Raw genomic sequence first — 114,230 nt, forward strand, 5'->3', positions numbered from 1 at the left:
AACAAACATGGCTTAAAGAAAATCAAACACGCGCTGTTGAGTTCTCAAGAAACAATCACTCTTCCCGTACAAGCTCCGGAACCTTGCGGTTCTCGTTTGCTCTTCCGTGGAAGGCTTCTTCGTTGTGTCTTTACTTTATCAGGTGTTCCGTTTTCCGTCGAATCGGCGGTTTCGGTGTTCCTGATCGGGGTAAAGGCCCGTTTGTGCTTCTTTCGGCTTTGCGTTTTCACCTGTTGCTTTGAACGCTGGGCTTTTGAAGCGACTCTTCGAGTTTACATGCTCCGAGCACTGCTCGAACCAGGCTGTTGTGAAGAGGTGAGACCGGCTCGCCCGCAGAGATTTCCGCGTTCGTTTCGCTCGGTCTTCACCAACTGTACCCCTGGGTGTGAGTGCTCGTGACAGGTTCGGGAAACCTTGTCGGTGTCCTGGCTTACACACCCCGCGTCGAGAGGTCCCACCCCGCGCCGCTGCCCCTCACAGCTTCTCGATCGGCGCGTACTTGACGAGGAAGTCCTTCTCCCCGATGTCGGCGCCGAAGTCGATGCGGGCCTTGGTCTTGTCACCCGCCCCGTCGACGAGTTGGACACGGCCCATCCCGAAGGAGTCGTGGTTGACGAGGTCTCCGACGCTGAGAGTGGGCGCCTCCTTGGCGACCTTCTTCCGGCCACCACCGAAGGTGCCTCCGAAGCCGCCGCCCCCACCGAAGCCCCCACGACCACCGCCGATGCTGCGGCTGGGCGGCGCGGCCAAAGTGGACTCGGCCCGCTTCCAGTCGAGGAGGTCCACGGGGATCTCGTCGAGGAAGCGGGAGGCCGGGTTGTAGGAGGGCGTTCCCCAGGCGCTGCGCACCGCGGCCCGGCTGACGTACAACCGTTCCTGTGCGCGGGTGATGCCCACGTACGCCAACCGGCGTTCCTCCTCCAGCTGGGTCTTGTCACCCAACGTGCGGGTGTGCGGGAAGATCCCGTCCTCCATGCCGCTGAGGAAGACCGCGGGGAACTCCAGGCCCTTGGCCGCGTGCAGGGTCATCAGGGTGACCACGCCGCCCTCGTCGTCCTCGTCCGGGATCTGGTCGGTGTCGGCGACCAGGGCGACGCGTTCGAGAAAGTCCACGAGGGTGGGCTCGCCCGGATCGATGCCCTGGTTCTCCTCACCTTCCAACAGCGCCTCGTCCTCGATGAGCGCCGCGAAGGTGTTCTCGAACTCGCGGGCGACGTCGACGAACTCCTCCAGGTTCTCCACCCGGCTCTCGTCCTGGATGTCCTTGGACTCGGTGAGTTCGGACAGGTATCCGGTCTTGCCCAGCACCATCTCGACGATCTCGGCGGGCGTGCTGCCCGGCACCCCGGCGGCGAGTTCGTCGAGCAGCGCGGTGAAGTTGCGAATGGCGTTGGCCGAGCGGGTGGCGATGCCGGGTGCCTCGCCGACCCGGCGCAGCGCCTGGGAGAACGTGATCCGCTCGCGCGCCGCGAACAGCTCGATGGACTCCTCGGCACGGGCCCCGATGCCGCGCTTGGGCACGTTGAGGATGCGGCGCAGGCTGACGGTGTCCTCGGGGTTGGCCAGCACCCGAAGGTAGGCCAGGATGTCCCGGATCTCCTTGCGCTCGTAGAAGCGCACCCCGCCGACGATCTTGTACGGCAGGCCGGTTCGGATGAACACGTCCTCGAACACGCGGGACTGGGCGTTGGTCCGGTAGAACACCGCGACCTGGCTCGGCTTGACGATGCCCTCGTCGGTGAGCTTGTCGATCTCCCCCACCACGAACGCCGCCTCGTCGTGTTCGTTGTCGGCGACGTAGCCGATGATCCGGGGCCCCTCGCCCTGTTCGGACCACAGGTTCTTGGCGGGCCTGCCCTCGTTGCGGTCGATGACCGTGTTGGCGGCGGACAGGATGTTCTGGGTGGAGCGGTAGTTCTGCTCCAGCAGGATGGTGCGCGCGTTCGGGAAGTCGCGTTCGAATTCGAGGATGTTGCGGATGGTCGCGCCGCGGAAGGCGTAGATGGACTGGTCGGCGTCGCCCACCACGCACAGTTCGGCGGGCGGGACCACGGTCGTGTCGGAGTCCTCGGCCGCGCCCACGAGTTCTCGCACGAACACGTACTGGGCGTGGTTGGTGTCCTGGTACTCGTCGACCATGACGTGTCGGAAGCGACGCCGGTAGTACTCGGCGACGTCCGGATACATCTGGAACAGATTGACGGTGACCATGATCAGGTCGTCGAAGTCCATGGCGCCGGCCTCGTGGAGACGGCGCTGATACAGCCGGTAGGCCTCGGCGAGCTTCTTCTCCTGCTCGTTCTGGGCCTGCTCCGCGAAGGTGTCGTAGTCGATGAGCTCGTTCTTGAGGTTGGACACCTGGAAGCTGAAGGACTTGGGCGGGAACCGCTTGGGGTCCAGGTCCATCTCCTTGCAGACCAGCTGCATGAGCCTGGCGGCGTCCGACGCGTCGTAGATGGTGAAGCTGCTCGGGTAGCCGAGTCGGTGCGCCTCCCGACGCAGGATGCGCACGCACGCCGAGTGGAAGGTCATCGTCCACATGGTGTTGGCCGCGCGGGTACCGAGGAGCGCCTCGATGCGTTCCTTCATCTCGGCGGCGGCCTTGTTGGTGAAGGTGATCGCGAGGATCTCCCCGGGGCGCACCCCGCGTTCGGCCATGAGGTGGGCGATGCGGTGGGTGAGGACACGGGTCTTGCCCGATCCCGCGCCCGCGACGATCAGGAGCGGAGAGCCGGAGTGCGTCACGGCGTCGCGCTGGGGACCGTTCAGACCTTCGAGAAGCTGCTCTTGGGAGGACACGCTCTCCAGGTTACGACCGACCGGTGACGGTCGGGTCCACCCCCACCGAAGGCGCCCTAGTCTGGTTTCATACCGGGTGCGTACTTTTCCCACCCGGCCCATGTCTGTTTCGGGGGGAGATCGGTCTTGGCTGACCGGAAGACCACGCGTGTGTTCGTCGACTGCGACCCGGGGATCGACGACGCCGTCGCACTCGCGTACCTGGCGGCGCGGCCTGAGGTGGAGATCCTCGGTGTCGGCGCCGTGTTCGGCAACAACACCGTGACGGTGACCGCGCGCAACGCGCTGCGACTGTTGGCGCTGTACGGCCGCCCCGACGTGCCGGTGGCGGTGGGCGCCGGACGTCCGTTGGTGCAGGAGCCGCGACTGGCCGAGCACGTCCATGGCGGCAACGGGCTGGGGGACGTCGAGCTGCCCGAACCCGAGTGCGAGCCGGTGGCGGAGTCCGCCGCCGAGCTGCTGGTCCGGCTGGCCAGGGAGAACCCGGGCGAGTTGGACGTGTTGGCCGTGGGTCCGCTCACCAACCTGGCGATCGCGATCGGCCTGGAGCCGCGGTTGCCCCAGCTGGTGCGCCGGCTCGTGGTGATGGGCGGCGCCGTCGAGGTGCCGGGGAACGTGGGTTCGCACGCGGAGGCGAACATCGTGAACGACCCCGAGGCGGCCGAGGTGGTCTTCGCCGCAGGGTTCGATCTGGACCTGGTGGCGTTGGACATCACCATGAAGACGGTGGCGACCTCCGACTGGTTGGACCGGCTCAAGGAGGTGCCCGGGGAGCGGGCGGAGCGCACCTCGGCGTTCCTGGACTTCTACGCCGAGTTCTACAAGGGCATCTTCGGGGTGCGCCAGTGCGCCATGCACGACCCCTTGGCCGCCGCCGTGCTGGCCGACCCACACCTGGTCACCGAGGTGTTCGAGGCGCCGATCCGGGTTGAGCTGACCGGTTCGCTGACCCGCGGCATGACCGTTGCCGACCGGCGCCCGCGTCCGGGGCGGGACGAGCGTCGCGTCACCCGCGTGATCACATCGGTCTCCGGTGACGAGTTCCTGGACCGGATGTTGGACTCGCTGCGCTGATCGGGTCTCGCCCGCCGCGGGTCGGTCAGACCAGGCGGCGGGCGGTCGCCCAACGGCTCAGTTCGTGCCGGTTGGACAACTGGAGCTTGCGCAGCACCGAGGACACGTGGGTCTCCACCGTCTTGACGGAGATGAAGAGCTCCTTGGCGACCTCCTTGTACGCGTAGCCGCGGGCGATGTGCCGCAGGACCTCGCGTTCGCGCTGGGTGAGGCGGTCCAGCTCGGGGTCGACCGGGGGCGCGTCGGTGGCGGAGAAGGCGTCCAGCACGAAACCGGCCAGGCGTGGTGAGAACACGGCGTCTCCGTCGGCGACCCGGACGATGGCGTTGGACAGGTCCTTGCCGGAGATGGTCTTGGTGACGTAGCCGCGAGCGCCGCCGCGCACCACTCCGATGACGTCCTCGGCCGCGTCGGAGACCGACAGGGCGAGGAACCTGATCTGGGGGTGCTTGGCGAGGACCCGCCGGAGCACCTCCACTCCCCCACCACCCGGTAGGTGCACGTCGAGGAGGACCAGGTCGGGCCTGGTCTCTCCGATGACGTGCACGGCGCTGTCGACGTCACCGGCCTCTCCGATGACCTCGACCGTGTCGCCGAGTTCGCCGCGCACACCGCTGCGGAACAGCCGGTGGTCGTCCACGATCACGACACGGGGGATCGCGTCTCCGTCGCTGAAGGTCGTGCTCTCTTCTCCCACAACCAGAACCCTACCCCGCCCGGAAGTCGCTCACAGGTCGAGGATGCGGGGCATCCGGAGTTGGACCTCGGTGCCCTCGCCCGGTTCGGTGCGGATGCGCGCGGAACCGCCGTGGCGTTCCATCCGGCCGAGGATGGAGCCGCGTACGCCCATGCGGTCCTCGGGGATGGCGTCGAGGTCGAAGCCGGCCCCGCGGTCGCGGACGAACACCAGGACCTCCTTCTCCTCGACCTCGCCGAAGACGGAGATGTCGTCGCTGCCGGCGTACTTGGAGGCGTTGACCATGGCCTCGCGGGCGGCGCGCAGGAGTGCGGCGAGTCCGTCGTCCATGGGGCAGTCGCCCACGCACACCACTTCGAGGGGCACTCCGTGTTCCTCCTCGACCTCGGCGGCCACGCGTTCGAGGGCCGGCGAGACGGTGGTCTCGGCGTCGGAGGGACGTTGGTAGAGCCAGCTGCGCAGGGCGCGTTCCTGGACGCGGGCCAGTCGTTGGACCTCTCGGGGGTCCTCGGCACGACGCTGGATCAGGGTGAGGGTGTGCAGGACGGAGTCGTGGATGTGGGCGGCGAGTTCGGCGCGTTCGGCGTTGCGGATGCGTTCACGGCGTTCGGCGTCGCGTTCGCGGACCAGACCGATGATCCAGGGCGCGGCGACCAGGGTGATGCCGGCGAGGAGTGTGAACGCGAAGCTGAGTCCGGCGCGGGCGTCCTGGAGTTGTTGCTGGAACACCATGAAGCCGATGACGCCGGTGACGATGAGCAGGACTCCGGCGCCGGTGCGCATGAGGCCCTTGGGGCCGGCGCGGCTGACGGTGCTGGTCATCCACTCGTCGCGTTGGGCGGGGTTGGCCTGCTGCCACAGGATCGTGGCGCCGAGCGCGCCGAAGACGATGAACCACAGCAGTGGGTCGAAGACTCCGCCGAAGACGAGGAAGAGCATCCCGAAGGCGGCGGCCAGGCCGACGTAGGCGACGATCTGCGAGATGTCGCGGCCCTTGCGCCGGTTGTCGGCGGCCGGTTCGGTGCCCTCCTCGACCTCCGCTTCGGGGAGGATGAAGTAGAGGGCCGCGTACACGGCGAGGCCGATGCCGCCGACGCCCAGCGCCATGAAGGCGAGCCGGACCACGACGGGGTCGATGCCCAGGTGTCGGGCCACGCCGACGGCGACTCCACCGAGGAGCCGTCCCTCGACGGCGCGGGTGAGCCGCGGAGTTCCCACGGCCGTCGTTGCCACCGCCCGATCACCGCTTTCGTCCGATTCCCTGCGTACTCCTCCAGGATGCCTTGTGCGCGGCGCGCCGACATCGGGGACGCACCCGGGGTCCGTGGGGTGCTCTGGTCAGGGTGGGATCAGGGTCGTCCCGGATTCCCTCTTGGACGGGTCAGAGGCGACGATGGTTCCATGGGAAGGTGCGGTGAGCGATGATGACGGACGGTCAGGCCCCTGACACGCCGGCTGCCGCGGAGGTTCCGCCGGAGCCGGGGCCGGAGCTGCGCCGCAACGACGACCATCGGGTGATCGCCGGCGTGTGCGCCGGGCTCGGCGCGTACACGGGGGTCGACCCGGTGTTGTGGCGGACGGGGTTCGTGTTGACCCTGTTCGCCGGTGGTACGGGGTTGTTCCTGTACGTCGCGGCGTGGGTGCTGATGCGCGATCCCCAAGGGGGGCCGGCCACCTTCGAGCAGATGCTGGATCGGGCCTTCCCCTCGCGTGCGGTCCCCAAGTTGTTGGCCGTGGGGTTGATGGCGGCGACCGCGATGAGTCTGGTGGGTGGGTTCGGCTGGGGCACGATGATCCTGGCGATCCCCCTGGTGCTGGGGTTGTTGACCGCACGGAGTCGGGGGGTCGACCTGCGGGCCTCGTTGCTGGGACTGCGCGCCGACCTGGCCGAGCGGGAGCCGCCACCGACCGGGCCGGCACCACAGCCCAGCGCCGCCTACTACAACCCGGCGCAGCCGTGGGCGTCGGCCCCGAACGGTCCGGTGGACCTGGCGGTGGTCTCGGAACGCACCTCCCGCGACGGCGACGACGGTGACGACGAGGACGAGGACGAGGACGACGGCTCCGAGGGTGGGTTCGACGACGGCGATCAAGGGTGCCGGGGCCGGCGCGAGCCCCGTTCGTCGCCGTTGGCCTCGTTCGCGTTGTGGACCGTGGTGATCATGGCGGTCGTATGGGTGGTCGTCGCACCGAACCTGGGGGCGCCGTACTCCGAGGTGAACGGCGTCGATCTGTTGTTCGGCCCGGACCTCGGGATCTACTTCATGGCCGCGGCCACCACGGTGATCGGGCTGTTCGCGCTGATCGGGACCTTCGCGGGAAACCCACGCGGGTTGGGGTTCCTTGGAGCCCTGGCGGTGCTGGGCACGCTCACGGTCACCATGACCGACGTCACCGAGTGGCGGGTCGGCGGGGAGGTGTGGCGGCCGGAGTCGGTCGCCGAGGCCGAGTCCTCGGACCCGCGGTTGAGTCTGGGCGAGGGGACGCTCGACCTGTCCGGACTCGACGGAAGGTTGGATCCCGGACAGAGCGTGGACGTCACGGCCCGTGTCGATCAGGGGATGTTGATCGTGCTGATACCCGACGGCGTGCGGGTCGAACTGGAGGGACACGTGACGTTCGGGGCCGTGCACACCCCGGAGGAGGGAGACGACGACCGGCACGGGTACGACCTCACGTACGAGGAGTCGTTCGAGCCTGTCGGACCGCTGCCGCGATCCGAGGCCGCGGAGGTACCCGTGGTGAACGTGAAGACCGACACCAGGGTCGGAGTACTGGAGGTTCGCTATGACCAAGCGCGGGATTGACGGCGGCTCGCTGGTCGCCGGGGTGCTCTTCCTCGGCCTGGCGGTCGTGTTCGTCGTGCAGGGCAGCGGGTCCTGGGACTTCAACGCCCTGTGGCTGGTCCCGGTACTGTTCGCGGGCCTGGGGCTCGCCGGGGTGGCCCGGGCGCTGCTGCGTTCGCGCCCGGACCCGTCGGGTGCCCAGAAGACTCAGGACTCGGCCAAGGCCTCCGAGGACTGAGCCGGGCGGTGCTCCGCGATGGCCGCGAACTCCTCGATCCCCAAGGACTCGCCTCGCGTCCTCGGGTCGATGCCGGCGGCGCGCAGGGCCACCTCGGCGGCGGGCGCGGAACCGGCCCAGCCGGCCAGGGCCGCCCGTAGGGTCTTGCGGCGCTGCGCGAAGGCGGCGTCGATCACCGCGAAGACCTCTTCGCGGCGCGCCTTGGTGGTGGGGGTGGGGCGGCGCACGAGTTCCACCAGCCCGGAGTCGACCTTGGGCGCGGGCCAGAACACGTTGCGGCCCACCGCGCCGGCGCGTTTGGCCGCGGCGTACCAGGCGACCTTCGCGGAGGGCACCCCGTAGATACGGCCGCCGGGGGTCGCGGTGATCCGGTCGGCGACCTCGGACTGCACCATGACCAGCACCCGCCGCAGGGACGGCAGCAGTTCGAGCAGGTGCAGCAGGACCGGCACCGACACGTTGTAGGGCAGGTTGGCCACCAACGCTGTGGGTTCGGGCCCGGGGAGCTCGGTGATGCGCATGGCGTCGCCGGGAACGACGGTGAGCCGGTCGGCGAGGTCGGGCGCGTGGAGGGCGACGGTGCCGGGCAGGGCCTCGGCGAGCGCCGGGTCGATCTCGATGGCGGTGACCTGTCGCACGTGCGGCAGGAGGGCGAGGGTAAGGGATCCGAGTCCCGGTCCCACCTCGACGACCACGTCGTCGGCGCCGACTCCCGCCACACGAACGATGCGGCGGACGGTGCCGTGGTCGATGACGAAGTTCTGGCCCAGGGTCTTGGTGGGCCGGATGCCGAACCGCTCGGCGAGCTCACGTACGTCGGCGGGGGTGAGCAGGCGGGAGTGCTCGGCGGGGTCGGGTGCGGGTGTCTGTGTCACCCCCACATCTTGCCGGCCACCGCCCACCCGCTCGTCCCCCTAGTCGAAGAGGTGTGTCCCGCACTGTGGCCACTGGCTCTGCCAGTTCCCGTCGACGGTGTCGTAGAGCGCCTGGGCCCGGCCGGTCTGCTCGCCCGGGCTCGCCTCCGAGGGCAGTCCGCTGCCGCCGACCGATTCCCAGGTGGTGACGCTGAACTGGTAGAGGCCGTAGTAGCCGCCCGCGGAGTTGACCGCCGTGGGGTCGCCGCCCGACTCGCACTGGGCGAGCCCGGACCAGTTGAGGCCGGCCGCGGCGCCGCTCGCCTCGGGGGCGGGGTCCTCCTCCACCTTGGCGCCGACCTCCACCAGGCCCTCCACGGGTTCGGTGACGATCTCTTCGGAGAGTTCGTGTTCGACCTCCTCGCCTTCGCGCAGGACGGTCGCGGTGGTGACCTCCTTGAGGCCGTCCTCGGGTTCGGTGACGACCTCGCGTTCTCCCTCGGGTCGGTCGGGATCCCGCTGTTCGACGGTCTCGGCCTCGATGACGACCTCTTCGGTCTCGGGTTCGTCGAGGACGGGCAGGACGCGCACGACCATGTCCGGTTCTGCGGGCTCGTCGGGTTCGGGGCTGACGACGTCGTGTTCTCCGGGTTCGATCCCGGCCGCGTCGAGGACGTCGGAAACGGTGCCCCCGGTGGTGCGGGTCTCGGAGCGGATCGTGTCGTACACGACGACCATGCGGGGCGCGCGTTCGGCGGTGATGGTGAGGCCGTCCGCGGGGATGGCGGTGGTGTGCGCTCGGGAGAGTTCGACGCCTTCGGGGTCGAGGCCGATCTGGTCCAGGCCCTCGTGGAGGGTGGCGGCGTTGACCCGGTGTTCGGCCCGGTGGCCGTCGAGTTCCACGGTGAGCCGTCTCGGGGAGCGGACCATGACGTGGTCTCCGGCGCCGACGGGTGTCTCAAGGGAGGGTGCCACGGCGTCGTCCTCGTCGAGTTCCACACCCGCTTCCGCCAAAGCGTCGGCGACGGTTCCGCCGAAGGTGTGGACGATCGTCTCCGTACCGTCGACGTCGATGGTGACGCCGCGGTCCGTCGCCAGGGCGGTGCCGCCGCCGGCGAGGGCGAGCGTGAGCGCGCCGGTGACGACCGCGGCCACGACGAGACGGGGGACGACGGGGAGTGGGGCGCGCCTTCGGCCCTTGGCGCTGCGTCCGCCGGGCATGGGTGCATCACCCTTCTTTCGAGGTGGGACAGGATCACATTAATACCACGCTGAGTAAGTGATTTATTACCGTCCGAAAATGGGGACTGGCGCTGGGCAGGCCCGACCTGCACAATGAACCGAACGTCGTTCTAGTACTGCTCGCGTCCGAAAGGCACCCATGGGACCTCTCAACGGAATCCGCGTCGTCGAGTTCACCGGTATCGGACCGGCTCCGATGACGGGCATGCTCCTCGCCGACCTGGGAGCCGACGTCATCCGGGTCGATCGCCCCCAGGCCACCGAAGCCCTGCGCTCCGGCGCCCCCGGCCCGCACATGAGCGAGGGCCGGACGGTGGTCGGCGCCGACCTCAAGTCCGAGGAGGGCCTGAAGCTCGCCCGCGACCTGGTCTCCCGGGCCGACGTGCTCCTGGAGGGGTTCCGTCCCGGGGTGATGGAACGTCGCGGGCTGGGCCCCGACGACTGCCTCGAATCGAACCCGCGCCTGGTGTACGCGCGCGTCACCGGCTGGGGCCAGGAAGGGCCGCTGGCCCACACCGCCGGGCACGACATGAACTACATCTCCGTGAACGGCGCCCTGCACTCCATCGGCCGCGCCGGTGGCCCGCCGGTCCCCCCGGTCAACCTCCTGGGCGACTTCGCCGGCGGCACCATGTTCACCGTCACCGGGATCCTCGCCGCGCTGGTGGAACGGCAGACCTCCGGGCGCGGTCAGGTGGTCGACGCGGCGATGGTGGACGGCAGTGCCCTGCTCATGTCGATGCTGCACGAGGACCGTTCGCGCGACTTCTGGAGCGACGAGCGCGGCACCAACTACCTCGACACGGGGGCGCCCTGGTACGACGTCTACGAGTGCGCCGACGGCCGCCACGTGTCCGTGGGCTGCATCGAACCGCAGTTCTACGCCGCGTTCCTGGAGGGGACCGGCCTGGTCGGGGAGGACCTCCCCGACCAGTGGGACACCGGGGGGTGGCCGCGGTTGCGGTCCCGGTTCGCCGAGGTGCTGCGCACCCGCACCCGGGACGAGTGGGGTGCGGTGTTCGAGGGCACCGACGCCTGCGTCATGCCGATCCTGTCCCTGGCGGAGGCCCCCGACCACCCGCACGTGCGGGCCCGCGGGGCACTCACCCGCCAGGGCGACCGGGTCGTCGCCGGCCCCGCGCCCCGATTCGACCGCACGCCCGGCGAGGTCACCCGCGGCAGGCCGCTCCCCGACACCGACGAGGCCCTGAAGCGATGGGGCGTCGAGGACCGACTCCCACGGGAGCGACCCTGAGATCCCGGAATCGCCGCTTTCCCTCCACCCGCTTCCCCGATCACTAGGGTGAGCGCGACCGACAGGGCGAACGCGCGATCAGGGGGCCGCCATGGCACCGAGTCCCGGACCCGGCCCACGTTGGGGAGGGCACCTGGGCGCGTTCCTCATCGCCCTGGCGGCCCTCCTGGGCATGGCGCCCGCGCCCGCGTTCGCCGACACGGACACTCCCCCGGTGGTCCTGGTCGGGGTCCCCGGGCTGCTCTGGGAGGACGTCACCCCCGAGCACACTCCCGCTCTGTGGGCGTTGGCCGAGGACGGGGCCATCGGCAACGTGTCGATCCGCACCGCCACCTCCCGCACCTGCCCCGTCGACGGCTGGCTGTCGGTGTCGGCGGGGCAGCGCGCCTCGGCGGAGCGGGAGCGGTTCACGACCTGCGAGTCTCCGCCCGAACCACTGTCGGACGGTTCCGGCGCCGTCGTTCCCGGCCACGCCGAACTCGTGGCGGCGAACCGGGACTCGTCCTTCGCCGCCCCCGTGGGCCTGCTCGGGCAGACGGTGCGCGACCACGGCGGACCGACCCTGGCCGCCGGCCCCGGCGCCGCGCTGGGCGCCGCCGACGCCTCGGGGCGGGTCGACCACTACCTGGAGTCGGCGCGCGAGGTAACCCCCGAACGGCTCGACGGGGTGTCCCTGGCCGTGGTGGAGCTGCCCCAACTCGCCCACCTCTACCCGGGCCCGGCCACCTTGGAGGACGGCCGGGAGGAGATGCGGCCCGAGGACGTATCCGAGGAGGCTCGCGCGGAGGCGCTGGAGACCCTCGACACCCGGCTCGCGGCGTTGACGGGCGCCCTGCCCACCGGCGCCTCGCTGATGGTCATGGGTGTGTCCATGGACGCGGGGCCGTCCCGACTCACCGCGGCGGTGACCGGGCACATGACCGAGCACGGACCGGCGGGCCCTTCCGCGTACCTGGTCTCGGATTCGACCCGAAGGCCCGGCCTGGTGGCCCTCACCGACACCACCGTGACCGTTCTCCACGCGTTGGGGATGCGGCCGCAGGAGCCCACGGGCGGCCGGGTCTGGCGGTTGAGCGAACGTCCCGCGTCGGCGGAGGCGGCCCTGGACCGGTTGGTGGACCTCGACACGGCGGCGGTGGTGGTGGGGGCCGCCATCCCGGGGTTCTTCAGCGGCCTGGTCGCCCTGCAACTGTTGATCTACGCGGCGGCCGCCTACGCCCTGCACCGGTACTCCCACGGGCAGAGGGACAAGCGTGCTCTGGTGCTGTCGCTCACCCGGACGGTGGCGTTGGCGGGCGCGGCCTTCCCCGTGGCGAGTTATCTGGCCAACCTCGTCCCGTGGTGGTCCGTGCCGTTGCCTTCACCGGCCCTGTTGCTGTCGGTCCTGGTGGCGGACGCCTTGGTGGTGGCGGTGGCCATGGCGGGGCCGTGGCGGCACACCGCGCTCGGCCCGATGACGGTGGTGGCGGGCGCGACCACTCTGGTGCTGTTCGTGGACCTGTGCTTCGGCGCGCATCTGCAGATGAACTCGCCCACCGGGTACTCCCCCATCGTGGGCGGCCGGTTCTACGGGATCGGCAACATCGCGTTCGCGACCTTCGCCACCGGCATGCTCATGGCGGTGACCGGGATCTCGCACGCCCTCATCGTTCGGGGCCGACGGCGGGCGGCGGTGGCCACGACCCTGGCGATCGGGACCGCTTCGGTGCTCGTCATCGGGTGGCCGGGCCTGGGCACCGACTTCGGCGGGGTGGTCGCGCTGATCCCGGGTCTGGCGGTGACCTCGATGATGATCGCGGGGATGCGCGTCACCGTGCCGCGACTCGCCGTGGCGGGGGTGACGGCGGTGATGGTAATCACCCTGTTGGCCTGGGTGGACCACCTGCGTCCGGCCGCGGACCGCAGCCACTTCGGCGCTTTCGCCGATCAGGTGCTGAACGGGGAGGCGGGGACCGTGCTCGCCCGCAAGCTGGGCGCGATGCTGGGCACTCTGGGCAACTGGCAACTCACCCTGTTGTCGGCGGGGGCCCTGGCGTTCCTTTTCCTTGTCCTCAACCGGCCAACGAGATGGCGGATCGGAGCGCTCCAACGGGCCTACGAGTACGCTCCGACGCTCCGGGCGGGGCTCACCGGGTCCCTCGTGACGGCTCTGGTGGGCTTCGCGGCCAACGATTCGGGGGTGGCGATTCCGGCGCTGGCGCTGACCATCGCGGTTCCGTTGACCCTTTCGGCCTGCGTTTGGGCACTCCAACAACGGGATCAGGACTCACCCCCTACACCATCGGACCCAAGAAAGGCAAACCACACAGGCACGGGCATGCGTCACTCACGTCACGAATAGGCCACGACCCTGTGGTAAGGTCCGTGGCTGTAACGACCCCGGTGAACCGAGATCCCAGCAGGCACCGCGGCCCCGGGGAGTGGGGCCCACGCCAGGCTCCGGGCCGGCCGTCGACCTCGACGCGGTACGCCGGGGAATGACCGTCGACACCGGTGGGTTTCAGACCAGAGGGCCGTATCGATTTCGGTCCATGACGTACCCCGTCGACCCCGGGTCCGTCGAACACCGATCCTCACAGCCCTTGATCATCCGTCGTCGCCGATGGCAAGCATCGCTTCAGGAACTTTCGGGCCCGACCCGGGCGTTCCAGGAGTGCCGTGCTTTTCCGAGCAAACCTGGCGAGAAAGGCGTTTCCTCCCCCGGCATCCGGTCCGGGGTATCACGCAAGGAACTTGATGAACCATCAGCTTGGCTCACGCGGTAACGCAACCAACGCACCGGTCGCCACACGTCCCGGGTGGGACGGTTTGTGGTCCGCCTCGCCGACCCATCGGGCTGGGCCCGAGTACGCCGGAGTCGCAATGCCCGACCTGACCATCGCTTCCACCCTCCACGAGTCCGGACTTGTCCTGGCCCTGGACGGGGAGATCGACATGGCCACCGAGGCCCGCTTCCAGGACGCCGCCACGGGGGCCCTGACCACGCAGCCGTTCGGCCGCGTCGTGCTGGACTGCACCGACCTGCGTTTCATCGACTCCAGTGGTCTGCGCGTCCTCATCCGCTCGCACAAGTTCGCCAAGGAACAACGGGCGTTGCTGGTGATCGCCGCCGCCCCGTCACGGGTCCGGCAGACCCTGCGCATCACGTCCCTGGACACCCGAATCCCGGTGTTCGACTCGGTCTCACAGGCGCTCGCCGCGCCGCAGACCGCCTGACGGAAGCGCCCCTTCACGTAGAGAAGGCCCCGCGAACCCGGCCGCGGGGCCCCTTGCCATGCCCGGACGTCACTGGAACAGGAGCATCCACACGCCCAGGGCGGTGACCGCGATGTTCACCAGCAGGAACACCATCACCCACAGGGTGCCCGGCAGACCCGTGAGCCGGGCGAGCTGGTCGGCGTCGGAGTGCGGGGAGGGCTGACGCATCCGCTGGCTCTGTAGCTCGATGACGGGACGCACGCCCGCGAAGAGCAGGAACCAGATGAACAGGTAGGCGAAGGCCGCCTGGACCTCGTGCGGGGTGAACCAGCTGATGCCGAAGACCACTGCGCCGGTCACCACGATGGAGATCACGCCGTAGAGGTTGCGGATCATCAGCAGCATGGCGGCGAGCACGACGATGCTCAGCCACAGCAGCGCGGTGATGCGGCCCGACATCAGCATGAGGATGCCGAGGAGACCGATGACGGTGGGCGCGACGTAGCCGGCGAACACCGTGAAGATCATGCCGATGCCGGTGGGCTTGCCTCGGGAGACCGTCACCCCGGAGGTGTCGGAGTGCAGGCGGATTCCCGTCAACTGGCGGCCGCTGATCAGCGCCACGAGCGCGTGTCCGCCCTCGTGCGCGATGGTGACGACGTTGCGCGCCACCCGCCATGGCGGACCGAGCAAGACGGCCGCCAGGGCGATGGCGGCCGCCGTGACGATGATCCACTGTTCCGGGTCGGACTGGACGGACAACACGTCCTGCCACACGTCACCGAAGCTCGTTGCACCCACTGGTCTCCCGACTTCCACATCGACCGTCGTCAACGAACCCGCACTTGCCGACGCCTCGGTGGCCGGGGGGCGAGGGGATTCGCGGGCCCTTGCCGAACTTTAGGTCATTTCGTGGGCCATCGGGGACGTGCTCCTCAGGCCTGCTCGGCGACCCGTTTGAGACGGACCAGGGTCTCCTCGATCCCACGGGCGTTGCGGGCCGGGGCCCCGGACAGGACGTAGAAGAGCGTCTGTCCCCGCGTGTAGTCGAAGGTCTCCGTGACGAGGGTCCGTCCCGGGTCCACCTCCTCCAGCTCGTAGCGCCAGCGGTGCGAGCCCACGTGCTTCCAGGCGATGAGTCGGTCCTCCTCGAACTCCACCACCCGGTTGGTCATCCGGTAGGGCAACCCCATCATCCGCATGTCCATGCCGAACTCCGAGCCCGACTCCAGCCGGTCCGGCCCGAAGACCGCCCCGCGCACCGTGCCGGACCCGTCGAGTTCGGGGTGCCGATCGGGGTCGGCGAGCAGATCGAAGATCCTCTTGGCCGGAGCATCGACCACGACGCTCCGCGCCACCATGTGTTCAGCCATGCACGCATCATGTCATTCCCGCACATGGTGACGTTCCACCGCGGCCAGGGCACCGTCGACGGACACGTGCAGCACCCAGAACGACCCCTTGCGCAGCCCTCGTTGTTGGGACAACGGCGCGTCGAACCGGGTGAGCGCCTCGGTCAACAGCTCCGGGACCAACTCCCCGTGGGTGCACACCACTGTGGGAAGCCCCTCGTCGAGAACGCGCGCGAACGCCTCCCGGGCCCGCGCGACCTCGTGCTCCCGGCCGCCCCCGCCCACCGTGAAGGCGGGTTCGGTGCGCATTCCCGCGTCACACTCGACCGTGTACGGCAACAGCGACTCGGTACACCGTGCCGCCGACGACGACAACGCGCGCAGGTTCCCGTAGGCGCCGAGAACCCGGGGCAGCGACATGGCGTCGGCACGCCCCCTCTCGTCGAGTGGACGCAGCAGGTCGCCGCCGTCCCAGGAGCGTTTGTCCCCCGCGGACAGGTGCCGCAACAGGACGATGGGGAAGGTCCGGGCGGGGCCGGCCCGGAAGTCGTCGATGACCTTGGCGTCGTGTGCGTAGGTGAGCCGTTCGCGGGCCCGCTCCAACGGCACCCATTCGACGCGCTCGATCTCCTCGTTGGGTTCGTAGTCGACCTCCCCGCCCGGGTTTCGGGGGGTCGCCGCCCACCACTCCACCCGTTTGGGCCAACCGTCCTTGAAGTAGCGCTGCGTCGGCAGCCGGCGGCCGAGCACGGGGACCAGACCGGTCTCCTCCTCGACCTCGCGGACCGCCCCACCGATGGGGTGCTCGCCGTTCTTCAGCTTGCCCTTGGGCAAGGTCCAGTCGCCGCGGTTCGGACGACGGATGAGTACGACCTCACGGTCGTTCGCGCCGTCACGCCACAGGACGGCACCGCCGGCCCGGATGGGTTCCAGGTAGCCGCCCGGGTTCACGCCTCCACCGTCCGCAGGTGACGGTCGCCGCGAAGGACCTCCTGCAGGTCGTTGAGCCGCCGGCCCTCCTCGTCGTGGGTGGCACGATCCCACGTCCCGTCGGGTCGCATGTGCCAGGTGGAGGTGGTGTCGGCCATCGCCAGGTCCATCAGGGCGACCAGGCGCCCGCACTGTTCGGGGTCGGCGACTCGCACCAGCGCCTCCACCCGACGGTCGAGGTTGCGCGGCATCAGGTCGGCGCTGCCGATCCACACCTGGGGTCGCCAACCGTTGGCGAAGACGAACACCCGGGAGTGTTCCAGGAATCGGCCCAGGACGCTGCGGACCCGGATGTTCTCCGACAGCCCGGGCACACCGGGGCGCAGGACGCAACTGCCGCGCACCCACAGGTCCACGTCGACCCCCGCTTGGGAGGCCTTGTAGAGGGCGTCGATGATCTCTTCGTCCACCAACGAGTTGACCTTGATGCGGATGCGCGCGGGCTCGCCCTCCTCCGCGTTGGCGATCTCGGTGTCGATCTGTCGGAGCAGGCCGGAGCGCAGCCCGGACGGCGCCACCATGAGCCTCCGGTAGCGCTGTTTGCGGGAGAACCCGGTGAGGCTGTTGAACAGGTCGCTGACGTCCTCGCCCACCTCCGCCGCGGCGCTGAACAGGCCCAGGTCCTCGTACACGCGGGCGGTGCTCGGGTTGTAGTTGCCGGTGCCGATGTGGCAGTAGCGGCGCAGCAGGCCTTCGTCGTCCTGGCGGATGACCATGGAGAGCTTGCAGTGGGTCTTGAGGCCGATCACGCCGTAGACCACGTGGCAGCCCGCCTCCTCCAGCTTGCGGGCCCACTGGATGTTGTTCTGCTCGTCGAAGCGGGCCTTGACCTCCACCAGGACCACGACCTCCTTGCCCTCGCTGGCCGCCTCGATGAGCGACTCCACGATGGGGGAGTCCCCGCTGGTGCGGTACAGGGTCTGTTTGATCGCCACGACCTTCGGGTCGGTCGCGGCCAGCGCGAGGAAGCGCTCGGTGGTGGTGGCGAAGGACTCGTAGGGGTGGTGGACGAGGATCTCGCGTTCGAGGACGGAGGCGAACAGGTCCCCGGAGGTCAGCGCGCGCGGTTCGACCGAGACCATCGGTTGGTAGCTCAGGTCGGGTCGGTCGGCGTCCGCGATCTGGGAGAGTCCGGAGAGGTTGAGGGGCCCGGGCACCCGGTAGATCTCCTCGTCCTCGGCGCCGAGCTCGTCGGTGAGGATGGTCAGGACCGCGTCGCTGATGCTCTCCTCCACCTCCAGTCGTACGAGGGGCCCGAAGCGGCGACGCAGGAGTTCGTTCTCCAGGGACTGGACGAGGTCGTCGGTCTCGTCCTCGTCGACCTCCAGGTCCGCGTTGCGGGTGACACGGAAGGCGTGGTGTTCGACCACCTCGACGCCCTCGAACAGCCGGGGCAGGTGGGCGGCGATGATGTCCTCGACCGGGACGTAGCGGCCGCCCCCGTGCTCGGTGAGTTCGATGAAGCGCGGTAGGGAGGCGGGCACCTTGACCCGGGCGAACATGCGCCGGTCGTCGCCGGGGTCCCGGACGGTGACGGCGAGGTTCAGTGAGCGACCGGAGATGTAGGGGAACGGGTGCGCCGAGTCGACGGCGAAGGGCGTCACCAAGGGGTAGATGGAGCGATGGAAGTATCCGTGCAGGTACTCGCGTTCGTCGTCGGCCAGCTCGTTCCAGCGGACGATGCCGATGCCCTCCTGTGCCAGGGCCGGGGCGACGCTCTCCTTGAAGCAGGCGGTCTGTCGTGACACGAGTTCGTGTGTGAACAGGGAGATCCGCTCCAGCAGGACCTTGGGGTGGTGCCCGCTGGCGGAGGGCACCGAGAGGCCGGTGGCCAGGCGTCGTTTGAGTCCGGCGACGCGCACCATGAAGAACTCGTCGAGGTTGCTGGAGAAGATGGAGAGGAACCGCGCCCGTTCCAACAGGGGGATGCCCTCGTCCTCGGCGAGTTCGAGGACCCGCTGGTTGAAGCGGAGCCACCCTTCCTCACGGTCCATGAATCTGTCGGGGGACGGTTCCGCGATGCCGGTCTCCGCGGGTGTCGGCGCTGTTTCCGTGCTCACAGGTGGCAGACTCCCCCTCTTTCATGACCACGCGGTGACATCCCCATGAGAGGGAAATGACCGCAATGAGGCCCCTATGCATCATCTGTACCCATACGTGCGATTCAGATGCCGACGTCCAGGTCGGGCGGCAGGATGAGCACGAAGATCGCCACGCGCAACAGGACGTTGATCCAGGTGTTGCGGTAGCAGGCCCACAGGTAGCCGTAGAGCATGCTCGCGGTGGCGTAGGTCAGCATGGACATACCCGTGTCATGCATCAGGTCCGTCCCGGTGAGCTGGGACACCGCGTCATAGGGCTGGATCAGCGCGTAGGTCAGAGCGAACACCACGGACGTGGCGATGATGCCGCCCCAGCGCCCCAGGAGGATCTCCAACCGGGTCTGCATCATCCCGCGGAAGAAGATCTCCTCGCAGACCGCGATGAAGGTGAACGCGAGCAGCATGGCGTACAGGGTGAGCGACGGCTCCGGCAGGCCGATGTAGGGCACCATCAGGTACCCGATCACCACCGTCGCCGCGAGGACCGGGATCAGTCCCAGCCAGCGCCAGGGCTGGCTCACCTTGAGCGCGACCGTGGGCATGAGGGTCCCCTTGCCCTCCACCGTGAGGCCGGAGCGGTCCATGATCAGCAGGGGGAGCGCGAAGAGGAACAACAACCGGGACACCAGGGACACCGACATCGCGAGGTCCGGGGCGGTTCCGGTCTCCGTGCCGTAGAAGGTGAGCACCCCGGAGAGCACCACCATCGACAGCACGAAACAGACGAGGAGGAGTGCCTGCCAGGCCAGCTCCCGGCCGAGCGGATGACCCTCCATCGCGACCCGCACCCGCCGGTCCAGCTCGTCCCTCCGTCCCAACGACCAGACCAGGCCCCAGGACAGGAGACCGGCGAACAGCATCGGCGTCCAGGCGATCAGTAACAGGATGGACGATTCGTCGAAGACCTGGCCCCGAAGGGCCGGATGGGCGAGTAGCGGCCCGACCACGAGGATCACCGCGAGCGCGATCATCCATGTGAGCCCCCATCTTCGCACTATGGTCACAAGAGTCCCCCCTGCCTCAGAACCACCATTCTGCCCCGGGGAAAACTAAAAGCGACTTAATGACTACGGTATGTCGTTACCACGTGTGACCATGGAAAAGGGAGCCGCCCGGACCGTCGTGATGGTCCGGGCGGCTCCCCGTGAAACCGGTGAGGTACCTAGTGGCCGTTCTCCAGGACCGACTTGAGGAAGGACTTGGTCCGCTCCTCCTGAGGGTCCCCGAAGATCTGGTCCGGGTGGCCCTCCTCGGCGATCCGTCCCTTGTCGAACATCAGGACACGGTGTGAGACGTCACGGGCGAAGCCCATCTCGTGGGTCACGCACAGCATCGTGATGTCGGTGGTCTCGGCCACCTCGCGCAGCACGTCGAGCACACCGGCGACCAGCTCCGGGTCCAGGGCAGAGGTGACCTCGTCCAGGAGCAGGATCTCCGGTCTCATCGCCAGCGCGCGAGCGATCGCCACACGCTGCTGCTGGCCACCGGACAGCTGGGTCGGGTGGGCGTCGATCTTGTCGCCCAGGCCCACCAGATCCAGGAGTTCCTCCGCGCGGTGGCTCGCCTCGTCCTTGCCCAGGCCGAGCACGTTGACCGGCGCCTCCATGATGTTCTTGCGAACGCTCATGTTGGGGAACAGGTTGAACTGCTGGAACACCATGCCGATGTGCTTGCGCTTGGCCCGCAGGTACTTCTCGCTCGCGCGGGTCATTCCGGCGCCCTTGCGCATGTGACTGAAGGGCTCTCCATGGACCCAGATGTTGCCCTCGGTGACCTTCTCCAGCGTCATCAGCAGCCGCAGGATGGTGGTCTTGCCCGAGCCGCTCGGTCCGATGAGCGTCACGCGCTCACCGGGGGCGACCGCGAAGTCGAGGTGGTCCAGGACCGTGAGGTCGCCGAACCGCTTCACCACCTGATCGAAGACGATCAGGTTCTCCGCGGCGAGGCCGGCACCGTCGCCATCGACACCCGGTGCCATCGTGTTCTCGGGGGTATCAGACGGCGGCATATCGCTTCTCCAGTCGTCGAATCAAAATCGCGGAGGGGATGCTCACGACCAGGAACAGGAACCCGACCAGCGTGAACGCCTCGACGATACGGAAGTCGGCGCTACCGACGCGCTGGGCCTCGGTGAGCAGCTCGGCCACACCGATGGCGAACAGCAGGGGGGTGTCCTTGAACATCGCGATGAGGTAGTTCCCCAGTGCGGGGATGACCTTGCGGATCGCCTGTGGGAGGACGATGGCGCCCCAGGTCCGGTGGGACGGCAGGCTGAGCGCCCGCGCCGCCTCCCATTGGCCCTTGGACACCCCCTCGATCCCCGACCGGTACACCTCGGCCGTGTAGGCCGAGTAGTGCACGCCCAGGACCAGGATGCCCACGGTCATGCCGGAAACCGTCGAGGGCGCCAACAGGAAGACGAACACCAGCTGCATGACCAGCGGTGTCGTACGGATGAACTCCATGACGAAGTGCAGGATCGATCCGAAGACCGGCACTCGACGAGCGATCGCGATGACCAGGCCCAGAGCGAGGGCCATCAGGTAGGCGACGACCGTGATCTGCACCGTGACCCACAGGCCACCGAGCAGGTCGGGCATGACGTCGATGATCCACTCGAGATCCCAGAGGTTCACTTGGCCACCCCCACCTTGGTTCCGATCGTGGGCGGTCGCAACATGGAGAGGATCCCCTGGCCGCCGGACGGCAGCCGTCCCAGCTTCCGGTTGGCGCGGCGTTCGAGCAGTCGCATACCGAAGATGAGCACCTGCGCGATCAGGTAGTAGAGGATGAGTGCGCCGCTGTAGGCGACGACGGTCTCACCCGTGGCCTCTCGCAGCTGCTGGGCGACCGCGGCCAGGTCGGCGACACCGATGAGGTAGGCCACGGCCGTGGCCTTCATCAGCTCGATGATCAGGTTGCCGAAGGTCGGCAGCATCTGGGCCCAGGCCTGTGGGAGCACGACCAGGCGCATTCGCTGGAACCAGTTGAAGTTGAGCGAGACGGTCGCCTCGACCTGCGACTTGGGGACCGCGTTGATGGACGAACGCACGACCTCCGCGCCATAGGCGCCCACGTTCAGCCCCAAGGCCAGGATGGCCGCGAACCTGTCCTCCAACTGGAAGCCGGTGGCGATGGGCAGCGCGTACGCCATCCAGAACATCAGCACCAGGGCCGCGATCCCGCGGAAGACCTCCACGTAGACCGTGGAGATGGCACGCGGTAGCCAATGCCCCACCGAACCCATGATTCCGAAGACCATGGCGAGGAGGAACGCCAGGGCGGCGCCGCCGATGGTCAGTTGAACGGTGATCCAGGCCCCGTCCAGGAACCTGGGCAACCGTTCGACCAGGAAGTTGATCTGTTCCAAGGGGGATCAGCCCTCGCAGAGCTCGGCGGTGCTCGTACCGTCGGGCAGGTCGTCCTCGGTGAAGCCCCACTCCTCGCCGAGTTCGAGCAGGCGACCGCTCTCGGTGAACTCGGCGATGACGCGGTTGATCTCCTCCAAGAGTTCGGTCTCGTCCTGTCGCACGCACAGGCCGCCCCAGCCCTTCTCCTCGTTCCCGTCCATGACGGGGAAGAAGGGCTCGCTGACGTCGAAGTCGCCGCCGCGTTCCTGCAACAGGTAGTGGTGCGACACGCTCAGCATGGAGACGGCGTCCACCCGGCCGTTCTCCAGGAGCTCGTAGCCGGCGGTCTGGTTGCCGATGAGCTCCATCTGCTCCTCGGGAACCCCGAAGTACTCGGCGTAGGTCTGCTCCACCGAGCCGTTCAGCACGGCGAGCATGAGGTCCGGGTTGTCCGCGAAGTCCTCGAAGTGCTGGATGTTCTCGGGGTTGCCCGCGGCGACCATGAAGGCCTCCGGGGAGGTGGCGGTCGGTTCGGAGAACGCGACCTGCTCGCAGCGCTCGGGCGTGATGAACACACCGGCGGCGAGGACGTCGAAGCGGTTGGCGTTCAGGCCCGGGATGAGACCGTCCCAGTTGACCGGGGAGGCCTGGATCTCGGGGATGCCCAGTTCCTCGAAGACGGCCTGGGCCACGGCCGGCGACTGGCCCGCCGGGTCACCGGCGTCGTCGACGAAGCCGAAGGGGATCTCGTTGGCGAGTCCGACCGCTACGAAGCCCTGCTCACGGAGACGTTCCAGGAGGGAACCCTCTCCCTCGCCGCCGGCGCCGCCCTCATCGACCCGGCTGCACGCCGCGAGACCGGCCGTTGCGAGCCCCACGCCTCCCAAGCGGAGTGCGTCTCGGCGGCCCCAGGTTCCCCGCCGACGCGCTGGTCCCTGATTCTTCACGACTGCTCCTCGAAAATTCGAGAGCGGAGTCTCCGCCGAAGGACAGGGCGGGGACACCGCACATTCGGATGGTGGATCGCCTCAAGTGGCTGATACCGCGGGTCTGGCCCGCGAACCAGGCCGTCAGCCGGGTACACGGGAGTACGGCGCTGGTACGGAGTCTCTTCTCCCCTGGCCCGCCCTGCAGTAACTGAACATGTTTAGTCCGTTATGCACTGGTTATGAGCTGCGGAACATCGGGTGACCGGACCGTTAGCCCTAGTCAGGCCGGTCACCTGTGCGGGGTGACTATGGGTTCTTATGCCCGTCACCCTGGGCTTCCTACCCTCGGAACGACGAGGGGCGGGGGCCGAAACCGGCCCCCGCCCCTCGATGCGGTCTTACGCGACGCCTATCAGGCGTCCTCCTCCACGACCAGCGGGTAGACGCCGTTCTCGTCGTGGACCTCACGCCCGGTGACGGGCGGGTTGAACACGCACAGCACGCGGAAGTCGGTCTTGGGGCGGACCGTGTGCTTCTCGTGGCCGTTGAGCAGGTAGAGGGTGCCCGGCGTGATGATGTGCTTCTCGCCGGTGTCCTCGTTGGTCAGCTCCGCCTCACCCTCGATGCAGTGCACGAGCTCGATGTGGTTGGCGTACCAGAAAGTCGACTCGGTGCCCGCGTAAAGGATGGTCTCGTGGAAGGAGAACCCGACCTTCTCCTTGGCCAGGACGATCCGACGACTCCGCCAGTTCTCGGTCTTGATGTCGGCGTCGGTGTCGTTGACCTCGTCCATGCTGCGAACGATCACTTGGGTCTCCTTAACGTTCTGGGGCGCGTGAATATGCGCTGGTTACACGGTACGGGGCCGGTCGACGCCCCCGTCGGGAAACGTCGACCGGCCCGTGTTCGCTCGGGGCCTCCGGTTCAGGCCGTCTTGGCGCCCTTGACGGCGGCCCGGGCGGCGTCGGCCATGATGTCCAGGCCGGCGGTGAGCTCCTCGTCCGTCATGGTCAGCGGCGGCAGGAGCTTGGCGACCTCGTCCTCGGGGCCGGAGGTCTCCAGGAGCAGGCCGCGCTCGAAGGACTCGGCCGCGACCTTCTTGGCGATATCACCCTCGGCGTCGAAGGCCAGACCGCGGGCCAGACCGCGACCACGGACGTGCGCGCCGAAGTCGGCGTGCTCGGCGGCCATCTCGGACAGGCGGGCCTCGACCATGGCGCCCTTGGCCAGGGTGGCCTGGGCGAAGGAGTCGTCGCTCCAGTAGCGGCGCAGGGCCTCGGTACCGGTGACCATGGCCGGGTTGAAACCACGGAAGGTGCCGTTGTGCTCCCCGGGCTCCCACACGTCCAGCTCGCGCTTGAACAGCGTGAGCGCCATCGGCAGGCCGTAGCCGCTGATGGACTTGGACAGGGTGACGATGTCCGGGACGATGCCGGCCTCTTCGAAGCTGAAGAACTCTCCGGTACGGCCACAGCCCATCTGGATGTCGTCCAAGATCAGCAGGATGCCGTATTCCTTGCACAGGGCGGACAGCCCGCGGAGCCACTCGGCGCTGGCGGCGTTGATGCCGCCCTCACCCTGGATGGACTCCACGATCACGGCGGCCGGGGCGTCCAGGCCGCTGCCGCTGTCGTCGAGCAGGGCGCGCAGCCACAGGAAGTCCGGGGTCTTGCCGTCGAGGTAGTTGTCGAACGGCATGGTCGCCACGTGGTCCAGCGGAACGCCGGCGCCACCGCGCTTCATGGAGTTACCGGTGACGGCCAGGGCGCCCAGGGTCATGCCGTGGAAGCCGTTGGTGAAGTTGATGATGGTCTGGCGACCGGTGTACTTACGGGCCAGCTTCAGTGCGGCCTCGACCGCGTTGTTGCCGGCGGGGCCGGGGAACTGGACCTTGTAGTCCAGCCCCTTGGGTTTGAGGATGACGTCCTCGAAGGTTTTGAGGAACTCCCGTTTGGCCACGCTGTACGCGTCGAGGCTGTGGACGATGCGGTCGTCCATGAGGTAGTCGATGAGCGGCTTCTTCAGCTCCGGGTTGTTGTGCCCGTAGTTCAGCGAACCGGCTCCCGCGAAGAAGTCCAGGTAGGGCTTGCCACTCTCGTCGTATACGTGAGCTCCGACCGCCTTGTCGAAGACGACCGGCCAGTTACGGCAGTATCCGCGGACTTCGGATTCGAGGCGTTGGAAGGTCTCCATCGTGATGTTCCTTGGTTCCTTTCCCCAACTTCGTGGGCTCATGGCTTAGACGAGGGGTGTGGGACAGGATCGCGTTCGATCCGTTGCGGACGGTCAGTCGTCTGGGTTGTCGCTCGTAGGCCCGATGGGGCCGATACGCACGAGGTCCTCGGGTTCGTGGGACTCGTCGCCACCCGACGGGAAGTGCTCCTCGGTGAACAGAGGGCTCCACACGTCCTCAGTACCCCAATTACGGGCAAATGACGCAAATAGGGCACGAGAAGCGGCGTTGTCCGGGGTGACGGTCGCTTCGAGGTAACGCACACCCTGATCGGCGAACGTGTCGCCGATGAAGTCGAGCATCCGGCGGGCCAGCCGCTGTCCGCGATACGCGGAGTCGACGGCGACCTGCCAGAGGAAGTAGGTGTCCGGGCTGTCAGGACGGACGTAACCGGTGACGTAGGCCGCCACCCGGCCGTCGGTGTCCCTCGCCACGACGCTCGTCGCGGCGAAGTCCCGGCACCACAGCGTGTAGGCGTACGGGGAGTTCACGTCCATCCCCGTCTCGCCGGCCAACCGCCACATGTGCGGCCCGTCCTCCGGGGAGGGGTGCGTCAAGCGCACGCCCTCGTGGCCCGCGCCCTCGGCGGTCCGGTGACCCTGGGCCCCGTCGTCGTTTCGGTCGCGTGCTTGGAGGTTCGTTCGTTGTTGTGGCACGTCGACCGAATTTAGCGAACGAAGTTCAAAGAAGTTTCAGCGAGATTCCGCGCAGATGTTTGAGCTGATCATGAACGGGTATGGCTCGTCTATTTAGCAGCATGAAGACGACCTGACCTGCGCTTTCGGGTGGGGCGCGAACCCGACCGAAAACCCTGGTCACGCCCCTCCCATCAGGGGATTCGACGACCACGCGGGCCCCGGATCTCGCGGGGCGACCCCCCGCCTCCCGGCGAGCGGAACACATGCCTCGGGGTCAAACATAGAGCCTGAACAGGCAATATTAAGCGTGCGTTAAGTCACATCAATTCGGTGGGAACCTCGCGACATAACGTCCCGAAAGGCCTGCGGCACACCTCACACAGTACGCGCCCACCTTCTCGGGGACCCCTGCACACAGGCGGAAACCCCCACTGCGCAGGCGACACGCCGATCGACGTCTCCCACCGTTCGCCCCGCTCGCCTGGTGTCCCCGTGGCCGCAAGACCCCGGCAAGGACGAACGTCCTTGATCATTCGCGGATTTTGGAGCAGACTCTGTGTAGTACGACCTCATGTAGTACTACAATTGGTCGCAACGCTTCGTCGCAGCCTGCCCGGGTCAAGAGCCCCTGGTCGGGTCGCACGACACGAACTTCGCCCACCTCACCACGGCCACACCGGCGGTGGGGATCAACGACCAGGGATCGGAGGCGTCCGTGAACCGCCTGTATCACGACAGTGAGGACTGGGTCGAGCAGGGTAACTGCCGCTCGTACGACCCTGAGATCTTCTTTCCGGTGAGCAGCACCGGGATCGGTCGCGTCGACACGGAACAGGCCCTCGCCGTCTGCCGCAGCTGTACTGTTCGCCCGGAATGCCTGCGGTGGGCGCTACGTGCCGGAGAGGCTCATGGAGTCTGGGGTGGGACCACCCCCGAGGAGCGTCGCTACATGCGCCGCGAACTCGCACCGGCCGTCTAGGGCCCGTCCCTCGGAAACGGGTGGAGCCGCCGGATGCCACGCGCGTTCGGCGGCTCCCCTGTGTCCGGCCCCATATCTCCCGCCCCTCGTGGGTCTTGCGACCCTCGGGGGCACGGCCTAGGTTCGGTAATCGTGCGACCCGCTCACGGCACCCTTCGGCTCACGCGCACGGCACTCCTCGCCGTGGCGTGCACAGGGCTCGCCTGGGGCGGGCACAACCTCTGGTCGGACACACCCGCCGGGGTCGGGGGCTTCCTCCTGACCACGGCGTTCCTGGTCGGCCTCCTGTGGCGCTTCACCAGGATCATGCGGGGCTTCGGCGACATCTTCACCGTCATGGCCCTCGTACAGGTCGTCCTGCACATGGTCCTACAAATGGCGGCGGGTCCCGAACTCCATTCCGCGGGCGCCGGCCATGGCGGTCACGGGCTGCTCACCCACACACTCGGCCTCACCCCGGGCATGTTGTTCGCACATCTGTGGGCCGCTCTGCTCGCCGCCGCGCTTCTCGCACACGGCGAGTCCGCGCTGTGGTTCCTCGGCGCCACCGTATCCCGGGCCCTGCCACGGCCCCTGCGCGCCCACGGCCTCCCATTCCGCGTGCCCGGGCGCGCGCACGTCGCGTTCCCGATCATCGCGCCCTCTCCATCCGCGTTCACCTCGCACGGGCCCCGCGGGCCTCCCGGTTCACCCGCGCCCCTCCTCCTGTCGTCGTAGTACCCCGGTACCCGACGCCACGGGGCAACCCCGAATCGCATCCGAACGGCCCGAGAGAGAAGACCCATGTCGAAAACCCGTACCGCAGCCCTGATCACCCCCCTCGCCGCGGTGGCCCTGCTATTGGCCCCCTCCCCCGCCCTCGCCCATGACGTGCTCACCGGCTCCGACCCGGAGGACGGCGCCACCCTGGAGACCGTCCCCGAAGAGGTCGTGCTGACCTTCAACAACGCGCCGATGGAAGGTGGCGAGGGCAGCGCGATCGTCGTGACCGGTCCCGACGGTGAGACCCAGTACGAGGACGGCGCGCTCGCCTTCAGCGACACCGAGGTGTCCGTGGGGCTGGCCCCGCTGGACGAGGCGGGCGAGTACAGCATCGCCTACCGCGTCGTCTCCTCCGACGGTCACCCGATCCAGGACACGATCGCCTTCTCGGTGACCGACGAGGCCGTCGCCGAGGCGGCCCCGGAGGAGCCGGCCGAGGAGGAGCCCGCCGAAGCCGAGGAGCCCGCGGCCGAGGAGGTCGAGGAGTCCCCGGCCGCCGCCGAGGAGCCCGCCGCCGAGGGCTCGTCGCCCACCACGCTGCTGTTGGTCGGCGGCATCGCCGCCCTCGCCGTCATCGGCCTGATCGCGGTCCTGGTGGTGCGCATGCGCAAGCGCCCCGGTGCCGGCGAGAACCGGTAGAAGACACTCGAAGGGGCTCGTACGCGTCGGCGTGCGAGCCCCTTCGTCGTCGGTTCGTGCGCCTCAGCGGCGCCGGGCGAGGAGGATGCTGATGTTGTCCTTGCCGCCCGCCCCCATGGCCGCCTGCCAAAGGGCGTGCACGGCGGCCTCGTCGCTGCCGGCCTCCGCGATGATGCGTTCCATCTCCTCCAGCAGCACCAGGTCGGAGAGCCCGTCGCTGCACATGAGCCAGGCGCTGGGGTCCGCGGACTCGTCACGGCCCACGTGCGGGACCATCGAGCCGCCGGAGCTGCCGCCCAAGGATTGGGTGATGAAGTTCGTGGTGACGGGGCGACCGTCCTCGGAGGGTGGCAGGGCCGGGGAGTCGTCCTCGGAGAGTTGACGCAGATGTCGACCCTCCAGACGGTAGGTCCGCGAGTCGCCCACGTTGAACCAGAAGTTGCCGTCGTTGTTGAGCAGGACCCCGGCGACCGTGGTGCCCATCCCGGAGAACTCCGGGTGTTGGGAGGCGTGGTCCTTGATCTCCTCATCGATGTGGGTGAGGAGTTGGGCCACCTCCTCGGGGTTGTTGAGCCGAGGGCCCATCTCGGCCATGCGGTGCACGGCGTGCTCCGAGGCGATCTCACCGGCGGCCTGGCCACCGATACCGTCCGCCACCGCGAGGATGACCGGTTCGGCCACCGGCAGTACGCAGCGGACCGGGGAGGTCATGTTCGCACTGGCGACGGTGAGAGCACCCATGACCACGGAGTCCTCGTTGGCGGGGCGAATAGCGCCCCGGTGCGTGAGGGCCGTGACAATGACTTCCCCACCAGCGACACCCATACGCCCTTCCTCCCGTTTCGTCGGCCTTGGCCGGTTGCCCGGCAGCCGCCGGACCTTGATCGAGTCCCGTTCAACGTCTGGATTCTGTCACCGTACCGAAACGGAGGTCGCTCAAAATCCGTGTACATCATGGCGGAAAACGCTCGGAAGCGCAGTTCCCGTCCGCCTTTGTACCGCCAAAAGTGTGGAGACGGGGGGCTGGGGGGCCACTGAGTCGTCCCGACCCGGTTCCGGTCCGACACTAGCGTTGCTCAGGTCCGACCGACAGTGCCGATCGGGAGGTTCGACGAAGCAGCAGCCCAGGGCCCTGTTTCGGAAGGACCTTGGGCGACCGGAACCGGTCGTTCCACCAGGTTTCGGGCGCCCGACGGGAGCAAGAGCACGTTGTCGGCCTGCCGAGGGTCTGGCACAATGGAGTCCGTTGGGTGTCTAAGACGCAGACACACACGACCTCCGCCCCGCGCGCGAGCCTCGAACACAGGTACGCCCGGTGGCGCTCAACCTCTCTCCAAGGTCGTTTGGTGTGGTCTGTCATGCGTCGCTCCCTTCACCCTCCCTCTTGTGAACCACGGCACCGTTCGCACTCCGTGCGCGCGGCTCTTCGTGCTGCCCGGCCCTCCTCGGCCACGGGGCCCGGACCCGCGCCCACCGCGTTCCCCTGAAGACCCGACGCCGATCCGTGCTCGACGGCGTCCGGTGGTTTTCACCCCCATGTGAAAGCACCGGTGGCCATAGGGCACGGCGGCCCGACCCCTACCCCGGAAGGATTCCGACTCCCCGCTCCGGAGTCCCCCCGGGACCAACCACGACGGACACCACGGCGGTGTCCAAGGAGTTCAGCCCAGTGAAGATCGCCATGGTCGCCGAACACGCCAACCCCCTCCCCGCGCACCGCGGTGAACCGGCCTGCCCGGTGAGCCTGCACGTGTGCGCCGTCTCCCGGCAGCTCGCCAAGCGCGGTCACAAGGTGACCGTCTACGTCCGCCGCAGCGACCCCGAGCAGCCCGAGGGCCGCACGCGGATGGCCCGCGGCGTCTCCGTCGCCCACCTCGACGCCGGTCCCGCCCGTGTCCTCGACGAGACCGACCACGCCGAGCACACCGGCGCCTTCGGGACCGCGCTGGCCGCCGTCCTCGACGAGGACACCCCCGACGTCCTGCACGCCATCGGCTGGACCAGCGGTCTCGCCGCCCTGCACGCCCAGGCGCACAGTGAGAAGGACCAGAGCGGCGTCCCCATCGTCCAGACCTTCCACTCCCTCAACGCCAGCGAGCAGCGTTCCGGCCTCACCCATCGACCGGACCGGGCCCGGATGGAGACGATCCTGGCCTCCCGTGCCGACCGGGTCCTGGTCAACTCCACCGACCAGCAGGGTGAACTGGCCCGCCTGGGCGTGCCGCGTCACCACGTGAGCGTCGTGCCGTTCGGTGTGGACTCCGACCACTTCAGCGTCGAGGGCAGCGCCTCCGCGGAGCCCTGGAACTCCCGCCGCGAGGAGCGTTCCCGCCTCATCTCGGTGACCTCCCTGACCGAGGCCGGTGGCGCCGAACGTCTGGTCGAGGCGATGGTCCGGTTGCCCGAGGCCGAGCTGTTGCTGGTGTCCACCGCCGACGACCGCACGGTCGCCCTCGACGAGAACGCCCGCCGCGTCGAACTCCTGGCGAAGGAGGCCGGCGTGGACGACCGCGTGCACCTGACCGGCCCGGTGGAGCGCAAGGAACTGCCCCGCCTGCTGCGTTCGGCCGACGTGTACGTCTCCGCGGCCTCCTACGACCCCTACGGCGGCGCCGTCCTGGAGGCCATGTCCTGTGGCCTGCCGGTCGTGGCCACCGCCACGGGCGCCGTCCCCGGCGCGGTACTGCACCGTACGAGCGGCGTGCTCATGCGCTTCGGCCGTCCCGACGAGGTCGCCCGGTCGGTCCGCGCGGTCCTCAACACGCCCACCATGAGCAGCGCCTACGGGATCGCCGCGGTCGACCGCGCCCGCTCCCGCTTCACCTGGCAGCGCATCGCGGTGGAGACCGAGCTGGCCTACGAACGCTCCCGTCCGCAGCAGACCGAACGCGACCACTCCGACGAGGACGAGACGGAGCTGCTCCTGTCCGGTTCCTCCCACTGAGCGGTCCACCCCCACCGATGACCTTCGAACACCAGGGACTGCTCTACCGCAGGGAGAGACGGTTCCACGAGGTGACACGGAAACGACTTCGCACCGCGGTACGCGAAGACGGCCACACCGTCCTGGCCGTAGCGGATCCGGCCGCGCTTCTGGATGGGCTCGCCCCCCAGGAGCGCGGTCGGGTGCACGTCGTCGACCGTGACACCCTCTACGAGGCCCCAGGGCGCACGCTGGCGGCCCTGCACCGCATGTCCCTGGCGCACGACTCGGTCACGGTGGTGGGCCAACCACCCGTGCCCACGGACGGCACGATGGAGAACCGCGAGTGGCACCGGTTGGAGTCGGTGCTGAGCACCGCGCTCGCGCCGATGCGCATGCGCCTGCTGTGCGTCCACGACGATCGGGGCCTGCCCCCGGGCGCGCGTTCGGCCGTCCTGGCCACCCACCCCGTCCTGGTGGGCGACGAGGGACCGTACGCCAACCCGGCCTACCTGGGCACCGCGGCGTTCGGCCGTCGGCGCCCGGCGCCGGAGCCGCTACCGGTGACGGGCCCGGTGCACCGTCTGGAGATCGAGCAGTCCCTGCCGCGGCTGCGGGACGACCTCGGCTCCCTGGCGGGCGCCCTGCGCCTGCCACGGGACCGGGTGGACGCCCTGGTGGTGGCGGTGAACGAACTCGCGGCCAACGTGCTGGAGCACGGGGCGGGCAAGGGGACCGTCCAGATGTGGCGTGGCCCGGACCGCTGGGTCTGCGACGTCTTCGACGAACGCGGCGGGCTCTACGACCCCTTGACGGGGTATCGTCCCGCCGACGGCCTGCGCCCCCGCGGGTACGGGCTGTGGATCACCCGGCAGATCTGCGACTTCATGGAGATCTGCGGGGACGAGTCGGGTTCGCTGGTGCGGTTGCACTTCGTGGACCCCGTCACCGGCGGGGAGGGCGGCGAGGAGGCGGAGACCGGTGAGGACGCGCGCACCACGCCGGTCGGTCCACGAGAACGGTGACCCCCGGGCGCCGGTTCAGCCGCCGAGTTCGGAGACCGCGTCGCCGGTGCTGGCGCCTATCGGGATGACCTGGTCGATCCCCGCTATCACGAACAACCGGTTGACCTGCTGCTGTGGCTCGGTGACGACGAATCCGACGTCCAGGTCACGGGCCTGGCGGAACGCCGCGACCAGCACTCCGATGCAGCGGGAGTCACAGAACCCGACCTTGGCCAGGTCCACCACCACCCCCTTGGGGGTGTCGCCGAGGACCTCGTCCAACGCCTGGGCCAGTGCCGGGGACGTGACCGCGTCCATCTCACCGACGGGTGTCACGACGGCGACGCCATCCTCGCGGCGAATCGAGATGTCTGACGTCACGGTCGGTCTCCTTGTCGTTCACTGCGCCGGGTGGGTTCCGGCCCCGCCGTGGGGCGGGCCGAGCGCCGTCGCACGCCACGACGGTCCCGAACCCTCATCATGACGCGTTCCGGTCACGCTCCGGACTCACCATGGTCTTGTTGCCAGGTCTTTCACCGGGATCCCACCATGTTCATCGCGCATTCGCGCGGTCTCGGTTCACCGGCCGTCCGCACCATCGCGACGCATCCGCGGTTGCGGACCCGTGTTCTGCGCGACGAGGTCCCGGGCCACGTCCACCACCCTTTTGCGGTTGCGCTGGGCGACCTCCCGCAGGGCCACGAAGGCGGCGTCGGCGTCGCAGCCCCGGGCGTGCATGATGATCCCCTTGGCCTGGTCGATCACCGTACGCGCCGACATGGCCCGACGCATGTGCGCGGACTCCCGGGCGGCGTCCGTCTGCCGGAAGGCCGTGTGCAGGGCCATCGCCGAGTGCTCGGCCAACAGCGCGGTGAGTTCGGGGCCGACCCCCTCGTCAAAGGCGTCCGCGCGGCCGGAGTGCACCCCGAAGGTCAGCACCCGGTCCTCGTCGCCGTCCCCGGGCAGGGCGCTGGGCTGGGTGATGGAGGAGCGGTCGCCGCACTGGACGGCCATACTCGTGTACCGGGGCCAGCGCTGTTCGCGCAGCACGTCGGACACCCGGACCTGGCTCATCTCGCGGACCGCCTCGACCGTGGGCCCCTGGTCGGTCGTGTACTGGTGTTCCAGGGCCTCGGACAGGTCGGAGTGGGAGGCCCCGTAGTCGGTGACCACGTGGCGTCGGGACCCGTCCGGGCCGACCACCTCCCGCCACAGCACAACGAGAGCCGCCGAACAACCGGGGACGCTCAGCGCCGCGGCCCGACTCATCTGGTCCAACGCTCGTTCGGGAGTGGTGTTCTCCTCCTGCCCGAGCGCGCCGATGTCACGGGCGAGGTGTTCGATCCACACCGTGCGAACCTCCTCGACTCGTGCCCCTCTCCCGTACCAACGGTAACCTTCGAAAAAGCCTCGACCGGACGCCGGAGCGTTCCGGCAAGTCCTCGCCCGCCTTCGAAGACCACCGGGAGACCGTGAGCGTGTCGGACAACCTCGCCGATCTGCAACGCGAGATCAACGCGCTGAGCGAACGAGTCTCGGCGTTGCGCAACACGCATACCACCTACCCCGATGACGCCGGGGGTACCGCTGAGGCCGCCCTCGCCGAGCTGGAGTACGCCGAACGCCTGCTCGGCGACGCCGGCGGTGAACTGGTCCGCTCGCTCAGCGGACCCGCCGAACCCCGTCGCAGCGGCGACGACAACGACCGTGTCCTGCTGCGCTCGATGTTCAACGAACTCAGTGTGCCCGTGGTGTTGCTGGACCACGACGGCTACATCCGTCGGATCAACAACGCCGGCGCCGAGCAACTGGGCGGTGCCCCGGGCTACGTCACCGGCAAGCCCTTCGCCCACTTCGTCGACCTGCGCAAGCGCGCGGCGATGCAGTCGTGGCTGGCCTCGGTGCTGCGCGGTGACGGCCCCGCGTCCTTGGAGTCGCGGCTGGCGCAGCGCGGGTGGGCCGAGGACGTGCACCTGACCCTGACCCGGTTGGAACTGCCCACCGAGGCACACCCCCTGGTCCTGGTGGCCATGTCACCACCGATGAACGGCGCCGACGAGGACGGGCCCTCGCCGTTGGAGCCGGAGGTGGAGGACCAGGTGGTCGTGCTCGCCGCCCGCCGCCTGGACGTGCTGACCCGGATGACCCGCCTGCTGTTGCGCGGCACCACCCCCACCAGGGCGTTGGCCCTCACCGACGCCGCGGACCTGCTGGCCGACTCCTACGCGGACTGGGTGATCATCGACGTCTGCGACCTGCCCGAGGACCCCCAGGTGGCGCGCCGCGCCGCCGTCGTCGGCCCGGCCGACGCCCCGGAGGGTCAACGCGACGAGCTGGCCGCGCTATCCCCGAGCGACTCCGACATCCCCGGAGAGGTGCTCGGTCGCGGTCAGTCGCTGCTGTTCCCGCTGATCGAGGACGAGACGGTGCTGGGCCAGATGGGCGCGGGCGCTCCCGTCCTGGCGGTGTTGGGCGCCGGTTCACTGCTTTCGGTTCCACTGCGCGGCAGCCGGGGCGTGCGGGGCGCGCTCACCCTGATCCGACGCAGCAACCGGGGCAGCTTCCGCCTGGCCGACCTCGGCCTGATCGAGGAGATCGGCGAGCACATCGGGCTGGCCCTGCCGCCCCGACGACTCTGATCGGCCACGAGGCGAACACGGTCAGTCCTCGGGGCCGTGCAGGGTGTCCACGAGGGTGGACAGCCGGGAGGCCGAACGGTCCACCCGACGGACGGCGTCCACCAGCGGCTGGTCGATCTCCTGGTAGTTGCCCACGATGTGCTCGCGCAGGTCGGCCAGGTCCGACTGGACCTGACGGGAACGTTGGGCGAGCTGCTCCACGAGCGCCTTACCGGGTTCGCCGCTCTCCTGGCCGAGCACCCGTTGCAGCGAGCGGGCCTGTTCGCGCATCTGCGCCTTGAGCTGGTGCAGTTCGACGAACACCTCGACCTTGGAGCGCAGCACCCACGGGTCGAACGGCTTGATGAGGAAGTCCACCGCGCGGGAGGAGTAACCGCGGAACACCTGGTGCCGATCGACTTCCTGAGCGGTCAGGAAGATGATCGGCACGTCCTTGGTCTTCTCCCGCTGCTTGATGTGCGCGGCGGTCTCGAAACCATCCATGCCCGGCATGATCACGTCGAGCAGGATCACGGCGAAGTCCGTACCCAGAAGGTGCTTCAGCGCCTCCTCGCCGGAGTTGGCCCGCACCAGGTTCTGGTCGAGGGAGGTGAGGGCCGCCTCCAGCGCGATGAGGTTCTCGTCCCGGTCGTCGACGAGAAGGATGTTGGCCTTCTGAGTCACTGCTTCTTACTCCGAGTCGTGCGGTGGGGTGTTGCCGTCATCGCCGGTCGCCCCGGCGTCGTCGTGGCCTGTGTCGCCATTGTGCACGCCGGCGGAACCGTTCGTGTCACCGGAGCGATCGTCGGCCGCGGCGCCCGCCCGGGTCTCCTCCTGGTCGGCGGTGAGCCAACGACGCATCACGTCCAACAGGTGGTCCAGGTCGACCGGTTTGGTGACGTAGTCGGTGGCACCGGCCGCCAGACTGCGCTCCCGGTCGCCCTGCATGGCCTTGGCGGTCAGCGAGATGATCGGCAGGTCGGCGAACTGGGGCATCTCCCGGATGCGCTGGGTGGTCTGGTTACCGTCCAGTTCCGGCATCATCACGTCCATCAGGACCAGTGAGATGTCCTCGTTGGCCTCCAGCTTCTCGATGCCGGAGTGGCCGTTGTCGGCGTACAGGACCTCCAGTCCCTGTGCTTCCAGGGCGCTGGTCAGTGCGAACACGTTGCGCACGTCGTCGTCGACGATGAGCACGCGCTGGCCGGCCAGGATCGCCCGGCGCTCGGGGTCGGGGCGGGCCTCGACCTGTTCCTCCCTGCCCTGTTCCTCGGGTTCGGCGTTCTTGAGGACCTGCACCATGGGCAGCGGTTCCTCAGGCTCACTCGAATCGGTCAGGGCCGCCACCACGGCGTCGAAGTCCTCGTCGGGCAGATCGAGTTCGTCGTCGCCGATCGGTTCGAGGGAACCCGGTCCCTGTTCCAGCTCGATGGGCGTGGTCAGGGCCGGGGGCTGATCCACGACCTCCGCTGCGTCCTCGGGCAGGCGCACCGGCAGCAGCAGGGTGAAGGTGGAGCCCCGGCCGGTGATGCTCTGCACCCGGATCTCGCCGCCGAGCAGACGGGCGAAGTTGCGGCTGATGGACAACCCCAGACCGGTGCCGCCGAATCGTCGCGAGGTCCCGCCGTCACCCTGGTGGAAGGCCTCGAAGATCACCTGGAGCTTGTCCTCGGCGATGCCGATGCCGGTGTCGGCGACCGTGAAGGCGATGACCTCTTCGTTCTCGACGAACATGTCGAGGTCGGCGTCCTCCAGCGCCCAGGCCGGTTCGATGAGCAGCCGCACCTCGCCCTGCGAGGTGAACTTGACGGCGTTGGAGAGCAGGTTGCGCAGGATCTGCTGGAGCCGCTGCTCGTCGGTCCACAGGGTCTCGGGGATGTCCGGGGAGACGTCCACCGCGAAGGCCAGCCCCTGTTCGCCGGTGACCGGCCGGAAGGTGGCCTCCACGTAGTCGACGAGCTGGGCGATGGACACCTCGCTGGGCTGCACCTCGGCGCGGCCCGCCTCCACCTTCGACAGGTCGAGGATCTCGTCGATGAGCAGCAGCAGGTCGCTGCCGGCCTTGTGGATGGTCTGGGCGAACTCGACCTGCTTGGGCGTGAGGTTCTGCTCGGCGTTGTCGGCGAGCAGGCGGGCCAGGATGAGCAGGCTGTTGAGTGGCGTGCGCAGCTCGTGCGACATGTTCGCCAGGAACTCGGACTTGTACTTGGAGGAGACCTGCAGCTGGTGCGCGCGCTCCTCCAACGCGTTCCGGGAACGCTGGATCTGCTGGTTCTGCAGCTCGATCGCGCGATTCTGGTTGGCCAGCTGGGTGGCCTTCTGCCGCAGCTCCGCGTTCATGCCGCGCAGCTCCTCCTGCTGGCGCTGGAGTTCGTTGGAGCGTTCGCGCAGCTGGCTGGTGAGCTGCTGGGACTGTTCGAGCAGCAGCTCGGTGCGGTTGTTGGCCAGGATCGTGTTGATCGTGGTGCCCAGCAGCGAGACCAGCTGGCGCAGGAAGTTCTTGTGGATCTCGCGGAACTCCTCGAAGGAGGCGAACTCCACGACGCCCAGGGAACGTCCCTCGGTGACGATCGGGACGATGTACAGGTGGTTGGGGACGGCGTCGCCGAGCCCCGACTCGATGTTGATGTACCCGGCCGGGATGTTGCTGACGTGCTGTTCGGTCTGTTGGGCGAGCGCCTCACCCACCAGCCCCTGGCCCTTGACGATGCGTCGCCGCTTTTCGGTGGGCTGGAAGCCGAAGCCCGCGTAGAGCCGGAAGACGCCCTCGTGGTCCTGGTCCTCGGGCAGGTAGCAGGCGCCGTGCTGGGCTCCGATGAGCGGCGTGACCTCGTTCATGATGAGGCGGGCCAGCTCGTCGAGGTCCCGGTGTCCCTGGATGTGTCCGGAGATGCGGGCGAGGTTGGACTTGAGCCAGTCGGCGTCGCGCTGCACCGAGGTGGTCTCGCGCAGGTTGGACACCATCAGGTTGATGTTGGCCTTGAGCTCCTCCATCTCGCCGCGGGTGTCGACCTGGATGTTGCGGGTCAGGTCGCCCTTGGCGACGGCGTTGGCGACTCCGGCGATGGCGCGCACCTGAGTGGTGAGGTTGCCGGCCAGCTCGTTGACGCTGTCGGTGAGCTGCTTCCACGTTCCGGTGACGCCCTCGACCTTGGCCTGACCGCCCAACTGACCCAGGCTGCCCACCTCGTGGGCCACACGCGTGACCTCCGTGGCGAAGGCCGACAGTTGGTCGACCATGGTGTTCACCGTGGTCTTCACTTCGAGGATCTCGCCTTGGGCGTTGACGTCGATCTTCTTGGTGAGGTCACCGGCGGCGACCGCGGTCGTCACCTCGGAGATGTTGCGCACCTGAGTGGTCAGGTTGTGCGACATCGAGTTGACGTTCTCGGTGAGGTCGTTCCAGATGCCGGAGACGCCCTTGACGCTGGCGCGACCGCCCAACTTGCCCTCGGTGCCCACCTCACGGGCCACACGGGTGACCTCGTCGGCGAAGGCGGAGAGCTGGTCCACCATCACGTTGATGGTCTGCTTCAACTCCAGCATCTCGCCCTTGGCGTTGACCGTGACCTGCTTGGTCAGGTCGCCGGCGGCCACCGCCCGCGTCACCATGGAGATCTGCCGCACCTGGTAGGTGAGGTTGTTGGCCATGGAGTTGACGTTGTCGGTGAGGTCCTTCCAGACCCCGGATACGTCGCGCACGTGGGCCTGTCCGGCCAGTTTGCCCTCGGTGCCCACCTCGCGGGCCACACGCGTGACCTCGTCGGCGAACGTGGAGAGCTGGTCCACCATCGTGTTGATGGTGTCCTTCATCTCCAACATCTCGCCCTGGGCGTCGACGGTGATCTTCTTGCCCAGGTCGCCGCGGGCGACCGCGGTCGTGACCTGCGAGATGTTGCGGACCTGGTAGGTGAGGCTGTTGGCCATCGAGTTGACGTTGTCGGTCAGGTCCTTCCAGATGCCCGACACGCCCTTGACGCTGGCACGACCACCCAACTTGCCCTCGGTGCCCACCTCACGGGCCACACGCGTGACCTCGTCGGCGAGGGAGTCGAGCTGGTCCACCATGGTGTTCACGGTGTTCTTCAGGGCGAGCATCTCGCCTTGGACGTCCACCTCGACCTTGCGCGTCAGGTCGCCCCTGGCGACCGCGGTGGTCACCTTCGAGATGTCGCGGACCTGGTTGGTGAGGTTGTCCGCCATCGAGTTGACGTTGTCGGTCAGGTCTTTCCAAGTGCCCTGGACCCCGCGCACGTTGGCGCGACCGCCCAACTTGCCCTCGGTGCCCACCTCACGGGCCACGCGGGTGACCTCGTCGGCGAACGTGGAGAGCTGGTCCACCATCGTGTTGATGGTGTCCTTCAGCTCCAGCATCTCGCCCTGGACGTCGATGGTGATCTTCTTGGTCAGGTCACCGCGGGCGACCGCGGTGGTGACGGTGGAGATGTCGCGGACCTGCAGGGTGAGGCGGGAGGCCATCTGGTTGACCGACTCGGTGACCTCGCGCCAGGCACCGGAGACACCCTCGACCTTGGCGCTGCCGCCCAGCTTGCCCTCGGTGCCCACCTCACGGGCCACACGGGTGACCTCCTGGGTGAAGCCGCTCATCTGGTCGGCCATCCGGTTCACCGTGGTGGCCAGACGCAGCAGGTCACCGCGGAGCTCGCCGCTGCGGGACTCGGTGGAGGCCCGTCGGTTCAGCTCGCCCTCGGCGACCGAGTCCAAGACCCGGGCCACGTCGGTGACGGGTTCGGCGACCTCGTCCAGCAGCATGTTCAGCGCCCGGGCGCTGTTGCCCCAGGCGCCCCGCGCCGGGTGGACGATGACCCTCTCGTTGAGCCGGCCCTCCTCACGGACGACGTCGCCGACCCTCTGGAGTTCCGAGCTGAGCTGTTCGCTGTGGTCGACGACCTCGTTGAAGACCGAGGTGATCTCCTTGAGCCTGCCACTGCCGCGCGATCGGAGTCGAACACTGAAGTCGCCGTCGCGCATCCGGTACAGAGCGCTGAGAATCTCGTCGAGCTGGTCGTCGGCCACTTCCTTGACCGCCTCGGGCATGTACCCCTCCTCTATCCCGCACGCCACCTCGGTCATCGACCTCCGCCTGCCGGGGACGGCCCGACTCGGCCCACCGCACGGTGGGCCGGCCCCGTACCAGGTCGGGGGCACGGGACACGGGGAGCGCGCGCGTGGCCGCGCGCCTCGGTGACACCCCGTCACGCTATCGTCGCGAGGTACCACCCGAAAGAAGCGGATGTGTCGTCTTACACTAACCGGCCCCGAGATTTCGCACAGGTGGGTCGACGAACTCGCGTCCACGATCCCGGTGAGGCGGGGCCCGGCCATGGCTTCGTGGAACCCGCGTATCGTTGCAGTTGCCGGCACCGGCATTCGCGCCCAGTGACGAAGGACACCGACGGCTTGGTAGTACAAGACGCGTTGAAGGTAGCTCGACGGGAGTTCCCCCCCGCTCCCGAGACGGCGGCGGCCGCCCGAGAGTTCGTGCACGACACCCTGCTCGGTTGGGGTCTGCCCGACCCGTTCGACGACATCATCCTGCTCGTCAGCGAACTGGTCACCAATGCCGTCATCCACGCGGACTCCGCGTTGGAGGTCACCGTCCGCCGCTCGGAGGGGTCGACGGAGGTGATGGTCACCGACTCGGCCCCCGAGAGGGCGGTCCCGCAGGCGGGTCCACTCGCCGTGGACACCTCCCCCTCGACCGAGGAGCAGCGCAGCGGTGGCCTGGGACTGGCGTTGGCCTCGGCCATCGCCTCCAGTTGGGGCGTGAGCTACGGGCGTAACGACAAGGCCGTGTGGTTCCGCATAGAGGACAAGAACGACGGGACGCCGTCCCTGGAGTCGCCGCCGGTGCGTCGGGGCACCGTCCGTCCCGCGCGCCCACCCGCGTGGTCGGCGCTGGACTCGGCGTTGGGTTCGCGCCTGACCCTGCCGCAACTACTGGAACGCACGGTGGAGTACTCCACGTCGACGTTGGGCGGTGACGCCGCCTACATCGCGTTGACGACCTCCGACGAGACCATGTGGGAGGTGCGTACCGCGGTCGGGCTGACCGGTGGGGCGCACTGGCGCCCGCTCCGGGTGCGCACCGAGGAGATCTTCCCGTCCGCGGCGCCCGAGCCCGGACCGGTGATCAACGACGACCTGATGATCGCCCGAGCCGGTCGCGGCGCGCTGGCCCGTGCCGGAATGCGGTCACTGGTGACGGCACCGATGATCGTCGACGGTCGGGTGACCGGCCTGTTGGCGGTCGCCTCCACCCGGGCACGCCACTTCGGTCCGGCGGCGGCCAAACGACTCCAGGAGGGCGCGGACCTCATCGCGCTGCCGGTCGAGCGTGCCCGGTTGGCCGAGGTCGAGTTGAGCCGTCGCGCCTCGCTGAGCTTCCTCGCCGAGGCCAGCGACCTGCTCGCCGGCACCCTCGACGAGAAGATGACCGGCGCCCTGGCCGCGCAGCTCATCACCTCGCGCCTGGGCCGTTGGTGCGCCATCCACACCACCAACGAACTGGGAATCTCCAAGCTCACCCACGTGGTGCACAGCGACGAGAACCTCAACGACATCCTGCGTTCCCTGCTCACCTCGTTGCCACCGCGGGAACAGCGTGAACCGCAGCCCCTGTGGACCCCGCAGGAGTTGGCCGCCGAAGGGCTGGAGGAGCAGTGGTCACGTGTACCCGCCCGAGGGCCCGCGATCAGCATCCCGCTGATCGCGCACGGCCGGGAGCTGGGTCGGATGACCATCGGCAAGAACGAGAGCGACGACTTCACCCGTGAGGAGGCGGACGTCGCCGACGACCTGAGCCGTCGGGTCGCCTCGGCGATGGAGAACGCCCGCCTGCACGAGCGGCACACATCGATGAGCACCGCCCTGCAGCGCAGCCTGCTGCCGCCCAAGGACAAGGAGCCGGTGATCCCGGGGGTCGACCACGCGGTGTACTACCGGCCTTCGGACGAACGCAGCGAGGTGGGCGGCGACTTCTACGACGTGTTCTCCGCCAGCGGCCGGTGGTGCTTCGCGATCGGCGACGTGTGCGGCACCGGCCCGGAGGCCGCCGCCGTCACGGGTCTGGCCCGGCACACGCTGCGCGCCCTGGCCCGGGAGGGATTCACCCCGGCGCACATCATGCAGCGGTTGAACATGGCGATCCTGGACGAGAACACCTCGACCCGGTTCCTCACCATGCTCTACGGGGAGATGACCCCGGCCACCGACGGAACCGGCGGCATGCGCGTGCGCATGGTCTCGGCCGGGCACCCGCTTCCGATGCGACTGAACCAGAAGGGGCGGGTGGAGACGTTCGGCAGCTCCCAGCCGTTGCTGGGCGCGTTCGAGGACGTCGGCTTCACCACCGAGAGCGTGGACATCCACCCGGGCGAGGTGGTGCTGGCGGTGACCGACGGCGTCACCGAGCGACGCAGTGGCAACGACATGCTCGGCGACGAGGGGTTGGAGGAGATCTTCTCGCACGCCGCCGGGCTGACCGCCCAAGCGGTGATCAGCCGGATCGAGCGCGAACTGGAGGAGTACGCCCCGGGCGGCAACGCCGACGACACCGCCATGTTGGTGCTGCGGTTCCTGTGACCGGTGGGGCTCAGAGCCAGCCCATGTCCTGGGCGGTTCGGATGGCCGCCATGCGGTTCTCGGCGCCGGTCTTGCCGATGGCGTTCGACAGGTAGTTGCGAACGGTGCCCTCGGTGAGGTGGAGCTTCTTGGCGATCGCCGCGACGGTGGCCCCGTCGGCGGCGGCTCGCAGCACCTCGCCCTCCCGGTCGGTCAGGGGGCTCTCCCCGCCGACCATCGCGGCGGCGGCCAGGTCGGTGTCGATGTAACGTCCGCCCTCGTGGACCTTGCGGATGGCGCCGGCGAGCTGCTCGACCGGTGCGTCCTTGGCCAGGAACCCGCGGGCCCCCGCGGACAGGGCTCGGCGCAGGTAGCCGGGGCGCCCGAAGCTGGTGAGGATGACGACCCCGCAGCCGGGGGCGCGTTCCTTGAGCTCCGCGGCGGTCTCCAGGCCGGTGGCGCCGGGCATCTCGATGTCCAGTACGGCGATGTTCGCGTCGTGTTCGAGGACCAGGTCGGTCACCTGGTCGCCCCGGCCGACCTCGGCGACGACCTCGATGTCGTCCTCCAGGCCGAGCAGCGCGGCGATGGCCCCACGGACCAGGTGTTCATCGTCGGCGAGAACCAGATTGATCACGGGGGACCTTCCCAGTCGCCCGCGTCGTCAGGGATCGCGAGCACGGTATCGTTCCGGACATTGTGGATCATTCGGTACGGAGGCGGCCGAGTACGAGGACGCTCGGCCACGGCTCGGGAGAACTCGAAACCGCGCTGTAGCGGGCTCTCACCCTCTTTTAACCCACGCACCACATGATGAAGCTTGTCAGTACATCGTCCCATCTGACGGAGGATGAGTTGCAGCCCCACGAAACCAACGACGGCCACGAGCCCGGCGCGGGTACCGAGCACGCCGCCGGCGCCGAGGACCACCCCGTCCAGGACTCCTTCGCCTCCGAAGACCGGGACCAGAGCGCCACCGCGGGCGGCCCCGCCCCGGTGAACGAGACCGCGCCGGAGACCTCCGAGGCGCTGGAGGCCGCTGCGGCCTCCGAGACCCCCTCCGCTCACGAAACCCCGGCGGCCCCCGAAGTCCCCGCGACCTCCGAGGCTTCCGAGGCTTCCGAGGCCGAGCCTTCGAGCGCACCTCGCTTCTCCCCGCCCGAGGAGTCGGGACCCCGGTGGGCGACCGATCCCCAGGGCACCGGCCATGGTTCCTACGCCTTCCACGGGCAGGGACCGCACACCGGACCGCACCAGGGGGGACCACCCCCCGGACCCGGCATGCCTCCGCCTCAGCCGCACCAGCAACAGCCGTACCCACAGCAGCCGCCGCAGGGCCACTACGGCGCCGGACCGCACACCGGGGGCTTCGCCGCACCGGGGCAGCCCGGCCCGGCCGGCCCGCCGCACCAGACCGCCGCCTTCGGGGCCGGTGGTCACCCTGGTGGGCCCCGGCACCCGGGACCGTTCGGGCAACCGCACTTCGGCCCGCCCCCGGAGTCCGAGCGCAAGAAGCGCGGCACCGGCAAGATCGTGGGAATCGCCGCGGTGACCGCCCTGGTCACCAGCCTGGTCATCGGACCGACGGCCGCGCTGGGCACCGCCTACCTATTGCCCGAGGCGGACCCCATCAGCGCGCTCGACGGTGAGCAGGGAAGCACCGCCACCGAGGGCGCCGTCGGCGAGGTCGCCGAACAGGTCCTGCCGAGCGTGGTCTCCATCCAGACCGGTTCGGGCGGCGGCAGTGGCGTGATCCTGTCGTCGGACGGACAGATCCTCACCAACGCGCACGTGGTGGCGGAGGCCCAGAACGGGCCCCTACAGGTCCGGTTCAACGACGGCAGCGCCACGGAGGCCGAAGTCCTCGGTGTGGACCCGGTGTCCGACATCGCGGTGATCCAGGCCGAGGGTCGAGACGACCTCACCCCGGCCACCCTGGGCGACTCCGACCAGGTCGGCGTGGGCGGCGACGTGGTCGCCATCGGTTCCCCGCTGGGCCTGTCCGGCACGGTCACGACCGGTGTGGTCAGCGCGCTCAACCGGCCGGTGAACACCGGAGCCACCGAGAGCGGTGGCGGTCAGACCTCCACGGTGATCAACGCGATCCAGACGGACGCGGCGATCAACCCCGGTAACTCCGGTGGCCCGTTGGTGAACATGGCCGGCGAGGTGGTCGGGGTCAACACGGCCATCGCCGGGCTCTCCCAGGAGAGCGGTTCGGTGGGTCTGGGCTTCGCCATCCCGATCAACCAGGTCCGGCCGATCGCCGAACAACTGGTGGAGGAGGGCAGCGCCAGCTACCCGGCCATCCAGGCGACCATCGCCCCGAGTCGGAGTGGTGGCGCGGAGATCATGGAGGTCACCGACGGCGGGGCCGCCGCCGACGCCGGTCTGTCCACCGGCGACGTGGTGGTGTCGCTGGACGATGAGGCCGTCGACTCCCCCGACCAGCTCATCGCGCAGATCCGGGCCCGGGCTCCCGGAGACGAGGTGACCCTGGGCGTGGTGCCCAAGGGCGAGGACACCCCGGAGGACGTGACGGTCACCCTGGGCGAGCAGAGCGCCGCGTCCGCGACCGAGGAGGTCGAGGAGGAAGAGGACTAGGGAAGGACTTGGTTCCGCCAGAGGCCGACGGGGGCGTCGCTCCGGCGGGACCATGGGTCGACGGGAAACCGACCCTGAAGCGAAGGGGCGGTCCGGCTGTCGCCGGGCCGCCCCTTCGTGGTGGTCGCGGTACCGCCGGCCGCGCCATCGGGTACGGGCCATGACCTGAACACACGCCTGGGAACTGAGAGACAGAAGTGAACACGGAGAGTATCGTTCCGTGGACCGTGTGCCACTTTCGGGGTCGCCCCCGTGTTCACCGCAAGGTCGGCGACGGGCCATACGGATGGCCCACACTCGTGATTACCACGGCAGGCCGCGCGCAGCCCCAGGAGAATCCGGTATGTCCACGTCCTTCGCACCCCACCCGCCCGCGGCGACGCGTCCGGCCCCTTCCGGAGGTGGACGCCGCCGGACCAGGGTCCTCATCGGTACCGATACCTACCCCCCGGACGTCAACGGCGCCGCCTACTTCACCGCCCGGCTCGCCCGGGGGCTGACCGAACGCGGTGTCGAGGTGCACCTGCTATGCCCCTCGCCCACCGGGCGGCCGCACGTGGTGGAGCGGCACGGGGTGGTGGAGCATCGGCTGCGGTCCATGCCCTCCTTGGCGCACGAGAGCGTCCGGCTGGCCCTGCCCGCGGGTGTACGCGGCCACCTGAACCGGCTCCTGGACCGGTTGCGGCCGGACGCCGTGCACATCCAGAACCACTTCCTCGTCGGCCGGATGCTGGCCGGCGCCGCACACGACCACGGCGTGCCGGTGGTGGCCACCAACCACTTCATGCCCGAGAACCTCTTCGACCACCTGCGAATGCCGTGGTCCCTACGCCCGTACGCCGCACGCCTGGCCTGGTGGGACCTGAACCGGATCCTGGGCCGGGTCGAGCACGTGACCACACCGACGCCGACCGCCGCCCGGCTGCTACGCGAACAGGGGTTCATCCATCCGGTGGAGGCGGTCTCCTGCGGGATCGACCTGGACCGCTTCCGACCGCCACCGGAGGGTTCCGTCGTCGCCGAACGTCTGCGGCTGCGCGCCCGATTCGGGCTGCCCGACCGTCCGACGATGCTGTTCGTGGGTCGTCTGGACGAGGAGAAGCGCGTCGACGAACTGGTGCGCGCGGTGGCCCGCACCTCCGACGTCCAGCTGGTGCTGGCCGGTCAGGGCGCGCACCGCGAGAGGGCGGAGGAACTGGCCCGGGCCGAAGGGGTCGCCGGCCGGGTCCGGTTCCTCGGCTTCGTCGCGCACGAGGACCTCCCGAACGTCTACCGGTGCGCGGACGTGTTCACCATCGCGGGCATCGCCGAGTTGCAGAGCATCGCCACGTTGGAGGCCATGGCCAGTGGGCTGCCCGTGGTGGCGGCCGACGCGATGGCCCTGCCCCACCTCGTGGAGGAGGGCCGCAACGGCTACTTGTACGAGCCGGGCGATCCCGACGCGCTCGCCGACAGGGTGGAAACGGTGCTGGCCACCGAGCGGGAGCGACCGCGCATGGGCGCGCACAGCCGGCTCATGGCGTCACGGCACCGGTTGGAGGATTCGCTGGACCGCTTCGCGCACATCTACGTGGACGCGTCGGTCGGGGCACTCGCCTCGTTCTCCGGCGGCAGGTAGGGCGGCAGGGCGAACCCGATGATGGTGCCGCCGCCCTCCCGGTTTCGGGCGAACACCTCTCCCCCGTGGTCACGGGCGATCTCGTGCACCATGGACAGACCCAGCCCGGAGCCGGGCAGGCCACGGGCGACGGTGGCCCGGTAGAAGCGTTCGAAGAGGTGGCGGATCTCGTCGGGGTCCACGCCCGGGCCCCGGTCCAGGACCTCCACCACGCCCTCGCGGACGCGGATCTCGATGGGCCCGTCGCCGTCGGGGTCGAACTTGGCCGAGTTCTCCACGGGGTTGGACATCGCCCGTTCCAGGGCGCCGGGACGGCCCCAAACGAGACTGTCGTCGGCATCGACGAGGATCTCGCGGCCGGTCCGGCGTCGGGTCCGGGTGGCGACGCGCTCGGCGAGCCCTGCGAGCGCCACCGCGCTGCGGGTCTCGTCCTCGTGGTCGCCGGTGGCCAACCCGACCAGTTCGTTGACCAGGGCGGTGAGCTCCTTGGTCTCGCCTTGGAGGTCGTCGAAGAGCCGTTGACGCGCGTCCGGGCCGAGCCGTTCCACCCGGCCCAGGACCTGCACGTTGGTGCGCAGGCTGGTGAGCGGGGTGCGCAGTTCGTGCGCGGCGTCCTGCACCAGGCGGCGCTGTTCGTCCTTGGAACGGGCCAACCGGGCGAGCATGCCGTTGAAGGCGCTGGTGAGACGGCCGACCTCGTCGTGTCCGGGTTCCTCGGGGCCCACGCCCGGACCACCGGCGCCTCGGTCAGTGGCTCCCCCGTTGCCGCGACCGTTGCGCGTGGTGGTGACCGGGTCGAGTCGGCCGGTGGAACTGACGTACTCGGCGGCCTCGGTCAGGCGGACCAGCCGGCCGGTGACGCGGTGTCCCGCCAGCCAGCCGACCGAGGCCGCGCACAGGGCGACGAACAGGCCCACCCACAGGATCTGCGTGGCCAATCGGCCGATCATCTGTTCGATCGGGGACAGTTGTTGGAGGAGTTGGACGGCGCCGCGTCCCTCGCCCAACGAAACGGTGCCGACCCGATACGCCTGGTCCTGGACCTGGAGCTCCCGCTGACTGATCACCCCGGGTTCGTCGGCCCGAGCGAGCTCCAAGTCCTCGGAGGTGGGGTGGAAGGAGGAGATCTCGTGCTGGTTGGCGAGCAGTCGCGCCCAGCTTCCGTCGGGGCCCAGGATCTGCGCGTCCAGGCTGCCCGGGGCCAGGAAGGAGAGCCGGTTCTCCTGTACGTCCTCGCTCTCCTGCGCGGACACGATCAGTTGGCGGGACAGGTTCTGCAACGCGTCGTCGAACTCGCCCTCGGCGTCGGCGCGGATGAGCGAGGCGGCGGTGCCGTAGGCGAGCATGCCGATCAGGGCGATGGTGACGGCGGCGACCGCCGCGAACATCACCGCGAAGCGGGTTCCCAGTCGCCAGTCGTCCGGGTTGAGCAGGACGCTGCGCCGCCTCGCCTCTTGGACGCGTGACTCCGGAACGGACTCCCTGTGGGGAACGGACACCCTTGGATCACCCCTGGCGCAGCGTGTATCCGACACCTCGGACCGTCTGGATCAGCGGCGGTCCGCCATCCTCCAACTTGCGCCGCAGATAGCTGATGTAGACCGCCAGGTTCTTCGACTCCGGTCCGAAGTCGTAACCCCAGATGCGGTCGTAGATGGTGGCGTGGTCCAGGACGATGCCGGAGTTGCGCATGAGCAGTTCGAGCAGGTCGAACTCGGTCTTGGACAGTTCCACCTCGCGTTCGCCGCGCCACACGCGCCGGGCGCGGGCGTCCAGGCGCAGTTCACCCACCCGAAGGGGCGCCTCGTCGTCGGCCCCCTCCGGCACGGGAGCGGCGCGGCGCAGCAGGGCACGCAGCCGCGCCAGGAGTTCGTCGAGTTCGAAGGGTTTGGCGAGGTAGTCGTCGGCACCGGCGTCCAGGCCCGCCACCCGATCGGGCGTCTCGACCCGCGCGGTGAGCATGAGGATGGGCGTGCGATCGTGCTCGGCCCGAAGTACGCGGGCCACCCCGAGGCCGTCGACACCGGGCATCATGACGTCCAGGACCAGCAGGTCGACGGGTTCCGCGTGGACCGCGGCCAGGGCCTGGACTCCGTCGGCGACGGTGCGCACCGTGTACCCCTCCAGTTGGAGGGCGCGTTCCAGGGACTCCCTGATGGCACGGTCGTCGTCGGCGACCAGGACGGTGGCGGTGCTTTCCATGCCCCCATGCTCTCGCACCAGGGTGAGAGAGCGGTAAGAAGCGATCGGGAACGGGGTGTGGTGTCCTGGTCGAGTGCCCTGGTCAGGCGTTCGGGTCGAAGACGCGGGTGCGCTCCAGCCCGGCGGCGCGGCCCTTGCCGGCCACCACCAGCGCCATCTTCCGAGAGGCCTCGTCGAGCATCTCCTCGCCCAGCATGACGGCGCCGCGCCGGTCCACGGTGGTGGCGTGCTCGTAGGCGTCGAGGATGAGTTCGGCGTGGTCGTAGTCCTCCTGGGAGGGAGCGAACACCTCGTTGGCGGCCGTCACCTGGAGCGGGTGCAGCACCCACTTGCCGTCGAAACCGAGCGCGGAGGTGCGCCCGGCGGCGCGGCGGAACGCGTCCACGTCACGAATTTGCAGGTAGGGACCGTCGATGGCCTGGACCCCGTTGGCCCGAGCGGCCACCAGGATGCGCATGAGAACGTGGTGGTAGGCGTCGCCGGTGTCGTACCCGGGCGGCTGCTCACCGACCACGAGGCTCTTCATGTTGAGGGAGGCCATGAAGTCGGCGGGCCCGTAGACGAGGCTCTCCAACCGTGGGGAGGCGGCCGCGATCTCGTCCACGTTCACCAGGCCCTTGGCGTCCTCGATCTGCGCCTCGATACCGATCCGACCGATGGGCAGGCGCACGGCGCGTTCGATCTGGGTGAGCAGCGTGTCGAGCCAGTGGACGTCGCGGGCGGCGGTCACCTTGGGCAGGACCAGGGTGTCCAAATGCGCGCCGGCGTTCTCGACCACGGTGATGACGTCGCGGTAGGCCCATTCGGTGGAGATGTCGTTGACCCGCACGGAGCGGACCTTGCCGTCCCATCCACCTTCGGTGAGCGCCTCGACCACGGTGGCGCGCGCCGTCTCCTTCTCCAGGGGCGCGACCGCGTCCTCCAGGTCGAGGAAGAAGGCGTCGACGTCCAGCCCTCGCGCCTTCTCGACGAATCGGGGGTTGGACCCCGGTACCGCGAGCACCGACCGTCGCGACCTCGGTTCTGCCATGGCGTGTCCTCCCCGTTCCGTCCGTGCGCTGCGGCCCGTGGTGTGAGACGGGTCCCGTCCGGGCCCGCGGGCCTCATCATCGCACCGTGTGATGCGTAGAGTGTGGCCGGGCCCGGTGAGGGCGGGTCCGGGGATCACACGGGGGAATGCGACATGGCCGTGCAGCCGTACCCGACCAGTACCCATTGGGGTGCCTACCGGGTCGATGTGGAGAACGACCGAGTGGTGGGGGTGCACCCCGATCCTCGTGATCCCGCTCCGTCCCCGCTGATGGCCAACACACCGGACGCCCAGCACCACCGCACCCGGGTGGCCCGGCCGGCGGTGCGACGCCGTTGGTTGGAGAACGGCCCGGGCCCGGACGCGCGACGCGGCGACCCCGACGACGAGTACGTGGAGGTGGAGTGGTCCAGGGTTTTGGACCTGCTCGCCGGCGAACTGGACCGGGTACGCACCCGCCACGGCAACGCCGCGATCTTCGGCGGCTCCTACGGGTGGGGCAGCGCGGGGCGGATCCACCACGCGCAGAGCCAGCTGCACCGGTTCCTCAACACCATCGGCGGGTACACGCGGGCGCGCACCACCTACAGCCACGGGGCCGTGGAGGTGCTGTTCCCGAGGATCATCGGCGTTCCGGCCGCCAACCGGCTGCTGCATCGCGCACCGTCCTGGGAGCGGATCCGCGAGCACACCGAACTCCTGGTGAGCTTCGGTGGGCTGCGGGTGTCCAACACCTGGATCGCCTCCGGCGGGCGGGCGGCGCAGACGGCGGGTCCGGCGATGCGCGCGGCCTCGGACGCCGGTGTGGAGTTCGTGTCGGTGTCCCCCTTGCGCGACGACACCTCCGCCGACCTCAAGTGCACGTGGATGTCGCTGGAGCCCGGGACCGACACCGCCGTGCTGTTGGCGCTCATGCACGTGCTGTTCGACGAGGGGTTGGCCGACACCGCGTTCCTGGACCGGTACACCGTCGGCGCCGACCGGCTGCGCGCCTACGTGATGGGCGAGCGCGACGAGTACGGTGCGCCGGGCGGGGTGGAGCGTTCCCCCGAATGGGCGCAGCGGGTGAGCGGTGTGCCCGCCGAGGACGTTCGAGCGTTGGCGCACCGGATGGCGCAGAAGCGCACCCTGATCAACGTGGGCTGGTCGGTGCAGCGCGCCAGGTACGGCGAACAGCCGCTGTGGGCGGGGCTCGCGTTGGCGTGCTGCCTGGGACAGGTGGGGCTGCCCGGCGGCGGGTTCGCTTCGGGGTACGGCTCGATGGGCAACTACGGCGGTGGCGCGACCCCGGTGGGGCTGCCGCGGTTTCCACAGGGCACGAACGCGGTGGACTCGCTGATCCCGGTGGCCAAGGTCTCGGACATGCTGTTGCACCCGGGCGAGCCCTACGACTACGACGGAGAGCGCAAGCACTTCCCCGACATCCGGCTCGTGTACTGGGCGGGCGGCAACCCCTTCCACCACCACCAGGACCTGAACCGGCTGACCCGGGCGTTCGGTCGGCCGGAGACCGTGGTGGTGCACGAGACGCACTGGACGGCCACGGCCCGGCACGCCGACATCGTCATCCCGGCGACCACCGTGTTGGAGCGCGACGACATGGCGGCCAGCCAGGGCGACCTGGCATTGCGGGCGATGCCCCGGGTGGTCCCACCACACGGGCGGGCACGCGACGAGTACGACACCTACACCGACCTGGCCGAACGACTGGATGTGCGGGAGGAGTTCACCGAGGGGCGCACCTCCGGCGAGTGGATGCGCCTGGCCTACCAACGGTGGCGTTCCATGCTGGCCCGCCGCGACCTGGAGGTCCCCGACTTCGACGGGTTCTGGGAGCGGGGCCGGGTGGAGATGCCGGGCCGGGTCGAGGACGAGACGCTCATGGGCGACTTCCGGGAGGACCCCGAGGGCAGGCCGCTGCGGACGCCGAGTGGGCGCATCGAGCTGTACTCGGAGACCATCGCGTCGTTCGGCTACGAGGACTGCCCCGGTCACCCGGTGTGGCTGCCGGGGCCGGCCGTGACCGACACGGGTGAGGACGGGACGGAGTGGCCGCTGGTGCTGGTGGCCAACCAGCCGCGCGAGCGTTTCCACAGCCAGCAGGACATGGGACGGTACAGCGCCTCGCAGAAGGTCCACGGCAGGGCTCCGCTGCGGATGCGCCCCGAGGACGCCGAGGCCGCGGGGGTCGCCGAGGGCGACGTGGTGCGGGTGACGGGGCCGAGCGGTTCCTGTCTGGCCGGGGTGGTGGTCGACGACGCTCCGCGCCCCGGCGTGGTGCAGCTGTCCACCGGCGTTTGGTACGACCCGTCGGGTGCGGACGTGACCTGCGTGCACGGCAACCCCAACGCGCTGGCCCGGGACGAGGGGACCTCGTCGCTGGGACAGGGCTGCACGGGGCAGTTGATCAGGGTCCGGGTGGAGCCCTACGAGGGCGACCCGCCCCCGGTCCGGGTCTTCCAGCCTCCGGTGGGCGTCACCGACGTCGGCCCGCCGTCGTCATGATGTCCGTGGCCCAGCACGAGTCACTGATGGAAACGTTGAGTATCCTCTCCGATCCCGAAGCCCGAGCGGACCTGGCCGAGTCGATCGATTCCGAGGAGTTCACCACCGAGGAGGACATGGCCGCTCTGATGCGCCATCGTTTGGACAGGGGCTCCGCCGCGTGAGGGTCGCTTACAAAAGTCCCGCGCGGCGGGCACTGACGGAAGAGCTCCCGGAATCCGTCGCGTCCGCCGCCCATGAGTTCATCTCCGGCCCTTTGAAGGACAACCCTTGGCGTGTGGGGAAGCCCTTCGAAGACCCCTTTACCGGTCTGCACGCCGCCAGGCGGGGAACCTACCGGGTCATCTATCGGATCCGACCGGACAAGGACCTGATCGAGATCCACTCGATCCGCCACCGCAGAGACGCCTACCGAGCCTAAGTTCGGGTCGTGGGCGGTCAGCGGGTGAGGAGGCGGTCGGCGCGGCGGGGCAGCACCAGACCGACCAGGGCCGGTAGCGCGTAACCCACCTGTCCGGGGGCCAGCATCCCGAGGATCACACCGGTGTTGGCGGTGGGGGCGCGCAGGAACTCGCGCATCCGGGGATGCGCGTAGGGCACCGCGTTCCCCATGGACAGCAGACTGAGCACGGCCACACCGACCAGGGCGGTCCACACCATCCCGCCGGTGCCGGCGCGGGCCAGCCAGTTCTGCAGGTGGTCCAAGGCCGCCACCGCGTACGCGGGTTCGGCCTGGCCCGGCGCGCTCCAGGCACCCCACTGCATCGCACCGGCCAGGACCGCCAGGGCGGCGGCCGCCACGGCGACGGCTCCGGTGGCGGTACCCGCCAGCCCCAGACGGTAGGACAGCTCACGGGCCTGGCCGGCCAGTTCCTCCTGGGAGGGGTGACGGCGCCACGGCCGCCCCTGGGACCGGGCCTCCCCCATGGCGTTGGCCCGGCGTCGGCGCAGGAAGCGCAGGGTGTCGCAGAGCGCGCCCGGACCACGCCGGGCGGCCCGGGTGGCGGCGGCGAACTCGTGCACGATGGCGGTCACGGTGGTGGCCAGGGTGATCGGCAGATCCGCTCCGACCAGGGCCGTGCGCCGGAACGTCGGGGCGATGTCGGCGGGCACCCGCACCCGCGTGGAGATCGAACGTCCATGCGCCCACCGGCGCAGCCGGGCCAGCGGAGCCCGACCCGGCAGCGGGGGCGTGGTCTCGGCGGCGGAGGCGATCAGCCGGTGGTCCATGCCCACCGCGAACACCAGGACCAGCAACAACAGCCACGGAGTGAGCGCGCCGCCGCCCAGCACGCGGTGCAGGAAGGTCGAGACCGGGTCCAGGGTGGCGGCGGCCAGCAGCGCGTTGAAGTGCAGGTGCTCCAGATACACGAGCCCGGCGGCCAGGAGCGGCAGCAGCCACGTCCAGTTCCCGTAACGTCGACGCCCCACGATGGCCAGGCCCAGGGCACCGGCGATCAGCCCGGTGACGACGGCGTGCCCGGAGAAGATCGCCAGCACCTCGCCCTCGGGTCCGGAGATGGTGCTGCCCCCGGGCAGGAACAGGCCCGTGGAGCCCGTGTTCGGCACGGAGAACTCGGTGAACAGCCGCTCGGCCAGCTGGAACCCGGCCCCCGAGGCGGCGCCCAACAGCAGGAAGTCGACGGAGGCCAGGCGACGAGTGCGTCGACGGGCCAGGAAGGCGACGACCAACAGCGGCGACAGCTTCGCCACTTCCTCGACGGTGACCGCCACGTAGGTGTAGCCGAGGGCGTCGTACGGTTCCAGACCGACCAGCCCCACGATCGCCCCCTCCAGCAGGGCCACCGGCCACAGCAGGAGCGCCCCGAGGGCCACCATGCGCGCCAGGGTCGCGAAGGACACGGTGCGCGAACGCGCCAGGAACGCCAGTTGGAACAGCAGGACGAAGGTCAGGAGCAGGGCGGGCAGGGCCGGCCCGAGCTCCGGTGCGCTCAGCGGCGCCACCAACAGCAGCACGACCATGAGCCAGTTCCAGCCGCCGCGCGCCGCGCGCAGTGAGCGTACGGCCCGAGGGGATCGCACGCGGGCGCGCTCGGCCCGCCGCGACAGACGTTCGTGCGGGTCGGGACCGGGCCCGCGATTCCGTGCGTGCCGGGCGCCGGGTTCGATGCAGTGGTACCGCTGGGCGGCGTTCAAGAGCTCGGGGCGCTTGGTGCGCTGCGCCTTGGCCGCGAACTCCTCCCGCACACCGGGGATGTCGGAGCCCACGATCTCGCGGACGAAGTCGGCCGGTCCGGAGGCGATGGTGAGTTCGTTGGCGGCGACCAGGACGGCGGCGGAGAAGTCCTCCACGCAGACGAGGAAGTCGGTGGGTTCGTTCCCCCAACCCCGGATGAGGTCGACGAGGGTCTCGGTGTGCGGCGGCACCTCGGTGACCGGTTCGTAGGAGAACTCGCCCCGGGTACGGCAGACCAGGAGCCGTTCCACGCCCAGGGCCCGGCCCGCGTCGACGATCCCACGGATGAGGTTGCGGTCCCGGGGCACCGAGAAGGGCGTGGTGACCTTGCCTCCGGCCCGGACCCACTGCGGGTCGAACTCGGTCGGTCCGGCACAGACGCGCAGCACGAGATCGCGCGCGAGCATGGCCTGTTCTTGCATGGGTGTCCTCGTACCGGGGGGTGGGGATCACGTGGGGCCGCCGGAGTCCGGCGGTGATCCGGTACGGGGGCGGCCAGGCACGAGCATAACGGCGAAGGGTTCGGTCGGACCATGCGCGGTGGGTCCCTCGCGCGAAGGGCGTGGTCCGGCTCCGAAGGCGTCCGCGCACAGTTGCAGGAAGTGCCGCACCACCGGCAGGGACAGGGCCCAACCGGTCAGGGCCCACCCCAGGTGCAGATGTTCCATCGCCCGGGCCAACGCCGCGAGGCCGCTCCAGCGCGCGCCGTCGGCGGTTTCGTAGGTGAGCCGGTACAACACCTCCGGGTGGTCCGCGGCCGGGCGCATGCGCAGCGCCGTGGGTCGACGGGCCGCCACCCAATTGCCCACCCCGCGGCACATTCCGCAGTCCATCGCCACGTACAGGGTGCCCTTGGTCCGCCCCGACCAGGGGCGCCATCGGGGCAGCCAGGGGCGCACACCGGCCCGGTAACCGGCCCAGGCGGAGCCGAGGTCCGCGCGGAGCCGGCCGCCCTCGTGCCAGGAGGCGAACCCTGCCCCGTAGGCGAAGCAGATCACCGCTCCGATCATCAGCGCGGGATGCAGCAGGCCGAGCACCAGGTACACCAGCGCCATGGAGAGCTGCATCGGGTTGCGCACGTAGGCGTAGGGGCCGCTGGTGACCAGGCGTTCGGGTGGGTCGTAGGGCAACGGGGTGCCACGTCCCACGGCGGCGAACTCCCGGGCGGCGGCCAGCCCGGGCAGGCAGGCCAGGGCCAGCAGTTGGACCAGGACGGACGCGGTCTCGGGCGTGGGCGGCTCGATCCGGACCAGAGCGGCCGACACGCAGACCGGCAGGACCACCATCAGCCCGAACGCGAGCAGCGACTGGGCCCACATCCGCGCGGTGAGCAGTTGCTTGTGCCGGGTCCAGTAGGCCAGCAGCGAAGCGGGGATCAGGCATAGCGCCGCGCCCAGGATCTCACCGAGCAACCACCACGACCCCAGCACCACCACGGGTTCCGCGAGCGGCATGAGGATCATGTCCAGCCAGACCAGCAGCCCGGTGATCAGGGGGACGGGGAGCAGGCGCAGCAGCAGCGCGGGCAGGGCGCCCCACAACAGGACCCACGCCAGCGTCAGGTCCACCGGCAGTCCCTGCCACACGGCGCCTTCAGCGTGGAAGGACCACCAGCCGGCACGCACCGCGTACAGGTTCAGCGGGATGAGGGTGAGCAGGGCCCAGGCGGAGGCCACGATTATCGACGCCGTCTCGCGGTGGGTCGGGGCACGCCACAGGCACAGCGCGATCAGCGCCGCGAGCGGTAGGAACAGGCCCAGGCCGCGCACGAGCAGGGCGGGGAGTTCGGGGGTCACCGGGCGGCCTCCGCGAAGGTGTCGGCGAGGTAGGCGGCGGCCAGGTCGGTGGCGTAGGCCTGGATCGGGCCGAAGTACCAGGAGGGGTCGTAGGTGCGGGAGTAGTCGAACTCCCAGGTCAGCCTGGTGTCGTCACCCTCCCGTTCCCAGATTGCGGTGGCGGTGCGCAGGTCCAGCCAACGGGCGAGGGTGGTGTCCTCGGTGACGTCGAAGACCACCCGACCGCCGTCGTCGTCGATCCGGCTCTCGGTGACCTCCAACTCCATGGTGCGCGGGGTGGGTTCGTCGTCCAGGGCCAGGGTGGTGCGCGGGGTGAAGTGGACCAGGCGGCCCTCGCCCACCTCCAGGCCCTCCCCCACCGCCTCGACCGGTTCGGGGAAGGGGACCGCGCTCAGGAAGAACGCCTCGGGGGCCCCATAGGCGGGCGGGGCGGCGAGTGCGGCGGCGACCTGTTCGGGGGTCGCGTCGATCAGGGCCGAACCCGTGCCGGTGTCGTCCCTGGGCAGCAGGGACAGCCCGGCGACCCCCTCCAGGGTGAGGGCGAACAGGACCGGGACGGCGACGAAGGCGTGCGGGCCGTACCGATCCCGGCCGGACACGGCGACGCCCAGCCAGGTGATCCGGGCGACCAGCCCGTAGATCAGCGGGGCCGCGATGACCAGGCAGACCAGACCTTCCCCGAGCAGTGGGCCGGAGAGCAGCAGCATGACGGTGGTGATGGCCATGGCCACCCCGACGGCGCTCTGTGGGCGGGCCGAGAGCACCACGATCAGGGCGAGGACGACGGGGAGCCCGACGTAGAACAGGGCGGTCTGGTCCAGGCCACCGAGGCTCGTCACCCGTAGGAGTACCAGGAGGGGGAAGACGCCCAGCGCAAAGATCCCCGCGAGGATCCAGCGGGCGGTGGAGGGGCTGCGTGCGGGCACGTGCTCCTCCCCCTCGAACCACGCGCTGGGCGGGGTTCCGGGGACGGCGCGATGGCCGGCGGCGTAGCGTGCGGCGGTCTCCTCGTCGGAGGGGTGGTCGTCGGGCTCGTGCGGTTCCGGCATGGGGGCTCCTCTCGGCTGTCCAACTGATTGAATCACTCGATTTAATCACTTGATTAAACCGTATGATGAAGCTCGTCGAAAGGGAGGGTCATGGCCAAAGGTGGCGGCGGAGTCCGCAGAAGCAGCGAGGAGACCAAGGAACGCCTGCTCACGGCGGCGGGAGAGGTCCTGCGCGAAGAGGGGTACTCCGGGGCCTCGGCCCGGGCCATCGCCACGCGGGCCGAGGTCAACTCGGCGCTGGTCTTCTACCACTTCGGCGGGGTCGACCAGCTGCTCTTGGCCGCGTTGGATCGCTCCAGCACCGAGCGCATGACCATGTACGAAGAGCTCGCGTCGAACGCCCGCACGCTCGAAGAACTGGTGGAGGTCGCCACCAGGATCTATCGGACCGACCTGGAGCGTGGCTACATCACGGAGTTCACCCAGCTGGTAGCCGCCGCCGTCGGCAAACCCGAGCTGCGCGAGGAGATCCGACGGCGTTCGGAACCATGGATCGACTTCATCGCCGGGCAGTGGGAGCGTGTGGTGGGCGGTTCCCCCCTGGGACGGTTGCTGCCCGCGCGGGAGGTCGCCCACGCCGCGATCACCTACTACCTGGGGGTCAACCTGTTCTCCGTGCTCGACGAGGACCATTCCCGCAGCGAGGCGGTGTTCGACCTGGCCGGAACCCTGGCGCCCCGCGCCCGACTACTGACCCTGCGCCTGCCCAGGCGCGCCGAGAAGAAGGAGCACGAGTGAGCGTTCGCGTCGCCGAGGGGATCGAATTCCCCGACACCGCCGATGGTCACCGTTGGGTGGCCGCGGCCGCGATCATCGACGAGCGAGGCAACGTCTTCGCCCAGCGCAGGTCGGCCACCCGCAAGGTCTTCCCGCACTGTTGGGACGTCGTCGGCGGGCACGTGGAGGAGGGCGAGGGCATGCTCGACGCCCTGACCCGTGAGATCGCCGAGGAGACCGGATGGCGGTTGAGCGAGGTGATCGCCGAGCTGTGCGTCCTGGACTGGGACCCGGGTGACGGGCTCGTCCGACGCGAGATCGACTACCTGGTCCGAGTCGAGGGCGACCTGAACCGTCCCACCCTGGAGGTCGGAAAGCACACCGAGTTCATGTGGGTGGACGAGTCCAAGGTGCACCTGCTGCACGACGCCCGCGACCCCGGCGACTACTTCATCGCCGACATCGTCCAGAAGGGTCTGGCCGCCGCCCGCACCCTCACCTGACCGAAAATCAGACAGGAAGGGCGAAGAAGAGGCCCACCCAGATGAGCGCCAGGTCGCCCAGGATGTCCCGCCCACGTTCGATCTCGCGGGGTTCCCCTTCCGGTGCCCGCCGGGCGGCGAACCGGGACAGCCGCTCTGCGTCCAGGTCGACCCCGGTGTGGATGACCGTCCCATCCCTCAGGCGCAGCCGCCGACCCTCGACCCTGTCCAGCGCTTCGACGGGGACGGAGGTCACGTGGATTCGGTGCACCACCTGGATCCACGTGCCCGCCAGGCGCACCCGGGACAGGGACAGGTGCAGCGCGTAGACGCCCAGGATCGCGACCGGCAGGACGGCGAGGCCCACGACGATCCGCCACGCTAGGGGAAACGACTCAGACGACATGGGATTCGGTAGCCACCACAGCGTCATGCCGAATACGACCGTCGCGATGACGATTCCCAGGAATGCCCGCCCCGGGTTCCACAGGGTTCCGCTCTCCGGCACCGGGTGGAACCGTGCCGGGTCACGGCGACCGTCCGGCCCGTTCCCGGACCGCAGCGCCCGCCCCTCCCCCGTCTGTCCACCGAGTCCGACCAACCCATAGAGCAGGGCGAGTATCCCCTCGTGGTGGAATTCGACAGCGGTCACTATCGACAAGGTGAACAGGCAGAAGAGTCCGCTGATCGTGCCCCACCAGCGCATCCGGGAGTGGGGCAGGAACGCCGCCCGCAGCAGCTCGCCCCGGGTCGGCGGTGGACCGTGGACGCGCACTCTGGCCGCGACGAAACGCCGGTGTTCGGAGCCCAGCGCCATCGCGATGACGACGGCCCAGAACAGGAACAGCACCACGGGGAGGGTCCAGGACACGGGGAGACCTGTCCGGTCGGGGCACTGCCGTGCCGGTGGGGGATCCTTCGGCCACCCACCTTAGGGATCCCGGGTCACGTCCAGGACAACAGCGGACGATCCCGGCAAGCCCGGCCCCGCGGTCACTTCTGTTCCAGGACCTCCCTCAGGGCGAGGGGGAGCGCGTCCAACAGGTCCGAGGTGCTGATCGGGGCGCCGTCCCGCGCCAACACGGCCGCGCGTCCGTGCAGGTAGGCGGCGCACAGGGCGGCCTCCTGCGGGTGCTGCCCCGACGCCAGGAACGCGCCGGCCATCCCCGAGAGCACGTCCCCCGAACCCGCCGTCGCGAGCAGCGGGGTCCCCGTCGGGTTGGCGACGACCGGTGCGCCCGGGTGGGCGATCAGCGTCGTCGAACCCTTCAACAGCACGGTCGCCCGATACCGCGACGCCGCGCGCGACACGTGTTCCAGCCGGCGCGCCTCGATGTCGGAACGTTCGGCGTCGGGCAACAGCCGCGCCAGCTCACCCGCGTGCGGGGTCAGCAGGGTGTGCGCCGAACGGTCTCGGACCAGTTCGGCGAGGTGTTCCTCGGCGCCGACCAACGTTAGGGCGTCCGCGTCGAGCAGCACCGGCCGATCGCTCTCCAGCAACGCCTTCACCTCGTCCACCTCGGTGGGGTCGGTGCCTCGCCCGGAGCCGACCACGACGGCCGCGACGCGCCCCGGGCCCAGGTCGGCGTCGCTTCCCGGGTCCAGGCGCTCGCCGACCGTCTCCGGCCAGCGGGAGATCACCTGGGAGAGCACCTGTTCCCCGCCGCCGTACCGGACCATCCCCACGCCTGTGCGCAGTGCCCCGCCCACGCACAGGACGGCGGCGCCCGGAAAGCGGTCGGAGCCGGCGCGCACCGCGAGCACGCCCCGGCGGTACTTGTCGGACTCCGCCCCCGGCGTGGGCAACAGCCGCGCGATGTCCACAGCCTGTGGACGGAGGAGGTCGGAGCCGGGCAGTTCCGGTCCGAGTCCGATGTCGACGAGGTGGACGCTCCCGGCCCGTTCGGCGCCGGGGTCGACGAACAGCCCCGGCTTGTACGTGCCGAAGGTGATCGTGGCGTCGGCGGCGATCGCGGGCCCGGCGACCTCACCAGTGTCGGCGTCCACACCGCTGGGCAGGTCCACCGCGAGCACCGGGGCCGGCGAGTTCACGGCCAGGGCGGCCAACGCGCCGTGGGGTTCGCGCAGACCCCCGCGCCCGCCGATGCCGACGAGCCCGTCGACGATCAGGTCGGTGTCGAAGAGCGCGGTCTGCACGTCGTCGGAGAGGGTCCCCTCCTTCGCCACGGTCAGGACGCGACCGCCCGCGCGCCGCAGCGCGGTCGCACCGCCCGGGTGGAGTCGGGACCCGGCGGCCACCGCGCGCACGTGGGAACCCCGGGCGGCCAGGTCCGCCCCCGCGTACAGGGCGTCGCCGCCGTTGTCGCCGCCGCCCACCAGGAGGGTGACGCGGGAGCCGTACACCCGGGGCAGCGCCCGGGAGCAGTGCACGGCCAGCCCGGTGGCGGCGCGACGCATGAGGACGCCTTCGGGCAGACGGTCCATGAGCGTCTGTTCGGCCTCGCGGACGGCGTCGACGTTGTGGGCTGAAAGCACCGGGCACCTCCGAGGGACGGGTCGGATCTCTCATCGTGACGCACCGGAGCCGGATAACACCCGTCCCACCACACCCACTAGCGATCGACTTTTGGCACATATCGCCCGTTGTTACGGGTTCACCACGTAGAGAAGCCGTTAATGGGGACAATGGAGGTATGCCTCGACCGAGCAAATACGTGTCCAGGTCCGATCTGGGCTGGGGTTCGTCCCCGGCCGACCAGGCCAACCCCCGTTCCGGCCTGGTCATCCACTACGACTCAGCCGACCAGAACCTGGCGGGCAAGGACCACTCCGCCTGCCTGTCCTACTGGCGCAGCACCCGCGACTTCCACACCGGCCCCTCCCGCGGCTGGGCCGACATCGGGTACTGCGTCGACGCCGAGACCGAGATCCTCACCGAGAACGGGTGGCGGACCTTCCGCGAGATCGCCATGGGCGACCTCGTCCTCACCCTCGACCACACGAGTGGCACCTCCCGTTGGCAGCCGCTGACCGCGGTCAACGTCTTCCCCGCCATGCCTCGCGAGCTGCTCCGGATGGAGGGGTTCGGCCACTCCTCCCTCACCACCGGCCGACACCGCTGGCCGGTCGAACGCCCCTCCGCCGCCGGCGAACCCGAGCGGGCGTGGGCGACCAGCGCGACCCTGCGTGCGGGGGACCTGATCACGCTGTCCGCGCCCTGCCAGGCGCCACCCACCGAAGCCAAGTGGCCCGATGCCCTGGTGGAACGGCTCGCGCGCGCCTGCGTAGCCGGAGAACCGCGCACGGGTGACGGCCACGACGACCCCCTCCCCGAGGAGATCACCGAACACGCCCCGGACGGGGTGCCCTCGCACGGGTTCCTGTCCGCCCTGACCGGCCCGCAACTCGACCTGTTCCTGCGGTCCGCCTCCGGTAGCGGCGGTGAGGGGACGGGCATGCTGCTCGCTCCCTCACCTGCGGTGGCCGAATCCTTGTTGTTCGCCGCCGTCCTCGCCGGGAGGGCGGCCGTCCGGCACGAAGGAGGGGACGCGAACCGGGTGGACCTGCTCGACCGGGACCGCTTCGCCCCCGAGGACGTCACCGTCACCCGGGAGGACCACGACGGTCCCGTCTGGTGTCCCACCACCCCCGACGGGACGTGGCTGGCCCGTCGAAAGGGAACGGTGTACTTCACCGGGAACTCCTTCATGGCCTGCCCGCACGGGTACGTGATCGAGGGGCGAGGGCTGTACCGCGCCCAGGCCGCCCAGCCCGGCGGCAACACCAGCCACTACTCGTGCACGCTCGCCACCGGCCCCAAGGACCCCATCACCCCCGAGCAGATCAACGCCGTCCGGGCCCTTCGGCAGTGGCTCATGGAGCCCGACACCTCCATCGCGGGCAGTGTCTCGGGGCACCGCGACTTCATCTCCACGTCCTGCCCCGGAGACAAGGCCTACAAGCTCGTACAGGACGGCACCTTCGCCAAGGACCCCGACGACACAGAGGGAGACGACGACATGCCCCGACACCGCAGGTTCGAGAAGGACGACGCCCAGTCCATGGAGCCCGGCGACTGGGTGAGTCTGGCGTTCGACCGGCGGCACGACGGCGAGACCGGCGAGTTCTACTCGCTCGTGGGGGTCGAGGAGACCGACGGCGCCCACTACGACATCTCCGTCGGGGTGGTCCTGGAGGGCGTCACCCCCGGCGCCGAGGTGCAGATCCGCGCCACCGAGTACGAGTCCGACGGTGACGGCGGCTGGAAGATCGCCCGCAACCGCCCCCAGCACAGCCCCATGCACAAGAGTGGCCAAGGCCACTTCACCTACTCGTGGAAGGGCAACCTGGCGGAGGGTCGACGGGTCCGCGTCCGGCTGGCGCAGTTCGGTGACAGTACGGCGCAGGTGGTCTCGGCGACCACCGACGTCTTCTACTGGCCCCGCTGACCCGGCACCGACTTCTTCGACCATGGCGTCGCCCCCGGCCCCCCCCCGGGGGCGACGCCATGCCGGTTCCACCGACGGCCCCGCCCTGTACCGGGCGGTACTCCGGACGTACTACCGTGTGTCGTAGTCGTGTGGTCCGCTGACATGGGTGGACGTTCCGGAAGTACCCGAGCGGAGGCGACGTGGTCGACTGGCTGACCATGTTGATTCAGATGGTGTCGTTGGCGATGGCCGTGTGGTGCCTCGTCTCGACCTTCCGAGACCAGCCGATGCTGGTCCCCCACCTGGTCGGCATGGGTGTTCTGTGGCTTCTGGTCCTGGGCCAGGTCGGCGCGATGGTCTTCGCCATGATCGGCGGTGACCGCCCCGACGATCTGGCGATGGTGATCTCCTACCTGGCGACCGTCGCCCTCCTGCCCCCGGCCAGCGCGGTGTGGGGGTTCATGGAGCGCAGCAAGTGGGGACCGGCGGTGATCGCCTTCACCTGCCTCATCCTCCCCGTCCTGCTGGTGCGCATCGAACAGCTGTGGAGTCCCGTTGTCTGACGCCGAGACCACGCCCCCGGCCCCCGACCGCACCCTGCGCACCGGACCGGGCCGGCTTCTCGTGGCCGTGTACGCCGTCTTCGCCCTGGCGGCCACCGCCCGTGGCACCTACCAACTGGTGACACGCTTCGAGGAGGCTCCGCTGGCGTACGCGCTGTCGGTGTTCGCCGGTGTGGTGTACCTCGTTGCCGCGATCGGCCTGGCCCGCGCCGGTCGCGTCTCCCGCAAGGTCGCCCTGGTGTCGGTGACCGTGGAGATGGTCGGGGTCCTGGTGGTGGGCGCCCTGTCCGAGTTCACCAGCGGGATCTTCCCCGAGGACACCGTCTGGTCGCACTTCGGCAGCGGCTACCTGTTCATTCCCCTGGTCCTGCCGATCCTGGGTCTGTGGTGGATCCTCAAGGTGCACCGCGCCGACCGCGCCCACCCCGTGGGGTGACGCGGGACACAGTGTCGCGGACCGCATAGTTCCGGACATCGCGGGCACAGACGTGTGCATGGAGGTACACACGCAGGCCCCCACCCGGCCTCTCTTCCCCTCATATCTGGGTGGCGGCGTCGTGTTCGCCGTGTCCCTCGGTCTGGTCGCGTTCGTGTGGAACGCGAACGCCCCCAACGTGATCGAGCACCGCATCTTCCTGGTGTTGTGGCTGTCGGGCGCCGCGATCCTGGCAGCCCTGCTGTGGGCCGACGCGCGAACGCCCCGGGGCGCCTCCCGCAGCCTCGCCACCTTCGCCATCGGTCTCGTCGCGGCGACCGCCCTCAGCACCATGCCCTGGGCGAACCTGGACTCGGCCCTCTGGTACCAGGTGTGGCTGTCGGTCCCGCTCCTGACCGGGCTGGGCCTGGTCGCCTTCCGACCCACCCCGCCGAACCCGCCCGGCGTCGACTCCCCGCACTAGGCTGTCGACCATGTCAGAGCCGACTCTTCCCGTGGCCGTCTCCTCCGAATGGCTCCGCGAACACCGTGATCAGGTCGTCCTCGTCGACTCCCGTTGGTACATGGACGGTCGTTCGGGAGCCCTCGCCCATCGGGCCGGGCACATCCCCGGTGCCGTGTTCGCCGACGTGGACACCGACCTCGCCGCCCCCGCGAGCGCGGAAGGGGGACGCCACCCGTTGCCCTCCCCCGAGGACCTCGCCCGTTCCCTCGGCGCACTCGGCGTCGGCGACACCACCACGGTGGTGGTCTACGACGACGCCGGGGGTTCGGTGGCCGCCCGGATGGTGTGGATGCTGCGCGCCCTCGGCACCCCCGCAGCCTTCCTCGACGGTGGCCTCCAGAGCTGGACCGGCCCATTGGAGGAGGGTGAGGTGACGGTCGAGCCCGCGCACCGGACCCCGATCCCGTGGCCCTCCGACCGGATCGTGAACACCGAGGAACTGCGCGACGAACTCTCCGACCCCGACCGGCTGCTGTTGGACGCCCGCGTGTACGGGCGCTTCACCGGCGCCGAACCGGCCCCCGTCGACGCGCGGGCGGGACACGTCCCCGGGGCGCGCAGCGCCCAATGGCCCGCCAACCTGGGCCCCGACGGGCTGTTGGCCGCGCCCGAGACGCTGCGCGAGCGCTTCGCCGCCCTGGGCGCGGACTCCGCGCGCACCGTCACCGCCTACTGCGGCTCGGGAGTGACCGCCTGCCACGACCTACTGGCGTTGGAACACGCCGGTTACGGTCATACCCGTCTGTACCCGGGTTCGTGGAGCCGTTGGGGCGGGGACGAGTCGCTCCCGTTGGAGACCGGTGATCCCCGGGCGTGACCCCCGCCCGTACGAAACCACCTCTGACCGGCTCCGATACCCTTGGGCCCGCGCCTACCCGCGCGGGCCTTGTCCTTTTCGCCCCTATTTGTTCTTGCCACCGCCTAGGGTGGACGGACGAGGAACGAAGGAACCGACGGCAAAGGGGCGTAAGTCAACCCTTCGACCACGCGAAAGATTCCCGAATCGCAGCGTTGTCGGAACCAGAACCCCTGTTCCGACGTCACAGCGAACAGAGGGTCCCCGCCCCCCGGAACCGATTGACGTGCTCCACCGCGAAACGAGGAACTCTGGTGATCGAACTCCTTCTCCTACTGATTCTCATCGTTGGAATCGTGATCGGAGTCCTGATCTACACGCAGCGCTCGCGCTCGCGGAAGCAGGACACCGCTCCCCCACCGCCGCCCCAGGACCCCTTCGCCGCTTCCTCGACCACCGACACCGCCGGTGACCCTCGGGCCATCAAGGCCGGCGACATGATCGACTGGGGCAACGAACGCACCTGGATCCGCGGCACCCTACGCCTGTCCGAGGGTGGCTACACCTGGTCCGAGCACTTCCTGGAGGTGGAGGGCGGCAAGCGCTGGCTCTCCGTCGAGGAGGACCCGGACGTGGAGTTGGCCCTGTGGACCGGTCGCCCCGACCTGACCATGGTGCCCCAGGGCAAGAACATCGAGCTCGAAGGTGTCACCTACAAGCTCGACGAGAAGGGCTCCGGCTCCTACCGCTCCGAGGGGACCACCGGTCTGAAGGCCGAGGGCGGTATGGACTACGCCGACTACGAGTCCACCGATGGCAAGCTGCTCGCCTTCGAGCGCTTCGACCACGGGAACTGGGAGGTCAGCACCGGCGAGAAGATCCACGCCGGTACGTTCACGATCTTCCCCGGGAGCTGATGCCCCCATGCGTGCGACCATCAGCGCCCCCTTCGTCGACACCAACGCAGACGACCTGGTCTGGACCCTGAACCACCCGCTGGTCGACCCTCTCGCCACCCGCACCGTCCAGGTGTCGGGGCTGTCGGTCGAACTCCGGGTGCTGGGCGCCTCGCACCAGGTCGTACTCGGTGCCGGACCGGGTGCGCCGGTGGAGACGGTCGCCTGCCTGCCGGGGGTTCCCGGCGGGCTTCCCGGCAACGCCGAGCACCCCCTGCCTGGGGTGGGCGACTACCGCTTCGACTCGATCGTCGAGTCATTGCCCCGCACCGAACTGACTCGCCGGGTGGAGGGGATCCACCAGGAGACCTCGAACTCGCCCGGTGGGCTCATCGTCGCCTTCCCCGGTGACCCCCTCGCGGTCACCGCACTGCACCTGACCTCCGGCAATGGGACCTCGTTGCGTTGGCGGACCTGGCACGCCTATCCGCAGAGCGGCGAACTGGTGACGACGATCACGACCTTGACCCCCTAGGGAGGCCCTCATGTCCACGATCAAGACTCCACGCCACAAGATCGCGGCGGTCGGTGGCGCGACCGCCCTGTTGCTGCTTCTGTCCGCCTGTGGCGGTAGCAACAGCGCCGACTGCCGGCCCAGCGACAGTTCCACCAGTGGTACGACCACGTCGTCGTCCGCCGACCGCACCCCGAGCCCCTCGCCCACCGACGACTGCAACGGCCGCAGCGGTGGTGGCGGCGGCGGTTTCTTCTTCTTCGGCGGCGGTGGCGGAGGTGGCAACAACTCCAACAGCGGGGGAAGTGGAAGCGACACTCGCGGTGGCGGATCGGGGTTCGGTAAGTAAGCCGAGTTCAGGCCAGTAGTCTGCCGTGTCGGGGGTACCCCACGGTCCCTCCGGACGCACGAGTTTCCCCCGACACGGACAAGGCCATGAACGAAATTCTCACCAGCTCGCTCTACGCCCTGGGTTACGGCGTGGTCGGCACGGTCATCATGCTGCTCGGCTACCTGATCACCGACCTGCTCACCCCGGGCAAACTCCACAAACTGATCTGGGAGGACCGGAACAGGAACGCCATCCTGCTGGTCTCCGCCAACACCCTGGGCGCCGCGATCGTGGTGGTCTCCGCGATCCTGTCCAGCTACTCCGAACTGGGTCTCGGCGCCGGTCTGCTCTCCGCCCTGATCTTCGGCCTCATCGGTCTGGTCGTGATGGCCCTGTCCTTCCTCCTGATCGATCTGATCATCCCGGGCCGGGTCAGCCACATGATCAGCGACCCCGAATGGCACCCGGCGACGTGGGTCAACGCGACCGCGCACGTCTCCATCGCCCTGGTCGTGGCCGCGGCGATCTCCTAGAAGTTCTTCTCCAGAAAGCAGCAGTAGTGTGACCGACACCCCGGCCGTCGAGGCCGCCGACTCCGATGCCTCCGATCCCGCCAGAACGCGACTTCCGGTGACACCACGACTGGCCCGGTTCCTCGTGCTTTTGGCGGTGTTCATCTGTGCCGCCTGCGGTCTGGTGTACGAGTTGGCACTCGTCGCGATCGGCAGTTACCTGTTGGGCGACACCATCACCCAGGCCTCCGTGGTGCTGTCGGTGATGGTGTTCGCCATGGGTGTGGGTTCGCTGCTGTCCAAGCGTTACCAGGCCCGCCCCGCCTTGGCCTTCGCCGTCATCGAGGGGCTGTTGTCCCTGGTCGGTGGTCTATCGATCCTGCTGCTGTACGGATCGTTCGCCTGGCTGTCCGCCTCGGCCTACCAGCCGACCCTGGTGTTGTTGGCGTTCGTCATCGGCATGCTCATCGGTGTCGAGATCCCGTTGCTGATGACGCTGATCCAGCGCATCCGAAAGCAGGACGCCTCCGAGGCGGTCGCGGACCTGTTCGCCGCCGACTACGTGGGCGGTCTGATCGGTGGTCTGGCGTTCCCGTTCCTGCTGTTGCCACTGCTGGGCCTGCCCAAGGGCGCACTCATGGTGGGCGCGCTCAACGCGGTGATCGGCATGGCCGTGGTGCTGTGGCTGTTCCGATCCGAACTCACCCGCCTCGCCTACGTGGGGCTGACCGTCGGGCTCGTGGTCATCGTGACGGTCCTGGGGCTGGCCTTCTACTACGCGGAGCGATTCGAGGTGGACGCCCGGCAGGCCATGTACCGGGACCCGATCGTGCACGCCGATCGCAGCGAGTACCAGGAGATCGTGGTCACCCAGTCCCTGGACGGCGTGGACACACGTCTGTTCCTCAACGGGGACCTGCAGTTCTCCACCTTGGACGAGTACCGGTACCACGAGTCGCTCATCCACCCCGCGATGGCCGGCCCGCGCGAGGACGTCCTGGTCCTGGGCGGCGGCGACGGTCTGGCCCTGCGGGAGATCCTGCGCTATGACGACGTCGAGTCGGCGACACTGGTCGACCTGGACCCGGCCGTGGTCGAGCTGGCCAGGGAGGACCCGGTGATCCGAGACCTCAACGACGACTCACTGCGGGACTCCCGGGTCGACGTGGTCAACACCGACGCCTTCCAGTGGCTACGGGACAACGCCGAGGACTTCGACGTGGTCATCGCGGACCTGCCCGACGGCACGGACGTGGGCACCTCGAAGCTGTACACGGTGGAGTTCTATTCGCTGATCGGTCAGGCGATGACGGGCGACAGCAGGCTGGTCGTCCAGGCCGGGTCGCCGTTCTTCGCGCCCGACGCCTACTGGGGCGTCCGGCACTCACTGGTGGAGGCGGGGATCGACGTCACCCCGTACAACGTGGACGTGCCGACCTTCGGTAACTGGGGCTTCTACCTCGGGACGCTGAACGGGGCACCGGAGCTGCGCATGCCCGAGGACGCCCCCGAGCTGCGCTACCTGGACCAGCCCTTGTTGGAGGCGGCGCAGGTGTTCCCGATGGACCGCCGCGAAGACGACGTCCAGGAGTCCACGATGATGCACCCGCGGGTGATCGGCTACCACCAGGATCGACAGGCCTGGCGCGGGTACTGACCGCCGCCGTAGGGAACCCGGAAACGACGTCGAGGCCGGCGCCCGTGAAGTGCGGGCGCCGGCCTCGACGAGGTCACCGCGCGACCTGACGATCTTGGGCCGGTGGGCGGTCACGCGGTGGTCCGGTGGAAGGTGGGAAGGCCGCGGGGGGAGCGGGTCACCTCTCGGAGCTCCCCCGCGGTCCGTGAACCATCCTGGCCTCGGGGCGAGGACGTGCGGTGGACGCCACGCCGCCCCGCTCGTCCCGAATGGCAACCCTTGACGCAGACTTACCGAGCCTTGCCGGAAAAGCCGCGTTCAGGGTCGTGTGTGGTCCGGTGACCGGTTCTCGACGGGCCCCTTCGAGGTCGTCCACCCCATCCCTCTCACCCTTCGGCGTGCTCCAAGGCGGCGAGTGCGGTGACCGCCCCCAGTTCCCAGCAGGCCTCCCGGGCCTCGGCGTCGGGGCGCCCGGTCACCGTCACCGGGGGCCGGTGCCGTTCCCAGCCCATGCCCTTGGCGATGGACTCCACCGAACGCACCGCGCCGGAGGTGTCGTTGTCGCCGTGCACGTACAGGGAGAACGGCAAGCCCTGGCGATCGACCTGGACCGGGTAGTACACCGTGTCGAAGAAGTGCTTGAGCGCACCCGACATGTAACCGATGTTGGCGGGGGTGCCGAGGACCACCGCGTCGGCCGCCAACAGGTCGGTCGGTGTCGCCGCCAGTGCCGCCCTGACCTCGACCTCCACGCCTTCGACGTCGTCGTCGCGCGCCCCCTCCAGGACCGCGTCCAGGAGTTCGCGTGTGGCGGGTGAGACGGTGTGGTGAACGATGAGCAGTCGTGCCATGCGCCCACCTTCTCAGAACCGATCGGCGCGATAGGGCATCCCACCCCTCACCGAGACGACCACGATCGGGGCACTTCGCGGTCAGCGTTGACCTCGACCCTCGGCATGTCGGTATCGTCGGAGCGTGCCCAAAGCTCTTGGAACCGGCACAAGTCGGATGGCGTCTCAGCCAACGGCACAACTTCAGTCTTCAGAAAGCCAGGCCCCGCCATGAGTCAGCCTCCTCCCTACGGACCTCCGCCCCCCGGCGGGCAACCGCCTATGGGGCCGCCTCCCGGAGGGATGCCTCCCGGAGGTCCGCCCCCGCCGGGCGGTATGCCCCCCGGCGGTATGCCCCCTGGTGGGCCCTATGGCCAACCGCCGATGGGTCCCCCTCCCGGTGGCCACTACGGGCAACCGCGGCCGAAGAAGACCTCCCCCTGGCTGTGGATCAGCCTGGGTTGCGGTGGCCTCTTCGTGATCGGTGTGGTCTTGGTCGTCCTTTTGGTCTTCGTCTTCGGTGACGAGCCCGAGGACGAGGGCGGATCCACCACCACCGGCGGCGGTGGATCCGAGGGCACCGGCGAGGACGAGAACGGCGGTTCCGCGGGAGCGGACACCGACTCCGGTCTGGGCAACGAGCCGCGCTCCAACCCCGACATGCCGGGGATCGGCGAGACCGTGGAGCACGACGGTCTGCGCTTCACCATCACCCAGATCGACTCGGGTCTCCCCGAGGCCGGCAGCCACACCCCGGTCGGCGAGTACGTCGCGGTCTGGATCGAGATCGAACCGGCCGGTTCGGCCGCCGACGACTTCTGGCGCGACGAGCAGCACCTCTACACCTACGACGGTCAAGAGATCGAAGAGGACTACGAGGCGACCTGGGACTACACCGAGGACAGCATGCTCATCGAACTGGAGCCCGGTGAGAGCTACGAGACCGTGATCGTGTTCGACGTGGACGACCCCTCGCAGATCTCCCACATGGGTCTGAGCGCCGAGACCCTCGGTGGCAACGAGGTCGAGGTCGACGTCACCGGCTGACGTGTGACGCCGACGCCGACGCCGACGTCGTGCGGGCGGGGCCGCCGGATCTGATCCGGCGGCCCCGACGCATGTGCGGACACATGAAATTCCACCCGGATGAGCGCTCGGGCTTGTCCGATCCTCCGACCGAATAACGCCACAGGAAGGTTATATATCCTCATACGACACAAATGCGAATTCGGTTAACACACTCTTATCCGGTCACGCGGGATGTCGGATATTGACCGGTCATTCGTCTCTTATCTAGGGTGCGGTCTCTACAGCGCAGGTCGCATGCTCGACCAGGAGCGAGGGAACCATGCCGCACAACGTCCGGGCAGCACTCGTACAGACCGAGTGGACCGGAGACACCGCATCCATGCTGGACGCCCACGAGCGGTACGCGCGGGAGGCCGCCGCGCAGGGCGCCGGGATCATCGGGTTCCAGGAGGTGTTCAACGCACCCTACTTCTGCCAGGTCCAGGAAGCCGAACACCACCGTTGGGCCGAGCCCGTACCCGACGGCCCCACCGTCACACGATTCCAGGCGCTCGCCGCGGAACTGAACATGGTGATGGTGCTTCCGGTCTTCGAGATCGAGAAACCCGGTTTCTACTACAACACCGCCGCCGTCATCGACGCCGACGGCACTTATCTCGGAAAGTACCGCAAGCACCACATTCCGCAGGTCAAAGGATTCTGGGAGAAGTACTACTTCCGTCCTGGAAACCTCGGATGGCCGGTGTTCGACACCGCCGTCGGCCGCGTCGGCGTCTACATCTGCTACGACCGCCACTTCCCCGAGGGCTGGCGTGCCCTGGGCCTGGCCGGCGCACAACTGGTCTACAACCCGTCCGCGACCAGCCGCGGCCTGTCCGCCCACCTGTGGAAGCTCGAACAGCCCGCCGCCGCCGTGGCCAACGAATACTTCGTCGCCGCCATCAACCGGGTCGGCCGGGAGGAGTACGGCGACAACGACTTCTACGGCACCAGCTACTTCGTCGACCCGCGCGGACAGTTCGTGGGCGAGGTCGCCTCCGACACCAAGGCCGAGCTGGTCGTCCGCGACCTCGATCTCGACATGGTCGACGAGGTCCGTCAGCAGTGGGCGTTCTACCGGGATCGCAGGCCCGACGCCTACGGCCCGCTGACGGAGGGATGAGACCATGACCCGGACCCTCATCAGCGGCGGCCTCGTCGTCACCTCGGCGGAGGAGGTCGAAGCCGACGTCCTCGTCGAGGACGGGAAGGTGGCCGCCCTCGCCCTGCGCGGCAGTGACGCCGCCCGCACCTGGGCCGAAGGCGACGCCGAGGTCATCGACGCCACCGGCCACTACGTCATCCCCGGCGGCGTCGACGGCCACACCCACATGGAGATGCCGTTCGGCGGTACGTACTCCTCGGACACCTTCGAGACCGGCACCCGCGCGGCGGCGTGGGGCGGCACCACCACCATCGTCGACTTCGCCATCCAGCGGCCGGGCGAGTCCGTGCGCGCCGGGGTGGACTCCTGGATGGCCAAGGCCGACGGCCGGTGCGCGATCGACTACGCGTTCCACGCCATCCTGTCCGACGTCAACGAATCCTCGTTGAAGGAGATGGACGCCCTCGTCGACGAGGGCGTCACCTCGTTCAAGCTGTTCATGGCCTACCCGGGCGTGTTCTACAGCGACGACGGTCAGATCCTGAGGGCGATGCAGCGCGGCGCCGCCAACGGCGCGCTCACGATGATGCACGCCGAGAACGGCATCGCCATCGACGTCCTCGTCGAGCAGGCCCTGGCCCAGGGGCGGACGGACCCGCGCCACCACGGGGAGGTCCGCAAGGCCCTGCTGGAGTCGGAGGCCACCCACCGCGCCATCCAGCTCGCCCGGGTCGCGGGCGCTCCCCTGTACGTGGTGCACGTGTCGGCGGGAGAGGCCGTGGCCGAACTGTCCCGGGCCCGGGACATGGGGCTCAACGTCTTCGGTGAGACGTGTCCGCAGTACCTGTTCCTGACGGTGGACGAACTCGCCGGACCCGGGTTCGAGGGCGCCAAGTACGTGTGCTCGACGCCGCTGCGGCCCGAGGAGCACCAGGCCCACCTGTGGCGGGCACTGCGCACCAACGACCTGTCCGTGGTCTCCACCGACCACTGCCCGTTCTGTTTCAGCGGACAGAAGGACCTGGGCGTGGGCGACTTCTCCAAGATCCCCAACGGCATGCCCGGGGTGGAACACCGAATGGACCTGCTGCACCAGGCCGTGGTGGAGGGGCACATCGGTCGCCGACGGTGGATCGAACTGGCCTGCGCCACCCCGGCCCGGATGTTCGGTCTATATCCGAGGAAGGGCACCATCGCCCCGGGCGCCGACGCCGACCTTGTCGTGTACGACCCGAACGCCGAGCGGACCCTGTCGGCGGAGACCCACCACATGAACGTGGACTACTCCGCGTACGAGGGGAAACGGGTGACGGGCGAGGCCCGCACCGTGCTCTCCCGGGGCCGCGTGATCGTGGACCGGGGTTCCTACCTGGGTTCGGCCGGCGACGGCTCGTACGTGCCCAGGTCCACCTGTCAGTACCTGATCTGAAGGGGCCGCATGGACATCGGACTGGTCCTCCAGACGGATCCGCCCGCCGACCTCCTGGTGGAGCGGATGGTGCGCGCCGAGGAGAAGGGGTTCACGCACGGGTGGACCTTCGACTCCGTGGTGCTGTGGCAGGAACCCTTCGTCATCCACAGCCGCGTCCTGGAGCGGACCGAGCGCCTGGTCGTGGGCCCCATGGTCACCAACCCCGCCACCCGCGCGTGGGAGGTGACCGCGTCGGTGTTCGCCACCCTGAACGACATGTACGGGAACCGGACGATCTGCGGGATCGGCCGCGGCGACTCGGCGATGCGGGTGGCCGGGCGCAGGCCCGCGACCCTGGAACGACTCTCACGGGCGATGACCGCGATCAAGGACCTCGCCGAAGGACGCGAGGCCGACGTGGAGGGGGCGACCCTGCGCATCCCGTGGGTGCGCGACGGTTCCCTGCCCATGTGGATGGGCGCGTACGGACCCAAGGCCCTGGACCTGGTGGGTCGGCGGGCCGACGGGTTCATCCTGCAACTCGCCGACCCCTACCTGACCGAGTGGATGGTCAAGGCGGTGCGGTCGGCCGCCGCCGACGCCGGGCGCGACCCGGACGAGGTGAAGGTGTGCGTGGCCGCGCCCGCCTACGTCACCGACGGATCCGTCGAAGGGCGGGCCCACGCCAGGGAGCAGTGCCGCTGGTTCGGCGGCATGGTGGGCAACCATGTCGCCGACCTGGTCTCCCGGTACGGGGACCGGTCGGACATGGTGCCCCGTGAGCTGACCGACTACGTCAAGGCCCGCCAGGGCTACGACTACAGCCACCACGGCCGGGCCGACAACCCGGACACCGAGTTCGTTCCGGACTCCATCGTCGACCGGTTCTGCCTGATCGGGACGGTCGACGAACACCTGGAGAAGCTGGAGCGGCTGCGCGCCGCGGGTGTGGACCAGTTCGCGATCTACGCGATGCACGACGACGTCGACGGTGTGATCGACACCTACGGGAGCAGGATCGTCCCGGCGATGTCCTGAGCGGACACGGCCACGTCCGTGACCCGCCCCGGCCGGACCCCGAGACCGGGGTCCGGCCCCGACCGCCCGCGCACGGGAACGTCGCCGCGACCCCGGCGACGTGTGAGGATGGTCGACGGCCTGAAACCGCGTCCTATCCGGCCCTCCCCCGGCCCCGCGCGCGATCCCGCCGTCGTGCGTCCCCGTCAGCACCACCGAGAAGGTGTCCCGTGTCCCAAGCCCCACCGCAACCCGAGTCGACCACACAGGTCACGCATCCCGACGGCCGTGTCTCCCTGCCGGAGGGCACCACCCTTCCGGCCGGTCCCCTCGTCAACGACGACCTCCAGCCCGTACCCATGTCCAGGCGGAACTGGGGCACCGGCAGCTTCTCCGCCCTGTGGGTGAGCATGTCGGTGAGCATCCCCGCCTGGACGCTGGCCAGCGGATTGATCGCCGCCGGCCTGGACTGGCGCCAGGCGATGCTCGCGGTGGTCCTGGGCAACCTCATCGTGTTGTTGCCGATGGTCCTGACCGGGCACGCGGGGGCCAAGTACGGCATCCCGTTCCCGGTGTTCGCGCGCTCCTCCTTCGGGGTGCGCGGCGCGAACCTGCCCGCGCTGCTGCGCGGGGCGGTGGCGTGCGGTTGGTTCGGCATCCAGACCTGGATCGGCGGGCAGGGCGTGTACGTCCTGACCGGTCGGCTGTTCGGTGCCCCATGGATGGAGGCCCCGGAGTTCGGCGGGTACCCGTGGACGCTGTGGTTTTCCTTCGGGGTGTTCTGGTCGGCCCAGGTCGCCATCGTCCTGTGGGGCATGGAGGGTGTGCGCAGGGTCCAGCTGTGGGCCGCGCCCCTGATGATCCTCGGCGGCGTCGCATTGCTGGGGTGGATGGCCTCCCAGGCGGGCGGTCTCGGCCCGATGCTGTCCGTGGACCGGCCCCTGGACTGGAGCCCGTCCTTCTGGGCGCTGTTCTTCCCGTCCCTGATGGGTGTGATCGGCTACTGGGCGACGTTGACCCTCAACATCAGTGACTTCACCCGGTTCGCCTCCACCCAACGGGCGCAGGTGATGGGTCAGTCCCTGGGTCTGCCCACCACCATGACGCTGTTCTCGCTGATCGCGGTCATGGTGACCGCGGGCACCGCCGCGGTGTACGACGAGCCGATCTGGAACCCGATCGACGTCGTGGACAAGATGGACTCCGGCCTCGGTCTGCTGTTCGCGATCTTCGTGGTGCTGCTGGCCACGGTGTCCACCAACGTGGCCGCCAACCTGGTGGGGCCCGCCTACGACCTGGCCAACCTCAAGCCGAACCTGATCAGCTTCCGCACCGGCGCGCTCATCACCTGTGTCCTCGGTGTCCTGATCTTCCCGTGGAAGCTCCTGGAGGACGAGAACACCTACATCTTCGTGTGGCTGGGCACCGTCGGGGGCATCCTCGGTGCCGTGGCGGGCATCCTGCTGGCCGACTACTGGTTGCTGCGCCGCACCAGGATCAACCTGCCCGCCCTGTTCGACCGGGACGGCGAGTACTGGTACTCGGGCGGCTGGAACTGGCGCGCGCTGCTCGCCTTCGGCGTCGGCGCGCTGCTGTCCGTTGCGGGCCCACTGGCCTCGTACGGCTGGGTGGTCGGCCTGATCGCCGCGTTCCTCCTGCACTGGGCGCTGGGCGCCCTCCTCCCGGACCGGCGGATGCTCGCCGCCGACCGGGCGGCGGCGGAGAGCGGCACGAGCTGATCCCTCGAAAACGGGTGCGGCGCGTCCCCGAATCGGGGACGCGCCGCTCACACCCAGGAGCCATGCGAATCGGGGCCGGTCAGGCCGCCGGACGGTGCCGTGCGAGGCCGCTGAGGTCCAGCGTCTCCAACGTCTCGTTCATGTTCTGGGTGACCCGGACGAACTCGCGGGTGGACAACCAGAGCTTGTAGATGATCAGCAGCTCGAAGGTGAGCATGAACACCGCGGAACCAATGATGGTGGCGACCATCCCGGTGACCGAGAACATCCCCACAAGCGGGGCGACGATGAACACGCCCATCTGGAACTCGATGCCGCTGAACAGGTGCGGACGGATCCGGTTGGCCCAGAGCATGTCGCGCACCCTGCGGTACCAGGGGAAACGCTTGTCGAAGCCCTTCTGCAGAGCGGTGCTCTGTAGGTGCTTGGCCTTGCGGTTGGGGGTGATGACCCCCTCTTCGTCCGTCTCGTCATCGTCGTCGGACGCCGAGGTGGGGGCCTGGACACGCTCGGCCCCGCCGATGGAGACGCTGCTCTCCTCGTCTCCCATACCGTCGTTGACGTTGTCGTCGGTGCCGGCGAAGCCGCCGGCGGCCTGGCGGACCCGACCACTGTCCTGCTCGCCGGCGTGCTCCTCGACCTCTCGGATGGCCTGGGCGATGTGGCGGCGCATGGCCGAGCGGACCTTCGCCATCTGCGGCGAGTTCAGGTAGCGGAACATGTCGGTGAAGACGATGGCCAGCAGGACCCACAGGAAGACGGGGTTGCCGGTGATCGCGAACTGGCCGCCCATGAGGGCGATACCGCAGAGCAGTACGCGGATGCGGTCGAAGACGTAGTCCAGCCAGCTACCGAACACCGAGCCGTTGCCCTTCAGGCGGGCGATCTTGCCGTCCATACAGTCGAGGACGAAGCTCAGGTGGAACAGCAGGGCACCGGTCAGGAGCCAGTACCAGTCCGCGAGGAAGAAGCACGCCGCGGAGAGCAGGCCCAGGATCAGGGCCGCCACGGTGAGCTGGTTCGGGGTGATGTTGGTGCGGTTCGCCGTGGCCTTGACCAGCCGGGAGGCGAGCGGGTCGACTAGCCAGACCGTCCACCACGAGTCGCGCGGTTTGTAGGTCTGGTCTCGCACGTCTGCGAGGGTGAAGGAGGGCATTTCCCTGAACTCCGATGGATAGCGAACGGTGCGGGTCAGGGGGATGTTCGCCGGGGGTAGGGGCGCGTGGTTTCCGTGCCTCGCACGAAGAATCGCCCATCGGGGGCGGTCCATCACATTCGAGGCCACCGATAGGTGACGCCCGCGTGAACCGTGGGGTTGTCAAAAGTGACAGATAGATCAAAACGTAATGAATAAGACCTGAGCAACACACGACCTCGAAGCACCCCGCAAGCCCTCGCCGGGGATGGTCGTCCTGGGCCGCACCCGGACCGACGGGCCCGAGAATGTGACCCGGGGCACTCGTTTACGCAGATCAGGGCTACGCGTTCACACAGATTCCATCTCGACTCGACAACGGGACGGCCTGTACACCCAAGTCACTCCCGACCGTTACCGATACTGGTTCGGCAGGGCTCTCTCTCGGCGTCGCGAACCTCTCCTCGGACGCATCGAGCCGCCGCGTCCGGCCGGCCCCTGCCCCACTTTCTTCGAGCCCGAGGCTGACCTGTGTCCGTTCCCGCTCACCCGCGTGTCACCGATGTCGTCGAAACACCCGTGACCGCGCCCGCGCGTCCACGTCATCGCGCCGACATCGAGGGCCTGCGCGCCGTCGCCGCCGTACTGATCGCCGTCTACCACATCTGGTTCGGCACGGTCTCCGGTGGCGTCGACGTGTTCCTGCTGCTCACCGGCTTCCTCATCACCGGGTCGCTGGTCCGGGCGATGGAGCGTGACGGCCGTATCGCCTTCGGCGCCTTCTGGGCGAAGCTGGTCAAGCGCCTGTTCCCCGCCGGAGCGGTCGTCCTCGGCGCCGTGCTGGTGATGACCTACCTGTTCTTCCCGCGTTCGCAGTGGATGACGGTGATCGACGACGTCCGCGCCGCCGTCCTGTACTACGGGAACTGGCACCTGGCCACTGGTTCGGTCGACTACATGGCCGACAACTCCGCCGCGAGCGCGGCGCAGCACTTCTGGTCGTTGGCGGTGCAGGGGCAGTTCTACCTGCTGTGGCCGGTGCTGATCACCATCGTCGGGTTCGTCGCCGTGCGGCTGGGTGCGCGCGTGCGCCACGTCGCATTCGCGGTCGTGGGCGTCGTGTTCGCGGTGTCCCTGGCGTACTCGCTGTGGATCACGGCGGCCGAGCCGGTCTGGGCGTACTTCGACACCGGTGCCCGCCTGTGGGAACTGGCGTTGGGCGGGATGCTCGCCCTGGTGGTGCACCGGGTGAACATGCCCGGCACGCTGCGGATGATCGCCGGGTGGCTGGGGTTGGCCGGTCTGGTGCTGTGCGGGTTGGTCATCGGCGACTCGATCCCCTACCCGGGCTACGCCTCCCTGTGGCCGACCATCGCCGCCCTGCTCATCATCGTGGCGGGTGCGGGCGAGGCCGCCAACGGTCGGTTCTCCGCCAACCGGCTGCTGGGGATGCGTCCCCTGACCTGGCTCGGTGGGCACGCCTACACGCTGTTCCTGTGGCACTGGCCGGTACTGATCGTCTACCTGGAGCTGACCGAGCGGGTCCGGCCATCCCTGACCGGTGGCCTCATGGTGCTGGCCTCCTCGTTCGCGGCCGCCCTGTTCACCACCCGGGTGATCGAGGGTGGCGTGAACCGGGTGACCAAGCGCTATCGCGCCCCGAGCTGGTCACTGGCGGCCGGCGTCATCTTCATCATCCCGGTGTTGGCGGCGGGTTCCTTGTGGGCCCACTCCATCGACCAGGACCGACAGTTGCGTCTGGAACTGAGCTCCAACCCGCTCGCCTACCCGGGTGCGGCGGTCCACCTGAACCCGGAACTGGCCGCCGGGCTGCCCGACCTGCCGATCCACCCGGACACGACCACCGTCGCCCAAGAGACCATCGACCAGACCCGCGCCTGCAACGCGGTCGCGGAGGACACCGAGGTCGTCTCGTGCGAGTTCGGCGACCCGGACTCGGACTACACGATCGCCATGGTGGGAAGTTCGCACGTGCGGCACTGGTTCCAGGCGATGCGCACCCTCGCCGACCAGCACGGTTGGCGACTGGTGACGATGACCAAGAACGCTTGCCAGTTCAGTTCCGAGGAACAGGTGTACCGGGGTGAGGTCTATACCGAGTGCGCCACCTGGAACGCCGAAGTGATGACCGACCTCGCCGAACTGGCTCCCGACGCCGTGTTCACCCTGGCCTCGCTCACCGATCGCAAGGAGGGTGAACACGTACCCACCGGTTTCGTGGACCGTTGGCGTCTGCTCGAAGGGATGGGGGTCGACGTGATCGCGATGCGGGACACACCCCGGTTCGACTTCGCGGTGCCCGAGTGCACCGACCGCAACGACCGTGACAAGTGCTCTTCCCCCAAGGCCGAGTCCATGGCCGAGGTGCCGCCTTTCAAGGACCTGCCGAACGTCCCGCACAACACCCGGTTCCTGGACCTGACCGACTACCTGTGCGAGGACGGGGTCTGTCACGGTGTGATCGGCAACCAGTTGGTCTTCTATGACACCGATCACCTGTCCTACGCGTTCTCCCGATCCCTGGCGGTGGTGATGGAGCCCCAGATCCTGGACGCGGTCGGGCAGTCGGTGCCCCAGAGCGAGCCGACCTTGGTCGATGCCGCCATGACCCTCCACGAAGGTGCCCACTCCTGACCCACTTCTGTTCTGCTGGTCAGCCGCAGACCCGTCGGTAGGGGCACACCACTTCTGCCAGAGCCGCCAGAACCGCCAGATCCACGAGGTCTACGAGGTTTACGAGGTCCTCGTCAGGAGCGGAAGGGGGGCGGGGCGGGGCGGAGGCGGGTTCGTGGGGGGTGAGCTGGTGGGGCGCCTCGGGTAGGGGCCCTTGAGGTTGTTGGGCGGGGTGGGGGTGGGTTCTCCCTCCTTCCCCGCCGCGTGATTGTTGCCGCCCGCACCGCACGCGTCAAGGCGATGTCGAGTGCTCTGGCAGCGGGGTTGGTGGCCTTGACCCGTGCGGTGCGGGCGGCGGTTTGGCGGCTATCGGGGAAGGGGGGAGAGTGGTTGAGGTCCCAACGGCCCTGTGGGCCTTCGGCCCACTCCGGCCGCAGCCGGCCGGATCCCTTCCCTTCCGCCTGGTTTTCTCGTGGGGCGCGTCGCCACTACGTGACCGGTGAGGTAACGAAGGGCCCGCTACAGGCCGGACACGGGGCGGGGCGCGTCCCTGCGGTAGCCGGCTCTGGCAACAAGACCACACCGAGGCCCACAGCAGTCCCCGGTGCCGGCGGGCCGTTAGCGGTGATGGTCAGTGGTGGTGGGAGTAGCCCCGGCACTCTGTAGTGGCGGTGGGGATAGCCCCGACACCCTGTAGTGGGGTGGCAGTGGTGCCGGTAGCCGCAGTAGAGGCAGTGTCGGCAGGTGTGCCGCCCACACCCCCAACGGGAGCCACTCCGGGCCCAGGTGATGGCTCCGGGTAGGGGGTTCGCGGTGTTTCTGCCCCTGGGCATGCCGATATCCCCACAGGGCATAGGCCCTTGGGGTCTGACACCCACTTGGGGGTGTTCTCGTCGGGGGTGGTGTCCACCTGGCGGAAACGCGTGGTGGAAACGCGTGGTGGAAACGGATGGTGGTGGTTAGAGGACTGTGGCTGGAGCTGGTTCCCCCTCATCATCCCCGCTTTCCTTACCCGCTTCCTGTCGGTTCTGGGCGTGGTGGTGCTCCCAGATCTGCCGGTTCACCCTGGCCTGCAACCGGTGCTTGAGCCGATTGTGGGTGGAGCAGAGCACCTGCATGTTGGCCGCGCTGGTGGCCCCGCCGTGGGAGAAGGGGACGATGTGGTCGTACTGCGACCAGCTACGCGGCACATCACAGCCCTCGTGCCACTGGCAGGTGAACTCTTTGAACCCGGCCACCTGACGCACCGGATCCGGAGCACACCGCTTCTTTCGCCCCACATCCAACAAGGTGCGACCTTGCTCGTCGGTCAGAAACCGGCGCAACCAACTCTGCGGGACCAGCCGGGCCACCATCTGATCAGGCAACACCACCCCATCCTCAGTGGTGGCGGGCTCAGCGGTGCCGTCACCGAGGAAGCGTTTGAGGGGGACGGTGATGTTGATGGTCGCCAGAGGTTGGCGGCTCAGGCTGGAGCAACCCCGGTGGGTCAGGGCGGTCTCGAAGATGCGCATCATCGCGTCATAGGTGCGCTGGTGCTTCGGGACGGCGGCGTTATCGGGCCCGTACGGTTCGGTGTAGGCGTTCAGGGCGGCCTGGATGAGCTCGTTGTCGGCCCCCGGCCCCCACATCCGCAACAAAAACCCGGACTCGAACGTGGGCGAGAATTGCGCGCCCCGCTCCTCGAAAGACACCTCATAGTCCCGGTCGGCCTTATCCGGGTCCAGACGGGCGACGAACCATTTCGCCGCGTCCCGCAACTGGCGCACCGAGGCCTGCGGGCACTCGGCTTTGAAACCGATCAGCCCGAATTCCAACCGGGCCCGAAACCCCTCCGCGTCCGGGTGGGCGGCCCGGAAATCCTCATCACCCTTTTCCCACACCTGCGCCCAATCGGCCACAGCCTTTTCGGTGGAGGTCGCGATGGCGCACGCTTCACCCAGCGACAGGACCTCGCCCTGGAAGGCTTCTTCCACTAGGGGCAGCTGTTGTTTGTACAACGCCCGGGCGAGGGTGGCGAGATCGCGGGCCTCGGCCGGAGAGGTGCCCCACTGGTGGGTGATCCACGCCTGGATGCTGCGCTGGCCGCCCTCTTCCAACAGGGCACCGGTGGCCTCCATCCGGGCCAGGACGGGCAACATCCCATAGCGGATGCGATCTGTTTCCTGGTTGAGCCGGCCGAACTGGGCGAGCACATCGACTTCGCACCCGAACGGGATATCCCGGCCGGAGAATTCCACCGCGATCTCCCGCGCACCCGCCATCGCCTTATCGACCGGGGTGTTCCCGGTCGGGCGCGGCGTACTGGGAGGAAAGCTCATACTCTGATTATATGCCAACACCCTCAAGAATGGCAGGCCCACCCACCGGTTTATTAACCTAATTCCGAGGCCGGCATGCCTATCATGAAATGGCTCTTATTGTGGGTTATCCACAACCCCTTTTCCTCTATGGTCGGCGCTACCTCTTACAGAAGTGTCTCCTCAGGGTTTCGGTGGAGGGGCTCTGAAGAGAAACGATCTTGTCCGTAGCGCCAATTTGGGCGCCGAACATGGCGCTAGGAGCAAGATCATCGGGGTGAAGACCGGGGCCGGCCACCGCGGGGACGCGTCCCGCCCCGAGCTTGTCCTGTAGCGGGTCCTTCGTGACCGGGCCCGTCACGTAATGGCGACGCGCCCCACGAGAAAGCCAGGCGGAAGGGAAGGCATCCGGCCGGCCACGGCCGGAGTGGGCCGCAGGCCCACAGGGCCCTTGGAACCCCGACCACTCTCCCCCTTCCCCGATAGCCGCCAAACCGCCGCCCGCACCGCACGGGTCAAGGCCACCCACCACAGCGGTACAGCACTCAACATCGCCTTGACGCGTGCGGTGCGGGCGGCAACAATCACGCGGCGGGGAAGGAGGGAGAACCCACCCCCACCCCGCCAGACCACCAGCAGGTCCTCTAGCCGAGGCGCCCCACCAACCACCCGAGCAACGCCCCGTAAACCGGAGAGCTCCCGCCCCCAGGCGCCCCACCGCCCACCACCAACCCCCGGGCAGCACGAAACCGGCGGAACCAGCGGCTCCCCCAAGATCAATGGGATCACGTAGGCGGAACAGTCCACCACCCCGAACTCCCCGCCTGTGGATAACTCGCCCCCACCGCTCGGCATAGAAGCGTCACCGGGGGACCGGGCAGATCCGGTGGCCTTTCGGGGTCACAGCACTACAGGAAACCGCGGGTGGCGCGGGCGCACAGCTCGTAGAGGTGCGCCACCCAATCGTCATCCGAGGTCGGGTGGAAATGATTGTGCTCGCCCCATGAACGGTTCGGCTTGTGGAACCGGCACGCCCGCAGATCCTTCAGATCACCGAACAGGCCACTGCCCTCGAAGACCGTGTTCCCCTGGTCCCAGCCCACACCGAAGTCCGTGAGCACGAGGGAGGGCACCCGGGCCGCGATGGCCTCCAGCACCGGAAGGGAACCGAGGGCCGCCAACCCGCGGGCCCGTTCGAACTGCTCGTGCAACGGTCCCGACTCCACGACCAGGGCGCCCCCTGGGGCACGCCCGGCCGCCACCATGGACTCCCAGGTCTGTGTCAGTTCGGGGTGGCCCTCCTCGCCCACGTGCAGGACCACTTCGAGATCCGGACGGTCGGCGGCCAGTTCGGTCAACGCCGAGAGCAACGCCTCACACCCCAGGGTCCCCTCCGGCTGCCCCGGTCTCGCGGCGAACACGATCCGGTTCCGTGAACCCTGACTCTCCCGCACACCGAGTTCGGGGAACAGGCTCGCCAATCCGACCCGTCCCTTGAGACCGAGCTGCTCCCCCAGTTTCGTGTACTCCTCGACCTCACGATGGCTGTGCGCGACCACCAGGTCCACCTTCGACCGGTGCATCCACTCGCCCTCGGAGGCGGGAAGCGCGGGCACGGGCAGGGACGACGCCACCACCGGCCGATAGCGGCGCAGGAAGGAGCGGCTCGACCAGGACAACGCCTCGATGTGCGTACCCGAGCAGTTGAGCAGGACCGCGTCGGGGCGTCGGCGCCGGATGAGGCGGCGCACCTGACCCACGGTCAACAGCGGAATCCGTCGCCCCGCGTGACGGGTGCCTTCCAGGGCGGCCCTGATCTGAGCAGGTGAGGGTGTATCGGCCGAACGCAGCACGGCCAGACCAATGGCGCCCTCGGAGTCGGGAAGGTCGCCGAGCATCAAGGCCGAGAGACGTGCGCGCGGAGCGGAGTCGGCGATCGCCAGGACAGCGGGCGTACCGCCGGCGGCCCGACTCCAGGTGGGAACAAGGGACACGGGGTCGCTTCCTGGGAAGAGCTCGCTGGACCACCCCAGATTACACACGCATCGCCGGCCTCCGGACACCCCGTCGAAGGCCGAAAGTCCCGGAAACGACGAAGGCGGCCGCCTTCGAGGAAGGACGGCCGCCGGGGCTCGGAGAGGCTACTCGCCCTTCCACACGGGAGCGCGCTTCTCGGCGAAGGCCGCCGCACCCTCCATCGCGTCGTGACTGACGAACACCGGGCCCGCCAGTTCGTTCTGCTTGTCCCACATCTGGTCGGTGGACCAGTCGTCGGAGGCCTGGAAGATCTCCTTGGAGACCTTCAGGGCCAGCGGGCCGTTGGGCGTGATGCGGGCGGCGAGCGCCTTGGCGCCTTCGAGGGCACCGCCACTCTCGGTGACCTGGTTGACCAGTCCCAGCTGCGCCAGGCGCTCGGAGCCGACGAAGTCACCGGTCAGGGCGAACTCCATCGCGATGTTGCGCGGGATGCGGTGCTGCAGGCGCAGCAGACCACCGGCACCGGCGACCAGACCGCGCTTGACCTCGGGGATGCCGAACTTGGCGTCCTCGGCGGCCACCACCAGGTCACAAGCGAGCACCGCCTCGAAACCACCGGCGAGGGCGTAACCCTCGACCGCGGCGATCAGCGGCTTCTTCGGGCCGCGCTCGGCGAACCCGCCGAACCCGCGCCCCTCCACCACCGGGACCTCGCCCTTCATGAAGGCCTTGAGGTCCATGCCGGCGCAGAACGTGCCCCCGGCGCCGGTGATGATGGCGACCGAGATGTCCTTGCGGGCGTCGATGTCGTCGAGCGCCTCGGCGATCCGGGCGGCGACCGCGGCGTTGACGGCGTTCTTGGCCTTGGGCCGGTTGATGGTGATGACGGCGATGCCGTCCTCGGCGGTGTAGAGAACCTCGTCGGACACGTCGTCCTCCTACTTCGGGGGCATGCGGAGGGCGCCGTCGATCCGGACGACCTCACCGTTGACGTAGCTGACCTCCAGCAGGGTCCGGGCCAGCTTGCCGAACTCCGCGGCGGTGCCCAGACGCTTGGGGAAGGGGACCGGGGCGGCCAGCTTCTGCTTGAACTCCTCCGAACCGGGACCGTCACCGTAGATGGGCGTCTCCAGGATGCCGGGGGCGATGGTGTTCACGGTGACGCCGACGGCCGCGAGGTCGCGCGCGGCCGGGAGGGTCATGCCGATCACGCCGCCCTTGGACGAGGAGTAGGCGATCTGACCGATCTGGCCTTCGATACCGGCGAGGGAGGCGGTGTTGAGGATCGAGCCGCGCTCGCCGTCCTCGTTGATCGGCTCGGTCTTGGCGATCTCGGCCGCGGACAGGCGCAGCACGTTGAACGTACCGATCAGGTTGACCTGGATGACCTTCTGGTAGCTGTCCAGGTCGTGGGGGTTGCCGTTCCGGTCCACCGTGCGGGTGGCCCAGCCGATGCCGGCGCAGGACACCGCGACGCGGAAGGGCTTGCCGGTGTCGGCGGCGGCCTGGACGGCGGCCTTGACCTGGTCCTCCTGGGAGACGTCGGTGGAGACGAAGACGCCACCGATCTCCTTGGCGATCGCCTCGCCGCGCTCGGCGTTCAGGTCGGCGATGACGACGGTGGCACCGGCGGAGGCGAGTTCCTTGGCGGTGGCCTCACCCAGGCCACTCGCGCCGCCCGAAACGAGGGCGGAGATTCCGTTGAGATCCATGTGCCGAACTCTACCGAGGATGTGACCCACGCACTAGAACCGGGTTCGGTTAATCGTGAGTAATACCGGGACCGGCCGCGTCCCCCCGCAGACGGACATGAACGAAGAACCCACGAGTGTCGTCACGGAGCGCTACCTTCCCCTCATGCGAAGAACGGCGACACTAGAGTGGCCTCAGGAATCGACCCTGGAGGATTCGATGGCCGAGCCGCTCCCCGATTGGTTCCTCACCCCGCCCGGGGGTTGGACCGCCGACCACATGGACAACCTTCCGCCGGGGGTACCTCGGATGGAACTCATCGACGGAGCGCTCGTCTTGCTTTCCCCTCAGACCAAGTTCCACTCCCGAACCATGATGAACCTGGCGTACGAACTCCGGTCCATGGCTCCGGAAGACATCGACGTCCTAGCCGAGATGACCATGAAACTGGGTTCCCACCAGCGCCCTGAACCAGACCTCGTCGTCTACCGTGACAAGGATGAGGGTGATTGGCAGAAGGACACCCACATTCCCCCGGAAGACGTCCTCCTCGTGGTCGAGATCGTCTCCGCGGAGTCCCGGGAACGGGATCGCACCACCAAGCCGATGAAGTACGCGGCGGCGGGCATCCCGCACTTCTGGCGGGTCGAACCCGAGGACACCGGTCCCGCGATCCACGTGTACGAACTCGACGGGACCAGAGAGCCCCGGTACGTGCCGATCACCATCGCCAGGGAACGGCTCAAGCTCGACGTACCCTTCACCATCGACATCGACGTGAAGGCGCTGACCGGTCGCCGTTAGATCACCGCCGCTTGGGCGGGCCCCCCAGGCGACGTTGGCGCAGGCCCCGGCGGGCGCGGGGTAGAGCCTCCCTGGCCAGGTCGGCCGCTCCGATCACACCCGCCTCGTTGCCCAGGGCCGCCGCGACCACCCGGGCCTCGGGTCGATACCCGCGTCCGGTCAGCCCCTTGGCGAAGGCCCGCCGCGCCGGGTCGAGCAACAATCCACCGGTCTCCGACACTCCCCCGCCGATCACGAACAGCTCCGGGTCGAAGGCCGCCGCCAGATTGGCCAGCCCCACCCCGAGCCAGGTTCCGGTCTCCTCCATGAGCTCCCGGCAGGCTCGATCACCCTTACGCGCCAGTTCGCTGACCAACGACCCGGTGATCAGGCCCGGATCACCGCCCACCTCCTGGCGCAACGCCTCGGCCACCGGCGACTCGGCCACCACCAGTTCGCGCGCCTCCCGGGTGAGGGCGTTGCCGCTGGCGTACTGCTCCCAACAGCCCCGGTTTCCACACTCACAACGGTGCCCACCGGGCACCACCGTCATGTGTCCGAACTCACCGGCCAGACCGTAGCGTCCCCGGCGCAACCGACCCTCCGAGACGATCGCCCCGCCGATCCCGGTGCCCAGGTTCACGACCACCACTTCGTCGACGCCTAGGGCGGCGCCCGCGCGCACCTCGGCCCAGGCCGAGGCGTTGGCGTCGTTCTCCACCACCACGGGCAGGCCCAGGCGCACCGACAGGGTGTCCCTGAGCGGTTCCTCCCGCCATGACAGATGCGGGGCGAACAGGACCTTGGATCTTCGTTCGTCGACGAACCCCGCGGCGCCCACGCCCACGGCCCGCACGGTGTACTCCCGGCGCAGCTCCGAAACGACCGAGACGATCGTGTCCTCCACCACGGCGGGGTTCTTGCTGCGTTCGGGGGTCTGGGTGCGCAACCGCGCCAGTACCCGCCCGCCCGGTGTCACCACGGCCGCGGCGACCTTCGTGCCACCGATGTCCACACCGATCGTCAGCGAGTGCCCATAGCGCGCGTTCGTCGTCATGACCGTTTCACTCCACTGACCCTAGGCGGCCGCTCCTCGGACGGAGCCGCATCAACACGAACGAAAACGCGCACCCGGACCGCTCTGTGCCCGGATGCGCGCGAAAACCCGAAAAATCCCCGGAAGGGACGACTTGCAGTGTTCCTCTAGCCGAGGGCGGAACGCACCACTCCGGCGAGCCGCTCGGCGACCGCGGTGGCCTGTTCCTGTGCGGGTGCCTCCACCATCACGCGGACCTTCGGCTCGGTGCCGCTGGGACGGATCAGCACGCGGCCGGTCTCCCCCAGTTCGGTCTCGGCCTCGCGCACGGCGGCGGCCAGCTCCTCGGAGTCGGCCGCACGGTCCTTGTCCACGTCGGGCACGTTGATGAGCACCTGCGGGAGCCGGGTCATGACCTTGGACAGCTCGGCCAGGCCCTGCTTGTGGTGGGCCATGGCGGCCAGCAGGTGCAGACCGGTGAGGAGCCCGTCGCCGGTGGTGGCGTGATCCAGCAGGATCACGTGACCGGACTGTTCACCGCCCAGGCCGAACCCGCCGCGCTTCATCTCCTCCAGCACGTAGCGGTCACCCACCGCGGTCTCCACCACGTTGATGCCCTCGCGCCGCATGGCGAGTTTGAGTCCCAGGTTGGACATGACCGTCACCACGAGGGTGTCCTCGGTCAGTCGTCCGGCCTCCTTGGCCTCGGTGGCCAGGATCGCCAGGATCTGGTCTCCGTCGACCACGTCGCCGTCGGCGTCCACGGCCAGGCAACGGTCGGCGTCACCGTCATGGGCGATGCCGGCGTCGGCACCGTGCAGACGGACCGCCTCCTGGAGCGTGGCCAGGCTGGTGGAACCGCAGCCCTGGTTGATGTTGTGGCCGTCGGGGGCGTCACCGATGGCGATGACCTCGGCGCCCGCCCGACGCAACGCCTCGGGGGCGACCGCGCTGGAAGCGCCGTTGGCGCAGTCCACGACGACCTTCAGGCCCTCCAGTCCGTGTGGCAGGGAGTTCAGGACGTGCCGGGTGTACATCTCGGCGCCGTCGTGGGACTCGGTGACCCGGCCGACCTCCTCGCCCACGGCGGGGGTGGAGGGCACACCCATCATGCCCTCGATCTCCTCCTCCAGGGCGTCCGCGAGCTTCTGGCCGCCCTGGGCGAAGAACTTGATCCCGTTGTCCGGGGCCGCGTTGTGGCTCGCCGAGAGCATCACCCCGAAGTCGGCCTCCAAAGCACCGGTGAGGTAGGCGACCGCGGGGGTGGGCAGCACGCCCACCTTGACGACGTCCACGCCGGTGCTGGCCAGCCCGGCCACCACCGCGGCCTCCAGGAATTCACCGGAGGCCCGCGGGTCACGGCCCACTACGGCCAGCGGGCGCCGGTCGCCCTCGGCCCGGGTGAGGACGCGCGCCGCCGCGATGGACAGGTCCAGGGTGAGCGAGGCGGTCAGGTCACGCCCCGCGAGACCACGTACACCGTCAGTTCCGAACAGCCGTGCCACAGGCGTCAGCCCCTTTCGAAAGCGGCACCGGGCTTCCGGCACCTGTGAAGTTCAGCGTGGCGGAGAGCGCCACCGACGAAAAACAAAAGCCCGTACGCCGCCCCCTGTTGCGGAGACGACGTACGGGCGAAAGCTCAGCCGAGCGTGTGCCGGCGCATGAGCATTAGCGCTTGGAGAACTGCGGAGCCTTGCGCGCCTTCTTCAGACCGGCCTTCTTCCGCTCGACCTCGCGGTCGTCACGGGTGAGGAAACCGGCCTTCTTCAGGGTCGGGCGGTTGTTCTCCGGGTCCAGCGAGGCCAGGGCGCGGGCGATGCCGTGACGCAGGGCGCCGGCCTGTCCGCTGGGGCCGCCACCGTCCAGACGGGCGAAGACGTCGTAGGCGCCGTCGAACCCGAGGGAGGTGAAGGGGTCCTTGATGGTCTGCTGGTGGACCTTGTCCGGGAAGTAGGCCTCAAGCGGCTTACCGTTGATCTTCCACTCGCCGGCGCCCGGGGTGATCCGGACTCGGGCCACGGCCTTCTTGCGACGGCCGGTGCCGGCGCTCGGGCCGGACGCGGTGGGAACGTAAGCGGCGGTCTGCTCATCGGACTCGCTGGTGTACTCGGAGGGGAACTCCTCCGGGTTCTCGGCGAAATCCTGGGCGACGTCTTCGATGCCGGTGGGCTCGGCCACGGTTAACCTCGTGTTTCCTGTGAAAGTCTGCGAACGCCTACGCGGGCTGCTCGATCTTGGTCATTTCGAACGGGACCGGCTGCTGGGCCTGGTGCGGGTGCTCAGGACCGGCGTACACCTTGAGCTTCTTGGCCATCTGACGACCAAGGGTGCCGTTGGGCAGCATTCCCTTGATGGCCTTCTCGATGGCCCGCTCGGGGTTCTTCTCCAGCAGGTCGGCGTAGGCGACCGAACGCAGACCACCGGGGTAACCGGAGTGGCGGTAGGCGCGCTTCTGCTCGAGCTTGTTACCGGTGAGCGCGACCTTGTCGGCGTTCACGACGATGACGAAGTCGCCGGTGTCGATGTGGGGCGCGTAGTAGGGCTTGTGCTTTCCCCGAAGCAGCGTGGCGATCTGGCTCGCCATACGCCCGAGCACGAGATCGGTAGCGTCGACAACGTGCCACTGACGCTGGACATCGCTTGGTTTGGGGCTGTATGTACGCACGATCGTTCGCCTTCGCTCTTCATTCGGCTGCCACATCCCGAACGGGATGGTGGACTCGTATTACGGAACACCCCAACGGGTGCGGGGCCGGAAACAGCCCTCATGTTGCGGGGCTGTTACGTTGGCCGGATGTCCCATGTCCAATCAGGACGACCCGGTCGTGAGTGCGCAGACGATGGTGCGTGGATCGGCACCCAACTTCGGGAGTTTTGGGGCCCACGGCAACTCAACGCACAACGACGAAATATCCTACCCGCCCACCCTAACGCAGGTCAAAGCAAGCGCCGGGTCGACCGGTGGGATCATCGTCTTGGCGGGAAAGCGCCGGGACGGGTTCACATCCGTGACCTCTCCGCCTTTTATTATGCCCGTTGTCGGGAGTGCTTCGTCCTGCCCCCGGCCGCGGGTTGGTTACCCTGGCTCCGAAAGGCCGGTCTCAGCCCGATATGACGGGCGACGACGTGTTCCTTGGAGACGCCCGTCACGGTCGCCGACCCCATACGGACGCCACAAGCGCGGGAAAACGGCGAACCGCGGACCAGTCCCACCCTCAGAGCATTCGGAGACTCCCATCAGTACGCATCCGAACCCGCCTCATCACGGTTCCGACGGACGCCCCCTCCCACCGGACGGCGAAGGCCAGGACCTGCTCGGAGGACCCCGATCCCCTTCTGAGGGACAGCCTTCCACATCGGGCCCCGGGCAACAGCACGGCACGCCGCCGGCGCAGGGGTTCCCGCCCCCGCCGCCGCAGCCCGGCGTCCCGACCGGGCCGCAGCATCCCCAGGGCCCGCAGGGCGGCCCCCAAAGACCGCCCGGGCCTCCGCCCGGCCCCGGCCCGCAGATGCCTCCGGGTCCTCCCCAGGGCCCGCCACCGAACATGCCCACCGGCGGCCAGCCCGGAATGGGACATATCACTCAGAGCGGACCTCCGCCCGGGCCGCGCGGCCCGGGCGGCCCGGGGCAACCCATGCCTCCAGGCGGCCCGGTCCCACCGCACGGCATGCCGCCCGGCCCACCGCCCAAAGGACCGCAGAGCGGCCCCCAGATGCCTCCCAGGCCTCCCCAGGGGCCCGGACCCCAGGGCGGCCCCCCAATGCCCCCTGGGCACCCTCAGGGCCCGCCACCGAACATGCCCACCGGCGGCCGTCCCGGAACGGGCCCGGGCCGACCGCCCATGTACCAGCAGGGCCCGCCGCCTCCCGGCGCGCTCCCTCCGGCTCCCCCCAAGGAGGAGCCGGTCTTCCCACCCGACGCCATGGGCGCCACCCAGAACATGAACGCGGTTCCCGGCCCGAGCGCCGGTGCCGCGGCCCGCCCGCTCTACCGCGACGAGGTGCCCGAGGACGCCGGCGCGGACACGGCCCAGTTCGACGTCCAGAACGCCTCCTACGACGACTACGACGATTACTACGACGACGGCTACGACGACCGCCGTCCCACCGGTTCCAACAAGCGCAACGTGCTGATGGGCGTCGGCTTCGCCGTCCTGCTGCTCGTGGTCGGCGGCGGCGTGTTCCTGTTCGCCAGCGGCGGCCTCGGCGGTGGTGGCGGCGACGCCGCCACCGTCGCCGACGAAGGCGGCGACCCGGGCAGCCTGGCCGCCGAGGCCCTCTTCCCCGAAGAGGTGGAGGTCGAGGGCCAGGGGACGTTCACCCGTGTGGCGGTCGACGACACCGAGGACTGCGCCAGTGGCACCCACGGCGAATACGGCGAGGTGCTCGGCTCCCAGGAGTGCCGCCAGCTGGTGCGCGCCTCCTACCTGAGCGAGGACCAGAACCACGCGGTCACCGTCGGTGTCGCCGCCATGCCCGGCGACACCGAGGCCGAGGAGGCCCTGTCCGCGCAGGACCTGGTCGGCGCCCAGTGGTTCGCCGGTCTGCCCGGCGAGGAGGGCAGCCCGGCCGAACGCCTGGGCTACTCCGGAGGCCACGGCAGCAGCGGCCAGTGGGGCCGTTACCTGCTCTTCTCCCTGTCGGCCAACAGCGACGGCAGCGGCGACGAGGAGACCGACGCCACCGAACTGCGCGACATCGGCGACGGCTTCATCGACGTCGCCTACGACAAGCTCGTCGAGGACCGTTCCTGATCTGAGGTGCTCGAACACGAGACGGCGCCACCCCGTTCGTCCACGGATCGTGGATCGAGGGTGGCGCCGTCTCACGTACTAGGGGTCTACCCCGTGTGCCCCTTGCAGGGCAGCTCACGGACGCGTCGGGTGAGGGTGGCGCGCTCGGCCAACTCCTCGTCGGCCGGGTAGCGCACCTCCTCCAGGCTCAGCCCCTGGGGACCGACCACGTGCACCGACGAATCGCGCACGGCGGCGCCCAGGATCCGTCCCGGCCACGCCACCCCCTGACGGCCGTCCCCGACCGCCAGGAGCGCGCCCACGAGCGCGCGGACCATGTTGTGGCAGAACGCGTCGGCCTGGATCGTGCCGGCCAGAACGTACTCCTCCTCGCGCACCCACGACAGCCTCAACAGCTCGCGGATCGTGGTGGCGCCCTCCCGCTTCTTGCAGAAGGCCGCGAAGTCGTGCTCCCCGACGAGCAGGGCCGCCGCCTCGTTCATCCGGTCCACGTCCAACGGGTGCCGGTGCCAGAGCACGTCCCGGCGGCGCAACGGCTCCACACCGTAGGGCGCGTCGCTCACCCGGTACACGTAGCGGCGGAACAGCGGCGAGAACCTGGCGTCGAACCCGGGCGGGGCCACACGCACGGCGTTGACCCGAACGTCCTTGGGCAGGACCCCGGCCAACCGGCGCAGCACACGCTCACCCTCGTTCTCCCAGGTCCCGCTCGGCACGTCGATCTGCGCTACCTGACCGCGGGCGTGCACCCCCGCGTCGGTGCGTCCCGCGCAGGTCACCGACGCCTCCGGGAGCCGCAGCACCTTGGCCAGCGCCGACTCCAGCTCACCCTGCACGGTCCGACGGGTCGGTTGGGTCGCCCAACCGGAGAAGTCCGTTCCGTCGTAGGCGATGTCCAGCCGCAGCCGGACGGTCTCGTTCTCGTCCATCCCCATCCGTTCCACCTCGCCGGCCACCCCGGTCCGGACAAAAGAGAAGTGCCCGACCCCCACAAGGGTCGGGCACTCACGAGGGCTTCGCGCGGGCCTGCCGGCCACGCACGGGCACCCTACTTGCTCTCGGCGCTCTCCTCGGCGGCCTCGGGGGCCTCCTCGGTCTTGGCCTCGACGGTCTCCTCGGCGGGAGCCTCAGGGGTCTCCTCGACCGGGGCGGCAGCGGCGGCCGGAGCGGCGGGGGCGCTCAGCGCCTCGACCAGCTCGATGACAGCCATCGGGGCGTTGTCGCCCTTGCGCGGACCGATCTTGGTGATGCGGGTGTAACCACCGGGGCGGTTCTCGAAGCGCGGACCGATCTCGGTGAAGAGCTCGTGCACGATCGACTTGTCGGTGATCTTGGTGAGCACCTGACGACGGGCGTGCAGGTCACCGCGCTTGCCGAGAGTGATGAGCTTCTCGGCGTACGGACGCAGGCGCTTGGCCTTGGCCTCCGTGGTGCGGATACGGCCGTGCTGGAACAGCGAGGTGGCCAGGTTCGCCAGGATGTGCCGCTCGTGCGCGGGCCCGGAACCCAGACGGGCGCCCTTGGTAGGCGTGGGCATGTTTTCGTTCTCCTAGTGATGCGGTCCGCGGCCGCACTCGGCCGGGGACCATTGGGCGACGAAGGTCTAGAACTGCTCCGTCTCGACGAAGGACTCACCCTCGTCGTCCTCGGAGCCGAAGGAGTCGGCCGCGGTGCCGGGGTCGAATCCGGGCGGGGAGTCCTTCAGGGACAGGCCCATGTCGACGAGCTTCTGCTTGACCTCGTCGATGGACTTGGCACCGAAGTTCCGGATGTCCAGAAGGTCCTGCTCAGAGCGGGCAACCAGCTCGCCAACGCTGTGGATGCCCTCACGCTTGAGGCAGTTGTAGGAACGAACCGTGAGGTTGAGGTCCTCGATCGGCAGCGCCAGGTCGGCCGCCAGGGCGGCGTCCGTCGGCGACGGGCCCATGTCGATGCCCTCGGCGTCGACGTTGAGCTCTCGCGCCAGACCGAACAGCTCGACCAGGGTCTTGCCCGCGCTGGCCACTGCGTCACGGGGACGGATGGCCTGCTTGGTCTCGATGTCGACGATCAGGCGATCGAAGTCGGTGCGCTGCTCGACACGGGTGGCCTCGACCTTGTAGGTCACACGCAGCACGGGCGAGTAGATGGAGTCGATCGGGATACGACCGATCTCCTGGCCCTGCTGCTTGTTCTGCGTCGCCGAGACGTAACCGCGGCCGCGCTCGACCGTCAGTTCCATCTCCAGCTTGCCCTTGCCGTTGAGCGTGGCGATGTGCAGGTCGGGGTTGTGCACCTCGACACCGGCCGGCGGAGCGATGTCCGCGGCGGTCACCACGCCCGGGCCCTGCTTGCGCAGGTACATCAGAACCGGCTCGTCGTGCTCGGAGCTGACGACAAGGCCCTTGAGGTTGAGGATCATCTCCGTGACGTCCTCCTTGACACCGGGCACGGTGGTGAACTCGTGCTCGACGCCCTCGATGCGGATGCTGGTGACAGCCGCGCCGGGGATGGAGGACAGCAGCGTACGCCGGAGCGAGTTACCGATGGTGTAGCCGAAACCCGGCTCCAGCGGCTCGATGACGAACTTCGAACGCCACTCGGAGATGGTCTCCTCGGTGAGCGTCGGACGCTGTGCGATCAACATGGTCCGTGTCTTCCCTTCCACATGGCCGACCGCTATTTGACGGCCACCGGATGGACACCGCCCGGTCGACGGTGTCCCCTGTTCGGATTCCTACCCGGTCCGCCCCTCACCCCACCAGGGTGGAGGCGAACCGCACCACGAGGCGCCCGCGGGTAGGAGACGCGGGCGCCGGTGCCGACTCAGACGCGGCGGCGCTTCGGCGGGCGGCAGCCGTTGTGCGGAACCGGGGTGACGTCCTGGATGGAGCCCACCTCAAGGCCGGTCGCCTGCAGCGAACGGATGGCGGTCTCGCGGCCCGAGCCCGGGCCCTTCACGAAGACGTCGACCTTACGGACGCCGTGCTCCTGAGCACGACGCGCGGCGGCCTCGGCGGCCATCTGGGCGGCGTAGGGGGTGGACTTACGCGACCCCTTGAAGCCGACCTGACCCGAGCTGGCCCACGAGATCACGGCACCGGTCGGGTCGGTGATGCTGACGACCGTGTTGTTGAACGTGCTCTTGATGTGAGCGTGCCCGTGGACAATGTTCTTCTTTTCCTTGCGGCGCACCTTGCGCGCGGCACCCTGACGGCCCTTAGGCGGCATGCGTGAAACTCCCAGAGATCATCGGTCCGTTGATTACTTCTCGGACGCGGTCGACAGGTCCGAGGCGGACTACTTCTTGGCCTTCTTCTTGCCGGCCACGGTCTTCTTCTTGCCCTTACGGGTACGGGCGTTGGTCTGCGTGCGCTGACCACGCACCGGGAGACCACGACGGTGACGGATGCCCTGGTAGCTACCGATCTCCATCTTGCGACGGATGTCGGCCTGGACCTCGCGTCGCAGGTCACCCTCGACCTGGTAGTTGGCGTCGATCCAGTCGCGCAGCTTGACCAGGTCCTCTTCGGACAGCTGGTGGACGCGCGTGTTCCCGTCGACACCGGTGTTCTTCAGGGTTTCGAGGGCGCGAGTGCGACCAACCCCGAAAACGTACGTGAGAGCAATCTCCACCCGCTTGTCGCGGGGGAGGTCTACGCCGGCAATACGTGCCATGTGGGCGAGACTCCATCCATGCATGTGCGGAGGTCTGACCCGTTCCTTCCTCTCGTCGCCCAATCGACGAGGCCCCGGCCTCCGACCGAGGGTTCTCCCCCACCACCAACGGGCGGGAGATCGGAACAGGTTTTTCGTTGTTTCGTGGGCCCGGTCGAGGAGGAACTCCCCTACCCGGGTCCGGTGCGACACGGAAGTCGCGGCCGGCGAACCGGGGCTTGGTCAGCCCTGGCGCTGCTTGTGCCGCGGGTCCGAGCAAATGACCATGATCCGGCCGTTACGGCGGATCACGCGGCACTTCGCGCAGATCTTCTTCACGCTCGGCTTGACCTTCATGGTGACTCCGAACTCATCACATCACCAGTCACGGGCCGTTCGGCCCCGGACGGGCTACTTGTAGCGGTAAACGATGCGCCCGCGCGTGAGGTCGTACGGGCTCAGTTCCACGACGACACGGTCGTCGGGAAGAATACGAATGTAGTTCATCCGCATCTTGCCGCTGATGTGGGCAAGAACCTGGTGCCCGTTATCGAGCTCTACCTTGAACATAGCGTTGGGTAGGGACTCGACAACGGAACCCTCGATCTCGATGGCGCCGTCTTTCTTTGCCATGTCCTCCACGCCTCGCTCATCGATTTGGTTGATCAGGACGACCCGACGCGACCTGAGTGGTCCCTCGCATGACGCGACGGCCCCGGCGACCACGGATACACCGCGTCACCGACGCCGGAACACACTGGAAGTCCAGGCCAACTGCAAGGCTTACGTCGATAAGAAGACGTGGCACAAAGAAGGCAGACTGACCCAACAGCCCGCGTATGGGCAGTGACAGTCTATCCCCTTCCGGCAAGTGCTCTCGACACGAGAGCAGAGCAGCCTACACGCTCCGCCTCACCGGACGAAACACCCGCCCTGAAGGACATCCCAGTCCCTCGGCCATCGGGGGTTACCGTTCGGGCGCCGTCAGGGTTCTGGAGGGGCCGGCGGTGGGATAGCACGCTTTTCGCTATCCCACCAAAGGCGCCGAAGGTTCCTGACTTATTTGGCGCCCGAACACGCCAAAGCGCTAGCGGCGGCGCTAAGCGACAGGGTCTTCGGGGTCCGGGCCGCCTCTTTGGGCGGCCAGGACCCCGAACGTCACCACGAGCATCAGGATTCCCCAGGGCGCCAGCACCCACAGGAACCACGGATACGACGCGTCGGTGGTCAGGTACAGGATGAGCCAGATGGTGAAGCAGAGGATGTTGACGCCACCGTAGAGCCACCACGGGACCATCAGGGCCGGGTCTCGCAGGCGCAGCGGAGGTGCCGCCACACCCATATCGAAGCCCACCGGGCTCTTGGTCTCCACGACATCCCTCTCGGGAAGGTCCGCGGTCACCCCGGCGAGGTCGTCCGCCGTCTTGGCCTTGTACGCCCGACCGAGGCGTTCGGTGAACTCCTCGTGGTCCAGCCGCCCCTGAGCGAAGTGTTCCTGGAGCAGCCGCGCCACCTGATCACGTTCGGAGTCGGAGGTTCGTATGGAAGGCCCCGGGTCGGACACTGTTCGTACCTCGCCTTTGCACCGGTGAGTGGTCGCCACCCCATCGCCGGATTCCGACGGGACGCGGGGGTGGGCCCGCCGTCACCAGGTCGGCTGGACGAACCCCATCGCGTCGATTTTATCGCGGTTGGACTCGCGTGCGGTCAGCACCATCGGACCATCCGCGGTGATGGCCACGGTGTGCTCGAAGTGGGCGGCACGACGGCCGTCCTTCGTCACGACCGTCCATCCGTCGTCGAGTTCCACCACGTCGTGCTTGCCCAGCGTGGTCATCGGTTCGATCGCCAGGCACATGCCCTCGCGAAGACGCATGCCCTTGCCGCGCTTGCCGTAGTTGAGCACGTGCGGGTCCATGTGCATCTGCGTGCCGATGCCGTGGCCGCCGTACTCGCGCACGTTGCCGTAGCCACCGTTCTGCGAGATGTGGCCGCCGATCGCGTGACCGATGTCCCCGAGGCGCTTGCCCGGGACCATCTCGGCGATCCCCCGCCACATGGACTCCTCGCACACGTCCATCATGGTCAGGTCCTCGGAACGGGCCTCGCCCACCGCGATCGTGACCGCGGAATCGCCGTGCCAGCCGTCGAGGATGGCGCCACAGTCGATGGAGATGATGTCCCCGTCGGCCAGCACACGCTCGGAGCTGGGGATGCCGTGCACGACCTCTTCGTTCACCGAGGCGCAGATCGAGCCGGGGAAGCCGTGGTAGCCCTTGAACGACGGGATGGCCCCGGCGCCCCGGATCACCTTCTCGGCGATCGAGTCGAGTTCGAGGGTGGACGCTCCGGGCCGCACCGCGGCCCGGAGGGTGTCCAGGGCGTCGGCCACGACCTGGCCCGCCGCCCTCATCTTGGCGATCTGTTCCGGCGTCTTGATCTGCACGTCGGGATCGGCCTTGCCGAACATCAGGTGGCCGACCTCTTCTCGGCGATGGCCGCCTTCGCGCGCGCCGTCACCTCCGCCACGGGGCCCGTGGCGGAGATGGTGGCCAGCAGACCCTCACCGGAGTAGTACTCGACCAGCGGCGCGGTCTGCTCGCGGTAGACCTTCAGGCGGTGCCTGATGGTCTCCTCGCGGTCGTCCTCGCGCTGGTACAGCTCGGCGCCCTCGTTGTCGCACTTACCCGCCACGTTCGGGGCGTCGTACTCGACGTGGTACACCCGACCGCACTCTGGGCAGGAACGACGACCGGAAAGCCGCTTGACGACCTCCTCCTCGTCGACCCTCAGCTCCAGGACGACGTCCAGGTTCGAGCCGAGGTCGGCGAGCATCCCCTTGAGCGTCTCCGCCTGGGGGACGTTGCGCGGGAACCCGTCGAGCAGGAAGCCCGCCGTGGCGTCGCCCTTGGCCAGTCGGTCCTTGACCATGGCGTTGGTGATCTCGTCGGGGACGAGGTCGCCACGGTCCATGAACTCCTTGGCCTTCTTGCCGAGTTCGGTACCACCGCTGACGTTGGCCCGGAAGATGTCACCGGTGGACACCTTCGGGATCGACAGCTCTTCCGCGAGGATCTGGGCCTGGGTGCCTTTACCGGCCCCAGGCGGCCCCACCAATACAGCTCGCATTTATCGCAGAAAACCTTCGTAGTTCCTCTGCTGGAGGTGACTCTCGATCTGCTTCACCGTGTCCAGCCCGACACCGACCATGATCAGGATGCTCGTCCCGCCGAAGGGGAAGTTCATGTCGGCGCCGGTGGCGCCGAGAGCGACCATCGGCAGGAGAGCGATCACACCCAGGTACAGAGAGCCGGGAGTCGTGAGCCGAGTGAGCACGAAGTCGAGATACTCGGCGGTCGGACGCCCTGGTCGGATACCCGGGATGAACCCACCGTACTTCTTCATGTTGTCGGCGACTTCGGTGGGGTTGAAGGTAATCGCCACGTAGAAGAACGCGAAGCCGACGATCATGACGAAGAAGGTCGCCATGTAGACGGGGTGAGTGCCGGTGAGGAAGTAGGTCTGGAAGAACTGCGCCACCGGATGGGTGGACTCCTGTCCCAGAAGACCCACGATCAACTGCGGGAGATACAGCAGGGAGGAGGCGAAGATCACGGGGATGATGCCCGCCTGGTTGACCTTCAACGGGATGTAGGTGGAACTACCCCCGTACATCCGCCGACCCACCATGCGCTTCGCGTACTGCACCGGGATACGGCGCTGGGCCTGCTCCATGAACACCACGGCGGTGATCAGGGCCAGACCCGCGATGCAGATGATGGTGAAGATCCAGACGGAACGCTCTTCGTACAGACCCATGATCGAGGACGGGAAGACCGCGATGACCTGGGTGAAGATGAGCAGCGACATACCGTTGCCGACACCGCGCTCGGTGATGAGCTCGCCCATCCACATGATGATCACGGTGCCACCGGTCATCGTGAAGACGATGGTCACCATCGTCATGATGTCCTGGTTGGGCATGTAGGACGAGACCGGGATGGAGTTCTGGAACAACGCACCGGTGCGGGCCATGGCCACGATGCTGGTCGCCTGCAGCACCGCCAGCATGAGCGTGAGATAGCGGGTGTACTGGGTGATCTTGCCCTGACCGGCCTGGCCCTCCTTCTTGAGGGACTCCAGGCGGGGGATGACCACCGTCAGCAGGTTGATGATGATGCTCGCGGTGATGTACGGCATGACCCCGAGCGCGAACACCGCCAGTTGCAGAAGCGCGCCACCACTGAACAGGTTGACCAGGGCGTAGACGCCGGACTGGTCGGCTGTGGTGATGGTCTCCATCTGTTCCCTGATCGCCGCCGAGTCGATGCCCGGCGCCGGGATCACCGATCCCAGGCGGAACAGCGTCAGGATGAACAGTGTGAACAGCAGCTTATTGCGCAGGTCGGGCGTGCGGAATGCACGAACGAACGCACCTAGCACGTCTCCTCCTGCGCGGCTTCGGCGGCGGAACGGGTTCCAGACATCGCGGCCGATCCTGAATCGTCGTAGAACGTCAGCAACAGGCACGTCGCCCATTGCTCGGAAGTACTCACATTACGTCAAGCGGGGAGCTCAAACAGATGGCACTGTAACAGCCATCACCCAACAGCAGGGTTCGTGAGCCATAACGATCAACACTCACAACGCGTGAGGGCGCCCGACCAGCCGATCCTCGCGGATCCTGCCGGGCGGACGCCCCCAAACGCGCATCGTAGGGAAAACCCCTACAGCTCGGTGACGGTGCCACCGGCGGCGGTGATCTTCTCCTTCGCCGAGGAGGAGAGCGCGTTGACGCTCACCTGCACGGCGACGGTGATCTCACCGGTGCCCAGCACCTTGACGGGCTGGTTCTTGCGAACCGCGCCCTTGGCGACCAGACCCTCGACGGTGACCTCGCCACCCTCGGGGTAGAGCTCGCTCAGCTTGTCCAGGTTGACGACCTGGTAGGTCGTCTTGAACAAGGCGTTGCTGAAGCCCTTGAGCTTCGGGACCCGGCGGATGAGGGGCATCTGCCCACCCTCGAAACCGGGCCGAACGGTGTTACGAGCCTTCGTGCCCTTGGTACCGCGACCGGCGGTCTTACCCTTGGAGGCCTCGCCACGACCCTTGCGGATCTTGGACTTGTTGGCACCCGGGGCGGGACGCAGGTGGTGGAGCTTGAGCGGCTCGTCGGGGTTGTAGTCGCTCATTCTGCGACCTCCTCGACAGTGACGAGGTGCGAGACGATCGTGATCTGCCCGCGAACCTCAGGGCGGTCCTCACGGACGGTGGACTTACCGATCCGGCCCAGACCCAGCGACTGGAGAGCAGCGCGCTGCTTCTCCTTGCCACCGATCTTGGAGCCGGTCTGCGTGATCTTGATCTTTGCCATGATCAGGCTCCTGCCTTCGCCTCAGCACGAGCGCGCAGCATGGCGGCCGGGGCGACGTCCTCGATCGGCAGACCACGACGGGCGGCGATCTCCTCGGGCTGGTTGAGGCCCTTCAGAGCGGCCACCGTGGCTCGCACGATGTTGAGCGGGTTGGACGAACCGAGCGACTTGCTCAGGACGTCGTGGATACCGGCGCACTCCAGGACGGCGCGGACCGGACCACCGGCGATCACACCGGTACCCGGGGCCGCGGGACGCAGCAGGACGACACCCGCGGCATCCTCGGCCTGGATCTGGTGCGTGATCGTGCCCTGGACGCGGGGGACGCGGAAGAAGCTCTTCTTCGCCTCCTCGACGCCCTTGGCGATGGCGGCCGGGACTTCCTTGGCCTTGCCGTAACCGACACCCACCATGCCGTTACCGTCACCGACGATGACGAGCGCGGTGAAGGAGAAGCGACGGCCGCCCTTGACGACCTTCGCGACCCGGTTGATGGTCACGACCTTCTCGATGTAGGAGACACCCTTGTCTGCGGCGCCGCCGCGGCGATCGTCACGGCGATCACGCCGCTCGCCACCGGCGCCGCGCCGCGGTGCTGCAGCCATCAGTGGTTCCTCTTCTCGTGGTTGTTCTCGGCCTGTACAACGGTCATCAGAACTCCAGCCCGCCTTCGCGCGCCGCCTCGGCGAGCTTCACGATGCGGCCGGCGTACCGGTTACCGGCACGGTCGAAGACGACCTTGGTGATGCCGGCGTCCTTCGCGCGCTGCGCGACGAGCTCACCGACCTTCACGGACTTGTCGGACTTGGTGCCCTCGGCGCCACGCACATCCGACTCGACGCTGGAGGCGGCGACCAGGGTGTGACCCTTGGTGTCGTCGATGACCTGCGCGACGATGTGCTTGGAGGAGCGGAAGACGGCCAGACGGGGACGCTCGGCGGTGCCCACGACCTTCTTGCGCACCCGGAACTGGCGACGCTTGCGAGCGGTGGTGGCCTTCGCGGTGCGCTTGCGGCTCACGGTGATGCCCATGCCTACTTACCAGCCTTTCCGGCCTTGCGGCGGATGTGCTCACCCTGGTAGCGCACGCCCTTGGCCTTGTACGGGTCAGGCCTGCGCAGTCCGCGGATGTTCGCGGCGACCTGGCCCACCAGCTGCTTGTCGATGCCCTCGACGTGAAGGATCGTCGGCTTCTCCACGCGGAAGGAGATGCCCTCCGGCGGTTCCACCACGACGGGGTGGCTGTAGCCCAGCGAGAACTCCAGGTTGGAGCCGCGAGCCTGCACCCGGTAACCCACGCCGTGGATTTCCAGAGTCTTGGCGTAGCCCTTGGAGACACCCTCGACGAGGTTCGCGATCATCGCACGGTTCAGACCGTGCAGCGACCGGTTCTCCGGCTTGTCGTCGGGACGCGACACCGTGACCACACCATCCTCGAAGGAGGCGGTGATGGGCTCGGTGATCGTGTGCTTCAGTTCGCCCTTCGGCCCCTTGACAGTGACGTCTTGCCCGTTAATCGTGACCTCGACGCCCTTGGGGACCGAGAGCGGCAGTCGACCGATACGCGACATGCTTTTCGTCTCTCCCTATTCCCTATTACCAGACGTAAGCGAGGACTTCGCCGCCCACGCCACGCTTCTTGGCCTGCTTGTCAGTCATCAGGCCGCCGGACGTCGAAATGATGGCCACACCGAGGCCACCCAGAACGCGAGGAAGGTTGTCCTTCTTCGCGTACACGCGGAGACCGGGCTTGGACACCCGGCGGATGCCCGCGATGGAGCGCTCACGCGTGGGGCCGTACTTCAGCTCCAGGACGAGGCTCTGGCCGACAGTGGCCTCCTCGGTCCGCCACCCCTGAATGAAGCCCTCATGCTGGAGGACCTCGGCGATGTGCGCCTTGATCTTGGAAAACGGCATCGTCACGGTGTCGTGGTAAGCCGAATTCGCGTTACGCAGACGAGTCAACATGTCTGCGATCGGGTCGGTCATTGTCATGGCCGACTGGCCCTTCCTCACCGCGGTTTCCGAGTGCGGGCCTTTCCCAGAGCCTGCCTTCCGCGAGGTTTCCCCCGTGAAGTGCACAAACGGACCTTCGGCGTGGTCGTGGGCACCGCTGTCCCCGTGGGACTGCCGTGCCCTGGTGAATGAATTTCGCTTCCCGTCGAACTCCGTCGTGGAGGACGACGGTTCCTGCGTCGAGCCACCGGGAAGGTGGCGTCTCCGGGGGCCGACCGCGCTCACGCGCTTGGTCGGCCCTGCCGGAAACTACCAGCTCGACTTGGTGATGCCGGGCAGCTCGCCCCGGTGCGCCATCTCGCGGAAGCAGATACGGCACAGGCCGAACTTCTTGAAGACGGCACGCGGGCGACCGCACCGCGAGCATCGAGTATACGCCCGAACGCCGAACTTCGGCTTCCGGTTCGCCTTTGCGATCAGGGACTTCTTAGCCATGGTTAACCCCTCAGGCTTCCTTGAACGGGAAACCGAGCCGCTTGAGCAGGCTGCGGCCCTGGTCGTCGATGGTGGCGGTGGTGACGACGGTGATGTCCATCCCACGCTGCCTGTCGACCTTGTCCGGGTTCACCTCGTGGAACATGACCTGCTCGGTCAGACCAAAGGTGTAGTTCCCGTTCCCGTCGAACTGCTTCGGGGAAAGGCCACGGAAGTCCCGGATACGGGGCAGGGCCAGGGAGAGCAGCCGGTCGAGGAACTCCCACATCCGGTCGCCGCGCAGCGTCACGCTGGCGCCGATCGGCTGACCCTCGCGCAGCTTGAACTGCGCGATGGAGTTCTTGGCCCGGTTGATCTTCGGCTTCTGCCCGGTGATCGCCGACAGGTCGGCGATCGCGCCTTGAATGAGCTTCGCGTCACGAGCCGCCTCGCCGACGCCCATGTTCACCACGATCTTCGTGAGACCGGGGATCTGCATGACGTTCTCGATGCCGAACTCGTCCTTGAGGCCCGCAACGATCTCGTTGCGGTACTTCTCCTTGAGCCGCGGCATCGGAGGGGCGGTGATGTCGTTGGTAACCGTCATCAGATGTCCTTACCGGTGCGGCGGGAGACGCGAACCTTGGTTCCGTCCTCCTCGAAGCGGTAGCCGACCCGGGTGGCCTTACCGTCCTCAGCGAGCGCAACGTTGCTCACGTGGATGGTGGCCTCCTTGGTGACGACCTCTCCCTGCTCGCCACCGGCGGGGTTGGCCTTCCTGTGCTTCTTGACCAGGTTGACGCCCTCGACGATGACACGGTCTTCCTTGGGAAGGGCCTTGACGACCTTCCCCGTGGCACCCTTGTCCTTGCCGGCGAGAACGATGACCTCGTCGCCAGATTTGATCTTCATCGCTTAGAGCACCTCCGGCGCCAGCGAAATGATGCGCATGTACTTCTTGTCACGCAGCTCACGGCCCACCGGGCCGAAGATGCGGGTGCCTCGCGGGTCCCCACCGTCCTTGATGAGCACGGCAGCGTTCTCATCGAAGCGGATGTAGGAGCCGTCGGGCCGGCGGCGCTCCTTGGCGGTGCGCACGATAACGGCCTTGACGACGTCGCCCTTCTTGACTCCAGCGCCAGGCAGGGCGTCCTTCACCGTGGCGACGATGGTGTCGCCCATCCCGGCGTAGCGCCGACCCGAGCCACCGAGAACACGGATGGTAAGGATCTCCTTGGCACCCGTGTTGTCGGCGACCTTGAGTCGCGACTCCTGCTGAATCACGTCTGCTCCTGATGTGATGCGTGCGGTCCACTGCCGCACGGCTAGGTGGTCTCACCCCTCGCGACGGCGGCCGACAACTGGTGTCGGCCGCCGACAGGCCGGGGTTACTTAGCCTTCTCCAGGATCTCCACGACGCGCCAACGCTTCGTCGCGGAGAGCGGCCGGGTCTCCATCATGAGGACCCGGTCACCGACGCCACAGGAGTTCGCCTCATCGTGGGCCTTGTACTTGGTCGTCCGACGGATGACCTTGCCGTACAGGGCGTGCGTGACGCGGTCCTCGACCTCGACGACGACGGTCTTATCCATCTTGTCGCTGACGACGAGGCCTTCACGCGTCTTGCGGTCGTTACGGGCCGCGGTCTGGTTCTCAGTCATTCGGCTGCTTCCTTCGTCTCCTCAGCCGACTCACCAGACAGCGGGACGATGCCCAGCTCGTGCTCGCGCATGACCGTGTAGATCCGCGCGATCTCGCGCTTGACCGTGCGAAGACGGCTGTGGTTGTCGAGCTGGCCGGTGGCGGCCTGGAAGCGGAGGTTGAAGAGCTCTTCCTTGGCTTCCTTGAGCTTGGTGACCAGGTCCTCGACGGACTGGTCGCGCAGCTCATGGGCAGTCACGGACTTCGCCATCACTCCCCCTCACGCTTAACAAACTTGCACTTCATCGGGAGCTTGTGCATCGCACGGCTCATGGCCTCCTTGGCCACCGCCTCGGGCACGCCCGACAGCTCGAACATCACGCGACCGGGCTTGACCGGCGCGACCCACCACTCGGGCGAACCCTTACCGGAGCCCATGCGGACCTCGGCGGGCTTCTTGGTCAGCGGACGGTCCGGGAAGATGTTGATCCACACCTTGCCGCCACGCTTGATGTGACGCGTCATGGCGATACGAGCGGACTCGATCTGACGGTTCGTCACGTAAGCGGACTCAAGAGCCTGGATACCGTACTCACCGAAGGTGACCCGGGTCCCGCCCTTGGCCTTGCCACGAAGGTCCGGGTGGTGCTGCTTGCGGTACTTGACCTTACGAGGAATAAGCACTTGTCAGCTCCCCTCGGTCTTCGGGGCCTCGGCGGAGGCGCCGGCCTTGGCTTCGGTCTGACCGCCACCCGCGGGGCCACCGCGACGGCGGCGCTGCGGACGCTCGCGGCGCTGACCGCCACCGGCGGTGCGCTGCGCGGCCTGAGCGGCCTCACGCTCGGCGCGGGTCACAGGGGCGTCGCCCTTGTAGATCCACACCTTCACACCGATGCGACCGAACGTCGTCCGGGCCTCGAAGAAGCCGTAGTCGATGTCGGCGCGAAGCGTGTGCAGCGGGACCCGACCCTCGCGGTAGAACTCCGAGCGGGACATCTCTGCCCCACCCAGACGACCACCACACTGGATACGGATGCCCTTGGCACCGCTCTTCATCGCGCTCTGCATGGCCTTGCGCATCGCGCGGCGGAACGCCACGCGGCTGCTCAGCTGCTCGGCGACGCCCTGGGCGACGAGCTGCGCGTCGATCTCCGGGTTCTTCACCTCGAAGACGTTCAGCTGCACCTGCTTGCCGGTCAGCTTCTCGAGGTCCGTACGGATCCGGTCGGCCTCCACGCCGCGGCGGCCGATGACGATGCCCGGCCGGGCGGTGTAGACGTCCACGCGGACACGGTCACGGGTGCGCTCGATCTCGACCTTGGAGATGCCCGCGCGCTCCATGCCACGGGTCAGCATCCGACGGATCGCGACGTCTTCCTTGACGTAGTCCTTGTAGGACTTGTCGGCGTACCAGCGACTCTTGAAGTCGGTGGTGATGCCGAGGCGGAACCCGTGCGGGTTGATCTTCTGCCCCACTATCGGGTCCTTTCCTTCGTCTTGGACGAGGCACGCGCGTCCTCGGCGACGACCACGGTGATGTGGCTCGTACGCTTGGTGACACGGAAGGCCCGGCCGAAGCCTCGCGGGCGAATACGCTTCAGGGTCGGACCTTCGTCCACCCAGACACGCTCGACCACCAGGTTCTCCCGGTCCAGCTTGTCGTTGTGCTCGGCGTTGGCGATGGCGCTGTCCAGCACCTTGCCAACGGGCTCACTCGCCGACTGGGGAGCGAACCGGAGCACCGCCTGCGCCTCGTCAGCGGGCAACCCGCGAATAAGGTCCGCCACCCGGCGAGCCTTGCGGGGCGTAACGCGGACGAACCGCGCCTGTGCCCTCGTTCCCATCGCTTTTCCCTCGCTCACGGAAAATATCTTCTCCACTCACCATGGAGAACATTGTTCTTACAACTGCTGCAACCGCTAACGGCGGCTACGGCGGTCGTCCTTGACGTGGCTACGGAAAGTACGCGTGGGAGCGAACTCACCGAGCTTGTGGCCGACCATCGACTCCGACACGAACACCGGAATGTGCTTGCGGCCGTCGTGGACGGCGATCGTGTGACCGATCATCTCCGGGACGATCATGGACCGCCGGGACCACGTCTTGATGACGTTCTTGGTCCCCTTTTCGTTCTGTGACTCCACCTTCTTGATGAGGTGGCCGTCCACGAAGGGGCCCTTCTTAAGGCTACGTGGCATCAGACGTGCTCCTTACCGCTTCTTCTTACCGCTACGCCGACGCCGCACGATCAGCTTGTCGCTGGCCTTGTTCTTGGCCCGGGTCCGGCCTTCCTTCTTGCCCCAGGGGCTGACCGGGTGACGACCACCGGAGGTCTTGCCCTCACCACCACCGTGCGGGTGGTCGACCGGGTTCATCACCACACCACGGACGGTCGGGCGCTTGCCCTTCCACCGCGAGCGGCCGGCCTTGCCCCAGCTGATGTTGGACTGCTCGGCGTTGCCGACCTGGCCGACCGTGGCGCGGCAGGAGATCTCCACCAGGCGCATCTCACCGGAGGGCATACGCAGCGTGGCGTAGCCGCCCTCCTTGGCCAGGAGCTGGATCTGCGATCCGGCGGAGCGGCCCAGCTTGGCACCGCCGCCCGGCTTCAGCTCGACCGCGTGCACGAACGTACCCGTGGGGATGTTGCGCAGCGGGAGGCAGTTGCCCGGCTTGATGTCGGACTGGGGGCCGTTCTCGACCTTGTCGCCCTGCGAGAGGCCGGCGGGCGCCAGGATGTAGCGCTTCTCACCGTCCACGTAGTGGAGCAGGGCGATGCGAGCGGTGCGGTTGGGGTCGTACTCGATGTGAGCGACCTTGGCCGGCACACCGTCCTTGTCGTGGCGACGGAAGTCGATCACGCGGTAGGCGCGCTTGTGACCGCCACCCTGGTGACGAGCGGTGATCCGGCCGTGGCCGTTACGACCGCCCTTGGAGTGAAGCGGACGGACCAGGGACTTCTCCGGCTCCGAACGCGTGATTTCGACGAAGTCGCTCACGCTGGAGCCGCGACGACCCGGCGTCGTCGGCTTGTACTTACGAATGCCCATCTTCTTCGCGCATTCCTTTACGTGTTACTTGATGTACAGCGGTCAGACCCGAAAGGTCACTGACCGAAGATGTCGATGCGGTCACCCTCGGCGAGGCTGACGATCGCGCGCTTCGTGTCAGGACGCTTCCCGAAACCGAAGCGGGTGCGCTTGCGCTTGCCCTTCCGGTTGATCGTGTTCACGCCGGTGACCTTCACTTCGAAGATCTTCTCGATCGCGATCTTGATCTGGGTCTTGTTGGCGTCCGGGCGAACGATGAACGTGTACTTGTTCTCGTCCATGAGCCCGTAGCTCTTCTCGGAGATCACCGGCTCGACGATGATGTCCCGGTGGTCGGCGATCCTCACTGGTCGTCCTCCTCGGACTCAGCGGCCTTCGAGGTACCGGCCGCGTGGGCCAGGAACTCGGCGTAGCCCGCCTCGGTGAAGACCACGTCGTCCGAGTACAGGACGTCGTAGGTGTTCACCTGGTCCGCGTCGAGGATGTGGACCTCTTCGAGGTTGCGCAGGGCGCGCCGGTTGTGCTCGTCCTCACGAGCCAGGACGACGAGGACCTTGTCGGACTCGGTGACCTGGCGCAGCGCCTTGAGGGCGGTCTGCGTGAGCTTGGTGTCCGCGTCATCGGCCACGAACCGGCCGACGACGTGGATGCGGCCGTGGTTGGCCCGGTCGGTGAGGGCACCACGCAGGGCGGCGGCCTTCATCTTCTTCGGGGTCCGCTGGCTGTAGTCACGCGGCTGGGGGCCGTGAACGACGCCACCACCGGTGTACTGCGGGGCGCGGATCGAACCCTGACGGGCGCGACCGGTTCCCTTCTGGCGGTAGGGCTTCTTGCCACCACCGCGGACCTCGCCGCGGGTCTTGGTGGCGTGCGTGCCCTGACGGCCTGCGGCCAGCTGGGCGTTCACGACCTGGTGCAGCAGCGGAATGCTGACCTGCTGGGCGAAGACGCTCTCGGGAAGCTCGACGCTGCCCTTGGAGCCGCCCTCAGGGTTCTTGACCTCGATCTGGGTCATGGCTTACTTGTCCCCCTTCACAGCGGTGCGGACGAGCACCAGACCGCCGTTGGGACCGGGCACCGCACCCTTGACCAGGATGAGGCCCTTCTCCGCGTCCACGGAGTGAACGGTCAGGTTCTGGACGGTCTTGCGCACGTTGCCCATGCGCCCGGCCATCCGCATGCCCTTGAAAACGCGGCCGGGCGTGGCGCAGCCGCCGATGGAGCCGGGCGAGCGGTGGGTGCGGTGCGTACCGTGTGAGGCCGAGAGGCCCGCGAAGCCGTGACGCTTCATCACACCGGCGAAGCCCTTACCCTTGCTCTTGCCCGTGACGTCGACCTTCTGGCCGATCTCGAACGTGGCCGCGTCGACTTCCTGGCCGAGCGTGTACTCGGAGGCGTCGGAGGTGCGGACCTCGACGTAGTGACGGCGCGGGGTCAGGTCGTGCGCGCGGAGGTAGTCGCCCAGGGGCTTGTTGACCTTGCGCGGGTTGATCTGCCCGTAGCCGAGCTGGATGGCGGAGTAACCATCGGTGTCCGGAGTCCGGATGCGGCTCACGACGCACGGACCGGCCTTCAGGACGGTCACGGGAACCATCTTGCCCGCGTCGTCGAAGACCTGGGTCATGCCGAGCTTTTCGCCCAGAACTCCCTTGATCTGCTTGGTGGCCATGTCAGTGCGTCCTTAAAGCTTGATCTCGATGTCAACGCCGGCCGGGAGGTCGAGTCGCATGAGCGAGTCGACCGTCTTCGGGGTCGGGTCGATGATGTCGATCAGCCGCTTGTGAGTGCGCATCTCGAAGTGCTCGCGCGAGTCCTTGTACTTGTGCGGCGATCGGATGACGCAGTAAACGTTCTTCTCCGTCGGCAGCGGCACCGGGCCCGCGACCTGTGCGCCAGTTCGCGTCACGGTCTCAACGATCTTCTTCGCCGAGCTGTCGATGACCTCGTGGTCATAGGCCTTTAGCCGAATGCGGATCTTTTGTCCCGCCATATGGCCTGTTCGTCCTTCGCTTCAGTGTCCGTAACGGTGAGCAGTTCCGGTCACAGAAGCCCAGGCCCGTCGGCGGAATCCGCCGGCTTCTTGGCCTTGAGCCCCTATTCCCTTGAGAAACCGCAACAGGGCTTGCCCCTGCGGTGCGTCACCGTCACAGAGCCCGATGACGTCTTGTCAATGTGGTGGGTGGGCCGCGTCTCCGCGGCCCACCCACCACGTCGGGGTGGTTCCGGTTGGGACCACCCCGGCGTGTGTACTAGCTGAGGATCTTGGTGACGCGACCCGCGCCCACGGTCCGGCCACCCTCACGGATGGCGAACTTCAGGCCCTCTTCCATGGCGACCGGCTGGATGAGCTGGACCGTCATACCGGTGTTGTCACCGGGCATGACCATCTCGGTGCCCTCCGGCAGCGTCACGACGCCGGTGACGTCGGTGGTGCGGAAGTAGAACTGCGGGCGGTAGTTGTTGAAGAACGGCGTGTGGCGGCCACCCTCGTCCTTGGACAGGATGACGACCTGACCCTCGAACTGCGTGTGCGGGGTGGTCGTGCCGGGCTTGATGACGACCTGGCCACGCTCGACGTCCTCGCGCTTGATGCCGCGCAGGAGCAGACCGACGTTGTCACCGGCCTGGCCCTGGTCGAGCAGCTTGCGGAACATCTCAACACCGGTGACGGTGGTGGTCTGCTTGTCTTCCTTGATGCCGACGATGTCGACGGTCTCGTTCACGTTGACGATACCGCGCTCGATACGACCGGTGACGACGGTGCCGCGACCGGTGATCGAGAAGACGTCCTCGATCGGCATGAGGAAGGGCTTCTCGGTGTCACGCTGGGGCTCGGGGATGTGGGAGTCCACGGTGCCCATGAGCTCCAGGATGGCCTGGCCCCACGTGGCGTCGCCCTCAAGCGCCTTCAGAGCGGAGACCTTGGTGACGGGGGTGTCGTCACCGGGGAACTCGTACTCGCTGAGCAGCTCACGGACCTCGAGCTCGACGAGCTCGAAGATCTCCTCGTCGTCCACCATGTCGGACTTGTTCAGGGCGACGACGATGGCCGGGACACCGACCTGGCGGGCCAGGAGCACGTGCTCCTTGGTCTGCGGCATCGGGCCGTCGGTGGCGGCGACGACCAGGATCGCGCCGTCCATCTGGGCCGCACCCGTGATCATGTTCTTCACGTAGTCGGCGTGACCGGGGCAGTCGACGTGGGCGTAGTGACGCGCCTCGGTCTGGTACTCGACGTGAGACACGGAGATGGTGATACCGCGCTCGCGCTCCTCGGGAGCGTTGTCGATGTCCGCGAACGGAGTGAACGGGTTCAGCTCCGGGTACGCGTCGTGCAGCACCTTGGTGATGGCCGCGGTCAGCGTGGTCTTGCCGTGGTCAATGTGACCGATGGTGCCGATGTTGACGTGCGGCTTGGTCCGCTCGAACTTTTCCTTCGCCACTGGAAGTCTCCTAGACGTACAGATCTATCTGACTGTGGTCCAACCCCGCGGGCACGGGGAACAGCCGGGTTAGTTGTTCGCGACTACTCGCCGCGAACCTTCGCCACGATTTCCGTGGCGACAGCGGACGGAACCTCCGCGTAGGAGTCGAACACCATCGAGTAGTTGGCTCGACCCTGCGTGCGGCTACGAAGGTCACCCACGTAGCCGAACATTTCCGAGAGGGGCACGAGGGACTTGACCAGTCGGACACCGGAACGCTCGTCCATGGACTGAATCTGTCCACGGCGAGAGTTCAGGTCGCCGACCACGTCGCCCATGTACTCCTCAGGAGTGGTGACCTCAACGGCCATGACCGGCTCCAGGAGAGCCGGCTTCGCCAGCCGGACGGCCTCCTTGAAGGCCATCGAACCGGCGGTCTTGAACGCCATCTCCGAGGAGTCGACGTCGTGGTACTGACCATCGGTCAGCGACACCTTGATGCCGACGAGCGGGTAGTGCGCGAGAACGCCCAGCTCAGCGGCCTCCTGGCAGCCGGCGTCGACCGAGGGGATGTACTCCCGCGGGATACGGCCACCGGTGACGGAGTTGACGAACTCGTAGCCGGAGGCGACACCGTCCTCGGACAGCAGCGGCTCAAGGTCGATCTTGACCTTGGCGAACTGGCCCGAACCACCCGTCTGCTTCTTGTGGGTGTAGACGTGACCTTCGACCTTCTTGCGAATGGTCTCGCGGTAGGCCACCTGGGGCTTACCGATGTTGGCCTCGACCTTGAACTCGTCACGCATGCGGTTGACCAGCACCTCAAGGTGCAGCTCGCCCATGCCGGAGATCACGGTCTGACCGGTCTGGTCGTCCGTGGCCACCTGGAAGGAGGGGTCCTCCTCGGCCAGGCGCTGGATCGCGATGCCCAGCTTCTCCTGGTCGCTCTTGGTCTTCGGCTCGATGGCCACCTCGATGACCGGAGCCGGGAAGGTCATGGACTCCAGGACGATGGGCGACGCCTGGTCGCACAACGTCTCACCGGTGGTGGTGTCCTTCAGACCCATGACGGCGACGATGTCGCCGGCACCGGCGCTGGGGATCTCCTCGCGCTTGTTGGAGTGCATCCGGTAGACCTTGCCGATGCGCTCCTTGCGGCCCTTGATGCTGTTCAGCACCTGGGTACCGGCCTGGAGGACACCGGAGTAGATCCGCACGTAGGAGAGCTTGCCCAGGTGGGGGTCGCTGACGACCTTGAAGGCCAGGGCGGAGAACGGCTCGTCCACGCTCGGCTTGCGCTGGAGCTTGGTCTCCTCGGTCTCGTCCTTGGGGTCGTGGCCCTCGATGGCCTCGACGTCCATGGGCGAGGGGAGGTAGGCGATGACCGCGTCGAGCAGGGGCTGCACGCCCTTGTTCTTGAACGCGGTGCCGCAGACCACGGGCACGGCGGTGCCGGCGATGGTGGCACGACGGATCGCGGTGACGAGCTGCTCCTCGGTGGGCTCCTGGCCCTCGAGGTACATCTCCATGATCTCGTCGTCGGCGTCGGCCAGCGTCTCGATGAAGGACTCGCGAGCCTCGCGAGCGGCCTCGACGTGGGTGTCCGGGATGTCGACGGTGTCGTACATCTCGCCCAGCGGCGTCTCGGCGCTCCAGAGGTAGGCCTTCATCTTCACGAGGTCGATGACGCCCTGGAAGTCGCTCTCCGCACCGATGTTCAGCTGGATCGGCATGGCGTTCGCGCCGAGGCGCTCACGGAACATGTCGACACAACGCTGGAACTCGGCCCCGATCTTGTCCATCTTGTTGACGAAGCAGATACGGGGAACGCCGTAGCGGTCGGCCTGACGCCAGACCTGCTCCGACTGGGGCTCGACGCCTTCCTTGGCGTCGAACACCGCGACGGCACCGTCGAGCACACGCAGCGACCGCTCGACCTCGACCGTGAAGTCGACGTGGCCGGGCGTGTCGATGATGTTGATGGTGGTGTCGTTCCACTGGGTGGTGATCGCAGCCGAGGTAATGGTGATACCCCGCTCCTGCTCTTCCTTCATCCAGTCCATCGTCGAGGCGCCATCGTGCGTCTCGCCGAGCTTGTGGTTGACACCGGTGTAGTAGAGGATCCGCTCGGTCGTCGTCGTCTTGCCCGCGTCGATGTGGGCCATGA

Annotated in this window: 114 protein-coding genes (1 of these 114 running past the window's edge); 39 read left to right on the plus strand and 75 right to left on the minus strand. The window is 68.4% G+C overall.

From position 1 onward, the window contains the following. Window positions 1-242: hypothetical protein (locus tag ACWGSK_RS18360; protein WP_452456333.1), on the plus strand; the 242-nt coding region annotated here is incomplete at its 5' end. A 232-nt stretch (window positions 243-474) separates the two neighbouring features. Here the strand turns inward: ACWGSK_RS18360 and pcrA are convergent. Further along, entirely contained in the window at window positions 475-2,799 is a 2,325-nt protein-coding gene (gene pcrA / locus ACWGSK_RS18365; RefSeq protein WP_358516051.1) for a DNA helicase PcrA, read from the minus strand. 126 nt (window positions 2,800-2,925) lie between these two features. Here pcrA and ACWGSK_RS18370 point away from each other — a divergent pair, with 126 nt between their 5' ends. Continuing rightward, window positions 2,926-3,873 carry a nucleoside hydrolase gene (locus ACWGSK_RS18370; RefSeq protein WP_358516053.1) on the plus strand — a complete coding sequence of 316 codons (948 nt, stop codon included), beginning with the start codon at window positions 2,926-2,928 and terminating at the stop codon, window positions 3,871-3,873. 25 nt (window positions 3,874-3,898) lie between these two features. On the opposite strand, the gene ACWGSK_RS18375 is transcribed toward ACWGSK_RS18370, so the two are convergent. Together ACWGSK_RS18375 and ACWGSK_RS18380 are read right to left on the minus strand one after the other, a co-directional pair. Continuing rightward, window positions 3,899-4,570, minus strand: a complete 672-nt coding sequence (locus ACWGSK_RS18375) for a response regulator transcription factor (RefSeq protein WP_358516055.1) — start codon at window positions 4,568-4,570, stop codon at window positions 3,899-3,901. A gap of 30 nt (window positions 4,571-4,600) precedes the next feature. Continuing rightward, window positions 4,601-5,803 (minus strand): ATP-binding protein, encoded by a 1,203-nt coding sequence (locus ACWGSK_RS18380; RefSeq protein WP_358516057.1) that lies wholly within the window; start codon window positions 5,801-5,803, stop codon window positions 4,601-4,603. A gap of 191 nt (window positions 5,804-5,994) precedes the next feature. On the opposite strand from ACWGSK_RS18380, the gene ACWGSK_RS18385 reads away from it, so the two are divergent. Both ACWGSK_RS18385 and ACWGSK_RS18390 read left to right on the plus strand, forming a co-directional pair. After that, entirely contained in the window at window positions 5,995-7,377 is a 1,383-nt protein-coding gene (locus ACWGSK_RS18385) for a PspC domain-containing protein (protein ID WP_452456392.1), read from the plus strand. Continuing rightward, complete coding sequence (locus tag ACWGSK_RS18390; RefSeq protein ID WP_358516061.1) at window positions 7,358-7,594, plus strand: hypothetical protein; 237 nt, start codon at window positions 7,358-7,360, stop codon at window positions 7,592-7,594. The genes ACWGSK_RS18385 and ACWGSK_RS18390 overlap by 20 nt, the downstream gene beginning before the upstream one ends. Here the strand turns inward: ACWGSK_RS18390 and rsmA are convergent. Then, window positions 7,564-8,475 (minus strand): 16S rRNA (adenine(1518)-N(6)/adenine(1519)-N(6))-dimethyltransferase RsmA, encoded by a 912-nt coding sequence (gene rsmA / locus ACWGSK_RS18395; RefSeq protein WP_452456334.1) that lies wholly within the window; start codon window positions 8,473-8,475, stop codon window positions 7,564-7,566. The genes ACWGSK_RS18390 and rsmA overlap by 31 nt on opposite strands. A gap of 33 nt (window positions 8,476-8,508) precedes the next feature. After that, window positions 8,509-9,669 carry a ubiquitin-like domain-containing protein gene (locus tag ACWGSK_RS18400; RefSeq protein WP_452456335.1) on the minus strand — a complete coding sequence of 387 codons (1,161 nt, stop codon included), beginning with the start codon at window positions 9,667-9,669 and terminating at the stop codon, window positions 8,509-8,511. A gap of 160 nt (window positions 9,670-9,829) precedes the next feature. On the opposite strand from ACWGSK_RS18400, the gene ACWGSK_RS18405 reads away from it, so the two are divergent. The 3 genes from ACWGSK_RS18405 (at window position 9,830) to ACWGSK_RS18415 (ending at window position 14,161) form a co-directional block, all read left to right on the plus strand. Beyond that, the gene (locus ACWGSK_RS18405) at window positions 9,830-10,945 is read left to right on the plus strand and encodes a CaiB/BaiF CoA transferase family protein (protein ID WP_358506587.1); all 1,116 of its coding nucleotides are present in this window, start codon (window positions 9,830-9,832) and stop codon (window positions 10,943-10,945) included. A 91-nt stretch (window positions 10,946-11,036) separates the two neighbouring features. Then, complete coding sequence (locus tag ACWGSK_RS18410) at window positions 11,037-13,286, plus strand: hypothetical protein (protein ID WP_452456336.1); 2,250 nt, start codon at window positions 11,037-11,039, stop codon at window positions 13,284-13,286. Between the two features lie 521 nt (window positions 13,287-13,807). After that, on the plus strand, window positions 13,808-14,161 hold the full coding sequence (locus tag ACWGSK_RS18415; protein WP_358506590.1) for an STAS domain-containing protein: 354 nt from the start codon (window positions 13,808-13,810) through the stop codon (window positions 14,159-14,161). Window positions 14,162-14,230: 69 nt separating this feature from the next. Here the strand turns inward: ACWGSK_RS18415 and ACWGSK_RS18420 are convergent, their stop codons facing one another. The 12 genes from ACWGSK_RS18420 to ectA form a co-directional block, all read right to left on the minus strand. Beyond that, window positions 14,231-14,920 carry a M50 family metallopeptidase gene (locus ACWGSK_RS18420; RefSeq protein ID WP_358506840.1) on the minus strand — a complete coding sequence of 230 codons (690 nt, stop codon included), beginning with the start codon at window positions 14,918-14,920 and terminating at the stop codon, window positions 14,231-14,233. A 158-nt stretch (window positions 14,921-15,078) separates the two neighbouring features. Next, window positions 15,079-15,516 carry an SRPBCC family protein gene (locus ACWGSK_RS18425; protein ID WP_358506593.1) on the minus strand — a complete coding sequence of 146 codons (438 nt, stop codon included), beginning with the start codon at window positions 15,514-15,516 and terminating at the stop codon, window positions 15,079-15,081. A gap of 12 nt (window positions 15,517-15,528) precedes the next feature. Continuing rightward, the gene (locus ACWGSK_RS18430; protein WP_452456337.1) at window positions 15,529-16,446 is read right to left on the minus strand and encodes an NUDIX hydrolase; all 918 of its coding nucleotides are present in this window, start codon (window positions 16,444-16,446) and stop codon (window positions 15,529-15,531) included. Next, on the minus strand, window positions 16,443-18,479 hold the full coding sequence (locus ACWGSK_RS18435) for an RNA degradosome polyphosphate kinase (RefSeq protein WP_452456393.1): 2,037 nt from the start codon (window positions 18,477-18,479) through the stop codon (window positions 16,443-16,445). Before ACWGSK_RS18435 ends, ACWGSK_RS18430 begins: the two co-directional genes overlap by 4 nt. Before the next feature lie 170 nt (window positions 18,480-18,649). Then, window positions 18,650-19,558 carry a CPBP family intramembrane glutamic endopeptidase gene (locus ACWGSK_RS18440; protein ID WP_358506599.1) on the minus strand — a complete coding sequence of 303 codons (909 nt, stop codon included), beginning with the start codon at window positions 19,556-19,558 and terminating at the stop codon, window positions 18,650-18,652. 191 nt (window positions 19,559-19,749) lie between these two features. Then, a complete protein-coding gene (gene ehuA / locus ACWGSK_RS18445) occupies window positions 19,750-20,595 on the minus strand; it encodes an ectoine/hydroxyectoine ABC transporter ATP-binding protein EhuA (protein WP_358506602.1) in 846 nt (281 codons plus the stop codon). Next, complete coding sequence (gene ehuD, locus ACWGSK_RS18450; protein ID WP_358506843.1) at window positions 20,582-21,187, minus strand: ectoine/hydroxyectoine ABC transporter permease subunit EhuD; 606 nt, start codon at window positions 21,185-21,187, stop codon at window positions 20,582-20,584. Before ehuD ends, ehuA begins: the two co-directional genes overlap by 14 nt. 32 nt (window positions 21,188-21,219) lie before the next feature. After that, window positions 21,220-21,948, minus strand: a complete 729-nt coding sequence (gene ehuC / locus ACWGSK_RS18455; protein WP_358506845.1) for an ectoine/hydroxyectoine ABC transporter permease subunit EhuC — start codon at window positions 21,946-21,948, stop codon at window positions 21,220-21,222. 15 nt (window positions 21,949-21,963) lie between these two features. Further along, a complete protein-coding gene (gene ehuB, locus ACWGSK_RS18460; RefSeq protein WP_358506605.1) occupies window positions 21,964-22,815 on the minus strand; it encodes an ectoine/hydroxyectoine ABC transporter substrate-binding protein EhuB in 852 nt (283 codons plus the stop codon). A gap of 463 nt (window positions 22,816-23,278) precedes the next feature. Next, complete coding sequence (locus tag ACWGSK_RS18465) at window positions 23,279-23,674, minus strand: ectoine synthase (RefSeq protein WP_067607943.1); 396 nt, start codon at window positions 23,672-23,674, stop codon at window positions 23,279-23,281. A 116-nt stretch (window positions 23,675-23,790) separates the two neighbouring features. Beyond that, window positions 23,791-25,059, minus strand: coding sequence for a diaminobutyrate--2-oxoglutarate transaminase (gene ectB / locus ACWGSK_RS18470; protein WP_358506608.1), 1,269 nt, complete (start codon window positions 25,057-25,059; stop codon window positions 23,791-23,793). 93 nt (window positions 25,060-25,152) lie between these two features. Further along, window positions 25,153-25,662 (minus strand): diaminobutyrate acetyltransferase, encoded by a 510-nt coding sequence (ectA, locus tag ACWGSK_RS18475; RefSeq protein WP_358506847.1) that lies wholly within the window; start codon window positions 25,660-25,662, stop codon window positions 25,153-25,155. Between the two features lie 790 nt (window positions 25,663-26,452). On the opposite strand from ectA, the gene ACWGSK_RS18480 reads away from it, so the two are divergent. The 3 genes from ACWGSK_RS18480 to ACWGSK_RS18490 all read left to right on the plus strand — a co-directional run bounded on the left by ACWGSK_RS18480 (window position 26,453) and on the right by ACWGSK_RS18490 (window position 28,117). Beyond that, window positions 26,453-26,716 carry a WhiB family transcriptional regulator gene (locus ACWGSK_RS18480; protein WP_067608003.1) on the plus strand — a complete coding sequence of 88 codons (264 nt, stop codon included), beginning with the start codon at window positions 26,453-26,455 and terminating at the stop codon, window positions 26,714-26,716. A 132-nt stretch (window positions 26,717-26,848) separates the two neighbouring features. Continuing rightward, a complete protein-coding gene (locus ACWGSK_RS18485; RefSeq protein ID WP_358506611.1) occupies window positions 26,849-27,433 on the plus strand; it encodes a copper resistance protein in 585 nt (194 codons plus the stop codon). A 66-nt stretch (window positions 27,434-27,499) separates the two neighbouring features. Continuing rightward, entirely contained in the window at window positions 27,500-28,117 is a 618-nt protein-coding gene (locus ACWGSK_RS18490) for a copper resistance CopC family protein (RefSeq protein ID WP_358506614.1), read from the plus strand. A 63-nt stretch (window positions 28,118-28,180) separates the two neighbouring features. Here ACWGSK_RS18490 and ACWGSK_RS18495 read toward each other — a convergent pair whose 3' ends face one another. Next, complete coding sequence (locus ACWGSK_RS18495; RefSeq protein WP_358506616.1) at window positions 28,181-28,942, minus strand: PP2C family protein-serine/threonine phosphatase; 762 nt, start codon at window positions 28,940-28,942, stop codon at window positions 28,181-28,183. Window positions 28,943-29,786: 844 nt separating this feature from the next. On the opposite strand from ACWGSK_RS18495, the gene ACWGSK_RS18500 reads away from it, so the two are divergent. Both ACWGSK_RS18500 and ACWGSK_RS18505 read left to right on the plus strand, forming a co-directional pair. Continuing rightward, on the plus strand, window positions 29,787-31,061 hold the full coding sequence (locus tag ACWGSK_RS18500; RefSeq protein WP_358506619.1) for a glycosyltransferase: 1,275 nt from the start codon (window positions 29,787-29,789) through the stop codon (window positions 31,059-31,061). 17 nt (window positions 31,062-31,078) lie between these two features. After that, window positions 31,079-32,065, plus strand: coding sequence for an anti-sigma factor RsbA family regulatory protein (locus tag ACWGSK_RS18505; protein WP_358506622.1), 987 nt, complete (start codon window positions 31,079-31,081; stop codon window positions 32,063-32,065). A gap of 15 nt (window positions 32,066-32,080) precedes the next feature. On the opposite strand, the gene ACWGSK_RS18510 is transcribed toward ACWGSK_RS18505, so the two are convergent. After that, window positions 32,081-32,425: an STAS domain-containing protein gene (locus ACWGSK_RS18510; protein ID WP_358506625.1), complete on the minus strand. Its 345-nt coding sequence runs from the start codon at window positions 32,423-32,425 to the stop codon at window positions 32,081-32,083. A gap of 198 nt (window positions 32,426-32,623) precedes the next feature. Beyond that, complete coding sequence (locus tag ACWGSK_RS18515) at window positions 32,624-33,394, minus strand: ANTAR domain-containing response regulator (protein WP_358506628.1); 771 nt, start codon at window positions 33,392-33,394, stop codon at window positions 32,624-32,626. A gap of 128 nt (window positions 33,395-33,522) precedes the next feature. On the opposite strand from ACWGSK_RS18515, the gene ACWGSK_RS18520 reads away from it, so the two are divergent. After that, window positions 33,523-34,683, plus strand: coding sequence for a PAS domain-containing protein (locus tag ACWGSK_RS18520; protein ID WP_358506631.1), 1,161 nt, complete (start codon window positions 33,523-33,525; stop codon window positions 34,681-34,683). A 21-nt stretch (window positions 34,684-34,704) separates the two neighbouring features. Here ACWGSK_RS18520 and ACWGSK_RS18525 read toward each other — a convergent pair whose 3' ends face one another. Together ACWGSK_RS18525 and ACWGSK_RS18530 are read right to left on the minus strand one after the other, a co-directional pair. Further along, a complete protein-coding gene (locus ACWGSK_RS18525) occupies window positions 34,705-35,346 on the minus strand; it encodes a response regulator (RefSeq protein ID WP_067598031.1) in 642 nt (213 codons plus the stop codon). 6 nt (window positions 35,347-35,352) lie between these two features. Beyond that, entirely contained in the window at window positions 35,353-39,720 is a 4,368-nt protein-coding gene (locus tag ACWGSK_RS18530) for a HAMP domain-containing protein (protein ID WP_452456338.1), read from the minus strand. 381 nt (window positions 39,721-40,101) lie between these two features. Here ACWGSK_RS18530 and ACWGSK_RS18535 point away from each other — a divergent pair, with 381 nt between their 5' ends. Then, window positions 40,102-42,267, plus strand: coding sequence for a SpoIIE family protein phosphatase (locus ACWGSK_RS18535; protein WP_358506849.1), 2,166 nt, complete (start codon window positions 40,102-40,104; stop codon window positions 42,265-42,267). Between the two features lie 10 nt (window positions 42,268-42,277). Here ACWGSK_RS18535 and ACWGSK_RS18540 read toward each other — a convergent pair whose 3' ends face one another. Continuing rightward, entirely contained in the window at window positions 42,278-42,883 is a 606-nt protein-coding gene (locus ACWGSK_RS18540) for a response regulator transcription factor (protein ID WP_358506641.1), read from the minus strand. A gap of 218 nt (window positions 42,884-43,101) precedes the next feature. On the opposite strand from ACWGSK_RS18540, the gene ACWGSK_RS18545 reads away from it, so the two are divergent. Continuing rightward, window positions 43,102-44,850, plus strand: coding sequence for a S1C family serine protease (locus ACWGSK_RS18545; RefSeq protein WP_452456339.1), 1,749 nt, complete (start codon window positions 43,102-43,104; stop codon window positions 44,848-44,850). 343 nt (window positions 44,851-45,193) lie between these two features. Further along, a complete protein-coding gene (locus tag ACWGSK_RS18550) occupies window positions 45,194-46,468 on the plus strand; it encodes a glycosyltransferase (protein WP_452456340.1) in 1,275 nt (424 codons plus the stop codon). On the opposite strand, the gene ACWGSK_RS18555 is transcribed toward ACWGSK_RS18550, so the two are convergent. The 3 genes from ACWGSK_RS18555 to ACWGSK_RS18565 form a co-directional block, all read right to left on the minus strand. Continuing rightward, window positions 46,417-47,856: a sensor histidine kinase gene (locus ACWGSK_RS18555; protein ID WP_452456394.1), complete on the minus strand. Its 1,440-nt coding sequence runs from the start codon at window positions 47,854-47,856 to the stop codon at window positions 46,417-46,419. The two genes, ACWGSK_RS18550 and ACWGSK_RS18555, sit on opposite strands and share 52 nt — an antisense overlap. A 118-nt stretch (window positions 47,857-47,974) precedes the next feature. Then, window positions 47,975-48,670: a response regulator transcription factor gene (locus tag ACWGSK_RS18560; protein ID WP_358506650.1), complete on the minus strand. Its 696-nt coding sequence runs from the start codon at window positions 48,668-48,670 to the stop codon at window positions 47,975-47,977. An 82-nt stretch (window positions 48,671-48,752) separates the two neighbouring features. After that, window positions 48,753-49,700 carry an HpcH/HpaI aldolase/citrate lyase family protein gene (locus ACWGSK_RS18565; RefSeq protein WP_358506653.1) on the minus strand — a complete coding sequence of 316 codons (948 nt, stop codon included), beginning with the start codon at window positions 49,698-49,700 and terminating at the stop codon, window positions 48,753-48,755. Between the two features lie 153 nt (window positions 49,701-49,853). Here ACWGSK_RS18565 and ACWGSK_RS18570 point away from each other — a divergent pair, with 153 nt between their 5' ends. From ACWGSK_RS18570 to ACWGSK_RS18580, 3 genes are read left to right on the plus strand one after another with little or no spacing between them, the layout of a single operon-like run. Continuing rightward, window positions 49,854-52,205: a molybdopterin-dependent oxidoreductase gene (locus tag ACWGSK_RS18570; protein ID WP_358506656.1), complete on the plus strand. Its 2,352-nt coding sequence runs from the start codon at window positions 49,854-49,856 to the stop codon at window positions 52,203-52,205. Window positions 52,206-52,231: 26 nt separating this feature from the next. Further along, window positions 52,232-52,369 carry a hypothetical protein gene (locus ACWGSK_RS18575; protein ID WP_358506659.1) on the plus strand — a complete coding sequence of 46 codons (138 nt, stop codon included), beginning with the start codon at window positions 52,232-52,234 and terminating at the stop codon, window positions 52,367-52,369. After that, window positions 52,366-52,626 (plus strand): type II toxin-antitoxin system RelE family toxin, encoded by a 261-nt coding sequence (locus tag ACWGSK_RS18580; protein WP_358506662.1) that lies wholly within the window; start codon window positions 52,366-52,368, stop codon window positions 52,624-52,626. The genes ACWGSK_RS18575 and ACWGSK_RS18580 overlap by 4 nt, the downstream gene beginning before the upstream one ends. A gap of 17 nt (window positions 52,627-52,643) precedes the next feature. On the opposite strand, the gene ACWGSK_RS18585 is transcribed toward ACWGSK_RS18580, so the two are convergent. The 3 genes from ACWGSK_RS18585 to ACWGSK_RS18595 are packed head-to-tail and all read right to left on the minus strand — an operon-like array spanning window position 52,644 to window position 57,247. Next, window positions 52,644-54,824: a PrsW family intramembrane metalloprotease gene (locus ACWGSK_RS18585; RefSeq protein WP_358506665.1), complete on the minus strand. Its 2,181-nt coding sequence runs from the start codon at window positions 54,822-54,824 to the stop codon at window positions 52,644-52,646. A 27-nt stretch (window positions 54,825-54,851) separates the two neighbouring features. Beyond that, on the minus strand, window positions 54,852-56,198 hold the full coding sequence (locus ACWGSK_RS18590; RefSeq protein WP_452456341.1) for an isoprenylcysteine carboxylmethyltransferase family protein: 1,347 nt from the start codon (window positions 56,196-56,198) through the stop codon (window positions 54,852-54,854). Then, entirely contained in the window at window positions 56,195-57,247 is a 1,053-nt protein-coding gene (locus ACWGSK_RS18595) for a hypothetical protein (protein WP_452456342.1), read from the minus strand. Before ACWGSK_RS18595 ends, ACWGSK_RS18590 begins: the two co-directional genes overlap by 4 nt. Before the next feature lie 90 nt (window positions 57,248-57,337). On the opposite strand from ACWGSK_RS18595, the gene ACWGSK_RS18600 reads away from it, so the two are divergent. Next, window positions 57,338-57,985, plus strand: coding sequence for a TetR/AcrR family transcriptional regulator (locus tag ACWGSK_RS18600; protein WP_358506674.1), 648 nt, complete (start codon window positions 57,338-57,340; stop codon window positions 57,983-57,985). After that, on the plus strand, window positions 57,982-58,467 hold the full coding sequence (locus ACWGSK_RS18605; RefSeq protein WP_358506677.1) for an NUDIX domain-containing protein: 486 nt from the start codon (window positions 57,982-57,984) through the stop codon (window positions 58,465-58,467). The genes ACWGSK_RS18600 and ACWGSK_RS18605 overlap by 4 nt, the downstream gene beginning before the upstream one ends. 7 nt (window positions 58,468-58,474) lie before the next feature. On the opposite strand, the gene ACWGSK_RS18610 is transcribed toward ACWGSK_RS18605, so the two are convergent. Both ACWGSK_RS18610 and ACWGSK_RS18615 read right to left on the minus strand, forming a co-directional pair. Then, window positions 58,475-59,317: a hypothetical protein gene (locus ACWGSK_RS18610; RefSeq protein ID WP_452456343.1), complete on the minus strand. Its 843-nt coding sequence runs from the start codon at window positions 59,315-59,317 to the stop codon at window positions 58,475-58,477. A gap of 122 nt (window positions 59,318-59,439) precedes the next feature. Beyond that, entirely contained in the window at window positions 59,440-60,942 is a 1,503-nt protein-coding gene (locus ACWGSK_RS18615) for an NAD(P)H-hydrate dehydratase (RefSeq protein WP_358506683.1), read from the minus strand. A gap of 158 nt (window positions 60,943-61,100) precedes the next feature. Here ACWGSK_RS18615 and ACWGSK_RS18620 point away from each other — a divergent pair, with 158 nt between their 5' ends. The 10 genes from ACWGSK_RS18620 (at window position 61,101) to ACWGSK_RS18665 (ending at window position 69,047) form a co-directional block, all read left to right on the plus strand. Further along, window positions 61,101-62,855, plus strand: a complete 1,755-nt coding sequence (locus ACWGSK_RS18620) for an N-acetylmuramoyl-L-alanine amidase (protein ID WP_358506685.1) — start codon at window positions 61,101-61,103, stop codon at window positions 62,853-62,855. Between the two features lie 182 nt (window positions 62,856-63,037). After that, window positions 63,038-63,400, plus strand: a complete 363-nt coding sequence (locus ACWGSK_RS18625) for a hypothetical protein (protein WP_358506688.1) — start codon at window positions 63,038-63,040, stop codon at window positions 63,398-63,400. Continuing rightward, window positions 63,393-63,836 (plus strand): hypothetical protein, encoded by a 444-nt coding sequence (locus ACWGSK_RS18630; protein WP_452456344.1) that lies wholly within the window; start codon window positions 63,393-63,395, stop codon window positions 63,834-63,836. Before ACWGSK_RS18625 ends, ACWGSK_RS18630 begins: the two co-directional genes overlap by 8 nt. A gap of 58 nt (window positions 63,837-63,894) precedes the next feature. Continuing rightward, complete coding sequence (locus tag ACWGSK_RS18635) at window positions 63,895-64,299, plus strand: hypothetical protein (RefSeq protein WP_452456345.1); 405 nt, start codon at window positions 63,895-63,897, stop codon at window positions 64,297-64,299. A 10-nt stretch (window positions 64,300-64,309) separates the two neighbouring features. Continuing rightward, entirely contained in the window at window positions 64,310-65,158 is an 849-nt protein-coding gene (locus ACWGSK_RS18640) for a sulfurtransferase (protein ID WP_452456346.1), read from the plus strand. A gap of 293 nt (window positions 65,159-65,451) precedes the next feature. Continuing rightward, a complete protein-coding gene (locus tag ACWGSK_RS18645) occupies window positions 65,452-66,054 on the plus strand; it encodes a DUF4178 domain-containing protein (RefSeq protein WP_358506700.1) in 603 nt (200 codons plus the stop codon). Between the two features lie 7 nt (window positions 66,055-66,061). Further along, on the plus strand, window positions 66,062-66,568 hold the full coding sequence (locus ACWGSK_RS18650; RefSeq protein WP_358506703.1) for a DUF2617 family protein: 507 nt from the start codon (window positions 66,062-66,064) through the stop codon (window positions 66,566-66,568). Between the two features lie 10 nt (window positions 66,569-66,578). Continuing rightward, entirely contained in the window at window positions 66,579-66,896 is a 318-nt protein-coding gene (locus ACWGSK_RS18655; RefSeq protein WP_358506706.1) for a hypothetical protein, read from the plus strand. Between the two features lie 86 nt (window positions 66,897-66,982). Then, complete coding sequence (locus ACWGSK_RS18660; RefSeq protein WP_358506709.1) at window positions 66,983-67,411, plus strand: DUF350 domain-containing protein; 429 nt, start codon at window positions 66,983-66,985, stop codon at window positions 67,409-67,411. A 28-nt stretch (window positions 67,412-67,439) separates the two neighbouring features. After that, a complete protein-coding gene (locus tag ACWGSK_RS18665; RefSeq protein WP_452456347.1) occupies window positions 67,440-69,047 on the plus strand; it encodes a polyamine aminopropyltransferase in 1,608 nt (535 codons plus the stop codon). A 365-nt stretch (window positions 69,048-69,412) separates the two neighbouring features. Here ACWGSK_RS18665 and ACWGSK_RS18670 read toward each other — a convergent pair whose 3' ends face one another. Continuing rightward, the gene (locus ACWGSK_RS18670; RefSeq protein ID WP_358506715.1) at window positions 69,413-69,877 is read right to left on the minus strand and encodes a flavodoxin family protein; all 465 of its coding nucleotides are present in this window, start codon (window positions 69,875-69,877) and stop codon (window positions 69,413-69,415) included. Window positions 69,878-70,240: 363 nt separating this feature from the next. On the opposite strand from ACWGSK_RS18670, the gene ACWGSK_RS18675 reads away from it, so the two are divergent. The 5 genes from ACWGSK_RS18675 to ACWGSK_RS18695 all read left to right on the plus strand — a co-directional run bounded on the left by ACWGSK_RS18675 (window position 70,241) and on the right by ACWGSK_RS18695 (window position 76,196). Then, entirely contained in the window at window positions 70,241-70,903 is a 663-nt protein-coding gene (locus ACWGSK_RS18675; RefSeq protein WP_358506718.1) for a DUF4352 domain-containing protein, read from the plus strand. A gap of 301 nt (window positions 70,904-71,204) precedes the next feature. After that, a complete protein-coding gene (locus tag ACWGSK_RS18680; protein ID WP_358506721.1) occupies window positions 71,205-72,047 on the plus strand; it encodes a nitrilase-related carbon-nitrogen hydrolase in 843 nt (280 codons plus the stop codon). Between the two features lie 4 nt (window positions 72,048-72,051). Beyond that, window positions 72,052-73,458 (plus strand): dihydropyrimidinase, encoded by a 1,407-nt coding sequence (gene hydA, locus ACWGSK_RS18685; protein ID WP_358506724.1) that lies wholly within the window; start codon window positions 72,052-72,054, stop codon window positions 73,456-73,458. Between the two features lie 9 nt (window positions 73,459-73,467). Beyond that, window positions 73,468-74,478: a TIGR03842 family LLM class F420-dependent oxidoreductase gene (locus ACWGSK_RS18690; RefSeq protein ID WP_358506727.1), complete on the plus strand. Its 1,011-nt coding sequence runs from the start codon at window positions 73,468-73,470 to the stop codon at window positions 74,476-74,478. A gap of 209 nt (window positions 74,479-74,687) precedes the next feature. Further along, window positions 74,688-76,196 (plus strand): NCS1 family nucleobase:cation symporter-1, encoded by a 1,509-nt coding sequence (locus tag ACWGSK_RS18695; RefSeq protein ID WP_452456348.1) that lies wholly within the window; start codon window positions 74,688-74,690, stop codon window positions 76,194-76,196. 79 nt (window positions 76,197-76,275) lie between these two features. On the opposite strand, the gene ACWGSK_RS18700 is transcribed toward ACWGSK_RS18695, so the two are convergent. Continuing rightward, window positions 76,276-77,352: a CDP-alcohol phosphatidyltransferase family protein gene (locus ACWGSK_RS18700; protein ID WP_452456349.1), complete on the minus strand. Its 1,077-nt coding sequence runs from the start codon at window positions 77,350-77,352 to the stop codon at window positions 76,276-76,278. A gap of 558 nt (window positions 77,353-77,910) precedes the next feature. Here ACWGSK_RS18700 and ACWGSK_RS18705 point away from each other — a divergent pair. Further along, window positions 77,911-79,986, plus strand: a complete 2,076-nt coding sequence (locus ACWGSK_RS18705; protein WP_452456350.1) for an acyltransferase family protein — start codon at window positions 77,911-77,913, stop codon at window positions 79,984-79,986. 938 nt (window positions 79,987-80,924) lie between these two features. On the opposite strand, the gene ACWGSK_RS18710 is transcribed toward ACWGSK_RS18705, so the two are convergent. The 4 genes from ACWGSK_RS18710 to ACWGSK_RS18725 all read right to left on the minus strand — a co-directional run bounded on the left by ACWGSK_RS18710 (window position 80,925) and on the right by ACWGSK_RS18725 (window position 85,954). Beyond that, complete coding sequence (locus ACWGSK_RS18710) at window positions 80,925-82,286, minus strand: HNH endonuclease signature motif containing protein (protein ID WP_358506738.1); 1,362 nt, start codon at window positions 82,284-82,286, stop codon at window positions 80,925-80,927. An 887-nt stretch (window positions 82,287-83,173) separates the two neighbouring features. Further along, window positions 83,174-84,259, minus strand: coding sequence for a DUF6716 putative glycosyltransferase (locus ACWGSK_RS18715; protein WP_358506741.1), 1,086 nt, complete (start codon window positions 84,257-84,259; stop codon window positions 83,174-83,176). A gap of 147 nt (window positions 84,260-84,406) precedes the next feature. Further along, window positions 84,407-85,171 (minus strand): crotonase/enoyl-CoA hydratase family protein, encoded by a 765-nt coding sequence (locus tag ACWGSK_RS18720; RefSeq protein ID WP_358506744.1) that lies wholly within the window; start codon window positions 85,169-85,171, stop codon window positions 84,407-84,409. Window positions 85,172-85,180: 9 nt separating this feature from the next. After that, complete coding sequence (locus ACWGSK_RS18725; RefSeq protein WP_358506747.1) at window positions 85,181-85,954, minus strand: SDR family NAD(P)-dependent oxidoreductase; 774 nt, start codon at window positions 85,952-85,954, stop codon at window positions 85,181-85,183. 199 nt (window positions 85,955-86,153) lie between these two features. On the opposite strand from ACWGSK_RS18725, the gene ACWGSK_RS18730 reads away from it, so the two are divergent. Further along, window positions 86,154-86,738 (plus strand): Uma2 family endonuclease, encoded by a 585-nt coding sequence (locus ACWGSK_RS18730; RefSeq protein ID WP_358506750.1) that lies wholly within the window; start codon window positions 86,154-86,156, stop codon window positions 86,736-86,738. Between the two features lies 1 nt (window position 86,739). On the opposite strand, the gene ACWGSK_RS18735 is transcribed toward ACWGSK_RS18730, so the two are convergent. The 4 genes from ACWGSK_RS18735 to rplM form a co-directional block, all read right to left on the minus strand. Next, window positions 86,740-87,774: an ROK family glucokinase gene (locus ACWGSK_RS18735; RefSeq protein WP_358506753.1), complete on the minus strand. Its 1,035-nt coding sequence runs from the start codon at window positions 87,772-87,774 to the stop codon at window positions 86,740-86,742. A gap of 146 nt (window positions 87,775-87,920) precedes the next feature. Further along, complete coding sequence (gene glmM / locus ACWGSK_RS18740; RefSeq protein WP_358506756.1) at window positions 87,921-89,258, minus strand: phosphoglucosamine mutase; 1,338 nt, start codon at window positions 89,256-89,258, stop codon at window positions 87,921-87,923. Window positions 89,259-89,421: 163 nt separating this feature from the next. Then, window positions 89,422-89,931, minus strand: coding sequence for a 30S ribosomal protein S9 (gene rpsI / locus ACWGSK_RS18745; RefSeq protein ID WP_067597871.1), 510 nt, complete (start codon window positions 89,929-89,931; stop codon window positions 89,422-89,424). Window positions 89,932-89,968: 37 nt separating this feature from the next. Next, complete coding sequence (gene rplM / locus ACWGSK_RS18750; RefSeq protein WP_067597868.1) at window positions 89,969-90,418, minus strand: 50S ribosomal protein L13; 450 nt, start codon at window positions 90,416-90,418, stop codon at window positions 89,969-89,971. Window positions 90,419-91,550: 1,132 nt separating this feature from the next. On the opposite strand from rplM, the gene ACWGSK_RS18755 reads away from it, so the two are divergent. Continuing rightward, on the plus strand, window positions 91,551-92,507 hold the full coding sequence (locus ACWGSK_RS18755) for a hypothetical protein (RefSeq protein WP_452456351.1): 957 nt from the start codon (window positions 91,551-91,553) through the stop codon (window positions 92,505-92,507). Between the two features lie 86 nt (window positions 92,508-92,593). Here ACWGSK_RS18755 and truA read toward each other — a convergent pair whose 3' ends face one another. The 34 genes from truA to fusA form a co-directional block, all read right to left on the minus strand. Next, window positions 92,594-93,436: a tRNA pseudouridine(38-40) synthase TruA gene (gene truA / locus ACWGSK_RS18760; RefSeq protein WP_358506758.1), complete on the minus strand. Its 843-nt coding sequence runs from the start codon at window positions 93,434-93,436 to the stop codon at window positions 92,594-92,596. A gap of 119 nt (window positions 93,437-93,555) precedes the next feature. Next, complete coding sequence (gene rplQ / locus ACWGSK_RS18765) at window positions 93,556-94,044, minus strand: 50S ribosomal protein L17 (protein WP_358506760.1); 489 nt, start codon at window positions 94,042-94,044, stop codon at window positions 93,556-93,558. A gap of 66 nt (window positions 94,045-94,110) precedes the next feature. Continuing rightward, the gene (locus tag ACWGSK_RS18770; protein ID WP_067597831.1) at window positions 94,111-95,133 is read right to left on the minus strand and encodes a DNA-directed RNA polymerase subunit alpha; all 1,023 of its coding nucleotides are present in this window, start codon (window positions 95,131-95,133) and stop codon (window positions 94,111-94,113) included. Window positions 95,134-95,312: 179 nt separating this feature from the next. Next, complete coding sequence (gene rpsK, locus ACWGSK_RS18775) at window positions 95,313-95,717, minus strand: 30S ribosomal protein S11 (RefSeq protein WP_067597829.1); 405 nt, start codon at window positions 95,715-95,717, stop codon at window positions 95,313-95,315. Between the two features lie 69 nt (window positions 95,718-95,786). Further along, window positions 95,787-96,164, minus strand: a complete 378-nt coding sequence (gene rpsM, locus ACWGSK_RS18780; RefSeq protein WP_358506763.1) for a 30S ribosomal protein S13 — start codon at window positions 96,162-96,164, stop codon at window positions 95,787-95,789. 222 nt (window positions 96,165-96,386) lie between these two features. Beyond that, the gene (rpmJ, locus tag ACWGSK_RS18785) at window positions 96,387-96,500 is read right to left on the minus strand and encodes a 50S ribosomal protein L36 (RefSeq protein WP_013156136.1); all 114 of its coding nucleotides are present in this window, start codon (window positions 96,498-96,500) and stop codon (window positions 96,387-96,389) included. A 54-nt stretch (window positions 96,501-96,554) separates the two neighbouring features. After that, entirely contained in the window at window positions 96,555-96,776 is a 222-nt protein-coding gene (infA, locus tag ACWGSK_RS18790) for a translation initiation factor IF-1 (protein ID WP_013156135.1), read from the minus strand. 466 nt (window positions 96,777-97,242) lie between these two features. Then, window positions 97,243-97,707, minus strand: coding sequence for a DUF1707 SHOCT-like domain-containing protein (locus ACWGSK_RS18795; RefSeq protein WP_358506765.1), 465 nt, complete (start codon window positions 97,705-97,707; stop codon window positions 97,243-97,245). An 81-nt stretch (window positions 97,708-97,788) separates the two neighbouring features. After that, window positions 97,789-98,613, minus strand: a complete 825-nt coding sequence (gene map, locus ACWGSK_RS18800) for a type I methionyl aminopeptidase (protein ID WP_358506767.1) — start codon at window positions 98,611-98,613, stop codon at window positions 97,789-97,791. Next, window positions 98,613-99,272, minus strand: a complete 660-nt coding sequence (locus ACWGSK_RS18805; protein WP_358506769.1) for an adenylate kinase — start codon at window positions 99,270-99,272, stop codon at window positions 98,613-98,615. Before ACWGSK_RS18805 ends, map begins: the two co-directional genes overlap by 1 nt. Continuing rightward, a complete protein-coding gene (gene secY, locus ACWGSK_RS18810; protein ID WP_358506771.1) occupies window positions 99,273-100,586 on the minus strand; it encodes a preprotein translocase subunit SecY in 1,314 nt (437 codons plus the stop codon). 284 nt (window positions 100,587-100,870) lie between these two features. Further along, window positions 100,871-101,335, minus strand: coding sequence for a 50S ribosomal protein L15 (gene rplO, locus ACWGSK_RS18815; RefSeq protein WP_358506773.1), 465 nt, complete (start codon window positions 101,333-101,335; stop codon window positions 100,871-100,873). Beyond that, window positions 101,332-101,517, minus strand: coding sequence for a 50S ribosomal protein L30 (rpmD, locus tag ACWGSK_RS18820; RefSeq protein ID WP_017603897.1), 186 nt, complete (start codon window positions 101,515-101,517; stop codon window positions 101,332-101,334). Before rpmD ends, rplO begins: the two co-directional genes overlap by 4 nt. 2 nt (window positions 101,518-101,519) lie before the next feature. Next, on the minus strand, window positions 101,520-102,122 hold the full coding sequence (gene rpsE / locus ACWGSK_RS18825) for a 30S ribosomal protein S5 (RefSeq protein WP_358506775.1): 603 nt from the start codon (window positions 102,120-102,122) through the stop codon (window positions 101,520-101,522). A gap of 46 nt (window positions 102,123-102,168) precedes the next feature. Beyond that, window positions 102,169-102,549, minus strand: a complete 381-nt coding sequence (rplR, locus tag ACWGSK_RS18830; protein WP_067597805.1) for a 50S ribosomal protein L18 — start codon at window positions 102,547-102,549, stop codon at window positions 102,169-102,171. 2 nt (window positions 102,550-102,551) lie between these two features. Continuing rightward, on the minus strand, window positions 102,552-103,088 hold the full coding sequence (gene rplF / locus ACWGSK_RS18835; RefSeq protein WP_067597802.1) for a 50S ribosomal protein L6: 537 nt from the start codon (window positions 103,086-103,088) through the stop codon (window positions 102,552-102,554). A gap of 25 nt (window positions 103,089-103,113) precedes the next feature. Next, window positions 103,114-103,512: a 30S ribosomal protein S8 gene (rpsH, locus tag ACWGSK_RS18840; RefSeq protein WP_067597865.1), complete on the minus strand. Its 399-nt coding sequence runs from the start codon at window positions 103,510-103,512 to the stop codon at window positions 103,114-103,116. A 270-nt stretch (window positions 103,513-103,782) separates the two neighbouring features. Continuing rightward, the gene (locus tag ACWGSK_RS18845; RefSeq protein ID WP_067597799.1) at window positions 103,783-103,968 is read right to left on the minus strand and encodes a type Z 30S ribosomal protein S14; all 186 of its coding nucleotides are present in this window, start codon (window positions 103,966-103,968) and stop codon (window positions 103,783-103,785) included. 10 nt (window positions 103,969-103,978) lie between these two features. Next, the gene (rplE, locus tag ACWGSK_RS18850) at window positions 103,979-104,554 is read right to left on the minus strand and encodes a 50S ribosomal protein L5 (protein WP_067597796.1); all 576 of its coding nucleotides are present in this window, start codon (window positions 104,552-104,554) and stop codon (window positions 103,979-103,981) included. Continuing rightward, on the minus strand, window positions 104,554-104,859 hold the full coding sequence (rplX, locus tag ACWGSK_RS18855; RefSeq protein WP_358506778.1) for a 50S ribosomal protein L24: 306 nt from the start codon (window positions 104,857-104,859) through the stop codon (window positions 104,554-104,556). The genes rplE and rplX overlap by 1 nt, the downstream gene beginning before the upstream one ends. Window positions 104,860-104,862: 3 nt before the next feature. Then, window positions 104,863-105,231, minus strand: a complete 369-nt coding sequence (gene rplN, locus ACWGSK_RS18860; protein ID WP_067597790.1) for a 50S ribosomal protein L14 — start codon at window positions 105,229-105,231, stop codon at window positions 104,863-104,865. Between the two features lie 104 nt (window positions 105,232-105,335). Then, on the minus strand, window positions 105,336-105,608 hold the full coding sequence (gene rpsQ / locus ACWGSK_RS18865; protein ID WP_304074789.1) for a 30S ribosomal protein S17: 273 nt from the start codon (window positions 105,606-105,608) through the stop codon (window positions 105,336-105,338). Next, window positions 105,605-105,859, minus strand: a complete 255-nt coding sequence (gene rpmC, locus ACWGSK_RS18870) for a 50S ribosomal protein L29 (RefSeq protein ID WP_067597784.1) — start codon at window positions 105,857-105,859, stop codon at window positions 105,605-105,607. Before rpmC ends, rpsQ begins: the two co-directional genes overlap by 4 nt. Then, window positions 105,859-106,272 carry a 50S ribosomal protein L16 gene (gene rplP, locus ACWGSK_RS18875; protein ID WP_067597781.1) on the minus strand — a complete coding sequence of 138 codons (414 nt, stop codon included), beginning with the start codon at window positions 106,270-106,272 and terminating at the stop codon, window positions 105,859-105,861. Before rplP ends, rpmC begins: the two co-directional genes overlap by 1 nt. A gap of 3 nt (window positions 106,273-106,275) precedes the next feature. Next, window positions 106,276-107,064 carry a 30S ribosomal protein S3 gene (gene rpsC / locus ACWGSK_RS18880; protein WP_067597779.1) on the minus strand — a complete coding sequence of 263 codons (789 nt, stop codon included), beginning with the start codon at window positions 107,062-107,064 and terminating at the stop codon, window positions 106,276-106,278. Further along, on the minus strand, window positions 107,064-107,432 hold the full coding sequence (gene rplV, locus ACWGSK_RS18885; protein ID WP_067597776.1) for a 50S ribosomal protein L22: 369 nt from the start codon (window positions 107,430-107,432) through the stop codon (window positions 107,064-107,066). The genes rpsC and rplV overlap by 1 nt, the downstream gene beginning before the upstream one ends. Before the next feature lie 75 nt (window positions 107,433-107,507). Then, window positions 107,508-107,786, minus strand: coding sequence for a 30S ribosomal protein S19 (rpsS, locus tag ACWGSK_RS18890; protein ID WP_067597773.1), 279 nt, complete (start codon window positions 107,784-107,786; stop codon window positions 107,508-107,510). 12 nt (window positions 107,787-107,798) lie between these two features. Then, window positions 107,799-108,638 carry a 50S ribosomal protein L2 gene (gene rplB / locus ACWGSK_RS18895; protein ID WP_358506782.1) on the minus strand — a complete coding sequence of 280 codons (840 nt, stop codon included), beginning with the start codon at window positions 108,636-108,638 and terminating at the stop codon, window positions 107,799-107,801. Between the two features lie 56 nt (window positions 108,639-108,694). Beyond that, window positions 108,695-108,985 carry a 50S ribosomal protein L23 gene (gene rplW, locus ACWGSK_RS18900; protein ID WP_067597766.1) on the minus strand — a complete coding sequence of 97 codons (291 nt, stop codon included), beginning with the start codon at window positions 108,983-108,985 and terminating at the stop codon, window positions 108,695-108,697. Then, on the minus strand, window positions 108,982-109,653 hold the full coding sequence (gene rplD / locus ACWGSK_RS18905; RefSeq protein WP_358506784.1) for a 50S ribosomal protein L4: 672 nt from the start codon (window positions 109,651-109,653) through the stop codon (window positions 108,982-108,984). The genes rplW and rplD overlap by 4 nt, the downstream gene beginning before the upstream one ends. A gap of 3 nt (window positions 109,654-109,656) precedes the next feature. Beyond that, the gene (rplC, locus tag ACWGSK_RS18910; RefSeq protein WP_358506786.1) at window positions 109,657-110,307 is read right to left on the minus strand and encodes a 50S ribosomal protein L3; all 651 of its coding nucleotides are present in this window, start codon (window positions 110,305-110,307) and stop codon (window positions 109,657-109,659) included. Between the two features lie 12 nt (window positions 110,308-110,319). Further along, a complete protein-coding gene (gene rpsJ, locus ACWGSK_RS18915; RefSeq protein WP_014908366.1) occupies window positions 110,320-110,628 on the minus strand; it encodes a 30S ribosomal protein S10 in 309 nt (102 codons plus the stop codon). A gap of 259 nt (window positions 110,629-110,887) precedes the next feature. Beyond that, on the minus strand, window positions 110,888-112,081 hold the full coding sequence (tuf, locus tag ACWGSK_RS18920; protein WP_358506788.1) for an elongation factor Tu: 1,194 nt from the start codon (window positions 112,079-112,081) through the stop codon (window positions 110,888-110,890). Window positions 112,082-112,164: 83 nt separating this feature from the next. After that, window positions 112,165-114,230 carry the 3' portion of an elongation factor G gene (gene fusA / locus ACWGSK_RS18925; RefSeq protein WP_358506790.1) on the minus strand. The gene runs 46 nt beyond the window's last position, so only the last 2,066 of its 2,112 coding nucleotides appear in the window; the start codon falls outside the window, past its right edge; the stop codon is at window positions 112,165-112,167.

The organism is Nocardiopsis sp. NPDC055551, from assembly GCF_053619415.1.

Bases quoted from the DNA above. Each gene is read 5' to 3' on its own strand.
- ACWGSK_RS18415 (WP_358506590.1), top strand. From the start codon at position 13,808: ATGCCCGACCTGACCATCGCTTCCACCCTCCACGAGTCCGGACTTGTC.
- rplB (WP_358506782.1), bottom strand. From the start codon at position 108,638: ATGGGCATTCGTAAGTACAAGCCGACGACGCCGGGTCGTCGCGGCTCC.
- ehuD (WP_358506843.1), bottom strand. From the start codon at position 21,187: ATGCCCGACCTGCTCGGTGGCCTGTGGGTCACGGTGCAGATCACGGTC.
- ACWGSK_RS18550 (WP_452456340.1), top strand. From the start codon at position 45,194: ATGTCCACGTCCTTCGCACCCCACCCGCCCGCGGCGACGCGTCCGGCC.
- rplF (WP_067597802.1), bottom strand. From the start codon at position 103,088: ATGTCGCGTATCGGTCGACTGCCGCTCTCGGTCCCCAAGGGCGTCGAG.
- ACWGSK_RS18710 (WP_358506738.1), bottom strand. From the start codon at position 82,286: ATGAGCTTTCCTCCCAGTACGCCGCGCCCGACCGGGAACACCCCGGTC.
- ACWGSK_RS18675 (WP_358506718.1), top strand. From the start codon at position 70,241: ATGGGTCCCCCTCCCGGTGGCCACTACGGGCAACCGCGGCCGAAGAAG.
- ACWGSK_RS18570 (WP_358506656.1), top strand. From the start codon at position 49,854: ATGGCCGTGCAGCCGTACCCGACCAGTACCCATTGGGGTGCCTACCGG.
- ACWGSK_RS18635 (WP_452456345.1), top strand. From the start codon at position 63,895: ATGGAGGTACACACGCAGGCCCCCACCCGGCCTCTCTTCCCCTCATAT.
- ACWGSK_RS18730 (WP_358506750.1), top strand. From the start codon at position 86,154: ATGGCCGAGCCGCTCCCCGATTGGTTCCTCACCCCGCCCGGGGGTTGG.
- rpmD (WP_017603897.1), bottom strand. From the start codon at position 101,517: ATGGCAAAGATCAAGATCACGCAGACCGGCTCCAAGATCGGTGGCAAG.
- ACWGSK_RS18560 (WP_358506650.1), bottom strand. From the start codon at position 48,670: ATGGAAAGCACCGCCACCGTCCTGGTCGCCGACGACGACCGTGCCATC.
- infA (WP_013156135.1), bottom strand. From the start codon at position 96,776: ATGGCAAAGAAAGACGGCGCCATCGAGATCGAGGGTTCCGTTGTCGAG.
- rplD (WP_358506784.1), bottom strand. From the start codon at position 109,653: ATGACCCAGATCGAGGTCAAGAACCCTGAGGGCGGCTCCAAGGGCAGC.
- ACWGSK_RS18655 (WP_358506706.1), top strand. From the start codon at position 66,579: ATGTCCACGATCAAGACTCCACGCCACAAGATCGCGGCGGTCGGTGGC.
- ACWGSK_RS18435 (WP_452456393.1), bottom strand. From the start codon at position 18,479: ATGGACCGTGAGGAAGGGTGGCTCCGCTTCAACCAGCGGGTCCTCGAA.
- rplR (WP_067597805.1), bottom strand. From the start codon at position 102,549: ATGGGCATCACCGTGAGCCGCAAGCGCACCGCGAAGGCCACCACCGCT.
- ACWGSK_RS18725 (WP_358506747.1), bottom strand. From the start codon at position 85,954: ATGGATCTCAACGGAATCTCCGCCCTCGTTTCGGGCGGCGCGAGTGGC.
- ACWGSK_RS18805 (WP_358506769.1), bottom strand. From the start codon at position 99,272: ATGCGAGCTGTATTGGTGGGGCCGCCTGGGGCCGGTAAAGGCACCCAG.
- ACWGSK_RS18410 (WP_452456336.1), top strand. From the start codon at position 11,037: ATGGCACCGAGTCCCGGACCCGGCCCACGTTGGGGAGGGCACCTGGGC.
- rpsK (WP_067597829.1), bottom strand. From the start codon at position 95,717: ATGCCGCCTAAGGGCCGTCAGGGTGCCGCGCGCAAGGTGCGCCGCAAG.
- ACWGSK_RS18640 (WP_452456346.1), top strand. From the start codon at position 64,310: ATGTCAGAGCCGACTCTTCCCGTGGCCGTCTCCTCCGAATGGCTCCGC.
- ACWGSK_RS18735 (WP_358506753.1), bottom strand. From the start codon at position 87,774: ATGACGACGAACGCGCGCTATGGGCACTCGCTGACGATCGGTGTGGAC.
- ACWGSK_RS18390 (WP_358516061.1), top strand. From the start codon at position 7,358: ATGACCAAGCGCGGGATTGACGGCGGCTCGCTGGTCGCCGGGGTGCTC.
- ACWGSK_RS18600 (WP_358506674.1), top strand. From the start codon at position 57,338: ATGGCCAAAGGTGGCGGCGGAGTCCGCAGAAGCAGCGAGGAGACCAAG.
- ACWGSK_RS18495 (WP_358506616.1), bottom strand. From the start codon at position 28,942: ATGGGTGTCGCTGGTGGGGAAGTCATTGTCACGGCCCTCACGCACCGG.
- ACWGSK_RS18680 (WP_358506721.1), top strand. From the start codon at position 71,205: ATGCCGCACAACGTCCGGGCAGCACTCGTACAGACCGAGTGGACCGGA.
- ACWGSK_RS18400 (WP_452456335.1), bottom strand. From the start codon at position 9,669: ATGCCCGGCGGACGCAGCGCCAAGGGCCGAAGGCGCGCCCCACTCCCC.
- rplV (WP_067597776.1), bottom strand. From the start codon at position 107,432: ATGGGAACGAGGGCACAGGCGCGGTTCGTCCGCGTTACGCCCCGCAAG.
- rpsE (WP_358506775.1), bottom strand. From the start codon at position 102,122: ATGGCTGCAGCACCGCGGCGCGGCGCCGGTGGCGAGCGGCGTGATCGC.
- ACWGSK_RS18770 (WP_067597831.1), bottom strand. From the start codon at position 95,133: ATGTTGATCGCACAGCGTCCGACGCTCACCGAGGAGACCATCTCCGAG.
- rpsQ (WP_304074789.1), bottom strand. From the start codon at position 105,608: ATGACTGAGAACCAGACCGCGGCCCGTAACGACCGCAAGACGCGTGAA.
- ehuA (WP_358506602.1), bottom strand. From the start codon at position 20,595: ATGCCGCCGTCTGATACCCCCGAGAACACGATGGCACCGGGTGTCGAT.
- ACWGSK_RS18555 (WP_452456394.1), bottom strand. From the start codon at position 47,856: ATGTTCGCGGCGGTCGCCGCCGTCACCATCGCCCTGATCGGCATGCTC.
- hydA (WP_358506724.1), top strand. From the start codon at position 72,052: ATGACCCGGACCCTCATCAGCGGCGGCCTCGTCGTCACCTCGGCGGAG.
- ACWGSK_RS18700 (WP_452456349.1), bottom strand. From the start codon at position 77,352: ATGCCCTCCTTCACCCTCGCAGACGTGCGAGACCAGACCTACAAACCG.
- rplC (WP_358506786.1), bottom strand. From the start codon at position 110,307: ATGGCCACCAAGCAGATCAAGGGAGTTCTGGGCGAAAAGCTCGGCATG.
- ACWGSK_RS18690 (WP_358506727.1), top strand. From the start codon at position 73,468: ATGGACATCGGACTGGTCCTCCAGACGGATCCGCCCGCCGACCTCCTG.
- map (WP_358506767.1), bottom strand. From the start codon at position 98,613: ATGTTCGGCAAGGCCGATCCCGACGTGCAGATCAAGACGCCGGAACAG.
- ACWGSK_RS18565 (WP_358506653.1), bottom strand. From the start codon at position 49,700: ATGGCAGAACCGAGGTCGCGACGGTCGGTGCTCGCGGTACCGGGGTCC.
- rpsS (WP_067597773.1), bottom strand. From the start codon at position 107,786: ATGCCACGTAGCCTTAAGAAGGGCCCCTTCGTGGACGGCCACCTCATC.
- rplX (WP_358506778.1), bottom strand. From the start codon at position 104,859: ATGAAGATCAAATCTGGCGACGAGGTCATCGTTCTCGCCGGCAAGGAC.
- ACWGSK_RS18505 (WP_358506622.1), top strand. From the start codon at position 31,079: ATGACCTTCGAACACCAGGGACTGCTCTACCGCAGGGAGAGACGGTTC.
- ACWGSK_RS18670 (WP_358506715.1), bottom strand. From the start codon at position 69,877: ATGGCACGACTGCTCATCGTTCACCACACCGTCTCACCCGCCACACGC.
- ACWGSK_RS18440 (WP_358506599.1), bottom strand. From the start codon at position 19,558: ATGATCGCGCTCGCGGTGATCCTCGTGGTCGGGCCGCTACTCGCCCAT.
- ACWGSK_RS18425 (WP_358506593.1), bottom strand. From the start codon at position 15,516: ATGGCTGAACACATGGTGGCGCGGAGCGTCGTGGTCGATGCTCCGGCC.
- truA (WP_358506758.1), bottom strand. From the start codon at position 93,436: ATGGACGAGAACGAGACCGTCCGGCTGCGGCTGGACATCGCCTACGAC.
- rpmJ (WP_013156136.1), bottom strand. From the start codon at position 96,500: ATGAAGGTCAAGCCGAGCGTGAAGAAGATCTGCGCGAAGTGCCGCGTG.
- rpsJ (WP_014908366.1), bottom strand. From the start codon at position 110,628: ATGGCGGGACAAAAGATCCGCATTCGGCTAAAGGCCTATGACCACGAG.
- rpsH (WP_067597865.1), bottom strand. From the start codon at position 103,512: ATGACAATGACCGACCCGATCGCAGACATGTTGACTCGTCTGCGTAAC.
- rpmC (WP_067597784.1), bottom strand. From the start codon at position 105,859: ATGGCGAAGTCCGTGACTGCCCATGAGCTGCGCGACCAGTCCGTCGAG.
- ACWGSK_RS18405 (WP_358506587.1), top strand. From the start codon at position 9,830: ATGGGACCTCTCAACGGAATCCGCGTCGTCGAGTTCACCGGTATCGGA.
- ACWGSK_RS18650 (WP_358506703.1), top strand. From the start codon at position 66,062: ATGCGTGCGACCATCAGCGCCCCCTTCGTCGACACCAACGCAGACGAC.
- ACWGSK_RS18845 (WP_067597799.1), bottom strand. From the start codon at position 103,968: ATGGCTAAGAAGTCCCTGATCGCAAAGGCGAACCGGAAGCCGAAGTTC.
- ectB (WP_358506608.1), bottom strand. From the start codon at position 25,059: ATGGAGACCTTCCAACGCCTCGAATCCGAAGTCCGCGGATACTGCCGT.
- ACWGSK_RS18595 (WP_452456342.1), bottom strand. From the start codon at position 57,247: ATGCCGGAACCGCACGAGCCCGACGACCACCCCTCCGACGAGGAGACC.
- ACWGSK_RS18660 (WP_358506709.1), top strand. From the start codon at position 66,983: ATGAACGAAATTCTCACCAGCTCGCTCTACGCCCTGGGTTACGGCGTG.
- ACWGSK_RS18490 (WP_358506614.1), top strand. From the start codon at position 27,500: ATGTCGAAAACCCGTACCGCAGCCCTGATCACCCCCCTCGCCGCGGTG.
- ACWGSK_RS18755 (WP_452456351.1), top strand. From the start codon at position 91,551: ATGCCCACCGGCGGCCGTCCCGGAACGGGCCCGGGCCGACCGCCCATG.
- rpsM (WP_358506763.1), bottom strand. From the start codon at position 96,164: ATGGCACGTATTGCCGGCGTAGACCTCCCCCGCGACAAGCGGGTGGAG.
- rplE (WP_067597796.1), bottom strand. From the start codon at position 104,554: ATGACGGTTACCAACGACATCACCGCCCCTCCGATGCCGCGGCTCAAG.
- ACWGSK_RS18575 (WP_358506659.1), top strand. From the start codon at position 52,232: ATGGAAACGTTGAGTATCCTCTCCGATCCCGAAGCCCGAGCGGACCTG.
- rplO (WP_358506773.1), bottom strand. From the start codon at position 101,335: ATGAGCGACTACAACCCCGACGAGCCGCTCAAGCTCCACCACCTGCGT.
- ACWGSK_RS18620 (WP_358506685.1), top strand. From the start codon at position 61,101: ATGCCTCGACCGAGCAAATACGTGTCCAGGTCCGATCTGGGCTGGGGT.
- ACWGSK_RS18585 (WP_358506665.1), bottom strand. From the start codon at position 54,824: ATGCAAGAACAGGCCATGCTCGCGCGCGATCTCGTGCTGCGCGTCTGT.
- rplQ (WP_358506760.1), bottom strand. From the start codon at position 94,044: ATGCCCACGCCTACCAAGGGCGCCCGTCTGGGTTCCGGGCCCGCGCAC.
- ACWGSK_RS18385 (WP_452456392.1), top strand. From the start codon at position 5,995: ATGACGGACGGTCAGGCCCCTGACACGCCGGCTGCCGCGGAGGTTCCG.
- ACWGSK_RS18530 (WP_452456338.1), bottom strand. From the start codon at position 39,720: ATGCCCGAGGCGGTCAAGGAAGTGGCCGACGACCAGCTCGACGAGATT.